A 115,343-nucleotide genomic window follows, 5' to 3' on the forward strand; every position below is an offset into this window, starting at 1 on the left:
GCGAGAGAAGGGTGCCTCCGATGAGGTGTCCGATGGCAACGAGCAAGATGTATGGCAGGCGTATTTTGCCCGTCTGCAACGTGAATCGCAGCCGGATGGCGATATGACGACTGACGTCGATGATATGCGCGAGTCAGAAGATGCCGAGACAGTTTTCGAGACTGGTGATACGGACGTTGCCGAGAGCACTGCTGAAGGCTCTATTGAGGACTCTGCTGATGAGGCTGCTGTGGATGCTGTTGAGGAGGCTGACGCTGACAACAACGGATTTGCTGCCGAATCCACGGATGACTTAATAAATCAGTCCGAGGCTGAGGCCCAATCCGGCGCCGGAACCGAGCGCGGATCCGACGTCGATGCCGATGCCGAACTCGATGAACAGTCTGATGCCTCGTCCGGTAAGAACGATGACGTAGCTGATGGTCAAGATTCGTCGTCGGACAAGCATGCTGAGAAGGGGCGCTGAATATGAATCGGAAGTATCATGCGTTTGCCGCCGCATTGACGACGGCGCTGATGGTGGTGGGTTTGGGCGCATGCAATGGGCAGGTGCCATCGCCCTCCACTGGCAACGCATCGTCATCGGCGGTTCCGGATGTGACGCAGGCGCAAGAGAAGCGTATCCGTACCAGGATTTTAGACACTCTATCTGCCGCTAATGACGCGCGAAATACTGATGACTTGGGCCAGGTGTTGACCGGTCCGCAGTTGCAGATTCGCACTAGTGAGATTGACGTGGCCAAAGCTACCGGCAATCTTGATAAGAAAACCACGATTCCCACGGGTATTTCGCAGGTGATTGTGCCGACGGATGCCGGGTGGCCTCGTCATGTGTTCACCATTACGACGGTGACGGATGACCAGCAGTCGCAGCGTTTGCTGGTGATGACGCAGGATGCCGCGCGGCAGAATTACAAGCTGTGGGGCGTGGCTCGGTTGTTTGCTGGAGTGGAGTTGCCGAAGTTTGCCATTCCTTCCATTGGTTCGTCGATGGGCAAGTCGGATGACGGCGGCTTGGTGGCGACGCCGAAGGAAGCGGTGGAACGTTACGCCGACGTGTTGCAACATGGATCGGACAGTAAGTACGCCTCTCAGGTGGATAATGATGCGTTCCGCCAGGAAATTGACTCGTTGACGGCGGCGGTGCAAGCGGGTATGGAACGCAATAACGGCACCCAGCAGCAGACGTTCTCGGCGGTCCCTGATGCGTTGCGCATCATGCGTTCGAGCGATGGCGGCGATTTGGTGGTGGCGCAGATTAATTCCGAATGGACTCGCCAGGCGGGCGAGGGACGCGAATCCTTGCCTGCATCCGATGCGGAAAAAGCGTTGTTTGGCGACGGCAAGGCCACGAGCACCATGAAGGTAACATATGTCAACGTTATCGCTTTGTATGTGCCTCCTGCTGGCTCAGGCAAGCATATTATGGCTGTTGGCGCAGAACGCCAGCCGATTAAGGTTGAGGCGCTGTGACGGCGTTTGTGGGCGGTTTGTGCTACTAAGCTGAAGAAACGAGAAACGAATGTTGGGCTGCCCATGTGGCGGCTGAATAGTGCGGGAGGCATGATGGCGCAGCAGTTTACTCCGGGATTTTCGTTGGCCGGTGCAGTGGATTTGGAGGCATTGGGCCATCAGGTACAGGCCGAGCCTGGGCAGCAGGGTGGTGCCCCTGCGGCTGGTGGATACGTTATCGACACCACGGAGTCGACATTCCAAGCGCTGGTGCAGACGTCCACCACGTTCCCGATTGTGCTGCTACTGTGGATTCCCACCGATGATCGGTTGTTTGCAATGGCACGCACGTTGGGGGACGCGATTAATGCGATGGGCGGCAAACTGCAGCTGTCGCGCATCGATGTGGCGGCGTATCCTGCGATTGCCCAAGCGTTCCAAGTGCAGGGTGCTCCTGCGTTGTTTGCATTGATTAATGGACGTCCCATGCCGTTGCTGCAAGGGGTGCCGTCTGACGATGAGATGCGTCAGATTGTCGATGAGGTATTTCCCAAACTGGTGGAGGTTGCGCAGCAGTCGGGGGTAACCGGTGTGGCGCCGTTTAGTGGTGAGGGCGACGTGGATACTCAGGAGGCGTCGACCGAACCTGTGGTGCTGCCGCAACATGAGCAGGCGTATGCGTTGGCGCAGCAGGGTGAATACGCGGCTGCGGCGGAAGCATATGCCAAGGTACTGGAAGCTGATCCTCGTGATGTATTGGCTGCTCGTGAGCGTGCGAAGGCATTGCTGTTGGCTCGTTCCGCGACGGCGAATGTTCGTGAGGTGCGCGAGGAAGCGGCGAATCGCCCTGATGATGTGCAGGCGCAGCTGGCCGTGGCTGATGTCGATATGATTGGCGGGCAGATTGATGATGCGTTTGCACGGTTGTTGGACCATGCCGCAACCCACCGCGCGGATTTGGGTGATGTACGCAAGCGTCTGCTGGAGTATTTTGCCATTCCTGAGCCTACCGATGAGCGTGTGCAGCGTGCCCGTCGCCGTTTGGCAACGTTGATGTACTGAATCTGTTACGGCGTCACGCTTGCGGCACTTTGCCGTCGTGCATTAGTGTTCCATACGGTTATGGCCGAAGGTTTGGTCGAAGTGCGGACCGTTGCGATGCAATTCGTTGCGGAAGTCGTCACTCCATGCCCGATAGGGGCGTGAGGCCAGTCCGTCGTTGCTGAATCGTGGTTCGTCGGTGATTTCCGTGACGCAGAACGAGGGAATGATCAGATTGGTGACTGGTCCGCTGCGTTCCGCTTCTGCGATGACGAGGGGAGCGTTGTCTCCGCCGAATACGTCGATGCTCCATCCGTCTTCGCCGATCCATGCGGAGAAACGGTTTTTGATAATGCTGGTTCCGCCGCGCTTGACGAGTTCGGCGGCCACCCGCACGTCGATTTCATGTTCGGCTTCGTATCGTGTGCCGCCGACGGAGGGGCCTTTGACAGTAACGAAGGCTTCGCTGAATGCGTCACGGTAGCGGTCGAGCACCTGTATCGGGTCGGTGTGTTCGTTCATGTCGAGTCGCACGGTGTGCGCCTGTAGGCGCACGCGTAAGCCGTAGTTGTCGCTGTGTACGTAATAGCTTTGGACAATCAGCGTGGGTGCGTCGCCGTCGTCGAATAAGGCGGGCATGGTGTCGCAGAAGAATCGACGCTCAAATTCAAAATCGCTGAAATCACTGTCCATAGTCACATTGTAGAGGATGTGCGCCGGTGGTGGGGGAACGGGAAACTGGCACGCCGGAGATTGTGATTGGGTGGCGGCGCGTGTACAGTGGGTGGGGTTAACGGGTTCGTAGCTCAGTGGATAGAGCGTCTGTCTCCGGAACAGAAGGTCGAGGGTTCGATCCCCTTCGAGCCCACCGATGTGATGTTTGGCGTTTCTTGCCGGTGTTGCTGTGCTTTGGCAGCGTTGCTAGGTTTTATCTATTGCAGTTTGCTCAGGTGTATGTGCTGCTGTTGCAGTGCTGTGTTGCTATGGGTAGCCGCTGCCGCGTATCACTGCTGGTGTGTGCTGCCGATATATGAGGAGCAGATACGGTTGAGCCGGTAGCGCAAAAGGTGCTACCGGCCCAACGAACAGTACGCTACTGGTTTAGTGCGTGCGACGGCGCACGATCATCAGTACCGCAGCCGGCAATGCCAGCAGTGCGACCATCATCGCGGTCAACGTGGCAGATCCGGTGGGAGGCAGCGGGTCTGGGGTCGCCTCGCTCGGTGCTTGCTGCAGGTAGGCGTCGATGTCCGCCTGAGTGAACAAGGGCTTTACGTTGGCGGTGGTGATGCCGTTGGCAAACTTGGCCAGGTCGGCGGTGCTCAACGCCTTGGACACCTTGGCACGGGCGGCGTCGGGGCCACTGCTCGAACCAGTGAAGTCCAGATCCTTGATGACTCCGAATTCGACGCCGTTGACGTTGACGCCGACTGCGATCGGACGAGGCTCATTGGTGGTGAACGACAGGCCGCTGACGGTGAAGGAGACGGTGTTGCCGTCCACGCTTACCGGGCTGAATCCTTGCGAGTAAGGAGCCTTGGGGGCGGTGAGGTTCGGATGGGCCTTGAGGTAATCGACTTCTGCGGTCACGTCGACGTAGCCAGTGTCTACGAAATCCTTACCTTGGGTGAATGCGCTGAAGTTGTCGCCGCCGCTGAGCAGGAAGGTGTTGCCGGCCACGCGAATGGTGTCGGTATCCTGCACGGTCTTGCCGTTAATGGTTAAGTCGAATATCGTGGCGCGAGGCGTGCCGTTGTCGTTGTACGTGTTGTAGTGGTAGGACACGTTGCTGGAGGTGCTCAGCCACAGCACGGGGCGTGGCGATCCTGCGGGCTGCCACTGCTGTTCGAGTACCTTCTTGAGCTGTGCGCCAGTGAGGGTCACGATGGCGTTGGTATTGCCGAAGGGCAGTACACCGTAAGCTTCTGCGTACGTGATGTTCTTGTCGTTGTTGGGGTCGAGGTCGGCGCGCAGACCGCCAGCGTTCATCACGCCGATATCGGCGCTATTGGGGCCCAGTTGCTGCTGGGTGGCCCATAGCAAGGCGTCGGACTGCATGATGCCGAGGGAGGATTCGGTGCCGCGGTTTTCGCCTACGGTTTTCAAATCGCCGAACACGCTGGCGCCGCGGTTGAAGACAGCGGACTTGTCGATGGAACCGATGACGACCGCGCCTTTTTCCTCGGCGGTGGCATGGGCGTCTGTATAGATTTTCTCAACGGTTGGATCCGCATTGTACAACGGTTTGTTGTCGGCCCCGAAGATGGGGAAGAAGCTTGCTTTGGCGATAACACCGGTGTCGCTGAAGTTCAGGTCGACGGTGGCGAAGGCTTGGCCATAGTGATCTGCTTCGATAATGGGGGCGCCCGCCTTGGTAGTGCCTTCCTTATGCTCATGCGTATGCCCGGCGAATACGGCATTGACGTTCTTGTCGAGACCGGTGAGTTGTTCGGCGTCGGCGTGGACCAGCGCGATTACCGCGTCGGCTTCGCCGTTGTCGGGATTGCCGTCGCGCAGTTGGTCGGCGTATTGATTGATGGTGGCGACCGGATCGCTGATGGTGATGCCCTGCATGGTGGCAGGATTCACGGAGGAGAGCAATGTCTCAAAAATGCCGCCGATGAAGGCGATACGTTTGCCGCCGCGTTCGACGATGGTGTAAGGGTCGACCTTGCCGGTGAGTGCGCCGCCGGTGACGTTGGCGCTGATGTACTTCATGGGACTGGTGCCGGGAATGATGCGGTCGACGAGATCTTGGGCACCTTGGTCGAATTCATGGTTGCCCACGGCGCTGACTTCGAGTCCCATGGCTTTGATCTGTTCCATGGCAGGCTTGTCGTCATTGATGGAGGAGTCGAACGGTGTGGCTCCTACGAGATCGCCCACGCCTACTGGAATGGTGTTGGGCTGTCGTTTTTTGAGGCTATTGAGCGCTCCGGCGATGTAACCGCCGTTTTCGATGTGGCCATGGAAATCGGTGATGCCGAATATGGTCACATTAGTGTTGCCGTTCGCGGGTGTAGTGTCGTCGTCGGCATAGGCGGCGCTGCCTAGGCTGGCTCCGGCGAGCAGTGCCATTGAGGCGAGTGCTGCTGCGGCGCGAATGCCCATGTTTGGGCGAATGCGGTGAGTGCGCATGCTTACTCCTTCGGTTCTCTCCGTTACTTGGTTACCTTCATCGCGCATGATGGTTGAATCGCAATGAAGTGTCGTATTAATAATACTGTTGAAGCGCGCGGGGTGCGGGGTGCGTCAGGGAAAAAGTTGATGAACGTTGCGTAAATTTATAGCGCGTTGTTGCGCAAGCGCCTCGCTGCCTCTACAGGTGGGGCGATGTCGGTGGCGCGGCAAGGGGTGCGGCTGGCAATGGGCAATTGTGTCGATACTGTGAGGTTACGTAAAACTGTTCGGTATCTGAGATGTTATGCTTCGCATGTCGCAATGTGGTAATCTGTCAGCAAGTTATTCGTTATCGATAGCCATTGTGAAAAAATATCCTTTATGGCAGTATTCAGCTTATGGTGCCATGCTGGGTGTAGTGCTGAACGTAAATAGGCATGGTTATTGAGGAGGTGGCTATGAGGTGGATGAAGCATGCGGCTCAATGGATAAATTCCTTGGTGAAGCCTGGTGCATTGCTTACCGAACGTGACCCACGCAGCGTGCGTGCGCTCCGTAGAGCGCTTGGCGCGCCTGTCGCACTCGCTGTCATCACCTGCATGGTATTTGGTGCCGTAGTCAGTGCCGGTTTTCTTCTACGTGAGGAAAGTGGGCCTCGTATTTTGCATGCTGTGCCGCGTCCGGCGATTATTGCGCATCGTGGTGATTCTGCTTGCGCTGAAAATTCCTTGCATGCGATAGCCCAAGCGGGTGCGCATCATGCCGATTATGCCGAAATTGATATCAGACTTACTCGAGATGGCGTGCCGGTGGTATTCCACGACACCAGAACGGGACGGTTGTCCGCCGCGGGGGTGAACGTGCCGGTGCGTGACCTTTCGCTCAGTGAGCTGCAACGAATGCCCATGCGTTCCCGCGGCCAGTATTATCATGTGCCGACATTGCTGCAGGCCATGAGGCAGGCCGAGCGTACCCCCGATCATCTGGGATTGCTGCTTGACTTGAAAACCGGTGACAGGGGCGCCCGGGCGCTTACCGCCGCGGTGATGAGGGAAGTTGCCCAGGCAAGATTTCGCAATAAACTTATGGTCATGGCGGTGAATGCCCGCGCGGCGGATATGTTGCATGTGGCTCGACCGCAGTGGAAAGTCGGACGCTGCCTGTCAGGTATCCCTCAAAAAGTCAACTGGCGCGAGCATATGGATTTTGTCGTATTGCGATACCATGATGTATCCCCGGCCTTCATGATGCAGGCTCGCAAACACCATGTGCCGTTGTATATAGGCGCTGTATCTGATGCCCGGCAGGTTGATTGGTGTGTGCGTGAGGGTGTGGTTGGTATGTTGAGCGAGGACACGCGTGTTGTGCGCAGTGCGGTGGACGCATACGTGAACGGAGGCATGGCACGCGCGTAGGCTGGACGTTCGGTAGTGTCGACGAGATGCGTCGAGCACACCGCTGACATGGGTGTGCGCTAGGCTCGTGGGGGTATGGGAGTGCCGTTATGGCGACGAATGAGAATAGGTGTGACATGAGTCCTGAAGCGTTGAGTGAATTGATTGCCGGCATTGCGCATGAGTTGGCCGCATCCGGCAAAGCGGGTTCGTTGAGCGAGGATATGATTCCTCCCGTTGACAAGTTCGCTGTTATGCGTCCCAAGGATCGTGCGCACGGCGATTGGGCCTCCAACGCTGCCATGCAGTTGGCGAAGAAGGCTGGCATGAACCCGCGCGAATTCGCGCAGCTGTTCGCTGAGGCACTTGAGAATGCCGAGGGCATCGCTTCGGTTGAGGTTGCCGGTCCTGGCTTCATCAATATCGTATTGGATTCTGCTTGCGCCGCCGCGGTAGTTGACGTGGTGCTTAAGGAAGGCACTCAGGTTGGTCGCAACGCGCATTTGGGCGGGGAGACACTGAACTTGGAATTCGTATCAGCCAATCCCACTGGCCCGATTCATATCGGCGGCACGCGTTGGGCGGCTGTGGGTGATGCCATGGCGCGTGTGCTGGAAGCCAACGGCGCCAAGGTGGTGCGTGAATACTATTTCAATGATCACGGCGAGCAGATTAATCGTTTCGCCAAGTCGCTGGTGGCCGCCGCGCACGGCGAAGAGGCTCCGGTGGACGGCTACAAGGGTGCGTATATTGATGAGATCGCTTCCCGCGTGATCGAACAGGCCAAGGCTGATGGCCTCGATATTTTGGCGTTGCCGCGCGTCAATGACGGCGTGGACAAGGATGGCGAGCCGTTGGGTGAGGGTGATTCGCGACAGCGTGAGGAGTTCCGTAAGCGTGCGGTGCCGATGATGTTCGCGGAGATTCGCCAGTCCATGAAGGATTTCCGCGTGGACTTTGACGTGTGGTTCCACGAGAACAGCCTGTATGACGAGGGGGAAGTGGACAAGGCCATTGCCGATTTGCGCGAGCGCGGCGATATCTATGAGAAGGATGGCGCGACTTGGTTTGAGTCCACGAAGCACGGCGACGACAAGGACCGTGTCATCATCAAGTCTGACGGTAACTATGCGTATTTCGCCGCGGATATCGCTTACTATCGCAACAAGCGTCACCGTGCGAATGATCCTGCCGATGTGGCGATTTACATGCTGGGTGCCGATCATCACGGCTATATTGGCCGCATGATGGCGATGTGCGCCGCCTTTGGCGACAAGCCGGGCACGAATATGCAGATTCTTATCGGACAGATGGTCAATGTGATGAAGGATGGCAAAGCCGTACGCATGTCGAAACGTGCGGGCAACGTCGTGACTATTGATGATTTGGTCGATGCCGTGGGTGTGGATGCTGCGCGTTACTCGCTGGCGCGGACGGATTACAATTCCAGCGTCGATATCGACCTGAACTTGCTGGCCTCCCATTCCAACGAAAATCCGGTGTACTATGTGCAATATGCGCACGCCCGTTCCTGCAATGTGGATCGCAATGCCGCGCAAGCCGGCATCACTTACGAGGGTGCGGATATGAGCTTGCTGGATACCGTGGCGGATGGCGAAGTGCTGGCGGCGTTGGCACAGTGGAATTCGACATTGGTTCAGGCGGGTGATTTGCGCGCGCCCCATCGTATTGCGCATTATCTGGAGGATTTGGCGGCTGCCTATCACAAGTGGTACAACGTCGAGCGCGTGGTTCCGATGCAGCTGACCGATCCGGAGGAGCGTTTGGATACAGTCGAGCGTGAGACGCTGCGTGTAGCCAAATGTCCTGAGCCCGCGCGTGCTGCGGCTCGTCTTAAGCTCAACGACGCGGTGCGTACGGTGATCGCAGCCGGCCTCGACCTGTTGGGTGTGGCTGCTCCCGACAGAATGTAATACCGACTTCGGAAGGCAGCCCTACTGGAAAGGTATACATAATGGGTGCTTCGCTCTCGTCCATATGGCCCTCTGGTGCGGTTCGCAACGAACACGGCGAATTGACGTTGCGCGGTCGTACCGCCACGAGTTTGCTTGACGAGTTCGGCTCGCCGCTGTATGTGGTGGATATGGCACAGGTGCGGGAGCGTGCGCGGCTGTTTAGGCAGTATGCAACTCAGGCTTTTGCAACGACTACCACACATGTGAGCTTTGCCGGTAAAGCTTTGTTGACCAAAGCTGTGGTGCGTGCGGTGGTGGACGAGGGATTGCTGGTGGATACCTGTTCCATGGGCGAGATGCGCATTGCGCTGGCTGCTGGCGCGCCAGGGCGCCGTTTGGTGCTGCATGGCAACAATAAGTCCGATGAAGAAATCGAGCTGGCAATTGCGCGTGGATTCGCCAAAATCGTGGTGGATTCACCGGATGAACCGGAGCGGATCGCCCGTATCGCCAGGCGGCTGGGCAAACGCGCGAAGGTTATGGTGCGAGTAACGTCTGGCGTTCACGCTGGCGGGCATGAGTATATTTCTACTGCGCATGAGGATCAGAAGTTTGGGCTGCCCCTGTTGCCGGCGCAGGTTACGGCGTCGCAATTGGCGATGATTGATGAAGCCTTGGGGGCGGGGAGTGCCGATGGGTTGGTCAATGATGCCGCTCTGGCGCAAGCAATGAGCGTGGTGGCGAACGGGCAGGCGCACGACGTGTTGCGCGTCATTGCGTCGTATCGCGATGATGTGGAGTTGGTCGGCATTCATTCGCATATCGGCTCGCAGATTCATGATGCCGAAGCATTCATCGAAGCGGCTAAGCGTATGATGCTACTACGGCGCACGGTGTATGCCACGCAGGGCATCACGTTGCCGGAAGTTGATCTGGGCGGCGGCTATTCGGTGGCATATACGGATGGTGAGGACGCGATGGATGTGGCGGCACAGCTGCGTCGTTTGGCAGATGCGGTTGGCGAGGTGAACCGTGTGTTGGGAATGCCTATGCCGGTGATCTCGTTTGAGCCTGGACGCTGGATTGTGGCTCCGGCGGGAGTGACGTTGTATCGCGTGGGGACGGTGAAGCCGGTTGATATGCCTATTGGAACAACGCTGGATGATGGCACCCCCATTGACCGTCGTGTATACGTGTCGGTGGACGGCGGCATGAGTGATAACATTCGTCCGGCATTGTATGGTGCGCGATATGCCGCATTGCTGGCGAACCGTTGTGGCGATGACTCGCTGGTGCCGGTGCGTGTGGTGGGCATGCATTGTGAATCTGGCGATATCGTAGTGCACGAGTGTTGGCTGCCCGCCGATATTCGCCGTGGCGATGTATTGGCGATTCCGGTGACTGGCGCGTACGGGCGCACGATGGCGAGCAATTACAATCAGGTGTTGATTCCCGCGGTGGTGGGGGTCGACGATGATAGCGCATGGGTGATGTTGCGCCGTCAAACGATTGAAGATTTGTTGTCGTACGATCTCGGGTGAGTTGTGTTTTTGTGCGTTGACCTTGCGTCGATAGGCAGGGTTAATTAACCTCGGATATGCTTGAAAGCTTGCCATTATCTTGATATCGTCAACATTATGGCACAGATGTTGTGTGGCTATGTGTGTTGCTGTAACGGCGTGTTCATAGTTGTGACAAGGCTTTACGCTTGCCGTAAACGTTTTCTCGTGCCAGTGCATCCATGCATGGGGCTAGTCTCCTATAATTAAGAAAGCTTACAATAATGAAATGTTGATGCGTCGATGCGGACACAACTCGTTACTGTTAGCTGTCCGCATGGTATCGGTGACGATATCATGGCGGATTTTCGTTATAAGATCATGAAGGGAGAGACGGCATGAAGGCTAAGGAGTATATCCAAAACGTCGGCCGCTCGCTGATGTTGCCCGTGGCTTGCTTGCCCGCGGCTGCAGTATTTGTAGGTATCGGTAACTGGATTGCCAGCTTCACTGGCGGCGACCCGGTTTCCACGTTCCTGTCCCAGGCTGGTGGCGCAGTCCTGAACAACCTGGGCATCCTCTTTGCCGTTGGTTTGGCTTACGGCATGTCCCGCGACCATGACGGTGCCTCCGCGCTGGCCGGTCTGGTGGGCTTCTTGACCCCGATGACCCTGTTGACGCCGGATTCGGTTGCGAAGTTCCAAGGCCTGGCTGATTCCACGAAGCTTGCGGAAACCGCGGCCAATGCGTTCGCCAAGATGAACAACGGCAACGTGTTCGTTGGCATCATCACCGGCTTGATTGCTGCTGCCGTGTACAACAAGTTCCACACGGTCAAGCTGCCTGCCGCCTTGAGCTTCTTCAGCGGCAAGCGTCTGGTTCCGATCCTGACCGTGGCCTTCATGGCTGTGGTTTCGGTCATCCTGCTGTTTGTGTGGCCGATCGTCTTTGGCTGGCTCACCGCATTCGGCGAGCTCATCATGAGCCTGGGCCCGATCGGTGCCGGCATCTATGGTTTCTTCAACCGTCTGCTCATTCCGACTGGCCTGCATCACGCATTGAACAATGTGTTCTGGTTTAACATCGCTGGCATCGACGATATCGCTCGTTTCTGGCAGGGTGCCAACTATCAGGGCAGCCCGGTGGATGTCGCCGGTTATTATCCGGGTATGTATCAGGCCGGCTTCTTCCCGGTCATGATGTTCGGCTTGCCGGCTGGCGCATATGCCATCTACCGCAATGCTCGTCCTGAGCGCAAGAAGGCTATCGGCTCCATCATGTTGGCCGCCGGTGTGGCCGCATTCTTCACTGGCGTGACCGAACCGCTGGAGTTCTCCTTCATGTTCGTGGCCTTCCCGCTGTATGTGGTGCATGCGGTGCTGACCGGTTTGTCGCTGGCGTTCGCTGCCGCGATGCACTGGGCTTCCGGCTTCAACTTCTCCGCTGGTTTCGTGGACTTCATCTTGGCGTGGCCGTCTTCGAGCGCACGTCAGCCGTGGATGTTGATTGTTCAGGGTTTGGTTATGGCCGTCATCTACTTCTTCGTGTTTGATTTCGCGATCAAGAAGTTCAACCTGATGACGCCGGGTCGTGAGCCTGCTGGTGCTGACACCGAGGATGTTGCCGGTGTCGCTGAGGAAGTTGCTGCGGCTCCGTCCGGCGCTTCCAACGATGCGTATACCGTCAAGGCCAAGAAGATTTACGCTGCCCTCGGCGGTGACGATAACGTTGATTCCGTGGACTTCTGCACCACTCGTCTGCGTGTGGTCGTCAAGGACATGGGTAAGGTGAACTCGGCTGCCATCAAGGCGACCGGTGTGCCTGCCGTCAACGTGATCGATGATCACAACATTCAGGTCATCGTTGGCACGGACGTGCAGTTCGTCGACGATGCAATCCAGAAGATTCGTAGCGCCAAGTAAGACGCTCGATAAAGGAGATACTAACCATGGGATTCTTCTCAAAGTTGTTGGGAACGGATAAGGCCGAAGAACGCGGCGAGGCATTGTACGCCGTGGCGGACGGCGAGCTTGAGCCAATCGAGCAGGTTCCCGACGATACGTTCGCCTCGAAGATTTTGGGCGACGGATACGCGGTTAAGCCGACCGGTCGTGAGGTATATGCGCCGATCGCCGGTAAGGTGGCGAGTGTATTCCCGACCCAGCATGCGGTGACCATTATCACCGATTCCGGTTTGGAAGTGTTGCTGCACATGGGCGTCGACACGGTCGAGCTCAAGGGCGGCCCCTTTGAGGTGAAGGTGGAGAAGGATCAGCGGCTGGAGCAGGGTACGTTGGTTGCCATTGCCGATTGGGATGCGATCAAGGCGGCTGGCAAGGCCACCGATATTATCGTGGCGTTCACCAACCCCGATAAGGTCGAATCCATGACCGTGAATCCGGCTGCGCCGGTTAAGGCCAATGACAAGGTGGGCGTCATCGTCGCCAAGTGATGCGTCTGCTACGACAAGCCCCGCCGAATCGTGAGGTTCGGCGGGGCTTTGTCATCGTTGGAGGGCGATGTGAGGTGCGGATATCGTCGTCCCGCGACACGGACACATACTGTTGCGGTGATATGCCGCCGCGTAGCATGTAGGGTAGAAGTTGCACCAGGGTGCGAGTACGGCAACACGCATGCAGCCGGATCCGTGTAGTGGCAAGTTGAACATTGTTGGATGCGTGGTGGTCTGACATGCATGGCTGGCTGAGATCGAGGAAAGGAACGCCGGTGACCGACGACGTTAGGGAAAGCACACAAGCACGGTTCGATACTTGCGCGCATGGCGACGCTTCGGCGTGTGCGCCGATTCGTGTCGCTGTATTGGGCGCGGGTACGGTCGGGTCGCAGGTGGTGCGGTTGTTGGTGGAGCAGCGTGCGGAGCTGACCGAACGTATTGGCCGCCCGGTCAGTGTGGTGGGTGTGGCGTGCCGGCACCCCGAACGGGTGGATGCGCCATGGATTGATCGTGCGCTGCTGACCGATGATGCGATGGGCTTGTGCGGCAAGGCCGATATTGTCGTGGAATTGATTGGTGGTTTGGAACCGGCTCGCACGCTGGTGTGTGAGGCAATGCGCCACGGGGCGTCGGTGGTGACGGCGAATAAGGCGTTGCTGGCTAAGTTTGGGCCGGAACTATATGCATTGGCGGAATCATGTGGCGTTGACCTGTACGCGGAAGCGTCGGTCGGCGGTGCGATTCCGATTATTCGCCCGTTGCGTGGATCGTTGGTGGGTGACCATATCACGCGGATTGTGGGGATTGTCAACGGCACCACCAATTACATTCTTGATGAGATGACTACGAAGGGTTTGGGTTTTGACGAGGCGCTGCGCGACGCCCAGGAGCGCGGCTATGCCGAAGCCGACCCCAGCGGCGATGTCGAAGGCTATGATGCGGCCAACAAGGCGGCGATTATGGCGACGTTGGCGTTCCATATGCCCGTGGGGATTGATGATATTCATGTTGAAGGCATCACGGCCATTACGGCGGATGATATTGCTGCGGCCAGTGCCGAGCACAAGGTGGTGAAGCTGCTGGCGGTGGTTGAGGAACGTGAGGGACGAGTGTCTGCGCGCGTGTATCCGGCGTTGATTGACGAAGCTCATCCGTTGGCGTCCGTGCGAGGCAGTTTCAACGCGGTGTTTGTCAAAGCCGAAGCAGCGGACGAGCTGATGTTCTATGGCCGCGGTGCGGGGGGTGCGCCGACGGCTTCGGCGGTGGTGGGTGACATCGTCACCGAAGCGCGACACACGGCGCAAGGCTGCCGAGGGCCGATTATGCCGTTATATCGGAAGTGCACGTTGGTGAGCGAACCGGACGAAGCGGTGTTCGCGGTGCGTTTCCTGATTCATGATCAGCCGGGGGTTCTGGCGGCGGTGGCCGAGGAGTTCGCCAACTACGGCGTGTCCATTAACGGGGTGAATCAGGATTTGAAGCCGACGTTGCATGACCCTGGGTATTCGGGCGAGTTGCAGCAGTTGCGGGTGGTGACGCATCGTTGCGATGAGGAGACGCTGCGGCGCACCGTGGAGGCGGTGTGCCGGTTGGAGTGTGTGACGGGTACGCCGTCGGTGCTGCGCGTGCTGGATCTGTGAGTATGGGCGTTTCGCCAAGGAAAGGAACGGATATGACAGCGCTACCTCGACAGGTGAAGGTGCGGGTGCCGGCGACCAGTGCCAATCTCGGTGCGGGCTTTGACGCTGTGGGCGTGGCCTTGTGCCATTACGACGAGTTGGTGGTCACGCTGTGCGACGATGAGCGGGATACCTCGGCGCATGTGGAGATTGTGGGCGAGGGCGAGCATACGCTGCCGCGCGATGAAACCAATATGGTGGTGGCTGCGTTCCGCAAGGCATGCGCTACGTTCGGTGTTCCGGCCATGGGGGTGCGGATGCATGCCACGAATCGTATTCCGCAGGCGCGTGGGCTTGGTTCGTCGGCGGAGGCTATCGTTGCGGGCATGAGTGCCGCCGCTGCGTTCGCACATCCGGGGGAGCTGCGTCGTGACGCGATATTTGCGCTGGCCGCGCAAATGGAAGGCCATCCGGATAATGTGGCGCCTGCCGTGTATGGGGGCTTGACGGTCTCATGGAATCAGGCCTTGCCGGAAGGCGTGGGGTCGATTGGTGTGGCTGGCGGCGGCGTGCTGCCGGGCGGTTTCCATACGGTGCGCTATCCGGTGTCGCCTACATTGACGGCGTGTGTGTTGGTGCCGGATGTGGAGTTGTCTACCGCCAAGGCGCGTGCGGCGTTGCCGGCGAAAGTGCCGTATGCGGATGCGGTGGCGAATGTGTCGCGTGTGGCGTTGTTGCCTGCCGCTATGGGTCTGACGATGCAGGCGGCCGGAGTGTTCGCCGGAGCATCAGCCGATGCGCCATGTGATGCGCCGGATGAGCGGGCTATGCTGGAGCGGGGCAACGCATTGCTGTATGCGGCCACCCAGGATTGGCTGCATCAGCCGTATCGCAGTGCGCTGATGGCATCGTCGTGGCGGGTGATCGAAACGTTGCGGGAGCACGGGTATGCCGCCATGGTGTCTGGTGCGGGGCCGTGCGTATTGGTGCTGCATCACGGCGATGCTTACGCGGATATGCAAGCCGTGGTGCGTGAGGAGCTTGCCAGCGAGCGTTGGCGCATATTGCCGATGGATATTGATCATCAGGGCGTGCAAGTGGAAAGGGTCTGATATGTCGATTCCGGTGATTCTTGCTTCGAAATCGCCGTCGCGGCGAGCACTGCTGAATACGGCGGGAGTGTGTCCCACGATTCGGGTGTCGCATGTGGATGAGCCTGCGGCGTTGCGGCAGGCCGCCGAACGAGAGGGGATCGGCGTAGACGAGCTGACCGTGCGCCAACGGGTGATGATATTGGCGCAGGCCAAGGCGCAGGCGGTGCATGAGGCATATCGGCAGGTGGCGCATACCGCGGCTGCGGCTTGCGGCGAACAGGTGACGGCGTGGCCGTTGCGTGCCGAATCGGTGGATTCGGTGCAGGAGGCGGAGGCTTCGCGTGAGGCGCAAGGAGTGTCAAGCGATGTGACCCGGGATTTTTCCGGAGTGCAGGTGCCGCTCGAGCATGAGTTGATTGGTGAGTCGTCGGCGATGCGCGGTGGTTTGCGCGATCATGCGACCGGTCCGCTGATTGTGGGCTGCGATTCCATGTTCATGCTTGATGGGCAGTGCTATGGCAAGCCTCATACGGTTGAGGTGGCGCGTGAACGGTTGCATCAGATGCGTGGCGCCACCGGCGAATTGTGGACGGGACATTGTGTCATCGATTTGGCTACCGATCGTATGGTGAGCGATGCCAGCCGGGCGTTGGTGCATTTTGCCGCGTATTCGGATGATGACATCGAGCGGTATGTGGCGACGGGCGAGCCGTTGGAAGTCGCTGGATCGTTTACGTTGGAAGGTTTCGGCGGCGCTTTCATCGATGGTATCGAAGGCGATCCGCATGGTGTGGTGGGCGTGAGTTTGCCGTTGCTGCGCCAGTTGGTGGGGCAGCTTGGTGTGGCATGGCCGGATTTGTGGAACACCTTGCCGGAACAGAGCGAAGAGAGCAAAGCGCAGGGTGTGGCGAATCATGCGGCGCATATCGAACCGCCGAAGGAGAATGTGCATCAGCCGGGAGACGGTTGGGTGGATTGTCATTGCGGGCGCAAACATTGGGGGCTGAACGGCGCCTCCGGCGTGCTGTTGGCGCGTCGTGACGAGCAGTCCGGCGAGGTGACGCATGTGGTGATGCAGCATCGCGCCATGTGGAGTGCCGAAGGCGGTACCTGGGGTATTCCCGGCGGCGCTACGGCGGACGGCGAGAATCCCATCGAGGGGGCGCTACGCGAAAGTTTCGAGGAGGCGAACATCACGCCTGATGACATTGAAGTGCGCGGCACGTATCGCGAGGATCATGGCAATTGGGCGTACACCACGGTGTTTGCGGTGGAGAAGCCGGGACATCGCGTGCAACCGCGTGCCAATGACGACGAAAGCATGGAAATCGCGTGGGTGCCGATTGAGGATGTGCCCAACCGCAAGTTGCTGACGGCGATGCGCACGGATTGGCCGCGGTTTGAAGCGATGTTGCGTCGCTTGAGCGGCGAACCGTCTGTGTGACGCGGGTTTGATTCATGTGTTGCGTCGTGGGTGGTGATGATGTTTGATCTTGATAGGGTCGGCATCATCGCCATGGTGTTATGTGACGTTCGTTGGGGATTGATGCGCGTTTCGCGCATGCTGAATGGAGTGTCGTCACAGACCTCGCGCCATTGGTGTGTGTTTTCGGTATCGGGGCGGGTGTGGAACTGTTCATATGCCGCGCCCATACTCGGAAGGTGTGTGTTTCCCACACTAGAAGAGGCCGGTTTGAACCTGTAGTGGTGTTGTAAACATGCACTTTTGGTCGTGGAGTGTCGTAAACACACACGAACCAGCTCCTAACAATGGTGTAAACACACACCTTCGTCCGTGGCTCGCCATCGATGCCGAACACATACTTATCCTCTTGGGATTGCCATCGATGCCGAACACACACTTTGCCCTGTAAGCGCGTTCTCCCGCCCACCCAACTTGCACCCAGATCGTCAGAGCCGTCTACCCCCGACTTCTAACCTTTGACCTCCGGAGCTCCCGCCCGGCCAGTTATCAATTAGCCTTTCCCGCACTCCTGCCCAGCCAGTCCCTGCCGTTCCCATTCCGCGTCCCGATCCGACCCCTCGCGCGCGAATGGTGTGTGTTTTTCGGTATCGGGGCGGGCGTGGAACTGTGCATGTGCCGTACCCGTACTCGGAAGGTGTGTGTTTTCCACACTGGTGGAGACCGGTTTGGGCTTGTAGGAGTGGCATAAACACGCACTTTTGGTCGTGGAGTGTCGTAAACACACACAAGCCAGCTCCTAACAATGGTGTAAACACACACCTTCGGACGCGGTTCGCCATCGATGCCGAACACGCACTTATCCTCTTGGGATTGCCATCGATGCCGAACACACACACTTTGCCCCACGGCCTCGTCCCGCAGCATCTCCCACCCCGCAGCATCTCCCACCCCGCAGCCCTGCCCATCCCGCAGCCCTGCCCATCCCGCAGCACCAATGTGAATCATTGGTGAGCGCTCACACCTTTAGCTTGGATATACTGGCGTAAAGGCGACCATGTGAGCATAGGCAAGAGTCGAGGAGCACGGTATGGCGGTGAAACGAGTGAATAAGCGACCCTCAATGTTTGAGGTGGCCAAGCTTGCGGGCGTGAGCCATCAAACCGTGTCCCGCGTCATCAACGATTCGCCGGACGTCTCCGCGGCGACTCGCGCCAAAGTGGAGGCTGCCATACGGGAGTTGGATTATCATCCCAGCAATTCCGCGCGTGCCTTGGCGTCCCGGCGTTCTCGCACCATCGGTCTTATCGCTGGTGGTTTGCGTTTTTTCGGTCCGATTTCGGCGATTGCGTCCATTGAGGATATGGCGAGGTCGCATGGGTTGTTCATGTCGGTGTCGATGGTGCATGACGCGTCGTGTACGCAAGAGGAGTTCGCGCAACTGTGCGACGCGTTCAGCGAGCAGAATGTGGATGCGTTCATTTTCCTTACGCCGACGGATGCCATGTTCGCCGCCGCCTGCCAAGTGAAGGTGAATAAGCCGCGCGTGGTGGTGACGGCGACACATGGTTCGATGAGCATGCGCGAGGGATTGGCGCGTATGCGTCGGCTGGATCGGGCCAAGGTTGCTGCGGTGGGTATCGATCAGTGGGGTGCGGTTGAAGGATTGTCGGCGTTGATTGCCGAATATGGACATCGTGAGGCCTTGTATTTCGCCGGTCCTATGGAGTGGCGTGATGCTCGTACTCGTGCGGATGCGTGGAAGGCGTCCTGTGCGCGGCTGCATATGCATTCGAATTCGGTGCGGTGCTCGTCATGGGATTCTGGCGAGGCGTATGCGCGGATGAATCATGTGTTGGAGGAGTATGGTCGGCGCGGTGTGGCGTTGCCGTCGGTGGTGGTGTGTGCGAACGATGGTTTGGCGGTTGGCGTGGCGCGTGCCTTGCATGAGCATGGCGTGCGTGTGGGGCAAGATGTGGGCTTGGTTGGGTTTGATGACATGCCGGCGATGGATAATCTGTTCGTGCCGTTGACGACGGTGCGGCCGGATTTTGCGCAGTTGGGCGTGGCGGCCATGCGTCAGGTGTTGCATTTGCTGGGGGAGGCGCCCGAGCCGGTGTTTGTTGGCAGCCGGCATGGTGTGGGGCTGATTCCTGCGGACGTGGTGAAGCGTGCGTCTCTGGGCAGGGTGACGATTCGATAGGCGGCCTTTGTGGACGGTCTTTATGGCTGACTGTTCGATGGGCGTCGTGTATGGGCGACTCTTTGATAGGTAGCCGTTATTCTGAGTGTCTGATATCGGGTCTGTGAACCGATTTCATACGCGATAATGCTGGATGACACGGCGATGTTGTGTTCCGGTGATGTCGTGGGTACAATGTTGTTCCGTTAGATGTGAGCGCTAACAGTTTCACACGATGGCCGTGGAAAGCAAGCGCTTGACCGCCATGGGCGACCATGGCGGATGCCCGTTTCAAGGAGTGCAACGCAATGGGAGTGCAGCAGGAAACCTCGCAACAAGTGGCCGCCATAGCGGAAAAGATCCGTGCCGGGAAAACCGCGCTGGGCATTGAGTTCGGCTCGACGCGCATCAAGGCGGTGCTGATCGACGACACCTACCGCACCATAGCGGCCGGCGATCATGCTTGGGAAAACCATCTGGACAATGGGTTGTGGACGTATCCGTTGGAAGAAGTGTGGGCGGGCCTGCAGGATGCCTACGCTTCGCTGGCCCATGACGTGTCCACCGCATATGGCGAACCGCTGACCCGTGTGGGCGCCATCGGATTTTCGGCCATGATGCATGGCTATCTCGCCTTTGACAAGAACGATGAGCTCCTGGTGCCGTTCCGCACGTGGCGCAACAGCAATACGCATGAGGCACATGAAAAGCTCAGCGAGCTGTTCCAATACAATATTCCCGAACGATGGTCGATCGCCCATCTGTACCAGTGCATCCTCAACCAAGAGGCGCATGTGCCAAACGTGGCATTCTTCACCACATTGGCAGGTTATGTGCATTGGCGGCTGACCGGCCGCAAGGTGTTGGGTGTGGGCGATGCCTCCGGCATGTTCCCCATTGATCCGGCCACGCATGGCTACGAGCGTGAACTGCTTGCGCAATTCAGCGCCCTGCCCGAAGTCGCCGCGCAGCCGTGGCGCATCGAAGACCTCTTGCCCGAACCGCTGGTTGCAGGGCAAGACGCCGGTACGCTTACCGAAGCCGGTGCCAAACTCATCGATCCCACCGGCACATTGCAGGCGGGCATCCCGCTGGCTCCGCCCGAAGGCGACGCGGGCACTGGCATGGTGGCCACCAATTCCGTGCGCGTGCGCACCGGCAACGTGTCCGCAGGCACGTCGATTTTCGGCATGGTGGTATTGGAGCGCAAGCTTGAACGACTGCACCCGGAAGTGGATGTCGTCACGACTCCCGCCGGCGACTTGGCGGGCATGAGCCACGCCAATAATTTCACCTCCGACCTCAACGCTTGGGTGCGCCTCTTCGGGCAGTTCAGCGAAGCAACCGGCCAACACCTTGATGTCGGCACGCTCTACGGCACGCTGTTCCGTATGGCCATCGCACCGGAAGCGGATGCCAACGCGGGTGGACTGCTGAACTACTGCTTCTATTCGGGAGAATTCCTGGCCGGTTTGGAAGAGGGGCGTCCCGTGTTCGCGCGTGGGCCGGAAAGCGCCATGACCCTGCCGAATTTCATGCGTGCGCAGTTGTTCTCGGCATTCTGCCCGGTCAAAATTGGCATGGACGTCATGACCAAGGACGAGCAAGTGCGCGTGGATTCGCTGGTCGGTCACGGCGGTATCTTCACCACGCCCAAGGTGGCGCAGAAGATCCTCGCCGCCGCATTCAACACCCCGATCAAGGTGATGAGCACTGCGGCCGAAGGTGGGGCGTGGGGCATGGCCGTACTGGCCGATTACCTGTTCCACGCCGACACCGCGCTGGCGGATTATCTCGATGAACGGGTGTTCGCCGACGCCGAATCAACCACGGAAACCCCCGACCCAACCGATGTGGCCGGTTTTGAAGATTTCTTCGCACGATTCCAGCGTGGCCTGTCGATCGAACGCGCCGCCATCGCCGCCATCGATTTGGACGCACGCTAACCGAACAACCAGCAAAATGGCAACGTGACACGGCGTTGCCGCACACCCAGGCGCCGCTCGGCGACGCCATTATGGAAAGGAACAACACATGGCAACGTTGGCTGATTTTGGCCCCGAAGTACGGGCGGAAGTCAAGCAGGTGCGCGAAGTGGTGGCTTCGCTGCACGATCAGCTCATCAAGTGGAACCTCGTGGTGTGGACAGCGGGCAATGTCTCACAGCGTCTGCGCAGCGCCGACCTAATGGTCATCAAGCCTTCCGGCGTGCGCTACGAGCATCTGACCCCGTCATCGATGGTGGTGTGCGATCTGGACGGCAACGTGGTGGACGGAGCGGAAGCCCCCTCGTCCGACACCGCCTCGCACTGCTACATCTACCGTCACATGCCGGACGTGTACGGCGTGGTGCACACGCATTCGACGTATGCCACCGCGTGGGCGGCGACCGGCCAGAACATTCCCTGCGGGCTGACGATGATGGGCGATGAGTTCGGCGGTCCCGTGCCGGTCGGCCCGTTCCGCCTCATCGGTTCCGAAGCCATCGGCGAAGGCGTGGTGGAAACGTTGAAGCGGTATCCGAAGTCTCCGGCCGTGCTCATGCAGAATCATGGGCCGTTCACCATCGGCAAGGATGCGGAGTCGGCCGTGAAGGCTGCGGCGTTGACCGAAGAGGTGGCGCACACCATGTGGGCGGCTCGCCAGCTCGGTGAGATCATTCCGATTCCGCAGGAAGATATCGACCGTCTCAACTACCGCTATCAGAACGTGTACGGCCAGCACTGACCCGTGCTGACAGCGCTGGCGTAATGGCCGGGCTGGTTTTCCGGCAGCGGCCGAAGCTCCCAACACTTACCAACAATCCAATCAAACACCCACGTCGGCGGGCGGCCACAACAGCAGTGGCTGCCAATCGACGACGACATCAATCACAGAAGTGAGGAACAATCATGGTCATGGCCAATCCGTTTGCAGGCAAGGAACTTTGGTTCGCCGTCGGCTCGCAGGATCTGTACGGCGAGGAGACGCTGCGTCAGGTCGCCGAGCAGTCCAAGGATATCTGCGACGCGCTGAACGCTTCCGGTAAGATTCCGGTCACCCTCGTGCTCAAGCCCACGTTGAAGGATTCCGACTCCATCAAGGACTTCATGGTCGAAGCCTCCGCCTCCAAGCAGTGCATCGGCGTGGTGGCATGGATGCATACGTTCTCGCCCGCCAAGATGTGGATTCGCGGCCTTGAGCAGCTTAAGAAGCCGCTGCTGCAGCTCAACACCCAGCATCATCTGGAGATTCCGTGGCAGACGATGGACATGGACTTCATGAACCTCAACCAGGCCGCCCACGGCGACCGTGAATTCGGCTACATCGTGACCCGTCTGGGCATCGCCCGCAAGGTTGTCGTTGGCCATTACACCGATCCGGAAGTTGCCGAACGCATCGGCACGTGGGCTCGCGCCTGCGCCGGTTGGGATGCGGCCAACACCATGAAGGTGGTGCGTTGGGGCGACAATATGCGCAACGTGGCCGTTACCGAGGGCGACAAAACCGAAGCGGAGCGCGTGTTCGGCGCTTCCATCAACACCTGGCCGGTCAATGAGCTGGTCGAGGAAGTCAACGCCGTCAGCGACGAGCAAGTGAATGCGCTGATCGAAGAATACAAGGAAGAATACGACGTGGCGCCCGAACTGCTCGGCGAGCGTCTCGACGATCTGAAAGTCGCGGCCCGTGAAGAAGCCGGTATGCGCAACTTCCTCGAGAAGGTCGGTGCCACCGCTTGCGTCGATAACTTTGAAGATCTGGGTACGCTGCGTCAGTTGCCCGGCGTCGGTGCGCAGCGTCTGATGGCAGACGGCTACGGCTTCTCCGCGGAAGGCGATTGGAAGACCTCCGTGCTCGTGCGCATCGGCAACGTGATGGGCTACGGCCTCGAAGGCGGCTGCTCGCTGATGGAAGACTACTCGTACAATTTCGTGCCTGGTAGGGAGAAGATCCTTGGCGCGCACATGCTGGAAGTCTCGCCCTCGCTCAAGAGCGACGGCAAGGCGAAACTGGAAATTCATCCTTTGGGCATCGGCGGCAAGGAAGACCCGGTTCGTCTGGTGTTCACCGCCACGCCCAAGAGGGGTGCGGTCGTCGTCGCCATGTCCGATGTGCGCGAACGTTTCCGTCTGGTGATGAACGTGGTGGATGTGGTCGAACCCGACCAGGAACTGCCGAACCTGCCCACCGCCCGTGCGCTGTGGGAGCCGCAGCCCAGCCTGAAGGTGTCCGCCGAATGCTGGCTGCGTGCCGGTGCCGCGCACCACACTTGCATGACCACCACGGTGGGACGCGAAGCATGGGAAGACTTCGCTCGCATTGCCGGCGTCGAACTGGCCGTCATCGATGAGCACACGACGGCACGTCAATTCGAGAAGGATCTCGAAGTCGCGGAAGTCTACCATCGTCTGAACAACAAGCACTGATGCTCGCAGGCCGCCGTACAAGACACGTTGGTGCGGCGGCCGCCAGCCATCATTGAGGAAGTGCTCCGGGTGGATAGGCGTCAACCGCGTAAGGCGGCGCGTAACTGTCGGCAATACCGGAGGCTTCTTGTGGCGTCGACGCAACAGTTGATATGGCGGTCTCGCAACAGTATGCGAGACCGCCGTTGCCATATCTCATGCGTGCATATGTGGAAACGTTAGCCAAGCAACAGGTCGAGAAGCCGCTGCCGTCCTTCGTTGTCCAGCGGAAAATCATCGGTGACGGAACCATCGCGCACCATAACCGCCCGGTCGCAGGCGCATAAAGCAAACTCAGCGTCGTGCGTAATGACCACTACTGTGCGTCCCTGCTGTGCTGTCCAGCGCAATAATTGCGCCACCTGGCGCATGTGCCGCATATCCAATCCGCTCGTGGGCTCGTCCACGATGATGATCGGTCGCTCACATGCCAGTGCTGCGCCAATTGCCACGCGTTGTTGTTGACCTCCGGACAATGACATGGGGTGATGATGTGCCATGCTTTCGAGGTCCAATGCTTGCAGTATGGCGTATGCGTCCTGCTCGCGCTCGCGTGGTTGTGCCACTAATATCTCTTCTACCACGGAGGGAGTGAACAATTCGCGAGAGGTATCCTGCAACACGGTAAAGCATTGTCGTAATCGCTGCTTGCGACGATACGCATGTCCTTGGGGCGAGTGCAGCACACCTTGACAACGTGCATCCAACCCTTGCAGGCATCGCGCGAATGTGGTTTTGCCGGCACCATTGCCGCCGACGATCGCAGTGATGGTGCCGGGGAGCAATGCGATATGACGGATATCCAATGCTGGCGTTGTCGAATGGCGGTAAGTGTAGCGAGCGCCGTCGAACGTCCATGCATCGGTTAATGGGCGGTGAAGGTGAGGCGATGAAGTTGGTTGCTCGTCGTAGGGGTATTCATCGTCGATGTGTGTCTGGGTGACGTGCGGCAACGCTAGCATATCCGCGACAGTCGTGGGGCGCAATCCTAATGCCTTGCGTTGTTCGACGGGCAAGGCGTGCAGCTGCTCGCCGGTGTAGCGGTGCAGTATGCTTCCGTCGCGCATGTACCACGCAGTATCTATCAATCCGTCCAACCAATACAAACGGTGTTCTGCGATAACGATGGCGTATCCCTGTTGTTTCCATCGTGCGACGATACCACGTAATTGGTGGATGGATGCGGCGTCAAGATTGCTGCTTGGTTCGTCCATGACGATAACTTCCGGTTCATGCAAACTTGCCGCGGCGCACGCAACCCGTTGTTGTTGGCCTCCGCTCAACATCGCAGGATGCCGATGTGCGACATGTTGTAGATCGAAATCGTTGAGTGTGCGGGCTACGCGTGTGCGAATCTGTTCCGGAGGTATAGCGAAATTCTCGCACGCAAATGCCAACTCGTCGCGGACGGTGGTAGTGAAGCACTGACGTCCGGGATGCTGAAATACCGAGCCAACATGCCGGGCAAGCGTATCAATGCCAATATGGTGTGTTTGCTCGCCGCAGACCGTGAGACTGCCCGTGAGGTCGGTGTCGTAATAGTGGGGAACCAGCCCATTGATCGCACGAATAAGCGTGGTTTTGCCGCAGCCTGAATCGCCGCACAGCAGAGTAACGGTTCCAGGGTGAATTTCGCCGGTGATGTCGTTAACTGTCGTAGTGTTGTTGCCGGCATAGCGTATCGACACGTGCGATAGCGTGACGACGGGGGGCTTGGCGATGACATGTGGTGTTGGTGATGTTGCGGTGGAAGACAATGTCACGGCAGCACTCCCCAGGCCACGGCAAGCCAGCTTAACGCGCAGCCGCAGCAGAACAGTATGATCGCCGCATCGTACGGGCCGAATCCGATGCGGGCTATGCTTGTGCGCGTGTTCGATGCGCCCAAACCGCGCGTGAGCGCGGCCTGAGCGGTGGTGTCTGCCATGCGTATGGTGTTGGTTGCCAAAGGCATAATCCGATAGTCCAGCATGCGTGATGCTTTGCCTCCTCCCCATCGGACGCCACGCATGGTCATGGCGTCATGGATGGCATGTTGCTCGGCGACAACTGTCGGAAAGAAACGAATCATGACGGCGAAGGCAACGATGAGTATTGAAGATAGCCGCATGCGTTGCATGGCCGCTATGAATTCGCTGAGTGTGGTTGTACTGCATATCCAGTAAGCACTCATCAGCCCGGGTAGCATTTGTGTGATTATCCCGGCGCTGGCAAACCAAATCCAGCCAAGGATGCCATCGAGATGGGGCAATATGAGCGCACTAAGCGCAAGGCAACCTGCATAGCCCATGCAATAGGCCGCGGATATACGCCAATGGGAAGTCAGTGCCAATAATATCGCTGGAGCAGCTGCCAAGACAATGCGAATAGTCGATCCTGTGGGGCCATAGCCTCCCAGTAGCATCAAGCATGAGCAGCCCACGGTGCAGGTTAGCAATATCTTGGTACGTGGGTCGACATGTAACCGCCGTGGGGTTCGGCCGTTTGGCGATGAACTGTGACCGGAGAAAAAACGCATGTCACACCAGTCCGGCGCGACGGAAGTGCCGTCGAATCATGGCATGGGCGACAACGCCTCCGATGAAGCCCCCGAGCAGACCCAGCACAATGAGTACCGGCAGCGACCATAAGGGGAACAGACCTGCCAATCGTTGTGCATAGGCGAGGTTGTGTTTGGCGGCCAGCGAGGTTAGGTAATCGTCGCGGCCAATATAGAACGGTAGGAACATGCCGATGTTCCAAAGGTTGAACACGGCGGCGGATGCGATGTTCAGTCGGTGCGATCGATAGCTTCCCACACGTGCGAGGGCGTCGGCGGCACTACTGGCGACTAAAGCGGTGGCGAGGGTGAGCAGGTTGCCGTGCATCAGTCCCATAATGAGGGCCAACAGCAGGCCCATGATGGTGAGTGCGCCAAAACGCCGTATTTTCATGAGGATAAGAAGGTAAGGCACTCCTCCTAGTACGCCTGCGACCGCGCCCATGAAGGGAAGTCCAAATGGCAGTAGATGGGTGACCACCGCGCCAATGGCAATGAGCACGAAATAGAGAACGGTGTATATGCCGATGGTAATGGCGTCGCGTGGAGTCAGTCGTTGCGGGCTGCTGGGCGATAGATGTTGTTCGGTATGCGCGTTCATCGGAGTCCTTGCGTATTGATCGGTATGTTACAGTGTCATGCGGTAGCCTACGAGGTATCGTGGCAAAAGTCACTACTTGTTTTTTGGGCAACGGTATGATATTGCGTGTTGCATCAGTGTGGTCTGCGGGGGCATGACGCCGCATGGCATTGCGCGGGAGGAGCGCGGTGCTGTTGAAGGTTGACCTATGGCGACACAAGGCGGAAGTCGAGCGGTGGAATTGCGAAAGGTGCTGCCGGAATCGCGCTTGGATTCCAACAGCACCTGAGTTGCGCGTTAATGGACGTCGGTTGTCTTGTTATCCGACGCTCGCATACAGTTGATGGTTGATGACGTCGGCGAATACGCTGTTGACTTTCGGGCGCACGATTTTCATCGATGGGGTCAGGCAATGGTTTTCCTGGCTGAATTGTTCGTCGAGCACCACGAATTTACGTACCGATTCCGCGCGGGAGACGGTGGCGTTGGCGCGGTCGATGAAGCGTTGGATTTCCTCGTGGACTTCGGGCAATCGCGCGGCTTCGGCCAAGCTCAGGTCGCTGGCGATTCGCTGCGTGGGCAGCCAGGCGGCAAGGCCTTCGGGGTCGAGGGTGACCAGCGCTCCGATAAAGGGCTTGTTGTCGCCGACGACGACCGCATGTTCGATGATGGGACATTCCACGATTTCGTGTTCGAGTCCGATGGGGGACACGTTTTTGCCGCCGGCGGTAATGATGATGTCTTTTTTGCGTCCGGTGATGGTGAGGTGCCCTTCGTCGTCGAGCGTGCCGAGGTCGCCGGTGCGGAACCAGCCATCGTCGGTCATGACTTCGGCGGTTTTTTCGGGCAGGTTATGGTAGCCGAGGAACACGTTGTCGCCGCGGACCTGCACTTCACCGTCGGGAGCGATGCGCACCGAGCCGCCGGGAGCGCATTGGCCGACGCTGCCGATGGGATTGTCGTGTACGCGCGTCACGGTGAATGGCGCCGCAGTTTCGGTGAGACCGTACCCTTGGATCATGGGCAGGCCGATGCCGCAGAAGAAGTGTGCGAGTTCCGGGTTCAGCGGTGCGCCGCCGCAGGCCACGTATTGAATGTTGGGGCCGAGTGCGCCGCGTATCGTGCGGTATACGGTTGCCTCGTACATGGCGCGTTGCGCGATTTGGTTGCGGGTTGGTTTTTCGCCGCGATGTTGCGTTTTGGACCATTCGCGTGCCGCTCGGGTGGCTTGCGCGAAAATCCGTCCCTTCATACCGGTTCCTGCTTTGCGCGAAGCGGCATTGTATACCTTTTCGAACACGCGCGGCACGCCGAGCAGATACGTGGGTTTGAAGGAACGCAGGTCGGGTAGCAGCGAGCTGGTGTCTGGCAGATAGCCCACGACGCCGGTGTCCGAACCGATGGAGACGTATTGAATGTATCGGGCGAAGCAGTGGGCAAGTGGCAGGAAAAGCAGCAGTCGCGGATTGTAGTCGCGCACGATTTCCGGCAGGCAGGCGTAGCCGCCGCGGACGATCCACAGGAAGTTGCGGTGGCTCAGTTCCACGCCCTTGGGTTCGCCGGTCGAACCTGATGTGTAGACGATGGTGGCAAGGTCGTCGGCATGTACGTTGTCGATGCGCTCGCGTAATTCTTCGTCGGACACGGCGATGCCGAGTCCTTCGAGGGCTCCGAGCGCATTGGCGTCCATCATGAGGATACGGTTGAGCGCAGGGCAGTGGTCGGCGATGGAATCGATCCGGTCGTAACGTTCCCGATTGTCCGTGATGACAAGCTTGACGTCCGCATCGATAAGGATGCGTTGGGCTTGAGATGCGGAGTCCGTGTCGTATATGGGTACGTTGACGGCGCCGATGGCGGCGAGGGCGAAGTCGATGACGCCCCATTCGAGTCGGGTTGCCGAGAAGATGGATACGGTGTCGCCAGATTTGATGCCGAAAGCGATGAAGCCTTTGGCGGTGGCGAGGACGAGTCGGTGGAATTCGCCGGCGGTGATGTCCTGCCATTGGCCTGGTCCGGTTTTGCGCATGGCGATGGTGGTATATTCGCCGGTGCGGGCAATGCGTTGTTCGAGTAGGGAGTAAAGGCTTTCGTTGTCGCGGACGTCGATGTATCCGGGGGCGGTGTATTCGGTCAGCATGATTGCTCGTTTCCTCAATGGTTGGTTTGGCTTGGTGCCGGTTTGGTTTGGCGCGCGGGTCGATGTCGATGCCGGAGTATGGCGCTGTGGCGTTGTGCTACGACATGTTGCATTGTCATAATTCTAGATTACGTAACCGTAACCTACGTTGCCGTTGTGTTTGCGTATGAAAAAAATCAACGTCGTTGGTGATTGTCTACAACCTGCCCTGTGTCCCGTCCCCTCACGTCGTTGGCGGAAGGGGCAATGTTCGCTGTGTGCCAACGGGGGCGAGCATTGTGGGGTTCGTCACAGATGATTCTTCTGACGGGGGTATTGTGTGGCGTTCTGGTTTCCATTAGTGTGAGCCACGGTACCCAAGAAACGAGGTGGCGATGATTGACAAGCGTCTGTTCACGATGGCTCCTGGTCTGGGTCGGCTGATTGCCGGCAAAGTAGTGTGCTTGTGGCTTTCCCTGATGGCGGATGTCTTGTTCGCCGTACTGGTGGTGTCGTTGTTGAGTCCGCTGATGCCGGGTGCGCCATTTTTGCCGCAACTGGGATTGTCGCCGGTGTGGTCGAGTGTGGCCGCGCTGGTGGTTGTTGCGGTGAAGTACGGCACGTCGCGCGTGGCGGCATATTGTGGCACGGAGGCGAGCGAGCGGGTGAAGTTGGGGTTGCGCGAACGCTTGTATCGCAAAATGTTGGCGTTGGGACCATCGTATTCCTCGCGGGTGAGCACTGCGGATGTGGTGCAGTCGATGGGCGAGGGCGTCGAACAGATTCAAAGCTTCTTTGAATTGTTCCTGCCTCAATTGTTCTTTGCCGTATTGGCTCCGTTGACGTTGTTTGTCGTGCTCTTGCCGGTGAATGTTGCGGCATCGGTGGTGTTGCTGGTGTGCGCGCCGTTGATTGTGTTGATCGTGGGTGGCGTGGCGATGAGCGCGGCGCGGGTGTTCAAGAAGTATTGGGGCAAGTACACCGATATGGGGGCGACCTTCCTTGATAACGTGCAGGGCTTGGAGACATTGCAGAATTGCGATGCCGACGAGCGCGCCGCTGTGGATATGGACGAGAAAGCTGAACAGTTCCGTGTGATGACGATGCGTGTCCTGCAGATCCAGCTGCGTTCGTTGACGGCGATGGATGTAGTGGCCTATGGCGGTGCGGCGGTCGGTATTGGCGTGGCGATTTGGCAGTGCGCTGTTGGCCGGTTGGGTATGGCCGGCGGTCTCTTGGTGGTGTTGCTGTCGGCAAGTTTCTTCTTGCCGCTGCGTCAGTTGGGTTCGTATTTCCATGTGGCGATGAATGGTGTGACGTCCACGAAACGTATTGGCGCATTGTTGGATGCGCCGGAGCCGCGGTATGGCGAGGATTCATTGCCGAAGGCTGCGCTGGGCGTGCGTTATGAGCGTGTGACGTACCGGTATGGGAAGGATGGCAATCCGGCGTTGCGTGAGGCGACGTGGCAGGCGCGACCCCATGAAGTGACGGCCGTGGTGGGTGTGAGTGGTTCGGGCAAGTCCACTGCCGCTGCACTGCTGGGGGGATTGGTCACTGGCTATGAGGGGTCGGTGTCGCTGCATGATGGCGAACATGCCTATGAGCTGCGGTCGTTGTCGATGGCGGCGTTGTCCGGCGCGGTGACGGTGGTGTCGGCGCGGAGTCATTTGTTTGCCGGTACGGTTCGTGACAATTTGTTGATGGCATGCCCGCATGCGGATGACGCCATGTTGTGGGATGCGTTGCGGCGAGCTCGTGTGGCGGATGTGGTGCGTGCTCATCCGCAAGGGTTGGATTGGCGTTTGGAGCAGGGGGCTTCGAATTGTTCTGGTGGACAGCGTCAGCGTTTGGCGATTGCGCGGGCGTTGCTGCGCGGGTCGGCGGTGTATGTGTTCGACGAGGCGACGAGTAGCGTGGATGTGCATAGCGAAGCATTGATTATGCAGGCGGTGCGTGAGCTGGCGCAATCGGCTACCGTGGTGATGATTACACATCGTTTGCGCAATGCGATGGATGCGGACCATGTGGTGGTGTTCCAGGATGGTTCGGTGGTTGAGAGCGGTTCCGCATCGCAGTTGGTGGCGGCCGATGGGGTGTTTGCGTCGTTGTGGCGTGCGCAGGCTGCGGTGGAAGCCGTGGGGCGTGACGGCGATGCGATGAATGCTGCCGGAATGGATGATAGTACCGATGAAGAGCTAGATGGTATTGCTGATGGTATGGCTGCCTCGCAGACGGATTCGAAGTTTGGTGTAGAACGCGCTACTGCGGGACGCGGGGGCGGTGAGCGTGACGCAGAGTCGCGGGATGTGTCGTCACCCAATGGCGAGACGTTGGGTGCGGCTGTGGTGATTCGCCGATTGCTGTCGCAGACCAAGCCGCTGCGTGCGGTGATGGTGATGGCCTGCGTGTTCGGCACGATCGGGCATATCGCGGCGACGTTCCTACCGGTGTTCGGCGTGACGGCGTTTGCTGCGCTGGTCGGTCAGCCGGTGTGGGGCATGGGCATGCCATTGGCGGTTGGTCTGATGGCATTGTGTGCGCTGGTGCGTGGCGGTTTACGTTATGTAGAACAGTATATGAATCATTTGATGGCATTCCGTTTGCTGGCGTTGTTCCGTGCGAAGTCATTTGCGGCGTTGCGGCGTCTTGCTCCAGCGAAGCTGATGGGCAAAGGCCGTGGGGATTTGATTGCGTTGGTTACTACGGATGTCGAACTGTTGGAGATTTTCTTTGCGCATACGATTTCGCCAGTGGTGATCGCGGTATCTACCACCGCCGTGTATGCGTTGGCGTTAGCGACGTTGAACCCGTGGTTCGTGTTGGTGCTGCTGGTATCGCATGGCTTGATGGGAGTATGGCTGCCGAAGGCGTTTGCGTCGTCGGTGAAGGGTATTGGCGCTGCGCTTCGTCGACAGAGTGCCGCATTGGATGATGTGGTGATTGATGATATGCGTGGTATTCGCGAGATTATGCACTGCGAGGCCGGCGAGGATCGGGTGTCGATGATTGTGCGTCGTACGCGTGACCTGTGGGCGGAGCGTGCCAAGCTGAGCCTGCGCAACGGTCATTTTGCAGGTTTGGGCGGTGTTCTGGTTGTGGTGTGCACGCTTGCTGCGGTAGCGGTAGCATGCCTCGTTGCGGAGTCGAATCCGAGTGCGTGCGTGGTGGCGGTCACGCTGATTGCCAGCTCCTTCGGACCGACTTCCGCGTTGAGTGCATTGCCGGCCAGCCTGACGCAGACCTTCGCGGCGGCCAGGCGCCTGTTCGCGCTGATGGACGAGGCCCCTGCGGTGGTGGAGCAGGGTGAGAGTCAAACGCCCTATGACGAGTTGGCGCTGGAGCGGGTTACGTTTACGTATCCTCATGCCGGCGAGCCGGTGCTTCGTGATATGTCGTTGCAGGTACCCCATGCTGGGGTGTTGGGGATCCGCGGTCGCTCGGGGCAGGGTAAGTCTACGATGCTGACGTTGCTGATGCGCTACTGGGATCCGCAGGAGGGGCGCGTGTTGGCTGGTGAGGTGCCGATGCCGCAGGTGCAAGTGCATCATCGTCGCCGTACGCAGATGCTGATGTCACAGGAAACATACCTGTTTAACACTTCCATTCGTGACAATCTATTGGTTGCTAGTCCTCAGGCAGATGACGAGGCGCTGTGGCGGGCGCTGGAGCGTGCGTCGGTGGATGATTTGGTGCGTTCGTTGCCGCAGGGATTGGATACGCCGGTGGGCGAGTTGGGCGATCGGCTCTCGGAAGGCGAGCGTCAGCGTATCGGATTGGCTCGTGTGCTGCTGCGTGGCGCGCGTCTGGTGTTGTTGGACGAGCCGACGAGCCGTTTGGATGCCTATAACGAGGCGGTGGTGTTACGCTCGGTGGACGAGGCGGCGAAACGCGGGGATTGCTCGGTGGTGTTGGTGTCGCATCGTGCGTCGACGTTGCGTATTGCCAATCGGGTGGTTGAATTGGGTGCCGAAGGATGCTGATATAGGTGCTGCCGTTGGCTGGGGCGGTATGGCGTGCGGCGGACGCATGCTGCGTGCCGCCCCGCTGTATCAGGCCGTTGCATATTGTAGGTTTCGTTTAGTGCTTCGCGGTGTTTCAAAATGTCGCGGTGTTTCATATAAGAACATGCAGCAATCATGTCTGATTGTTTGACAATGCCTTACGGGGGCGTATGATGGTCTGTGGTACACAGCTGTACCATGGAATTTTGTGGCGCTGAACCGCAGTGATTGACAATATTCTAGGCCAGCGTGGGCCTGGAGAGTTAGGAGGAGAATATGCGCTACGCACAGAAAGCATTGGCCGTTACGGCGATTGTGGCGATGGCTGGTTCGTTGGCGGCGTGTGGAGGCAATACATCGTCCGGCAATACACAGGACGGCAAGGCCGACATTGTGTTTTGGGGGTGGGATACTGGCAATGTGATGAAGGATCTTATTGCTGGTTTTGAAAAGGAGAATCCCGGCATCACGGTGAAGTTCAACAGCACGGGTAAGGCGGCAGATACGGCTACGGCATTGTCGAACGCGATTGCTGCCGGTAATGGTGCTCCGGACGTGGTCATGTTAGAAGATCCTACCGTCGGTCAGTATGCGGTCACCGGCGACGTATTGGATTTGAGTCAGTTTGGGGCGGATAAGCTCCAGGATGATTTTGCTGCCGGTCCCTGGAACAAGCTGCAATACAACGGCAAGCCGTACGCGTTGCCGATTGATTCCGGTCCTGAAGTGTTCTTCTATAACAAGGCTGTGTTCGATAAGGCCGGTGTTGATGGCGACTCCATCAAGACCTGGGATGACTATTATGAAGCCGCTAAGAAGGTGCGTGCTGCTGGCTCGTATATGACCAACACGACGGATTACCAGCCGTTCACCGCGCAGGTGTGGCAGGCCGGAGCCAATCCGTGGAAGGTGGATGGCGAGAACATCACCATCAATATGACTTCCGATAAGGGTATGCAGCGGTACATAGAGTTCCAGCAGAAGCTCATTGACGAAGATTTGATGGACACCAAGACACAGAATTGGTCTGATGATTGGAATCGCGAGCTCAACGATGGCACTATCGCGTCGCTGACGATCGGCGGTTGGATGCCGGTGAATTTGATGAACGGTGCGCCTGAACAAGCTGGTAACTGGCGTGTGGCTCCGCTACCGCAGTGGAAGGAAGGCGAGAATGTGTCCGCCGAAGATGGTGGTTCCGCACTGGCGGTGACGAAGCAATCCAAGAATCCGCAGGCTGCCTACAAGTTCGTGGAGTATCTGTGCCATGGTGCTGGTGCCCAGATGATGGCCGACACTGGCACGTTCCCGAGCTTGAAGTCGATTCTCAATGCCGATTCGTTCACTGACCCCAATACTGAGGCCAATAAGAAGGTTAATGATTATTTCGGCGGTCAGAATGTGAATGAGGTACTGTCCAAGGCGGCACAGCTGCCGGTGACGAAGTTCCAGTATCTGCCGTATAACCCATTCGCGCAAAGCGCGTATGGTGATGAAATCGTGGCGCAGGCGTATGCCAAGAAGACCACGCTCAAAAAGGCCATGGAAAGCTACGCGAAGAAGTTGGCCGAGCATGGCAAGGAGCAGGGTTACACCGTAACGCTGAAGTAGTGAATTGGTGATTCGGGCGGCGCGCTCATGGTAGTGGGCTTTTGGTCGACTGCCGGTGTCTGGAGGATTTCCATACAATGAGCGCGTCGTGCCGGGTCGGTGTGGTGACAATACATTTCGACGCAATGGAGGAATATACGATGGATGAGCGCAGGGCGCATCGTTGGCCGCAGCCGTTGGCAGGTCAGCAGCAGCGAATCTGGTATGGCGGGGATTACAATCCCGACCAGTGGCCGGAAGAGGTTTGGGACGAGGATATTCGTCTTATGCGCCGCGCTGGCGTCAATACGGTGGCATTGGGAATTTTTAGTTGGGATCGTATTCAGCCGCAGAAGGATCGTTGGGATTTTGGGTGGCTGGATCGCATTATCGATAAGTTGGGCGAGGCTGGTATTGGCGTGGATTTGGCGTCGGCTACGGCTACGGCGCCGATGTGGTTGTATGAACAATATCCGGAGGTGCTGCCGTGGGACCGCTTTGGTCATCCGGTGCAGGCGGGCACGCGTCAGTCGTGGAGTGCCAGCAGCCCGGTGTTCCGTGAGTTTGCGTTGACGATGTGTCGCACGCTGGCCCGGCGGTACGGCGAGCATCCTGCGGTGGTGGCCTGGCATGTGGGCAATGAGTATGGGTGGAACAATCGCCATGATTACAGCGATCAGGCGCAGGCGTCGTTCCGTCGTTGGTGTCGTGAGAAGTATGGCACCATTGAGGCGTTGAACGAAGCGTGGGGTACGTCGTTCTGGTCGCAGGAGCTGCAGAGTTTCGACGAGGTGTTGGTGCCGCGGTTTATGGGCGCGGACACCATGGTTAATCCTGGTCATCAGTTGGATTTTGAACGGTTTGGTTCGGATGAGCTCAAGCGTTTCTATTGCGCGGAGCGTGATGCGATTGTCGAGATTTGCCCGGACAAGCCATGCACGACGAATTTCATGGTGTCCACGGACCAGTGCGTGATGGATTACCCGGATTGGGCAAGCGAAGTGGATTTCCTGTCCAATGACCATTATTTCCATGAGGGGCCGTCGCATATCGACGAATTATGCTGTTCGGGGGCGCTGATGTCGTCCATGGCGTTGAACAAGCCGTGGTATTTGATGGAGCATTCTACATCGGCCGTGCAGTGGAAGACCTTTAATGCGCGTAAGCGGCATGGTGAGTTGATTCGTGACGCGCTGGCACACGTGGGCATGGGGGCGGATGCTGTGTGCTTCTTCCAATGGCGTCAGTCCAAGTTCGGCGCGGAGGCTTTCCACTCGGCGATGGTGCCTCACGCGGGTGAGGATTCGCAGGTATACCGCGAGGTATGTGAGCTGGGGCAGGCATTGGAGACGTTGTCGCAGTCCGGTTTGGTGGGTGCGGGTGTACGGCCTGCGGATACCGCCATCCTATTCGATGCTCAGTCGCAGTGGGCGTCGTGGAGCAAAACGTTGCCGAGTCAGAGCTTGGATCACTGGCATGAGGTGCGTGACTGGTATCGCGGGTTCTTGGACGCGGGACGTCGTGCCGATGTGGTGCCGCTGTCGTATGACTGGAGTGGCTATCGCCTGATCGTGTTACCGGGTGTTTTGGCGCTGTCGGTACAGGATACCGAGCGTTTGGAAGCGTTTGTGCGTGAGGGTGGCACGGTGGTAGTCGGCTATGCGACCGGTTTGATCGACGAGCGGTTCCACACGTGGCTTGGTGGCTATCCGGGTGCCGGCAACGGCGTGCTGCGCGAGATGCTGGGCGTGCGCAGTGAGGAAATCAATACGGTGGCTCCGGCCCCTGAGCCTGGTGAGGCACAGCACATCGAAATGTCCAACGGGGCGTTGAGCCAGTTGTGGCAGCACGTGGTCACGTCTGTGGCTTCCGATGCGCAGGTATTGGCCACCTATACGGGTGAAGGGGCTGACGATTGGGAGCTGGACGGCACGCCTGCGGTGGTTCGTCATCCGTATGGTCAAGGAGTGGCGTATTTCGTCGGCTGCGATCTGCGAGTACAAGATATTGCCAGGCTGATACGCGAGCATATCGGCAGTGATCTGGCACCCGCCGCGGAAAGCGACACTGCCGGTGATACCGTTGATGATCCGCGCTTTATCCATACGGTGCGTTGTACCGACGATGGCGCTGTATTCGATTTTTACATGTTGCGTGGCCGTGAGACGGCGACTGTGCGTGTGGACGGTGATGTGGTGGTGGCCTATCGGTGCGGTCGGGTGGACGGCGACACGGGAGAGATATCCACGTATCGGTTTGACCGTAATGGCATACTGGTATCTCGACGTCAGTGAAGTGTCGGGCGCCGTTATGGTAGGGGTGCACCGCGCACAATGGTGAGGAGCAATCATGGCGACGGGTGATGGACGACGATACCAGTATGAGCGCAGCGTCGTTGCGGATACCGCCCGTCGCGTTACTCTGCGTGACGTCGCGCGTGAAGCATCGGTATCGCTCAAAACTGCATCCAACGTCATCAACGGCACGGGTCGCATGTCCGAAGAGACGCGACGGCGTGTGCAAGACGTCATCGACCGTTTGGGCTATCAAGTCAATATTGCTGCGCGCAATCTCAACCGTAACCGCACTGGTGCCATAATCTTTGCGGTTCCTTCGCTAACGCCGCCATATTTGGCGCAGCTTGCCAATCAGGTGATCGAAGCTGCCCGTAAACGCGAATATTCGGTATACGTCACCACGTATGACGAGCATGATCCGCAAGGAACACTCAGCCTATTGGAATCGTTCAACGCCACTGTTGCCGATGGTATGATTCTCTCTCTTAGCGAGCTGGTGAACGTCGACCACGAGCGACTGTCCGTGCGTTTCCCCTTAGTGGTGCTTGGTGCGCGTGACACTGGCGGATACGCCGACCACATCAGTCCCGACGATATTGATGCCGCCGCCCAAGCGGTTGGGTATCTGTACGACCGCGGTGCCACTTCGGTTGCGGTGATCGGCGCACGTGATTCCTTCGACGCCAATGTCATGCGTACAGCAACGGAAGGCAACGCTCAGTTGCGATTGCGTGGCATTATCGAGGAATCAGACCGTCGTGGCATCGCCATCGATCCGCGACTTATTGGCGTTACTGGCATGGACTGGACCATCGGTTCGGGCGCTCGCGTTATGCGTACGATTATGGATGGAGGAGTGCCATGTGACGGTGTCGTGGCGCTGAATGACCAGCTGGCCATCGGTGCGTTGGCGGCGTTGGCGGAACTGGGGGTGAGCGTGCCCGATCAGATGCAGGTGATTGGTTTCGACGACATTCCCGAAGACCGCTATCTACCAAGACCGTTAAGCACTATGGATCCTCGCTTGGAGTGGATTGCCACAACGGCGGTCGATCGGATTCTCGGTAGGATTCGTGGTAGCATCACTGAACCGGAAAACATGGACACGCACACGCATGTGATTGCGCGTGGTACCACGCGTTGACAAATTGCCGTAAGTGTGTGCTGGTGCGTGGTGCTTGCGGCCTGTGGCATGGTGAAGGTGGCATAGTCGCAAAACCCGGTGCAGCCAGTCTAGGGTCGAGGAGGCAATATGACGAGTATGGCAAGTGCTACGAGCGGTGTGAATAGTCCGAGTATTCCAGGAGTGCAGCTGCATGATGGGGTGACGATTCCGCAGATTGGCCTGGGGGTGTTGCGTATTGATGATGCGGCGGTGACTCCGGTGGTGGAATCGGCTCTGGCGTTGGGGTATCGGCATATTGATGGTGCGGCCGGTTATGAGAACGAAGCTGGAGTGGGGCGTGCGATTGTGTCTGCTGGGATGGCACATGGTGAGGGACGGCGTAATCTGTGGGTGACGACGAAACTCAAGGATTCCGAACAGGGCTACGATTCGGCGCTGCATGCGTTTGACCGTCAGCTTAGCTTGCTGCAATTGGACTATGTGGACATGTATATGATTCACTGGCCCACGCCTTTTGATTGGCGTTCGGACGAAACGTGGCGGGCGTTCGTACGCTTGCGCAAGGAGGGGCGCGTGCGTACTTTGGGTGTGTGCAATTTCCTGCCCGAACATATACAGCGTTTGCATGAGCAAACCGGCGAATATCCCACGGTGAACCAAATCGAACTGCATCCCACATGGCAGCAGCGCGAGGTGGTGGCATTCTGCCGCGACCACAATATTGCGGTGGAGGCATACTCTCCCATGGCGCGGGGGGCGGATTTGCAGGCTGGAGATGGGGTGATTTCGCGTATCGCCCGGACTCATGGGGTGAGTGAGGCGCAGGTGATTTTGCGTTGGCATATCGAACAAGGCACCATCATCATTCCAAAATCCGTGCATGCGCAGCGCCAGCAGGAGAACTTGCATCTGTTTGGTTTTGCACTCAATGAGCAGGAGCGTGCCGCCATCGATGCGTTGGATGGTCCGGTGCGTGCTGGACATGACCCGATGACGTTTACCTATGCGTAGGCGACGGTATCGCGTGATGCGTACGCGAGGTCGTGGCGCATCATCGCGGGTGATGGTGTTGTTGCTGCTGGCAGTGGCGCTGGGCATTGCTGTCGGCGTGGGTTTGCCACGTGTCAGTGATACGGCGAATCAGCTCACCGGTGGTTATGTTGCTGTGGGAGATGCGGCCGAAACCTTGGAGAGGCTGACGGTGGAGGATGGTGAGCCTGTCGTCTCATATGACCGTGACGCGTTCGGATTCCGCGCTACGGATGTGGACGGCAACGGCTGTGATGTGCGCGATGACGTGCTGGCGCGTGATCTGCGAGACGTACGGTTTGCGGCCGGCAAACCTTGTCAGGTGGAGGCAGGAGTGCTCGATGATCCGTATACCGGCAAAGTGATCGATTTCGTGCGCGGCGTGCGTACTAGTTCCGCCGTGCAAATCGACCATGTGGTGGCGTTGGAGAATGCGTGGCGTTCCGGCGCATGGCAGTGGGACACCGCCCGGCGCTATGAATTCGGCAATGATATGTATAACCTGTTGGCCGTGGATGGTCCAGCCAATCAAGAGAAAGGTTCCGCATCGGCGGCGTACTGGGTGCCCACCAACGGAGCGTTTCGCTGCGATTATGTGGCCCGTCAGATCGGAGTGAAGGCAAAATATGGTCTTTCGGTGACCGGGGCGGAACGGCAGTCTATGCTGGCGGTGCTTCATGGGTGCCCCGGCCAGCAGTTGCCGCGTTCGTAATCTGGATTTGGTGATACATGTTGTCAGCGTAGTGAGCAGTGTTGCGAAGGATTCATTTTTACCGACGGTCTGGTGTCGTGGAGAGCGGTGTAATACGATGAAGGGCGTGAACGTGACGAGAACATCTTCTTCGAGCAAGGCAAGGGTTGGGACTTTGCTTGGGCCGGCTTTTGTGGCGGCCGTGGCGTATGTGGATCCGGGCAATGTAGCCGCGAATATAACGTCGGGAGCGAGATACGGCTACGTGCTTGTGTGGGTGCTTGTACTGGCGAATATGATGAGTGTGCTTATCCAGTATCAGTCAGCGAAGCTTGGCGTGGTGACTGGGCGTTCCTTGCCGGATTTATTGGGGGAACGGTTGGGGGATGCCGGTCGGCTGTTATATTTTATGCAGGCGGAAGTGATTGCGATTGCGACTGATTTGGCGGAAGTCGTTGGTGGCGCAATTGCGTTGCATCTACTGTGCAATGTGCCGTTGTTTGTGGGCGGGTGCATTATCGGTGTGGTGTCGACGTTGGTGCTGCGTCTGCAGGGAGGTCGTACGCATCGCGTGTTTGAACGTGTGGTCATTGCGTTATTGCTGGTGATTGCGTTGGGATTTATGGCGGGTTTGGTGGTCGATCCGCCGCGGCCTGGTTCGGTGGCTGGCGGATTGGTGCCCCGTTTCGTCAATGCGGATTCGGTGCTTATGGCGGCGTCGATGTTGGGGGCAACGGTGATGCCGCACGCGATTTATTTGCATTCTTCGTTGGTGAATCATCATTTTTATGACGGGCAGGATCGTCCGTCTGTACGTCGGCAGTTGTTTGCGGCGAAGATTGATGTGGTGTGGGCATTGGTTTTCGCCGGTACGGTGAATCTTGCATTACTGGTAATAGCCGCGAACTCGCTGTTTGGCGTGCGGGGGACGGATTCGATTGAAGGTGCGCATGCGGCGATCGTGTCCGTTTTGGGACCGGCGGTTGGCGTGGTATTTGCTGTTGGCTTGCTGGCCTCCAGTTTGTCGAGCACGTCGGTTGGTACGTATGCTGGTTCGGAAATTATGCAGGGGTTGTTGCACGTGGATGCGCCTATGTGGGCGAGTCGAATAGTGACATTGGTTCCTGCCTTGGTTGTGGTATGGTTTTCGTCGAATCCGACGGAAGCGCTGGTGATCAGTCAAGTGGTCCTGTCGATTGGTATTCCCTTTGCCTTGGTACCGTTGGTGAGGTTTACCGCTGATCGCAATCTGATGGGTGAGTATGCCGATGGCATCATCAAGCGTGTGTTGTGTTGGGTCACAACGGCTTTGATTATCTTGTTGAATGTGGTGCTGGTGGCGTTGACGTTGATGGGGAAAAGCTAGCCAGCTTGCCGTCTCTCGCGTTTGGTGTTTCGCATGACGGATGCATCCTGCCTGCGGTTGTGTTCCCGGATTGCAGCGTGATTGTTGTTGCGCTATCCCGACTGATGCATCCGTCGCATCCTTGCTGAGAGTCTCCACGCGCTCCGGGCTAAATATTTCGTTTTTTGCATGAAAATCGTAAATATATATAGTCCTTTTTCTCATAATGTAAAACGATACATTTTGGTTATTGTGGTTATGTTATCCGCTTGAATCTGCCTGTTATTTGTTTTTTACGCAACATGTTGACGCATAATGTAATTATGTTTGTGCATTGTTAGACGTTATGCTACAATTAACCTCTATAAATAAGACATATAAGTGTATATTGTTTCAAAGGTAAAACGGGAATGTTTGGGTCATCTCGATGAACGTCGTGGTGGATGATGTACCAAATATTTTGCGACACAAGGTAGAGATATGTATATGGAGGGTGCGCTGTCGCTTGCTGGTGCGGGCGAGGGATGTGCGGCGTGGCATGGTATGGAGGCTTCTGGTGCGGTTGCCTCCTTGTTGTCGTATCGGTGTAAGGAAACCGTTTCGATGGCATGGTTGGCTCGTTCGTGGTTGGTGCCCGCGTGGTTGGCGTTGGGGCTTCAACGTATTGCTCGCCCTTCGTTCGGAAGCCCACTACGACTTGTTCCGCGAGGGCCGTCCTAATCAGATGCATCGTGAGCATGTCGGCTGGGTCGCAAATACATAAAAGAACAATGTGATAACAACGAAACACTATGGAGTTGAGGAAGATGTTTGGTTCGCAATCAGTTGAGGAACAAGGAATGGGTATGGCTCATTCCGCAGGTGCGCGAGTGCGAGTCGTAGGACGTGTTATAGCGGGTGCCGCTTTATCGTTGGCAATGTTGCTCGGTGGTGTTCCGGCGTATGCGGCGGTGTCGGCGTCCGAGGGGGTGACGGGCGACGCGGTGCTCTCGGGCGTGGAGCCGGGCGATCTGCTGGCGGATGGTTCGTTGCCGGTGGATGTGTCGGTGCAGGCGCCGGATGGGTCCGATCCGTTCGCGGCGTCGTTCGCCGGGGGCGCGTTGGCCGATCCGGGCACGCTGGGCTTCCGGGCGCCGGAACGGCAGGCGGACGCGGGACAGGACGGCTCGCAGTCGGACGGTTCGCAGGACCAGGCCTCCCAGTCGGGCCAGGCCCAGTCGACGTCGGACGGCGCCGACGGCTCGCAGGGCCAGTCCGATGCGTCGCAGCAGTCGACGTCGGACGGCGCTGACGGTTCGCAGGATCGGTCTTCGCAGTCGGGCCAGGCCCAGTCCGGTCAGGGCCAGGCCGATGCGGCGCAGCCGCAGTCCGGTGCTTCTCAGGATGCGAATTCGGATGGTCGGTCCGATGAGTCGGCGGATCGGAATGCCGATTCCTCTCATAGCGTCTCGGCCGAGCCTTCCGGTTCCGAGGTGACGCCTTCGGACGCAGTGGGCGCCGCGGTGGCATCGGTGGCGGGTGCGAAGGAGCTGTCGGCAGTAGTTGGCGCAGTAGGGGGTGCGCTGGCAGGAATGCTGTCGCCGGTAACGTCATTGCTGATGGGTCGTGTGGCGAATGCCGATGCTGATGCGAAAACCTTTGTGCCGAATTTGTTTGTGACGGATGCTTCGTCTTCGTCGCCGGGTTCTTCGGAGCAAGGAGCGACCGGAAATGATGCCGCTGTGAAACCCTCTGAGACGGCGTCGTCGGAACGTGGGTCGTCTGATGCGAACGTGACGGATAAGTCCGCTGGAGAAGGTGCGCAGTCGGATAATTCCTCTGCAGCGTCTTCCACGTTGGATTCCTTGCTCGCCAATCCGGCGTCGTATGAGGGTGCGTTCCTGGTGGATTCGGCCGACGGGTCCCTGGTGCGTGATTCGTGGGGCAATCCGTACCGGGTGCTCGCGGCCGACAAGCGCCAAGAGAATGGCGCGACGCGTTACGTGGTGTCCGGTTCGGACGAGGTCATGCAGCTGGGCGCCGGTCGCCGTATCGTGCCGACATGGAGCGAGGCGGAAACCCAGACTGAGCCTTTGGCTGTGTCTCTTGCGAAGGCTCGTGCGCGTTCCGGTTCCGCGACGATTCTTGCGGCTGATGCTCAACAATGGGGTCAAGTCGGAGGTATCTATGTGGAACGTGATGGTATTTTGGAATCGTCTCCGACCTTTACGTATCCGGGCGGATATATCTCTACGACTCAGCCGAGTTTGGATAATTACAGGTTTTTGAATGCGTATATTGAATTGAGCGGAATTCGATATGAGCTGGATTTTGTTGGATCGGTTAAGGGTAAGATTTACTATGCCATTAAGGGAGCTGTGACTTCTGGCGATGAGGCGACCTTGATTGCTTCCGTTAAGCAAAGCGCGGACAAAATCATTTTCTCTTTTCAGCGCAACACTCAGAAAGTGTCTGTCAGTTACGGCAATATCTCATATGCATATCCGGGTATTCAACCTGAAAATGCACGGTGGGGAAAGCGTACCTACTCCGCGTATGTCGGTGGTGTGGCAACTTTTTCTGTAATTCAGCCGGAAGAAACAAAGCTTCATTTCAATGTGACTAACGCTAAGGCATATCTGGTATCTTCGAGCGGTAAGCGAGTATACTATGAGCTTAGAGATATTACTGGCAACGTGAATGTAAGTTTTCGCGTAGAGCCGTGGTCAACCAGCTGGTATGTGGATGTTACTGTTAAGGGATATACGCCAGCTGGAGTTGATGAAGGTCGTCAGGCAGGATTTGTTTCTGTCGGAGGGGTATATAGTAATGGATATCCGGTAACCTGGAATGGCAATGCCGGATTCCCTAATCCGTATGGCAATCCTACTAGGACTTTCGAAAGTAACCAGTTTACTCAGGGCAAACAAGGGAATTTGGGGTCAGGTAGCACTATTTATGATCAGGCCCCCGCTCAAAGCGGCAATTATACGCCAGCAATGGTTAAATTCCGGCAATATGTGGGGCAGTTGGCCAATACTCAAAATTGGGATCAATTGACTATTGATGGTATCTACGATTCGATTCACAATGGAACCGGGCAATATAACTATGACCATATTCCTGCGTCAATTAAGGTCAATGGCGAGCAAATTGTGCTGCCAAGTATGAGTGAGAATCAGAATGGCACCGTAGGCCCCATTACCACTGTGCTGCGAACGGGAGTTGCTTCTGGTACGAAAGTCACTGTGACGCGGTGGAAGTATGTATGGGACAATACTTACAGGAGCTGGTCGCCAAGTTTGCAAATCAAATTTGATGATATTCATTCTAATTTGACGGTTTCTGTGGATTACGTTCCGACCAGTCAAACGAGTCTTATTGCAGGTACACTCACTGGAGTGGACGCAAAGATATGGCAAGTGCAAGATTGGGGAAGTAATTATGTCGGATATGTAAATATGCAAGAAGGTAAGGCGTATTACTGGAAGAACGCAGCCGCTCCCGCGAATCAAGAGACCGAAGATGATAAATATGGTTTCGCGGTCCGTCCCAAGAACGGTTGGAGAATCAACAGTGTCAGTTCGACTCTTGGCTCCAGTGCATTGAGGAAAGAAAGTCAAGATGCGCAAGGCTGGCAATATTATAAATATACGGTTAAACAGGCGTCAAAGATTGAATATTTGAACGTTGACGCGAGTCCGGTGGACTATACCGCACAGTATTCATCTGACAGTGGGACGACTTGGCCCTCGGGCTCTCCTCCGAGTGACGATACCCAGTATAACGTTATTGGAGCTGCGACAATCGGTGTTCCCACGGATACTCCACGACGAGATGGATATTATTTTGAAGGATACCGTGTTGCCGAAGACGCTAATAAAACCTTGTTTAAACCTGGTCAGGCTGTTAGCTTGTCGTCTATGAACCTTACCGGGTCTAATTCCAATGTGTTGCATTTTGTCGCGCAATGGAAACAGGGCGTTGGTGTGGGATCCTTAGTTAATCGAAATATAGCGATTTATAAGCAGAAGGAAAGTAGTGACAAAACCGTCGTATATGGTGATCCGACTAATCAGCAGGTAAAGGTTGCCTGGGGTACGCAATACGATTTGGCTGACTATAAGACAGAATATGTCACTAGTGACGGAAAATGGACTCTTGCGGAAACGCAGGGAATATCCGGCACGGTGGGTGACCAAAATCCGTTGGCCAAATTGTTGTATCGCCACGAAGCGCAGGTGACTTTCTCTAAGGGAGACGATTCTACAGGAGTTAATGGAAGTGTGCCGCAGCCGCAAGGCAAGTATTCGTACGATACATTCCAAGCACCTGCCTATTTCACTAAGACGGGTGCCCAGCAGGTCGGTTGGAAGTTTAAATCTGGTGGGGACACCACCGTGTACACCCAAGGACAGCAGGTTACCGTGCCATGGGGCGGCGGTGAGATGGTGCCCGTGTGGAAATCCACGATTAATAAGGTTGAATTCGTATGGAATACCAAGTCAGATTTGGCGACTTGGCCAGCAAGCGATAACAAGTGGGAGTATCCGCTTGTCAGTGGACAATCTTTGAAATCGGTTATCGATTCCATGCCTGTCCTCAGTGATCGCAGCTCTTCGGGTGACGGTTCCACGCATGATCGAAATCCGAAGATGAATATATACTCGACCACCAACAGTCCACAGAATTATCTTGAGGGCTGGTACATGAAGTCTGATTACTCTGGCGGCAAAGTGCAAACTAGTTGGACTCCCGCTGACGATGGCAGCTGGACTATTGAAAATGGTGTGGTCAAGCTGTACGCCAAGTGGGTGAACCGTTCCTTCGACGCAACCCCGACGATGGAGAACAAAACCTTGGTTGGCGGTTATACGGCAGATCAGGCGAAGTTCGACGTGAGCACTACGGTGAAGACCTCCTTTGGCGCCTCCACGGGACCGACAATGGAAATGTCGCAGATGCAAACGTTCCGCGTTTGGTGTCCGCTACCTTGAAGAAGGGTTCCTCCTCGGACTTTGAGATCAAGGCCACTAATATCGGCGACAAGTACAATCAGGGTATCTCGGCGCAAGGCGGCAAGATTGTGCTGCCGATGGCGTTGAAGGCCGGTCGTGCTGCGGGCAAGACATATGAGGATACGCTAACGCTGAAGTTCGATGCCGGCACGAAGCAGGGTGGTTGGAACTACACTGTGACCAAAGAAATTCCGATTTCCGTGCAGGTTACCAAGCGTACCGATCGCAGCGTGAAGGAGTCTATTGACTATAAGAAGGAAACGGTCACCTTCACGTCAGCTCCGGGAAGCGAATCTTCGGGCTGGACGGTGAACGGTCTGAATGGCGTGACCAATGTAAACGCCAATGGCACGACCACCTATAAGCTCACCAATGCGCTCAACGGATGGAACGGCGATGATAATTCCGCTCAGGTGAGCGTCAGCAAGAGTGCAGATGATACGTATGAGGCTACAAACTATCAGTTCTCAGTGCGTCATCGTCCCGCTCGCCCGGCGGCTGGTAGCGCCCAGACCACAGGTGTATACGCCACTCCCGCGAAGGACGGCGCTAAGAACGGCAGCATTATTGCCAACTTCAACGATGGTTCGACTTACGAATATATTGAAGTCCAAACAGGCAGCACGTTCGCGCCCGAACCTAGCGCATGGCATAAGCTCGGCGATAGCGGACAGCAGCAGGACGGGCTTGCCGCGGGTAAGTACTGGGTGCGCAAGTCCGCCACTGATACGGTGCCCGCTTCCAAGTATCTGGAAGTGACCGTCGGTAAGCAGTGGACCATCACCTTCCAGCACGTCGACGACGCAGGAAACCCGATCTCCGGCGAGAGCGTCAAGGTCAACGGTTCGAAGCCTGCCAAGGATACGGCGGTAGTCGACGACGGCAGCTTCGCCCTTGCTTGGAACGGCGAAGTCAGCGTGGACGGTTATTCGCTGAAGGAAGCCAAGTGGCGCGCCACTAACAATGGTCAGAACTCGACCGTTGGGGCGAGCCATATCGTCAACGTGACCCAGCCGGTCACCGTCACCTACGTGTGGTCGCGGGTCAACGCCACCGTGAACTTCGACTACCTGGGCGTGCCGAATGGCAGCGGACAATCCGGCGCCAAGTTCCTCAGTGGTACCAGCACGGACACACTTCCCGATTGGGCGAAGCAGCGCTCGGTCACGATGGAAGGTGCGGTGGGCGATCTGCCGATTCCGGGTGCGGAGCTTAAGGAAGGCGCGGGCGACGTCAGCTCGACGGTGCCGTTCTATCGCAGCGGCTACAAGTTCGTCGGCTGGCAGGTCAAGGCCAACTCCTCGGCCGGGCAAACTACCAAGGATGTCACCGCCGATACGGTGGTGAATACCATCATGGGCAGCGGCACTTCCGTAACCCTCGTGCCCAAGTGGCAGAAGGCTCCCGACTACACCTCGGCGTGGAACGGTCCGAAGGGCACGGCCTCCTACGGCAAGACTGCGACCACGCTTACCTTCGACCTGACCAAGGGGCAAGACACCGGTGCGCAGATGACCAAGGTCGAGGTCACGAACCAGCAGTACGAGGCGGCAACCACCGCCAAGTCGCGCAAGGCTCGTAGTGCTTCCCGTGCGGTGGAAAAGAATTGGCTCACCATAGCTGCCATTAGTGCGCCGAAGGCAGTTGCCAACTTGCAGGGTACTACGGCTTCCGGGCTGGATGCCGGTACCTACACGGCCGACGTGAGCGTCACCTACAACGGCGGCGCCGGCACTGGCTTGGACATGGGTGAGAACATCAAGACCGCTGTCATCAAAGCCACCTTTACCGTTGAACCGGACAACTGGAACTTGGAGTTCTCCACGGTCAACTATCAGAAGGAAACCGTCACCGTCACGGGCGATACCGGCATGACGTTGGATGATTTCACCGTGCAGGGTCTGCCGGCCGGCGTGGGCAAGACCGACGTGTTGTCCGCCGCGTCCCAGGCGAACGGCAACATGACCCTGACCCTGACCAAGGCATTGGATAGCAAGAACGACGGCAACGACCAGGTGAACGATAACGCGGTGAACAAGTGGGGCGATGCGGACAAGACAGCCGTCGTGGTGTTGACCCGCAAGGCCGACACGAACCACAAGGCCACCAGCATCCGACTCAACGTCACTACCCGTTCCACCGCTCCGACCTTCAAGGTCGTGGACGCCTACGGCAAGGATCAGAAAGGTACCGTGACCGTCACGCCGGCATCTGGAACTGATATGGCAGGCCGTACGTGGGAACATTTCCATGGCACGCAACATGAGAATCTTGGTTGGGTCGCTTTGGAAAACGGCTCGAATGAGTTTGCGGACAAGGCGGGTGACTTCCCCGTGCGTCTCGGTGTGAAGAACGGTGCGACCAACCTCACCATGAATGATGGTTCGGCAACCGTGGCCGGTAGGTTCGTCGGCCGTCAGGCGACCGCCACCATCGAGCAGTATTACAAGGTCACCTACAAGACCGCGGTCGAAAGTGGCAGCAACAGCACCATGTTCCGCATCGGTCGCGTGCAGGATGACAAGAGCGTGAGCACCAACGCCGACTTCGACTCCATCGTTAACAACGAGGCGAAGGCTCCCGATAATCCGAACGGCACCCGTACCGTGTGGGTCAAGCAGGGCGACAAGTACACGCTGCCCACCTTCGGCTCGGACAAGAACAATTGGGAAACCCCCGGCTACGACATGGTGAAGCTCGCCGTGGCTGGCAGCGATGGCGCGTCGCATGAGTTGGCGAATGTCGGCGGCTCCAAGCCGGGCGACAGTGCCGGACTTGATGGTGACGGTCTCAACGACGCCTATAAGGTCACGCAAACCGGTACAACCGGCACTAACGCCGGCATCACCGATACTACGGTGATCACCGCAACCTTCCGTGAGCGCACCATCGACGTGACCTGGAAGGTCGGTTGGGATACCAACGCGAAGCCACCGAGCAAGGACATTACTCCGCCGGCTGACCCGAACAAGCCCACTGTGCCCTCGAGCCAGCGAGTGAAGTGGAGCGAACAGGTCCGCACCAACATCATTAATACGTGGGGCGACGACGATTCGTTCTTCACCACCTACTTCCCCGGACAAGATAAGAGCAAGGTGCTCGACCCCGAGGACAAGCAGGTCGGCTATCCGAAGGATGATCCGGACGGCACGAAGTACACCCGCAACCCGTGGAAGCTGGTCGGCGAGGGCAACAAGGAACAGGCGTTCCAAGTCAAGGAAGCCGTGTCCGACGTGTGGAAGTACAGCCCCACGGTGTTCGGCCTGACCGCCACTCGCGGCAGCAACGGCGCGGTGGAAGGCACGCCGACGCGCGCGACCAGCTGGCGTACCGCGAACGCGATTCAATTCGGCGCGGTGTACACCTACGACACGGGCCGTTACCTGATCAATTTCCAGGTTGGCGACTCCTATGGCGAGGCCAAGGACACCAGTTCGCAGGCGTACAAGGAACAGCAGCTGTTCGAGAACGGCAACGGAACGTTCTATCGGGCTAGCAAGATCCTGCAGGGCGAGACCTTCGTCAACCCGCCGGTTTCGGTGAAGTCGGACGCAGCTTCCAAGAAGCTGACCGCCGATCCGAACAAGTGGATTCTGAGCGGCTACTATCCGATCGCCACGAAGCAAGGTAATGGCAGCGCCTACGACCCGAGCAAGGCGAACAAGTCGGTGAAGTGGGATGGGTCGAAGACCGCCCAGGAGAACCTGGACGCCATCTTCGGTGCGGATGCGTCGAGCATCAAGCCGTACAAGAACGACGAGCTGAGCGGCGACAACCCGACACCAGACGATGCCTCTGGTTCTTCTTCGAAGATCGGCTGGGACAAGGTACAGCTGCACTTGGCGGCGCGCATGGAGGACTACAACCTGAAGGTGAAGTCCAGCACCCTGCCGCTGGCGCTTTCGGAGAGCGAGCTTGCAAATGCGGCGTATACCAAGGGCCGCATCACGCTGACGCCGGAACTCTACACGGCCGGCGGGGCGATGAAGCTTAAGAGCGTGCGCTTCGAGAACACGACCAAGGCTTCCGGCACGGAAGACTGGATGTCCGTGAAGTCGCAGTGGGCCGGAAGCACCGCGATCGATAGCGACAACCAGTCGAAGACGGTCACGTTCAGCGGCGCGAGCATCAAGCAGGGTCTTGAGGCCGGCTCCTATTCCGGGCGCATCGTGTTCGGGTACGACTATGATTCCAGTACCAAGGGCATTGGCCAGACTGGTGTCGAACTGTCGGTGCCGGTGTCGTTGACGGTGAACGCCGACGATGCCAGCGTGAGCAAGGACGGCTATCTCGCCACCATGCACAACTACGCATTCAAGCTCGCCGACAAGGCTAGTGAGCTGAAGGACACGGCCACCATCGCCAAGAAGGTCGGTCTGACCGTGTACCGCGTGGACGGGCAGACCGGCGCGCAAACCGTGATCTACGAGAACGGTGCCAAGAAGGACGGTGTCGAGGAAACCATCGACCTGGCCGACTTCACCATCACCAAGGCGAATTCCAAGGCCAAGGCCGCTCCGGCGGACAGTGTGGATTCCACCGGCTTGTACGATATTCAGGCGCATGTCACCGTCACGAACAGTGGCAAGGCTACGTTGCTTGAGCCGAAGGCCATGTTGGTGGTGTCGCAGACCAGCCAGCCGGGTCTGTACTGGGACGACGACAAGAGCATCACCCTGCCGGAGAAGGACATCAATATTAATAGTCTGTCCGCGTATCTGGTCAAGGTGATGAACGTCCATGCGTTCGACCAGAACAACAATTGGGTGCCGCTGGACACGGTGACCATCACCAAGAAGGACAGTGCCGTCACCTTCGGCGCTGCGGGCGGCAAGACCGTCACGTTGGAGAACGCAGGGCCCGGCCAGGTGAAGGGTGCGGACAGCGATTCCCCGAATGCCGAGAACAACGGTGTGTTCAACATCGAGCTGCATGTCGGTCCCGGCGGTGACAGCTCGACGGGCGGCGATTTGACCGCGAACGCGCACATCAGCTTGGTGAAGGCGGCGATTACCGAAACCCCGAGCGCTCCCGAACCGGATGCGGCGAAGAGTACGGCGTCCTCGCTGACATGGAAGGCAGTGGCAGGTTACCCGACCAGCGGTGCCTCCGCGACTGCACGCGCCACGGCCAGCTACGCACCGCAGGCCCGCTACCAGATCGACGGCAAGGGCGACTACGCAACCACGCTCACCGCCACCGGTCTGGAGGCCAATACGAAGCACACCATCAAGGCACGCTACACGCCGGTTGCCGAGAACAACTCCGACGAGGTGTATGAGGCGGCCGGTCCGGAAAGCGAGGCCTCGGCGGATGCCTGGACGCTGCCGACCGCGCCGCAGGTCACGCCGGAATATGATTTCGGCACGGGCTACGGTACGGAGAAAATGCGCTGGACAACAACCGTCGCTCAAGGCGATGGCACCGTGAAGGTGGTCGCCGAGATCGGTAAGGCTAAGGCGCGTACGGCCGTCAAGGCCCGCAAGGCTCGTGCGGCGGAATCCAGCAAGTCGGAGATCGCAGTGAACGGCCGTGAAGGTCAAGCGGTCTCCTTCCATGCGGAAGGTGTCGAATCGGGATTGCGCTCCAGCGACACCAGCACCGTAACCGTGGCGGAACGTGCCGCCAAGCCTGCCGGTTTGAAGACCGTCGCTCCGGGCACGGCTGGCGGTGAGGGCAAAGTCACCGGCTTCGACGCACAGTACGTGGATACGCAGAACGTCAGTGATGGCCAGGCCAAGAGCATGTACGAAGTGTCGACCGACGGCAAGTCGTGGAAGCCGATTGACTTGAGCCAGGAAGGCGACCAGTGGGTGTATCCGGCCGTGACCGGCACGTACCGGTTCCGTGTGGCGCACAATGCCAAGTCCGGCAGCGACCACAACTTCGCGTGGCGTGACGCGGTGAGCTTCGAATCGCAATCCAGCGACCAGATATCCGTGGGGAATGCCCCCGGCCTGACCGCCGACAAGACGTTCACCATCGGGTTGAACGAACTCAAGGAAGGCTGGACGCAGAACGGTGAATTCGTGAAGGATCAGCCAGACTTGATTGCCTTCCTGGTCAAACGAGCCCACGCGACCAAGACCAACGCGGCCGACGAGTACACCATCGGTGTGTCCTTGGACGAAGCCCGTGCGGCGGAAGGTACGTACCCGGTGCGCTTCTACCTCGCCACGGCAGGAAGCAATGCTCCGGTCGCCACGGTCGACTCCACGATGATCGTCACCAGTGACGGCGGCCAGGGCACGCAAACGGAAGCCAGCATCTACGCCTCGAACTTCGCGGTGAGCAAGTCCGAAGACCTGGCAAGCCTGAAGGATCTGGCGGCTTTGAACGCCTTGATCTGGAAGCGTTCCGCCGCGCACGGCGTGATGGCCGACGGCAAGACGCCTCTGCCGGCCGAGTTCGACGATTCCAAGGTCGGCGTCGCCATCCAGGGCGTCGAATCGCCGACGGATCTTGAATCCGGCAAGCGGTACGACGTCACCCTGTCGGTGCTCGGCACCCAGGCCACGGTCACCGTGACCATGGATGTGCTGGACAACGGCGGATCGGGCAGTGCGGACGGCAAGTACCGCGTGTTCTCCGACGACTTCACCGCAGGTGAGGACGAGCTCGTGCCCGACACCGCCAAGTGGACGATGTTCTCCGCGTCCGTGCGCCAACGCGCCAACGCCCGCGCCTACGAGTACGTGTTCGACGCGGACGGCAATCCGGTGACGGTCAAGCCGGTGGACGTCCAGTCCATCGATGTGGACCTGGAGGGTGTGAAGAACAAGAAGGCCGGCGCCGATGACGCCAGCGTCACATTCACCTACCCGATGCAAGGCGATCAGGCCACCACCGTTTCCAAGGTGACGGTGACCGGTAGCGGAGACGGCTCGCAAGACGGCAAGTACTCCATCTTCGCGCAGCACTTCACCATCTCGCGCGAAGCGTTGCAGAACATGGTCGGCTTCGACGGCAGCATGGTGTCCAGCCGCACCGAGCAGCTGTATGGCTGGGCGCACGTGTTCGGCATGGACAACGGCACGCCGCTCACCAGCCACGGCGTTACCGTGACCATCGACGGTGTGGCCGATATCGACGACGCCGGTTGGTGGACCAGCGACCGCTACGACGTGACCTTCACCATCACCGGCCAGCCGTACAGCGCGACCGTGGTCATGACCGTTCAGGACAACGGCGGCACCGCGCCGGATGGCAAGGGTGGTCGGAACGTCATCATGTCGGACGACTTCCCCATGAGCGTCGCCGAGCGCGATAACGGCTTCCTTTCCGCGGATGGCAACTACCTCAAGCTGCAGCGCCGCGCGAACGTGAACGCCTACCATGTGGACGCCGACGGCAACCGGGACAAGAACTACACCGCCGAGCAGGTGGTTGTGGGCGACTTGAGCGAGCTGAAGCAGGCCGAAGCCGGTTCAATCGTGGACGTGAGCTTCTCCGCTCCTTCGGACGATGCCGCGCATCGAGCCACCAGCACCAGCGTGGTGACCGTTTACCAGGATGGCACGGGGCCGGTCGAGCCGACCGATCCGAGCGAGCCGGGCGACGAGTCCAGCCTGTTCGCCAATGATGTGTGGGCGTCCAGGGACGAGCTGCAGACGGCGAACGATGAGCATCGGTTGCAGCAGTTCCTGTTCGAGGCGGCGTCCGTGTCCGCCACGGACAAGACGGGTGAGCTGGTTTCGGCGGGCGATACTGGCAAGTACACCGTCAAGGTGGATGATAGGGACGCGGCGCTCGACCTGATTGAGGATGGCTCCCAGATCACCTACGCTCTGACCGGCAACCCTGGCGTCAAGGCCACGGTGACGGCGCATATCTCCGATCATGGCGGCAGCACCACGGATCCGGACAAGGACGGCTACCGGTACGCGATCTACTCGAATGATTTCGAGATGAGCGCGGTGGAGGCGGATTCGCTGCTGGCCGCGAAGGACAACTACGCGGCGTTGCGCAAGCGGGCCGGGGTGCGTGCGTTCCGCATCAACGCGGAGGGCGTGCGTACGCCGATCGACGACGTGCTGGTCGACGAGGCTTCCGTCGGGGCGTTGCTCGCCGCGGCCAAGGCCGGGGAACGCACAGGTATGGTGACGTTCTTCGCGCCGGGTGAGATCGGCGAGAACGGACAGCGTGCGAGCGTGACCTCCACGGCCACCATCCACGACGGCGGCACCACGGATCCGGAGACTGGTGCGCGCCTGTACGCCGACGACGTGTACCTGTCCAAGGACGAGCTCGCCGGCAAGAGTGTCGATGACATTCGTATGTTGCTGGTGTCCCGTGGTCGAGTCACCGGACGGTATAAGGATGGTTCGCAGATTCCTCAGGATGTAATCGAGGCGAAGATCGGTGCGGAAATGCATGATCCGAGTGAGGCCAATGTGCTCGACGGATCGAAGGTGACCTTCTTCGCCACCGACGATGGTTCGGCCAGCGGCAAACGCTTGTCGGCTACGGTGACGGCGCATGTGTCTGACCACGGCGGTTGGGTGCCGGTTGACCCGAGCGATCCGGGCAAAGGCTCGTATGGCATGTTCTCGGATGATTTCCGTGTGGAGACCGGTGAGCGTGAGTCGCTGTTGGCCGAGTCCGACAACTACGCCAAGCTGCAGGAGCGTGCGCGTACGCGCGCGTTGTTCATGGACGCGAATGGCGCGGTGCGTGACCTGGGCCGTGGTGCGGACGCGGTGGAGGTCGGCTCGCTGGACGCGTTGCGTGCCGCACACGCGGGCGATCGGGCCGAAGTGGCGTTCTCCGTGGTGCCGGGGGCTGGTGCGCGTGCCGCGCGTGCCGCTGTTGGCGCGGGTCGTGCGGATGCGGCCAGGTCGGTGTCTGTGGCTACGGTGTATGAGGGTGCGTCGTCCAACGGTTCCGGCTCAGGCGCGGGCGATAATGCTGGTTCCGGTGCTGGTTCCGGTGCTGCCGGTGGCGTGACTTCGCCGACTGGCGCGGCCGTGGCGGGCGCGGGTGTGCTCGTGGCGGTGTTGGCCGGTCTGGGTCTGGTGTTGGCGGCGGTCGGGCGTCGCCGTGGTCGGCGTCGGTGACGCGCAGGGTGTGCGGCGGCGTCGTGACTGGGCGTCGCCGCACACCGTATAGGCTATTCGGACAATGATTCCGGTAAGGGAGCGGGCATAGCCCGCTCCCTTTTTCATTGTCTGCTCACCAACATATTCTTCTACTGCTTCCAATGAGTTGCTGTCGCCGTTGTCCAAACACTGATAACATTCCTCGCCTATGGTTAGCTCGGCGAAAAACATACCTTAGGTGCCTTCAACTACCTTTTCGCAACGCCGCCTCATGAAGCTGTCGCAGGAGAGCCAGCCATCATGCGCCCGGTTCTCGCAGGGCGTGCTCCACGTGCCAACACAAAGAAAAGTGCGGATGGCTAAACCATAGTGAGGAATACTGTCAATCTTCATAAGAATGCAATATAATAGTGAAAAACGTTTTACTATAAGATGGCCGATATGCAAGAATATTGTGATATCGCTTAACGGCAAAAGGGGAATTTCAATTAAAGACACGCGTGTGGCATCCCGATGGGTAGTCAATAATCGCAATACTGTCTAAAGCATATGTAGTCGTTTTTCCCTATACTGAGAAATAGTCGTCATTGGCGAGGGTTTTGTCATGCCTTGAACAATCCCCGCCAAGAGAAAAAGTACAACGTTCGAGGAAGGTGCATGATGCGTGGAGCGTTGAAGGTGGCGGTCGGTGTGTTGTTGGCCCCCATGATGATGATAGGAAGCTCACCTGCATATGCAGCGGTGTCTGATTCGGAAGGGCCGACGGGAGACGTTGTACTGTCTGATGTCGGGCTGTCGGATGTGCTCGCTGCGGGGAGTCTGCAGGTTCCCATGCAAGCGGATGTGCAGGGATACGGTTTGCAGAACGACCGAACCAATGCGTCGGCCGACGATGGGCGTATTGATGTGACGTTCGCAGGCGGAGCGCTTAGCGACGATGATGCCGTGGCTCAAGCACAATCTCAAGTACAATCTCAATCTGGTGACGGTATCTCGGACGCCACGCAGGATTCGTCCGATGCTTCGGATGGGCAAGAGCAGACAACGTCGAACGACAACGAAACAAGTACGACGGAAGATACGACGTCTGCCGAAGATCCTGCCGACAACAACGCGCAAGAAGGCGATGCAACGGCGGGCGCCGATGCTACGGCCGACAATGAGCAGTCAGCGTCTTCCGCAGAAGACGCTGCGTCATCCGATGCGACATCGGATCAGTCGGCTGACGGCACTTCCGGTGCCGGTGCCGCGTCGTCGGACACGACTGCGAGCAATGACGTGACCCCGGGCGAAGCGGTTTCTGCGGCAGTGCAGTATGTGGCCGGTGGAACCGTAGTGCGCGCGTTGGTGGAATCGGCTTCACATATGGTGATGCCTCTGGCACAACTGTTGGTGCCAAGCACAGCGCAGGCAACGTCGCAAGGTACGTTCGCGCCACAGTTGGAAACAACCGACAACACTACGTCAGACGAATCCGCGGCGTTGGCGAAAGCTGCCGCTGATCCCTCGTCCTATCAAGGAACGTATGTGTATGATACGGAACGTGGCAGCATACTGCGTGATTCGTGGGGCAATCCGTATCGTGTGATTGCCGCTGACAAGCGTGACGAAGACGGGACGGTCCGTTACGCCGTCGCCGGGTCGGATGACATCATGCAATTGGGAAGCACTCATGTGCTCGTTCCAACATGGACACTGGAGTCCGAACCCGCAAGCTACACCATGGCCAAGGAGGCCAAAGCGCAAGCGTTGTCCGAGAGCAAAGCCAGCGATGGCACGGACAGCCAGGCTTCTGCGCCGACGGCGGCAAATACAACCGCCTATATTCGTCTGGAGGGAAGCACCTCTGACGAGGAAGTCACCTTTAAGGGCGGTGCGATAGGAAATAGTATCTCGTCGAGCGATTTTGTGAATTTCCCAGCTGACTTGAGTCTGAGTGCCTATAACTATGATGCGGCATATGTCCGTATTGGTACGTCTGATTACAAAATTGACTATCTGACAACACAAAACGGCAAGATTCTATACCATCTCGTTGATGGTCAGGCAAGTGTTGCTGCTATGGGAGAACCTGTGCAGGTGGCAGACGCTGTTTCGAATATCGATGCATATTTTCAGTTAGATTCGTCTAGGGGACAAATTGCCTACTTTAATTTTACCTCTAAGGTCTCTGGCGCCGATGTGTATCAGATTACGTATAAAGGATTCGATAACCAGCAGAATGTTACCTTGTTGAATGCGCCGACAGCGTTGCCGAAGAAAGGCGGAGAAGCGTTGCTGTCCGTACGTGTCGATACGCGTGGATATTGGTTCGACCCAGTATCGGGTACGAGCCAAGCTGGATTACCCAGCGGGGTGACGTTGACCCGTATGACGGATACTCCTGAATATACGGGAAGCGGTTACGACGTATACCAAACGTATAAGATTAGCACTGCGGCCAATGCAACCACATCGGATGGCTCAATCACCATTGATTTCAGCAAATGCGTAGGAACCAATGACAAGAGCAAGGGAGGCAGCGGTAAGGTAGATGTCGCCGTGGATGCGCCTATGCCCATTCCGAGTCCGGTAGCAAGTACTAATTTTACCGAAGATGGGAACGCCTATTTGCTTAGGTTGCGTCAGAATGGTTCGTCGAGCAATATATGGAAAAAGAGCGCCACGGTCGATACCCTAAGCAAGCACCCCGGCTATACTGCGGCAACAGGTTTTGGTGGTTCGTTTAGTGGTACGGTATACAGTGACCTGGGGTTGACGGATTCTTCGGCGCAAAAGGTGGATTATGGTGCGACCGCAGTGATTCAACAGCAGTACAGCGTATGGTCCACTGCTGATAAATACGCCTCGAAGCCGGTAGCTATATCGGTCAACGGCGAGGTCGTGACAATACCGACAGCCGTAGGGGAGTCAGCTGCTAAGACGACGAAACTGACGCAAAATTACAACAGTGGCATGACTGTAAAAATCACGGCATGGCAGATTCCTTCAGAAAAGATTAACGATGATACCGACGCTTCCCGTTCAAATTTCACTATAGAGATCTCTAATGTGCATTCTTACATTCGCGTCAAAATCCTTTCCTCTTTTACATCGCAGGGTTCTGTAGCGTTGGGTACTCATTCGGGTGCGACTGTGCAATATTGGGGAGGTACGGATCCGGGCAATAATGAGCAGTTATGCTATGCGGATCCTACTTCGGACGGAAGTCCCAATGGTAATTGTCAATGGCGTGATTTTGGCGAAGCGGTGTATTCGAAGTTCTTCGTCAACAAGTCGAAAGTATACCTTCGCGTAAAAACCGATGATTACTATGCTCTGCAAGGGGCGACGTTGGGTTCGTCGAGTATATCCTTCACCTATAAAGATGATGGATGGTGGTACAACACGTCTTCGGCCACATGGGGATCAGGCCTCACCTCATTTAACCTACAAACGAGTCGAATGACGTTTACGGTCAAATATGCGGGTGGAAATGCCCAGGGGGTGGGAAACGTTCCGAGTGATAACGCATCATACAGCGTTACAGAACCGATCCTATCCGTCTCTTCTCAAAAACCGACGACTAGTGATTCGCAGAAAACATTCATCGGCTGGCAGCTAGAGACGGCGAATGGAAAAACGACGACATTGTATCCAGGCGAGCAAGTCAATCTATTCCAAGAAGATTCTCGCCTCGATATGAATTACCATGATGGTCAAGCTAACCATGCTCTGACACTTACTGCATTATGGTCTAATATTCCGAATGAAGGTGCGCTTGCTCAAGGATATTACGCTGCGTACTTGCAGCAGTCCGATGGTTCATATGCGTTAAGTACGGAACTGACCAAGGGGACGGTTGTCCCGGTAGGCGCATCTTTTGCCTCGCCGGAGATACCGGAGACCTTGACCGATTCGAACAACGTGCAGTGGCAGAAGACGAAAAGCAATTATACTTCTCCGGTAAGTAAGACAATGAATTGTCAGTCTGGCGCCGTAAGTAGCACCTGTTACGAGCTGAGCTGGGCAAATTACAATCGTCTCTCGGGAATAACGTTTAATCTCAATGGAGGATCCGGATCTAACTCCATTGTTTCCATCACGGGAAAGCAAAAGGGAGACTCCGTCCAGTTGCCTTCCGCGACACCGACAAAGACGAACTATACCTTCGCTGGATGGATGGTTACCTCCTTAAACGGTTCATCATACGACGGAGCGAGTAAAGGCAACGGCGGTGACAACACGGAACTTGGTCTTGGCTGGACGTACCGATCTGGACAGCAGGTCAAGATGCCGTATGGCGATGTAGTACTGACTGCGCAATGGACTGCTGACTTTACATCTGTACAATTCGTGTGGAAGACCGGGGCTGATGCGAGCACGTTGACTTCGGATCAACCTTCTGAATCTTGGTGGACATACTCCATTACGCCGGGTCAATCACTAACTCAGGCGATTAACGGCGGCGGAAACCTTCCGGTGTTGAGCGATAACAAGGCAGCTTCCAATAAAAGTGGTACATCGCCGGTCATGAATGTGTGGTCGACGGCATCAGGCTCGTGGACAAAGAACTACTTAGCCGGTTGGTACATGAGTGAGGATTGTGCGGCTAATCCAGCGAATAGCGGCTGCGCTCAAAAACGTGTCGATAAATCATGGAAACCCGCCAGTGACGGTAGCTGGACTATTCAGAACAAAGTAGTGAAGTTGTATGCCTCATGGACGGAACGTTCGTTCACGACGGATGTGCAGCCAGTAAACAAGATTTCGGTCAACACAGGTTCTGATGTTGCCGCGGCTAAAACTTCAGTGACGGTTAATATTACCCCGAAAATGGTCTCTACCGAAGGGCCTAATGGTGGTGGTTCGTCGGGAATGTTAACGCCTCGCCTTATTTCCACGACGTGGAGTAACGGAAGCTCTTCTGCATTTAAAACAATCACGTCGATTGGTAACGGTATTGCCTCTTCAGATAACGTGATAAGTTTTGAAATTGGGTTGAAAAGCACCGATGCGCCGAATAATGCCATTCAGGATACACTGACTCTTACATTTGATGCGGGATCTAAGCAGGGCGGATGGAATTACACGACCACAACGTCCGTTACGGTTACGGCTTCGGTGAATCGTAAGACGCGTAACACGCCTACGATGACCACCAATTACAAGAACGAAAGCGTGACGTTCTCTGGAACTGCCGACGATGATAAGAATGACTGGACGTTATCTCAGATATCTGGTGGACAGCTCGATGGCATGGATGGTGGGGCTGTCCAGTCAGTAAATGCTGATGGCACTGAATATTCGGTATCTTCTTTGCTGCCGGGGGCTTCACCGCACACGTTCACGTTGTCCAAGGAGGCGGACGGTGCCTATGAGCAAGCCAGCAGGCAGTATACGGTAGATGATCGTCCAGCAGCACCTACCATAGGTACAGGCGTTGGGGAAGTGAATGTCACCAACGCTAAGGATGGTGAGAAGGGCAAGATTTCGGTCCAGCAAAACAATCTCAATACCACGTATGAGTACAAGAAGAAGCCGGATAACGGAACTGGTGCTGGACGTCCTGAAACGTGGACTAAACTTGGCGATTCCGGCCACGAGGCTTCTGTGGAACCGGGTACCTATTGGGTGCGCCAGCAGGCAACCGACAGCCAATTTGCCTCGTCTTATGCGACGGTGACGGTCAAGCAAGAGTACACGGTGAAGTTCAAATATCAGGATGATGCCAAGAACGATATTAAGGATAAGGTGAAGCAAGGCTCGACATCGGCGCCTGAATCAACGGTTATCGAGGGCAACGCTACTTCTTTCCAATACAGTGTGCCATGGGATGACCTTAAGGCCGAAGGGTATAGTCTTACTTCTGCCACCTACCAAGTGGGGCAAGGTCAGACGTCTGCCGTGCCTTCGGGACATGCCATCACGTTGAATGGCGCTACTACCATCACGTACACGTTCAACCGTAGTACTATTACGGTTAAGTTTGACTATGTGACCGCAGCGGATGGAAGCGGCAACGGCGTGCAGTTCGTTGGGGACTTGTCTCAAGAGAAACTGGAAACATCATATGCGTGGGCAACCACGCGCAAAGGCTCCGTTTCCGGTACCGTAGGCACTCTGCCGAAGCCGGGCGCGAGGAATAATCTTCCGGATGAATCTTCCATGGTAGTTCCGTTCTACAAGACGGATTCCAACGGCGGTTATAAGTTCCTCGGCTGGCAAGTTAAGTCTGATACTGCTGTCGGTCAAGAGACTAAAGATGTTGCCGATACCACGAAGATTGCCGATATCATAGGTACTGGAACAAGCGTAACGTTGGTTCCCAAGTGGGAGTCCACGGCCACCAATTACTCCTCGTCGTGGGCTTCCGCCGAGCAGACTCTCACGTATGGCGAGGCCGCGAAGAATATGACCTTCAAGCTCAAGACGGGGCTTGATACTGGAGCTCGTATTATCAAGGTGTCTCCGACGTCGCAGAAGTTCCAGGCTGTGGGCTCGGATGTGGCTAATGATTTGACATGGCTGGATATTCCGGTTCAAGGCGCGCCTGCAGTGTCTGACCTAACTGGTGAGCCCAAGTCCTCAGGAGTGACGTGGAATGCCGGTACATACACCGCACAATTCACGGTCACCTATGATGGCGGCACTGACGCAGGTCTGAATATTGGCGGCAACATCAAGTCGACGACGCTGACCGCGACGCTGACCATCAAGAAGGCTGATTGGGATCTTGCGTTTGGCGATGTGAACTATGCTAACGAAACCGTGCAGGTGACCGGCTCGAGTACGGTGACCGAACAGTCCGAAGTGACTTTGGCTGGTCTGCCTTCCGACGTCCAACAAAGCCAGGTTCTCAAGCCGGCGGCATCGGCTGGTCAGGAGATGACGCTGACGCTGACCAAAGCCTTGGACAGCACTGCAAATAGCGCTGAGTTCAAGGCATCGAAGAAGGCACGTGCCGCAACGGTCAATGAGTGGGGCACTCCTGACACCAAGGTTACGCTGACACTCACCCGTGCTGGGGACGCAAACCACAATGCAACCTCTATACCGTTGGAATTGACTACACGTTCGGCGGCTCCAGGCGTGACGGCAACCGATGCGTATGGCGAAAACGGCAAGGGGCGCTTGACGGCGACCAATGTGCCCGACGGACGTAACGTGGAGCATACCCATAAGGGTGGCGAATGGGTATCCAATGGTCAGGGCGTGAACTATTCCGATGATTACGCCGGTGCCCACCAGGTGCGTTTGGCGGCGGATACGTCCAAGCAACTGTTCCACGGTCGTGCGAGCAAGTCCATCGTGATCCAGCAGTATTACAAGGTTACGTATAAGACCGAGCTGGAGAGCGGTAGCGTTGGCTCGGTGGATGCCGGCAAGGATCCTGGAACAGGCAATGATCTCAACACGGTGAAGATTTTCCGTTTGGGCCGTTTGCAGAAGGAGAACGGTGGGATCACGGATGAGACCGACAAATTCTCGTCCATCGTGAACGACTACACGCAGGGTGGTGCGCACGAGGCCGGACAGGACGCTACGGGTGTCGGCTCAGGCTGGGCCAAGGCGTCCTACAATGACAAGAGTGATACGTTTGGCGCGGCTACCTATACCATGCCAAAGTTTGGTTCTTCTCAGGGTGATTGGGAGACGCCTGGCTATGACATGGTGCAGATCGATAACACCAAGGCTGCCAGCGATACTGCTGACAAGGTGGCACCATTGGAACGGCCGAACCGGGCGGCAACGCTGGTCTCGACGCCAGTGGCCTGAACGCAGCGTATGAAAAGACAAGCGTGCAGGTGACTGGTGATGCGACGATCACATCCACGTTCCGCGAGCGCAAGGTGTGGGTCACCTGGTACGTCGGATTTGATGATTCGAATATGCCTGACGGGGCGACTAAGCCTGATTTGGGTAATCCTACCGTGCCAACCACGCAGTACGTACGCTGGAGCGAAACCGTGCGTACCTCGTATCTTGGTGATGATAAGTGGCCTACGAGTGCTGAAGACATCAAGACCTACTTCCCGCAGCTGGGAACGGACGAGACGCCGGTTGACCCGGAGGATGCTTCGGTGGGCTATCAGGCATCGGTGGCGTCCGTTTCCAAGAAGTCCGGCAAGACCGCCAAGGCCGCCTCTAGCACGGATTACGTGCGCGACCCATGGAAACTGTTCAGTCAGGACGGTAAGCAAAGCCAGGCATTCCAGGTTGCCTCACCAATTGGTGGTATTTGGGCGGTGGATCCCAGTGTCTATGGTCTGCATCTGACCAGTGGCACGGAAACGAATTATCCTGCCACGTCGCATGGCTGGCGCGATATGAACGGCGTGAAATTTGGTGCGGTGTATACCTATGACAACGGTACGTATGTGGTGAACTTCCAGATTGGCGACTCGAACGGTGCGGCCAAGGATAGTTCCAATGACGATAAGGCACATCGTGCGTTCGTTGAGCAGCAACTGTTCCGTAACGGCAACAGCACGTTCCACCGTGCAAGCTACGTCTTGGGAGCCTCGAAGTTCCCGGATGTGACCGTCAACCCGGTGGATAACTCGGAGGCGACCAAGAAGTACACGGACGATACGTCCAAGTGGCTGGTGTCGGGGTACTATCCAAGCACCACGGCGCAAGGCGACTCAAGCTCCGAGTACTCGCAGCAATTCATCACGGATTGCGTGAATACAGACGAGCGGTGGGACGAGGCCGCTAGCCTTAAGAGCAATCTCGACCGGATTGTCAAGACAGGTACCGAGGGTTGCTCGGTGACTCCATACACTGCCGAAGAGTTGAAGCGTACCGACGGCAAGGAGGGTAAGAAGGACAATCCGACTCCTGAACAGCCCACGGATTCTGATTCCCAGTTGGGTTGGAACAAGGTGCAGCTGCACATGATCGCCCGCTTGGAGGATTACAACCTCTCGGTGACGAACCCGCTGCCCGCCACGCTGACGGAAAACGCGCTGAAGGATGCGGCCGTTACGAAGGATCTGACCTTCAAGCCGGAGATGTACACTGACGGTGGCGTGTTCACCTTGGGCGATGTGGCGTTCAAGGACACCACCAGTTCGAAGGCGTCCGAGGGCGACTGGCTGTTCTTGGATGGTGCTTCGTGGTCGGGCGGGAATACCATCGTCTCTACGAATGCGGCCAAGGGCGCTGTCTACAAGGGTGTGTCCATCAAGCAGGGCTTGTCGCAAGGCAAGTATTCTGGCATCATCACGGTGACCTATCAGTACGAAGCCAGCAACCAGTCCAAGACGGTGCAGAAGGTTACTTTGGAGATTCCGGTCTCCTTGGTGGTGACCTCCGACGACCAGACGGCTACCAATGGCGGCTACACGGCGACGTTGCACAACTATGCGACGACTTTGGAGGATGTGAAGAAGGGTGGCTTTGATAGTGCATCTGCCACGGCCAAGACGCTTGGTCTGACCGTATATCACACGGATGAGAACGGCGTGCAGAGCGTGGTGTATGACGCGACCGAGGACGATCCGCAGGTCGACAAGTCCCATGCGGTTACGTTGAACGACTTCAAGGTCAATGATGTTGAGTCGGCCAAGCCGGCTGACAAGCTGACCAAGAAGGGCGACTACACGTTCGAAGCCAGCATCAGTGTGTCGAACGGCAGCGCTCAGGCAGTCTCCCTGTCGCCGAAGGCAAGCGTACATGTGTCTGAATACGGCACGCCGAACCTGTTCTGGGATAGCGCGAAGATCACGTTGCCGCAGAAGGATCTGCACGCCACGAACCTGTACGACTGGATCAAGCAGCAGATGAACGTGCGCGCCTACGATGAGAACAACAACTGGGTTGAGATTGCCAATCCGACCGTGACGGCCATCACCAGCACGCAGGATTTCAATGGCAAGCAAGTCGAACTGGCGGAGGCTGGCCCGGGTCAGGTCAAGGGCGCGGACAGCGATGGAACCATGGCTGACGGTACCTTCTCCGTGAAGCTATCCGGCGGTTTAGGCTCGTCAAGTAACGGACAGTCCGCTGAAGCCACGGCGAATGCTCTGACCTTGGTCAAGGCATCGTTGTCCAAGGCTAAGGCTGATGCTCCGCAGTGGGATTCGTCCAAGACGACTAATTCGGCGTTGGGCTGGAAGTCCGTTGCTGGTTACATCGAGAATGGCGCTGGCGAACCGGTGGCGGAAGACGCCGATCCGGCTGACTCCCGTGTAGGTGCGCAGTATGCGCCGGTGGTGCAGTATACGCTGTCCGCTGCGGATGGCGGCAAGGGTACTGTTCCTGCCGAAGCGGAGGCTACGACATCGACCAGTGCGTCCGGTTTGTCGGCGAACTCGAAGTATCAGGTGACGGCACGGTTCGTGCCCACCTCGACCAACAACGCTGACGAGGTGTACAAGGATGACGCGCCTTCCTCGGACGCGTCCAACGTCACGTGGACGGCTCCGTCCACGGTGAGCGTTGGTTCTACGGCCACTACCGGCGCGAACGTCGCTGATGTGCAGATTGATCACACGCCTGGGCTGAACAAGGAAACCATTAGCTGGAACGCTACGGTTGCGGAGGGCGATGGTCAAGTTACCATCACTTCGAATCAGCTGACTGTTTCCAAGTCTTTGCGGCGGGCTAAAGCCAGCTCCCGCACGACAGTGGGCGTGTCGGGGCATGAAGGTCAACAAGTATGGTTCTACGCCCGTGGCGTGGATAGCACGCTGGTATCTGACCAGCATGCTAACACCGAGTACGATGTGCCAGTGCGTGCCGATCGCCCGGTGGACCTGACGGCAACGAACCCAGAGCTTCAAGGGCAGAATGGTTCTGTCACCGGGTTTGATGGCAAATACATCAACACGTCTGACCCCGATGGCAGAAACGTGGAATCGCTGTACGAAGTTTCGTCGAACAACGGTAAGACCTGGTCTCCGGTCGTTTTGAACAAGGAGTCCACTGCAGAAAGTACCCAATGGGTCTATACCGCTCCAGCGGGCACTTACCTGTTCCGTGTGGCGTATTCCGACCAGAAGACCGAAGGCCACAACTACACGTGGTATACGCAACAGAGCTTCGTGTCGGAAACCAGTGACAGGGTAACTGTAGGTGCCGGTTTGTCCATCAGTGCGAAATCCGCGTTCACGGTTGGTTTGAACGAACTCCACGGTGAGTGGACCTCTGGTGGCGATTTCATCTCCACGAATGCTGAGCTGGTTGAGTTCTTGGCCGAACGTGCTGGTGTGCAGACATCTGGATCTGATGTAAGCGATTATAAGGTGGCTGTCGATCTTGGGAACGCCAAACCAGCTGAGGGCGTGTATACCAATGTGGTGTTCTATTTGACACCGAAGACCGGTGATGGGCAGGCAAAGACGGTAGAGGCTGATGCGGCCACTATGATTGTGACCTCTCAGGGTGGCGGCGATGGCTCCAATACGGATGCTTCCATCTACGCTTCCGATTTCGCGGTCTCTCTTGAAGAGATGACGAAGTCTAGCGGCGCGTACACGATGGATGACCTGAACGCGCTTGTGTGGAAGCGCTCCGGCGCGCACGGTTTTGAAGCCGACGGAAAGACCGTGTTGCCGAAGGACTACGACGCGAGCAAGGCAACTGCTGTCATCAGCGGTGGCGATGCGGATGTGTCCAAGCCTTCTGACCTCAAGGCGGGCAAGACGTACCAGGTGACCTTCACGGTGACGGGTACGGCTGCGCATGTGACCGTGAATATGGCGGTGTTCGCCAACGGCGGTGGCGGCGACGGCAACGGCGGCCAGGATGAGAACGGCTACACCATCTTCTCCAACCCGTTCAAGGCCACGGAATCCGAGATCGCCTCGGAAACCGAAGACGCGAAGACGCTGGTCAAGAACCGCGCTGGCGTGGTGGCCTACCATACGGACACCACCAACGGCACGGTTACCAAGATTGATGCGGCGAACATCGCGGTTGACGGGAAGGCTCTGTGGGGCAAGACGGCGGGGCGGGGCGCCGAGGCGGTGTTCTCCATCACCGGTCAGAGCCCTGAGGCCACGGCGAAGTCCACCTCGAAGGTCACCGTCTATAAGAACGGCGACGGTTCGCAGGACGGCAAGTACGCCATCTTCGCGCAGGACTTCACCATCTCGCGTGATGCGTTGAAGAACAAGACCAATGCCGATGGTTCGACGACGGCTGCCACGGTCAAGGAACTGCTATACGGCTGGGCGCATGTCACCGGCACGTACGAGGGCGCGGCGCTGGATGCCAGCAAGGTGACCGTGAAGGTGAAGGACATTGCCGACATCGAATCCGAAACCTCTTGGGCGAACGGTTCGTATGAGGTCTCGTTCTCCATTACCAGCAAGGAGGATCCGGCGCAGACCTACACGGCTACGGTAACGATGAGCGTGAAGGATAACGGCGGGCTGACTCCTGACGGCAATGGTGGATGGAATGCGGTGTTCTCCGACGACTTCGACATGAGCGTCAACGAGCAGAAGGCGGACGCGGCGAGCGACCTGCTCTATGCGGGTGAGGACAACGCCTACCCGAATCTGCAGCAGCGCGCCAACGTCGTTGCCTACCATGTGAACGCCGATGGCCTGCAAGACAAGAGCTACGCTCCCAACGATGTGGCTGTGGACGGCGCTGAAGCGTTGAAGACCGCCAAGGCCGGTTCCACGGCTGACGTGACTTTCAAGGCTCCGAAGAGTGGCGAGGCCAAGACTCAGGCTTCCGCTAAGAGCACGGCAACCATCCACGCGGGCGGCACCACCGTTGACCCGGATCCGGAGGATCCGAGCAACCATCCCGGTGGGGCGATCTGGGCGGAAGGCTTTGCGATGGGCTTGAACGAGCTCAGCGGCAGCACTCCGGGCAGCCTCGATACGGTCAAGCAGGCAATGTTCAACCGTGCCCGCGTCAACGGCTACCTCAACGTGCTTGGCGAGGACAACCAGGCAACCTCAACCACGTCGCTGACCGTCGACATGGTCACGGTTTCCGTGAACACGACGGACAAGGCATGGAAGGCAGGCGCATACACGGTAACGTTCACCGCCACCGGTGACAGCCGCGTGACCGCCAGCGTGCCGATGACCGTATACACGCATGGTTCGGTTGGCGGCAACTACGCCATCTTCTCGAACGACTTCACGGTTGGCGAGAATGAGGTGGATGCGCTGACCAACGCGCAGCTCATCAAGCTGGGCAAGGCCACGGTCTACAAGACGTCCGACTACCAGACCCCGATTACCTCCGACGAGAGCACCATTACGGTGACTAATAATGTGCAGGGCAAGAAGGCTGGCGCTACGGATGCTTCCGTCACCTACGCGGTGACCGCAGAATCGACCACCGCAACCACCTCCAAGGTGACCATCACCAAGGGCGGCACCACCGATCCCGATACGGGCGCCTATCTGCACGCGCAAGACCTGTACGTGTCGCAGGACGAGCTGGCCGGCAAGACGGCCGATGAGCTGCGCACGCTGCTGGTGACGCGTGCGTACGTGGCGGGCCAGTACAAGGATGGTTCGTCCATCGAACGGAAGGTAGTCACGGCGAAGATCGGCACTGATTTGGCCGAGCCAAGCGTAGACAATATCGTCGATGGCGCTAAGGTTACGTTCGGTGCGACCGTCGACGGTTCGGCGAACGGCAAAGCCTTGACGGCCGTGGTCACGGCGCACGTGTTCGACCACGGTACGATCACGCCGGTCGATCCTACCGATCCGGGTGATCCCGATCAGCCGACGCAGCCGGATGAGAACGGCGCGATTTCGTACGGCATGTTCTCCGACGACTTCAACATGGGCGTCAACGAGCGCGATACCGTGCTGGCGGAGACCGGCAACTACGCTGAACTGCGCGATCGTGCGAACGCAAAGGCCATCATGGTCGACGCGAATGGTTACGCCTCCGTGCTGAATGGGGATACGACCGACAACGTGATGGTTTCTGGCGACGATGTGGCGAAGCTGAAGGAAGCCCTGCCGAACACCACGGCTGAGGTGACCTTCACCAATGCCAAGGCCACGACCGATCCGCAGCCGACCTCCACGTCGACGGCGAGCGTGTACACCAACGGCACCACCGATCCGGGCGACGGTGGCGAGGGCGGTTCCAACCAGTATGCCGAACTGTTCGCCAACGAGTTCACCGTCAAGCGTGCGGACGCCGAGCAGTGGACGGAGAAGGAGGTGCGCCAGCAGCTCTTCAAGCGTGCGAAGGTCACCGGCCGCAACGGCACCGAACCGGCCACGGCTGACAATGTCTCCATTGAGGTGGACGGTACCAAGCTGGCCGAGCCGTCCAACACGTCGGTAATGGCCCGCGTGATGTCTGCGATCGCCAACGTGTTCGCTTCCGATGCGGCTTCCGGCAACGGCGTTGACTGGAGTCTCGACGAGCATACGGTCACGTTTGCGTTCGACGGCACTTCGGCCGCCGCTACGGTTGCCATGCACGTGCGTGACAACGGCACCGATCCGGTCGATCCGGGCGACGGCGGCGAAGGTGGCAGCGGCGACGGCCAGAAGGCTTCGATCTACGCGAACAACCAGTTCGTGGTGTTGCGCAAGAACCTGACCGCCGAGAATGCCGATGCGGCGAAGCTCGCCTACGAGGGAGCGAAGGTGACCGGCACCACGACGACCGGCGCTCCGCTGGCTTCCTCCGACGTGAGCGTAACGTTCAACGGCAAGCAGGCGAGCCAGGTCGCCAACTGGGATGCGAAGTCCTATACGGTGACGTTCACCGTCAACGGCACGGGCTCCGGTGATGTGGCTGCGGTCAGCGTGACTTCCACCATGCTGGTGCGTGACAACGGCACCGACCCGGTCGATCCGACCGATCCGAGCTACCCGGTGGTGGGCAAGGCGTCGATCTACGCGGATGATTTCATCGTCTCGCGCAAGACGCTCGCCTCCGCGGCAGACCTCAACCAGCTGCTCTACCAGCGTGCGGGTGTGACCGGAACCACCAAGGAAGGCGATGCGCTGACCTTCGAGGGCACCACGGTGAGTGTGGCGAACGCGGATGCGGCTGCCGGCTGGACGCGCTCGTCCTATCAGGTGACCTTCACGGTCAACGGTACATCTGGCGAATCCGAAGGTAACCAGTATGGTCCGGTCAACGTGACCGTCACCATGCAGGTGCGCGATAACGGTACCGGTCCGGTTGATCCGACCGATCCGACGTATCCAACGGTGGGTGAATCGTCGATTTACGCGGATGATTTCGCCGTGTCGCGTGATCCGGAATTGGCTGCTGCACAGACCGGCGACGCATTCAAGTCGCTGGTGTATCGCAACGCGCGTGTGGTCGGCACCGACAAGGCGGGCGCAGCATTGACCGCCGCCGGTGTGGATGTGACGGTCGAAGGCTTTGACAGCCTGGATGCGGCCGCCCAGCACGCGTGGAAGTCGGGTGACACCGCCAAGGTGACGTTCGCAGTGCAGGGCACGGAAGGCAAGACTGCCGTCACCGTGACCATGACCGTGCGTGACTCCGGCACCGGTCCGGTTGATCCAACCGATCCGGACGTTGATCCTTCGATCGGCGAGGCGTCGATTTGGGCCGACCACTTCTTCATGGTGAGAAGCGAGCTCAATGGCACGGTGGCGAACGTGAACGTTGCGGCGCTGATGTTTGCTCGCGCACGCGCTACGGGCCGTACCGTGGATGGGACGAAGCTGGCTGCCTCCGGCGTCACCATCACCGTGGACGGCAAGGCACTCAGCGAAGTGACCGATTGGAGCAAGAACTCCTACCAGGTGACCTTCGCCGTGAACGGCACCAATAATACGGTGTCCGCCACGGTGACGATGACCGTGCGTGAGGATGGCGGCGATCCGGACAATCCGTTGGCGGGCATTGCGGCGAGCAACTTCGTCACCACCAAGGACGAGATGTCGGGCGTGAAGGAAGCCGACCGCGTGGCTTGGCTGTATGGCCGGGCCAAGGCCTCGGGCACCGACGCGCAGGATGCGCCGTTGGATGACACGAAGGTCACGGCGCAGCTCGACGGCAAGCCACTAACAGGCGAGGATGCTGCCGCATGGCCTGCGTCCACGGGTGCGCATGTGGTCACGTTCACGATCAAGGGCACCGCGGCGTCTGCGTCGGTATCGATGACGGTGTTCGACCATGGCGGCAAGCCCGATGCGTCCGGTGTGGTGGTGTATTCCAACGACTTCCATGTCGTCAAGAGCGAGGCCGATACGCTGACTGCCGCGGATCTGATCTACCGTGCTGGCGCGGTCGCCTACCGGCAGGACGATTTGTCCACGCCGGTGGATGGCGTGACGCTCAAGACGCCGCTGGCGGACTTCAAGTCCGAAGTCAAGGCCGCGAAGATCGGGGCGAAGATCCAGGCGGTGTTCGCGGTGGCTTCCGGTGCGTCGAGCACGTCGCTGGCCACGGTGCGTGAATCGGGCACCGGCCCTGTCACGCCGAGCGATCCGAGTGATCCGAACGATCCGGCATATGCCGATCGCAGCTCGCTCTATGCAGATAGTCTCATTGCAGCGCGTAGTGAGGTTGAGTCCGCTGATGATGCCGCGCTTGCGCAACTGATCTGGACACGGTCGCGCGCTAACGGTACTGACAAGGCCGGTTCGCTGCTGGATGTTTCCGGAGTGGACATCACGGTCGATGGTGTGGCGTTGGCTTCGGTGACGAAGGCCCGCGCGTCGGTTGGTCAAGCGGCTCCGGCTTCGGCGTCGATTGACTGGTCCAAGCGCAACCATGAGGTCACGTTCCAAGTGGAGGGTGCCCGTGCCCATGCCACGGTGAACCTCGCGGTGAAGGATTACACATCCGGCAACGGCATGGATCCTGAGTATCCGCAGGCGATGATCGGGGCGAATGACATGACGGTGGAGCGCAACGACCTGATGTCGGCCAAGTCGACGGATGCGTTGCTGTTCGAGCGTGCCGCCGTCGAAGGCCGTGACGCTGACGGTGCCGTGCTGGATGTGGATGCGGTTTCCGTTGCGGTCGATCCGGCTGACGCGCAGTGGACGGTTGGCGACTACCGCGTGACGTTCACGGTGCGTGGCACCGCCGCTGCGGTTACGGTGACGCTGCATGTGGTCGATTCGAATGCCGGCGGTTCCGACGGTGCGACCACGCCGACAGGTGCCGCGGTGGGCGGTGTGCTCGGTTTGGTTGTTGCCTTGGGTGGCCTGGCATTCGCGATAGTGGCCGGTAAGCGTCGGCGCGATGCCGGTCGCCGGTGAGTCTCGCTGACCGTTAGCGGTGAACATGGATGGGGTCTGGGAATCGGACGTAGGTTCGGTCCCCGGGCCCCGTTGTCGTATGGTCTGATGCTGACCGCTGAGGGTATTGCCGAATTGGCATACCCTCGGACAGGATTGATGTTCATGTCGGACGTGATGAATTCCACTGATGGCTAAGCGGCTGGCGAATATTGCCGGTATCTGGAAAGCTGGATGCAAAGGCATACGATGAGACGGTAATGGTACCGACTTGTATGTGTGTGGGATTCATTTCTGCGAGATAAAGGAGTAACCTATGTCTGTGCATATCGCCAACCAAGACAATTTTGAGGAGCTGACTAAAGCCACACCTATCGTTTTCGTGGATTTCTGGGCGACGTGGTGTGGTCCATGCCGTGCCTTCGGTCCAATCTTCGAAGAGGCGAGCAATGCGCACACTGATATCACCTTTGTCAAAGTGGATGTCGATCAGTGCCCGGATTTGGCTGCTGCGGCAAGCGTGCGTGCGGTGCCAACGCTGGTGGTGATTCGTAATGGTGAGGTGATTTTCAACCAAGCGGGAGCGTTGCGAGCTTCTGATTTGGAGGATGTGATTAGTCAGGCGCAGGCACTGTAAACCATCTATTGGACGGTGCGGCGCATGAAATGATGTGTGCGCCGTGATATCTGCCGTCGCATATGTGCGTCGATAGGATCGGCCGCATGTGCGGCGGCTTTGTCGTGTTGCGTTGCCCGTGTAGCTGGTGCAATTGCACTTCTGCGATTCCGAATGTCCAGTCACGCTTCACCGTTGTATGTAGTGTTCCGCCAGGTGGCGCTCCGTCTGCCCGAACCTGGGCGGAGGGTAGTTATTTCTTAGCGTGTCTAGATATTTCGTCAATGTTCGCTATCATAGAGTTCGTGTGCGCGTTCCGACGGAGGCTACTTCGCGTAGTCGGCGCACCGAAGCACCGTGATGTGGATCGCAAGATCGGCATCATTGCCGTCGAGGCCCTGTAGTCCGACCAAGGAGCATAATGACTCGCCATCGCAAGGAACACAAGCCCACGCTCTCAGCGCTGAGCAAACGCCAGTGGATTCGCATCGCGGCGACCGTGGCGGCAGCGGGGCTGGTGGTGACCGGCGGTGTGGTGACCCGCAGTTTCTACGTGCAGGACACCCCGTTGGCGCAGCATGTGACTGCCTATTCCGCAACCGACACCGATTCCTTGGGTGTCTCGCGTAGCGAAAGCCGTGAGGCCCTGCGCGGTGCGGATGCCAATACTTCGTATGTGACCGTGAAAATCAACGGCAAGTCCCGCGTGGTGTTGGGAAGTGGGTTCACCGATGTTAAATCCGTGCTTGCCGCAGGCGGCATTACGCTCGAGCCCGATGATGTGGTGTCGCCATCGCTGACGACAAAGGTCACTGAGTCTACGGTGGTGACCATTGAACGTGCGGGAGCGCATGTGGAAACATCCGAAGATCCGATAGCGTTCAACACAGTGCGCAAAGAAACTGCTGATTTGCCCAAGGGAACGGAGAAGGTTGAAACCGAGGGCGAGGAAGGCGTTATGGAGACGACCAGCTTGGTGACCCGAGCCGGCGATACGGTGATTTCATCGAATGTATTTACCTCGTATGTGAAGAAAGCTCCAGTGGACCGTGTCGTATTGGTCGGCACGGGTACCGGTGGCGTGACGACAGGTAGCAATGATTTGGGGACGACGGTTCCTGCGGGAGAGATGCAGCAGTGGGCTCACGACTATCTTTTGTCGAACGGCTATACGGAAGCAGATTTCTCGGCGACGGTATATATCATCAGCCATGAGTCGGGATGGCGGGTCAATGCCACCAATGCAAGCTCTGGCGCGTACGGGCTGCCTCAGGCATTGCCCGGAAGCAAGATGGCTTCCGCCGGCGCCGACTGGCAGACCAACTATCAGACGCAGTTGAAATGGTTCTGGGGGTATTGCGCAAGTCGGTATGGATCCATCCAAGGGGCCTATGCTCATTGGATGGTCAATCGATCGTACTGATGCCCAAGCAGGCAGGGCCACATCAAGGTCGTCATCGCCAGTTCTACGGTGCGAAGCGTCCCACGTTAGGTTGTCTAGCGTGGGACGCTTCGCATAGTGGTCACGTGAGAATGCCAGTCCACGATTGGTTATAGTGTGGTCGGGTTGCTTCCCGGACCTAGAGACTCTGATTCCCCATGCCCGTCAAGCATTAGGCCATTGTTGGGCACCGTAGGGTGTGATTGTGAGGGAGGCTATATGGTACGGGAGCGTTCTCAAGTGTTGACGAGAGATGCCGCTTATGTCAATGGTCATTTGTCGCATGCCGCTTTTGTTTCCATTGCCATCCTTACGTTCATCACGTTTATCGACAATTTTACGCAGCTTCAGCTCAGCGCTGCCTTGCCGACTATGGTGAATGAATTTCATATTTCTGTGACCATGGGGCAGTGGATGACTTCCATTTTCCAGCTGGTCACCGGTGTGATGATTCCGTTGACCGCATTTTTGACGCGCCGCTTCACCACGCGTCAGATTGTGTTGACTTCCATGACGGTGTTTACCATCGGTTCGATTTGCGCGTGCCTGGCGCCATCGTTCCCGATTGCACTGACCGGACGTACGCTGGAAGCGATGGGTACCGGCGTGATGTGGCCGGTGTTGCAGATTACCGTGTTCTCCATATACCCGTTGTCCAAGCGTGGTATGGCGATGGGTATGGTGGGCATGGCCATGAGCGTCGCCCCGGCGTTGGGGCCGACATTGGGCGGTTTGCAAACGGACGCGGCGGGATGGCGTTCCATTTTTATGACGTTGGCGGTTGCGGGTGCGTTGTCATTGTCGTTGGCGTTCTTTGGTTTGCGTAATTTTGGGGTCAATGAGCCGGACGCCAAAGCTGATTTGTTCTCTGTATGCCTGTCGGCGTTCGGTTTCGGCGGTATGTTGTTCGGCTTTACCAACATCGAGTCGTATGCTTTCGACAATCCCATGGTATGGGTTCCCATGGGCATCGGTGCGGTTGGCATCGTGTGGTTTGTGCTGCGCCAGCTGCGCCATGCGAAGACGTATAAGGAAGCCATGCGCATGGAGCATGGCGATGAAGTTCTGTCGCAGGATAGTTGCGTGCGGTGCGCGCCCAAGCCGGTGAAGCATGTCGAACCTGCGCTGCTGGATTTGGGGGTGCTGCGCAATCGAAGTTTTACCATCGGTACGATTTGTGCGTCGCTGAGTTTTTTTGCCTTCAGTTCTATTACCGTGATTTTGCCATTGTATATCCAGGATGATAGGGGCTATTCGGCGACCATTAGTGGTTTGGTGATGTTGCCAGGCGCGCTGGGGCAGGCAATTTCACAGTTCTTTGGCGGACGTTTTCTGGATCGGCTCGGTGCGCGTCCGGTGGCCCTTATGGGATGCGTCACCTTGTTGTTTGGTACCGTGATGATGAGTACGGTGACATTGACCTCGTGGATTTGGTGGGTGTCGATTTGGCAGTTCGTGCGCATGATCGGAATGGGTTTTGTGCTGATGCCTATCACGACGTGGGCGCTGAATTGTCTGGAACCCTCCGAGGTATCTGCTGGATCAGCGGTGACGAATACCTTGCGACAGATTTCTGGAGCGGTGGGGGCTCCGGTATTGGTTATTATTATGGAAGCGCTTACGGCATGGCGTCGGTCGGTGTTGGGAACGGGGACGCAGGCAGCGATTGCCTCAAGTGTGTTTGGTGTGCAGTGGGCGTTGCGCATCAGTTCGCTGATTTGTTTAGGCATGGTATTGCTGGTGTTGTTTGGTGTGCGTGGTTCGGGTGCCGGATCATCCCGCGATGTGGCGCAACGTGCGTTGCGGCACATGCATGTGGTGCATCGCTGATGGTAAGTAACGTGGAAAACACACGGTGAATGTTGTGGCGGGCGCGTCGAGTCAAGTCATGGAATAATGGAGCCATGCCAGTGCTCAATGATGAAGTGCCCGATCCGGACGAGGACGGCCCCCGCCGCGGTCGTGGTGAATTTGATGACATCACACCTGAAGATTTTGTGCGAGGCTCACAGGGCGGCGATCCGCCGGGGTGGTTGCAGCCGGGGGAGCTGGTATGGCTGCGTGCCCATATGCCGGTGCCGTATGTGCAAATCGTGCCGGTGCGCACCGATGAACTGGGGCGAGTGAGCGCCGTCGGTGTCCTACTGCGCGTCGGCGATGGCGGCGTGGTCGAACGTGAGCTGATTGCCGGGAGGGTGCTGTTCCACGAAACACTGCGCGAGGCCATTGCCCGCAATATTGCCAAGGACTTAGGAGAGCTGGCGCTGCCGAGTTTACCGCAAACTATGACGCCGTTTACGGTGGCGGAATTCTTTCCGACACCCGGTGTCGGCGACTGCTACGATGCTCGTCAGCACGCCATCGCGCTATGCTACGTAGTGCCGATTTCTGGTGATTGCAGTCCATGCGACGAAACTCTGGACGTCGCATGGATGCAGCCGGATAGTCCGCAATTACAGGAATGCATCGCCTCCATGAGCGAGGGAACGGGCCGCATCGTTCGCCAGGCATTGGCATGGTGTGCGGTATGATGCGGCACGCATCGAGGAAGGACAGCCAATGAACATATTCCTGCGCAATACCATATATCGCGAAGCCGCCCGCATGACGGCTACTGACGTGAACGGTACCATTCCGTTGGTATTGGTGCATGCGTTCCCTATCGATCATCGTATGTGGGATGAGTGTGCACGGCAGGTGGTCTTGCTTGCCGACAAGGCGGGGCTGCCGGGGTTCGCCATCTGGGCGCCTGATATGCCGGGCGCTGGCGGTGCCGCGATTCCTGACGCTCCTGGTGCGGACGAGGTTGACCCCGACGGAGCATATCCGCAGGCGCTGGATCAGCTGGCCGACGCTTATGCGCAGCTGCTGCGCGATGCCGGATACGAGCGCGCCGTCTGGGTTGGTCTCTCCATGGGCGGGTATGTGGTGCTGGATATACAGCGCCGGCATCCGCAGATGGTTGCGGGTTTGGCGTTGTGTGACACGAAAGCGCAGGCAGATAGTGCCTCCGCGCGGGCAAACCGGCTTGCCGTGGCGCGTGATTGCGAGGAGCATGGTCGGGTGGATGCGGTGATGCATTTCGCCCAGCCGCAGCCGGGGGACTCGTCGGTGAAGCGCGGCGAGGCTTTTGTTGAGACGTTTGCACGGTGGATTGGCGAGCAGGATCCGCGTGGGGTGGCGTGGCGTCAGCGTATGGCGGCGGGGCGGCCTGATTTGTCGCCGGTGCTGGCTTCGGTGCAGGTGCCTTCGGCGGTGATGTGCGGCGATGTCGATCCATCAAGTGATCCGGAGGTGATGCGTCCTATTGCCGAGGCTATGACTGCGTCGTCAGTAAGGTTCTCGGTGATTGAGGATTGCGGACATTTCAGTGCGGTGGAACATCCTGAACGTGTGGCGGCGCTCTTGGTGGATTTGATGCGGCGTGTTTACGAACGGTAGGGGTTGCCAGAGGACTATAGCGCGGCTGTCATCGAGCTTTGCCCTTGACGGAATCGTCTATTTGGTGGGTGCCTGGCGTATAGTGTTGCGGGACTATGCGTGTGACTCGTCACCCCTATAATCGGGGGTGACGGGGGACCGGACGATCACAGGAGAACTATGGCTGACGAACTGCAGTGGGGAAACGGAACGCCGTCGACTCATAATGGGGGACCGCAGACGCACGACGAAACATCGCATTGGCTGCACGTGCCGCAGGAGCCAGAGGTTCCGCAATTGCACAGTGGTGAACAGACGTTGCCGATGGCTGCCGTCGGGGGCGGCGAGGCCGGGCAGGATAGCGCGATGGCAATGCCGGCGCACGGCGGCGCAATGTCGAACGCTGCGGCATATGCCGGCGAAAGCGCAGCTTTGGATGCGATGAGTGCCGTCTCGGATGATACGTGGTCCGGCGGCATGGACTTGGGGTTGGGGCAGTTCGCGCAAGATGACGATGATATGTCGGCATTGGCTTTGAAAAAGCGTCGTCCGTGGCTGCCTTGGGTAATCGTTGGCACTATTGTGGGCGTACTGATGGTGGCGGCGGTTGCCGGTGTGGCCGCTGCCCGTTGGTATTTCCAAGATAAGGCTGCTCCTGGCGTGCATTTTGGTGTGCAGAATGTCGCGGGCCAGACGCGCGAGCAGTTGACGGACACGGTGCGTCATGCGGTGTCGCGCAGCACGGTCACGGTTACCGATGATAAGGGGCAATCGGTGCGCGCCACATTGAAGCAACTCGGCGTTAACGTGGATGTGCCGGGTACGGTGGACGCTCTGCTGGACGCGAAGAACGATTCGTTGTTCAACCGCATCAACCCGTTCACCGATCAAACCGTTGATCTGCTGGGCAGTATCAATGAATACAAGATGTCGACGTATCTGACGTCCACATTCGTTACCGATAGCGAACAGGCGGTCCCGTCGAGCATGACGTACAATGCGGACGAGCATGCGTTCGTGGTGGTGCCGGGCAAGGAAGGCGAGTCGCCCAAAACCTCTGTGGTGCTGCAGGCGATCCATAAGGCGATGCGTGACCCGGGGCAAGCGCAACGAGCGTCCATCACCTACACTGATGTGGCGATGCCTATTACTGAATCTTCGGCACAGCAGACGGTGGATCAGGCAAACCAGCGATTGGCGAATAAGTTGGTGATAAAAAATGCCAACGGCAAAACGTTCACAGTGCCGGTCGATGTGGTGGCGTCTTGGATTACCCCCGCCGCGGATTTGGAACATGGCACGATGTCGCTGACGTACGATGACAAGGCGGCTCAGGACTATTTGAACCAGCAGATTCCTCAGGAACTCAACCAGACCATGGTGAGTCAGGTCGATATTGTTGACGAAAACAACAACATGTCATTAAAGGCTGCGGTCAAGGGTGTCAACGGTATCGTGGTGAAGAACACCCAGCAGACGGTAACTCAAGTGCTGGATGCGTTGCATCAGGGGAAGTCCGCCACTGTTGAGGTCGATGGTGATGTGACACCATTCGATACGACGCAAAAGCAAGTGACCATGCGTGTGGTGGTGGATCTTTCCACGCAGATGGCCGACGTGTATGACAAGGGGCAGCTGATCAAGTCGTTCCCGGTGTGCACTGGCCTGACCGGCAAGCATGAGACCGATACGGGAACGTTTGCCATTTACCTCAAATACAACGTTCAGGATATGACCGGTTCGAATGATGATGGGTCGCGTTACTTATCCAAGGGCGTGAAATGGGTGAGCTATTTCAACGGCGGCGAGGGTTTTCACACGGCTACATGGAATTATCCGGCGATTGCCAGCGGTGATCCGGGCGTACATGGTTCCCATGGCTGTGTCAACATGTACGAGCAGGATGCGCAGTGGATCTATGACAATTGTCCGGAGGGCACGGTGGTACAGGTCATCGGACAAACGCCGGACCATGCGGTGCGCTGAGGTGAACGGGGCCGATGGTCGTGCGCTTGTTGGCTGACGTGTCTGTGCGCTAGGCTGGATATATGAGCGAAGCAACCGACGAACACCGTATGAATTTGGCAGTTCCTGATCATTTGTTGTATACCGAAGACCATGTGTGGGTCAGTATGGGTGAGGAACTTGCCGTCATAGGCATGACGGAACACGCTACGGTCAGGCTTGGCGAGTTGTCAGGGGTCACGTTGCCGCAGGAGGGCGACGAGGTTCGTGCTGGCGACGAGATTGTCGAGTTGGAAACCGGTAATGGCGTCGAGCCATTGATTAGTCCGGTCAGTGGCGTGGTGCGCTATATCAACCATGCGTTGGAGGATGATCCGTCAGTTATCGTGCAGGACCCCTACGGCGAGGGGTGGATGTTGAAAATCGCTATAGATGATGACGAGCCGGATTTACTGGATGCCGATGGCTACGCGGCAGCCATCCAATAATAGGATGAATGGTGCGTCATCATGGCAGCGATCGAGAATGACAAGCTGGGCGAGTTGGATGGCGAGGGCTGTCTGACCGCCGACGATATCCCTACCGTGCCGATTCCTGCCCGCAAGGTAGTGTCCACCTTCGACCGTGCATCCCGTCATGAACGCATCGAAACCAAACCTCCGGCAGTGCAGTTTACCCGGCATTTGATCACCCGCCTATTTTCGTTATGGGTGAGGTGTTCCACGCATGTGGTGCGTGAGCTTGGCTGGTATCCGCGCGTCGAACCGTACGTGGGCTATGGTACGGAAGCGTATTCGCGGCTGGTGTGCCGCACGGTATATGCGCCGTCACGCGGACAGTCCGGCACTTTGACACGTGGTATCCGGGGCATGGCGTTGGTGCCGGCTCCCCATCGTGAGGTGCGTGTGGCGATTGATGGTGTGCCATTGCGCACTGTGCAGGTGGGGGTGTCGGAAGTCTATGACGAGGTCGATCCGACCCGCAATCGCAGCAGCGAGTACACGGTATCCGACACAGCTGGCTATTTGGATTTGGTGGCGGAACATCAGCTGTCACCGGGCATTCATCGGGTGTCATATCTGACCCAGCAGCGCAAGGCGGTAGGGGCGAACCTGTTTACCATTGCTTCGTCGGCACGTATCGGCGTGATTTCCGACGTGGATGACACGATTATGGTCACCCAAGCGCCAAGCGTGTGGAAGGCCGCGTACAATCTGCTGCTGCTCAACCCGAAGAAGCGCGCGCCGGTGCCCGGCATGAACGTCCTATTCAACCGCTTGGCCGATGTGCTGCCGGACGCACCGTTTTTCTATCTATCGACGTCGCCGTGGAATGTGGAGAGCTCGATTCGTCATTTCATTGCCGACCACGGGTATCCGGAGGGACCGTTATTATTGCGTGATCTCGATCCGCGCCCCAAGACCTTCATTCCTTCCGGCGTGCAGCATAAGCTGGAGTTTGCCGAGCAGCTGATGGCTGATTTTCCCGATATGAAGTTCGTGCTGATCGGTGACGACGGGCAAAAGGATCCCACGACATATGCCACCATTGCCAAACGGTATCCGGGGCGTGTGATTGCCATCGGCATTCGTCAGCTCAGTCCACGCGAATCATCGGCGCTGAGTTCCATGACCGGAGTGTCGATGACCCAGCCGGTACCGGTGACCGATGTGCCGGTGTTCACGGGCACTACGGGCCGCAATCTCATGAACACCATGCTGCCGTATCTGCGCCAATACGTGGCGAATGCGAGGCGAGCGGAAGGTCGCGCCGTATAATCGCCTCCATGAGCGAAACTTTGAAGGCGCCCGTGGCGGCGCGCGAACCGCATAAGCGTATTGTGCATGGTGATACCGTGCTTGATGAATACGCATGGTTGTCACGTAAGGATGACACCCGCGTGCGCGCATATGTGGATGCGCAGAATGCCTACGGTGACGCACGTATGAAGCATTTGGCGGGGTTGCGCAGCACATTGTTCGCCGAATTGAGTTCGCGTATTGAGGAAACCGACATGTCCGTGCCGGTGCGGATGGACGGCTACTGGTATTTCACCCGCACGCGCGAAGGCCAGCAGTATGGAATCCAGTGCCGTATGCCCATCCGTGGCGAGGATGATTGGGATCCGCCGCAGATCGACCCGCAAGGCGTGCCGGGCAGTGCTCCTGGTGAGGGAATCGTCTTCGATACCAATGCCGAGGCGCAGGGGCATGATTTTTTCCGCATCGGTGGCATGGACGTCAGCGTCGACGGGCGTTGGCTGCTGTATGGCGTGGATGCAAACGGGGACGAACGTTATGATTTCCGTATTCGTGACCTGCATACCGGGCAGGAACTGCCGGAGCGCTTTGCAGGTATCGGCGGTGCCTGTTTCACTCCGGACGCTTCCTGGGTGTTTTACGTGGTACTGGATGATGCCTGGCGGCCGTATGCGGTGCGTCGGCATCGCGTGGGCACGCCGGTTGCCGATGATGTGGAAGTGTTCCGCGAGGATGATGAACGCTTCTGGGTGGGTGTTGGTTTGAGTTTCGACGAGCGTATGGTGGTGATCGGAACTGGGTCTAAAACCACCAGTGAGGTATTGATGCTGCCGGTCGATACGCCGACCGGCGAGTTCAAGCCGTTTATCGCGAGACAAGAGGGCATTGAATACGATGTGAGCTTTGCCTGTTTTGAAGGTGCCGATGAACAGGGTGGGGATATTCCTGTGGCTGTAGTGTTCCACAACGCCACCAATCCCAACTTCGTGATTGATGTGATTGACATGCGTTCTCATAAGCCACCGTACCGGCTGGGTGAGGGAGTGTGCATCGCGCAAGGCTCGCCGTATGGATGCGAACTGGGAGATGCTGTGGAAGCGGGGGCAAGCCATCGCGCTGTCGGAGAACCGTATGATTGCCAAACCAATCCAGCGTTATTGCGTGGGCTTGGTGGATTGGCCATCGAAGGCATCGCATTGCATCGGCATTTTGTGGTGCTACGGTATCGAGCGCAGTCGTTGCCACATATCGCGGTGATGACGAAGGAACAGGCAGCGCGTGATTTTCTCTCCGGCGAACCGTGGCATTTCGTCCAGGTGGCGCCTCCCGCATTGGCCGATGATTGGGATAATGGCGCAAGCGCGGGCGCGGGAGCGGGGGCTGATACAAGCACTGATGCATGTGATGGCATCTCGCCAGACGGCACGGCGTTCGACGGTGTGGTGTTGGAGCCTGTTCGTCGACTGTATTCGATTGGCACCAGCGGCAATCCTTCCTATGATGCGCCAGGCATGCGCTATGCGTTTTCGAGCTATACGCGCCCGGGGGAGCTGCGCGAGTTGGATCCGGCGACAGGGCGTGACGTCTTGTTGAAGCGCAGCCGCGTGTTGGGCGGTTTTGATGCCCGCGCGTATCGTGAGCGCCGGTTGTGGGTGCGTGCCCGCGACGGCGAGTCCATTCCGGTGTCGTTGGTGTGGCATTCCGGATATCCGTTGGCGGATGAGACGCGGCCGGTTGCCGCGCCGATGTTCGTCACCGGCTACGGCGCGTATGAGATCAGTTCCGATCCGGGGTTCTCGGTGGCTCGCTTGAGCATGTTGGATAGGGGTGTGCTCTATGTTGTGCCGCATATTCGCGGTGGTGGCGAGATGGGGCGTGCTTGGTATGAGCAGGGCAGGCGTTTGCGTAAACGCCATACGTTCGAGGACTTTGTGGATGTGGTGCGCGCCGTGCAGCGGATCGGTTTTGCCGATGCCGCGCGCACGGTAGCCAACGGCGGTTCGGCCGGTGGGCTGCTGATGGGTGCCGTGGCGAATATGGCGCCCGAATGCTTTGCCGGCATCGAGGCGGACGTGCCGTTCGTGGATGCGCTGAACACCATATTGGATCCGTCATTGCCATTGACAGTGACGGAATGGGATGAGTGGGGCGATCCGCTCCATGATGAGCAGGTGTATCGCTATATGAAGTCGTACACGCCCTATGAGAACGTGCCGGATGATGCTGCGGGTGGACGGGATTCTGCGGATGCGTGGTCTGCTTCGCGGGCATTCCCGAAGATCTTCGTCACGTCGTCGTTGAACGATACCCGCGTGCTGGTAGCCGAACCGTTGAAGTGGCTGGCTCGATTGCAGGCGGCCGGCGTCGATGCGGTGGCGCATATCGAGGTGGAGGCCGGTCATGGCGGCACATCGGGACGGTATCGGCAGTGGGAGCAGATGTCGTATGAGAATGCGTGGTGTCTGGATGTGATGGGCTGTGCCGAGGTGAAGCCTTTGGTGTGGTGTTCGCCAAGGGCGACGCATGGTTCGGTGAATCGCCTTGTGTGACCGATATATGGACACTGTCCGGCATATGGTCATTTGATGCGGTGGATTGACGATATCGCTATGGTCGTGTGATATGAGCGATAGCACAACGGAGTATCACATCGCCGTCATTCCCGGAGACGGTATCGGCAAGGAAATCACCCCCATCGCCCAGCAGGTGCTGCATGCGGCGGTGGCCGGACAGGCTCGCATGATCTGCGAAACCTATGACCTGGGCGCGGAGCGGTATCTGCGCGATGGCTCCATCCTGCCCGACGACGAGATGGAACGATTGCGCCATGTCGATGCGATACTCTTGGGGTCGGTAGGCGATCCGCGCGTGCCGTCCGGCGTCCTGGAACGCGGACTGCTGCTCAAACTGCGTACCAGCTTTGACCAGTATGCGAATGTGCGCCCGTGCAAACGATATGCGGGTGTGCGCTCGCCGTTGGCCTATGATGGGCCGATCGACTTTGTGGTGGTGCGCGAGGGGACGGAAGGGCTGTACTGCGGTGCGGGCGGTTCGGTGGGACGGGGGACGGCCGCCGAAGTCGCCACGGAGGTGTCCGTCAATACGGCGCGCGGCGTGGAACGGCTGGTGCGCTATGCTTTCGCGCTGGCCCTGTCTAGGCGGCGCAAACTGACCTTGGTGCATAAGACCAACGTGCTGGTCAACGCCGGTGGATTATGGAAGCGTATTGTGGATAACGTTGCGCAAGATTTTCCACAAGTCCACTGCGATTATGTGCATATCGACGCCGCCACCATGCTGCTAATCAACGACCCTGGCTGTTTGGATGTCGTCGTGACGGACAACCTCTTCGGCGACATTCTCACTGACGAGGCGGCCGCTGTGGTCGGTGGCGTTGGTTATGCGGCGTCTGGATGCATCAATGCTGCCGGCGAGTATCCCTCCATGTTCGAGCCGATTCATGGTTCGGCTCCCGACATTGCCGGATTGGGCATTGCCAATCCCACGGGCGGCATTCTCTCGGTGGCGATGATGCTGCGCCATTTGGGGTTGGCCACGGCTGCCGAGCGCGTGGAAACTGCCGTGGAAGCGGATATCGCCGAGCATCAGGGCGTCGAACGCAGTACCGAACGCATTGGCCGCGATATTCTGGCGCGTATGGCGTAGGCATTATGCTGCCGGCGGTAAGCGCGGCGTGAGTTGGCGGATGGTAGGGTGGAGCCATGAGCGAAACATTCCCGAATCCCGAACAGGGCATGCCTGGGCGCTAGTCGCAGCCGGTCAATCAGCAGCCATATGTCGAGCAGCCGTATGGCTCGCAATCGGCTCTTGGGCAGCAGCCGATTGCAGGTCAGCAGTCGGCGTACGGTCAGACGCCGCAGCAGGCGACATATGGTCAGGCACCTCAGCAGCCGTGGCAGCCGCAGGGGCAACCGCAAGGCCAGTCGTATGGCCAGCCGCAAAGTCCTGCATATGGACAGCCTGGTCAACCGCAAAGTGCTCAGTATGGCGCCCACTATGGTCAACCGCAAGGTCAGGCGCAGCCGCAGCCCGTATATGGTCAGCCGCAGCAACCTTATGGGCAACCGTATGCCGGTCAGCCTCAGGGGCAACCGTATGCGCCCAACGCGGCGTTCGGCTATCAGCCTTATATGAAGCCGCCCAAGCAAAAGATCATTGCCGGCATCCTCGGCATTCTGTTGGGCAGCTTGGGCGTGCATAACTTTTATCTGGGCAACACCGGCAAGGCGGTGGCGCAATTGCTGCTCACCTTGGTCGGCTGGGTAGTTATCGTTGGTCCGCTGGTTTCTTCGGTGTGGGGCTTGGTCGAAGGCGTGCTGATTCTGTGCTCGCAGCCCGGAAGCCCGTGGCATCGCGATGGCAGTGGCCAGGAGCTGCAGGATTAGTGTGATGTGCTGCCGGCCGTGCGGCCGCGACGCGCTGGCGGCGCGTTGAGTGTGCCAATGGTGTGGGGTTGTGTATAATGGCACACGCACCTTGGTGCACGCGGACGTAGCTCAATGGTAGAGCCTCAGTCTTCCAAACTGATTACGCGGGTTCGATTCCCGTCGTCCGCTCCATTTCTGGGCAAGTTTCATGGCTCCGGTTTGCTGCGACTAAGCAATTCCACCTGTTTTTCATAGCTCTTGAACGGCTTTGTGCCTTCAAGATTTTCTTATTCAGAATGAATGTCGGATTCAAGCTGTAGATATTCTCGGATTACAATGTGGGCGCCGTCGGAAACATCTACATCGCATGGGTTGGCCACCCCTGCGTATAGACTTGCCAGTTGGCGTAAGTTCGCCCGCGGATGGAGAGCGCTTTCGGCATGGGGTCGAGGGCACCGCGCAACGATATAAGGAGGATGCCGTGGCTTTGACGGCTGAACAGAAGCAGGAAATCATCAAGACCTATGCGACGCATGAGGGCGACACGGGTTCTCCCGAGGTTCAGGTTGCGTTGCTCAGCAAGCGCATCGCTGACCTGACCGAGCACCTCAAGGAGCACAAGCACGATCACCACTCTCGTCGTGGTCTGCTGCTGATGGTTGGTGACCGCCGCCGTCTGCTCGATTACCTCAAGCGTGTGGACATCAATCGTTATCGTTCCCTGATCGAGCGACTGGGTCTGCGCCGATAGTATTCTTCCGCCCGAGCAGGTGACTGCTCGGGCGCTTTTGCATGTCGGCTTTCTGGCAAGGGATGAAATGCAAGAACCTCAGGGTGGGGTTCGAAGAAGTCTGGAATCTGATACGAGGAGCAGCGGCGGGACGCCGCACGAACTGCAAAAGAAGCTGCCGGCAAGGGCCGGTATCGATGAAGGTTAGAAGTTAGATAGATAGCAGTAAGAAACGAAGGAGGAACCCTATGGAGGGTCCCGAAATCAAGGCCGTAGAGGCCGTTATTGACAATGGATCATTTGGCAAGCGCACGCTGCGCTTTGAGACCGGTCGACTCGCGCAGCAGGCTGATGGCGCGGTCGCCGCATACCTGGACGACGACTCGATGGTGTTGTCCACCACGACGGCTGGTTCCAGCCCGAAGGAAAATTATGACTTCTTCCCGCTGACCGTGGACGTCGAAGAAAAGATGTACGCGGCCGGTAAGATCCCCGGATCGTTCTTCCGCCGTGAGGGACGCCCCAGCTCGGAAGCGATTCTAGCGTGCCGTATCATCGACCGTCCGCTGCGCCCGCTGTTCCCGCACACCCTGCGTAACGAAGTGCAGGTCGTGGAGACGGTGCTCGCGCTCAACCCCGAAGATGCGTATGACGTCATCGCACTGAACGCGGCTTCCGCTTCCACCATGATTTCCGGTTTGCCGTTCTCCGGGTCGGTTTCCGGTGTGCGTTTGGCGTTGATCGACGGCCAGTGGGTGGCGTTCCCGCGTTGGAGCGAGCGCGACCGCGCGGTATTTGAAATCGTGGTTGCCGGTCGTGTGATTGATAACGGTGACGTGGCCATCGCCATGATCGAGGCCGGTGCCGGCAAGAATGCCTGGCAGCTGATCTACGAAGAGGGCCAGACCAAGCCCGACGAGGAAGTCGTCGCCGGCGGTCTGGAAGCGGCCAAGCCGTTCATCAAGACCATTTGCGAAGCGCAGGACGAGCTCAAGCGCATCGCCGCCAAGGAAACCAAGGAATTCCAGCTGTTCCCGGAGTACACCGACGAACTGTATGCCCGCATCGACGAGATTGCGCACGCTGATTTGAACGAAGCGCTTTCCATCGCGGAGAAGCTGCCGCGTCAGGATCGTATCGACGCCATCAAGCAGACGGTGAAAGATACGTTGGCCGGTGAATTCCTCGACATGGACGAGGCCGAGAAAGAGAAGGAGATCGGCAACGCGTTCAAGGAGCTGCAGCGTCAGATCGTGCGTCGCCGCATCCTGACCCAGGATTACCGCATCGATGGCCGTGGCCTGCGTGACATCCGTACGCTGAGCGCCGAGGTCGACATTGTGCCTCGTGTGCATGGTTCGGCGCTGTTCCAGCGTGGCGAAACGCAGATTCTGGGCGTGAGCACGCTGAACATGCTCAAGATGGAGCAGCAGATCGACGCGCTGAGCGGTCCGCAGTCCAAGCGTTACATGCATAACTATGAGATGCCGCCGTATTCGACCGGTGAAACCGGCCGCGTCGGTTCGCCCAAGCGTCGTGAAATCGGTCACGGTGCGTTGGCGGAGAAGGCTTTGGTGCCGGTGCTGCCAGGTCGTGAAGAGTTCCCGTACGCCATCCGTCAGGTGTCCGAGGCAATCGGCTCCAACGGTTCGACGTCCATGGGTTCGGTGTGCGCCTCCACGCTGTCGCTGTTGGCGGCCGGCGTGCCGTTGAAGGCTCCCGTTGCCGGCATCGCCATGGGCCTGGTGTCCGGAGAGGTCGACGGCCAGCACATCTACAAGACGCTGACCGATATTCTGGGCGCCGAAGATGCATTCGGCGACATGGACTTCAAGGTCGCTGGTACCAGCGAATTCGTGACCGCTCTGCAGCTGGACACCAAGCTGGACGGCATTCCGGCCGACGTGCTGGCCGCCGCGTTGCAGCAGGCCAAGGAGGCCCGTACCACGATTTTGGAAGTCATCAACGAGTGCATCGACGGCCCGGCCGAGATGAGCCCGTATGCTCCGCGTATCATCACCACCAGCGTTCCGGTCGATAAGATCGGCGAGGTCATTGGCCCGAAGGGCAAGATGATCAACCAGATCCAGGAAGACACCGGCGCGGAAATCGCCATCGAAGATGACGGTACCGTGTATATCTCTTCCGAAGGCGGCGAAGGCGCGGAGAAGGCCAAGCAGATCATCGACCAGATCGCCAACCCGCATGTGCCGGAAGCCGGCGAAACCTATAGCGGCAAGGTGGTGAAGACCACTAGCTTCGGCGCGTTCGTCAACCTGACGCCGGGCACCGATGGCCTGCTCCACATTTCGCAGGTGCGCAACCTGGCCAACGGCGAGCGTATCGACGCGGTCGAAGACGTGCTCAAGGAAGGCGATACCGTCGAGGTCATCGTGCAGGGCGTCGACGAGCGTGGCAAGATTTCGCTGGCGATCCCGGGTTTTGAAGATCAGGAATCTTCGGCGCCGGCTCGTCGTGAGCGTGACGACCGTCGTGGTGGTCGAGGCCGTCGTGAGCGTGACGATCGTGATTTCGATCGCGATGATCGTCCGCGTCGCCGTCGTGAACGCGATGACCGCGATTATGACGATCGTCCGCGTCGCCGCCGTGACGACCGCGATGATCGTGATGACCGTGACTATGACGATCGCCCGCGTCGTCGCCGCGAAGAGCGCGATGAGCGTGATTACGATGATCGTCCGCGCCGCCGCGAGGATCGCAACCCGCGCTATGTAGCGGACGATGATTACGACGAGTATCGCGCGACCCGCGAGGAACGCGCCGAGCGTCCGCGCCGCCGCGTGCGTCGTGACTTCGATCCGTTCGAGGACTGATCGACAGGCCGATGCGCATAGCCTAGGATGGCTGCGTGCATCGGCCATGTAGTCGAATGAACAAGCCCGTCTGGTGTCATACGCCGGGCGGGCTTGTTCGTTGCGTCGAACGGCTGGGCGGCGTTGTGTCGCGCCGCAATGCGATACGGCGCTATGCTGGTAGCGCACCAATAATGGCGGTCGTATGCGGGGCATACGACGGGCGGCGTCGAATCGGCGCTCCCATGCGTTTGACGAAAGGACAGCAATGACGTTGATGCGTACGTTGGGTTCGGCCACCACTACGGCGGTCGGCTTGGGTGAAATGCCGTTGACTTTGGAAAACAACCTTGGCCATGACAAGGGCATCGAGACGATTCATGCCGCGCTGGATGCGGGCTGCCGTCACATCGATACCGCATGGTCGTATTACTGCTCCGGCGGCGAGGAGCAGACCGGCGAGAAGCTGGTGCGCGAGGCCATGGCTTCGTGGAAAGGGCCGAAGAACGAAGTCGTGGTCGCCACGAAGGTCGGCCATTTCCGTAATTTCACCGATGGCGTGCCGACGTGGGATGTCGACGGGCGTCCGGAAACCCTGATCAAGAACGCCAAGCAGAGCGCGCTGGCGCTCGGCGTGGATGCTATCGACCTGCTGTACTTCCACCGTCCCGACCCGAAGGTGGCGTACAACGAGTCCGTCGAAGCCATCAAGCAGCTGCTGGACGAGGGCGTGGCGAAGGAAGCCGGCATTTCCAACGCTTCCATCGAGCAGATCGACATTGCCCGCGGCATTTTGGGCGACAAGCTGGTGGCCGTGCAGAACCAGTATTCTCCGATTTATCTGGATACGCAGGATACGTTGGAATATTGCGGGAAGCTGGGCATCGCCTTCGTGTGCTGGAGCCCGCTGGGCGGCTATCGTCGCGCCAAGGACGAGACGAAGTTCGACCCGTTCCGTGAGGTCGCCGCGGCGCATGGCGTGAGCTATCAGCAGGTTGTGTTGGCGTGGGAGTTGGCCAAGGGCGATCACGTGTTCGTCATTCCCGGTGCCCATCGTCCGGAAACGATTTGCGACAGCCTGCATGCCGGCGAACTCGAACTCACTGATGAGGAGTTGGCAAAGCTCGGCTGATTGCTCATTCCGGTGGCGCGACCAACCGCTACACTGTGTGACGTGCATATGGAAGATGGTATGAAGCGTCGCGCCAAGCCGGAAGTGCTGGCGCCGGCCGGCAACTTGCGTGGATTGCAAACCGCGGTGGACTTCGGAGCCGACGCGGTGTATTGCGGAGGCAAGTCGTTTGGTATGCGGTCGGCGCCGCGTAATTTCAGTCTCGAGGAATTCGAGCAGGGCGCGCGGTATGCGCATGAGCGTGGGGCTCGCGTGTATGTGACCTGCAATATCTTGCCGCGCAACGATGAAGTGGAACCCTTGCGCGAATATGTGGGGCAGCTCAAAGACACCGGCGTGGACGCGTTGATCGTCACGGATATCGGTGTGCTGATGATGGCGCGGCGTATCGCGCCGAATTTGGAATTGCATGTATCCACGCAGGCAGGCGTTACCAATTATGGTGCGGCCAACGCCTTGTATGAGTTGGGAGCCCGACGCGTGGTGCTGGCGCGCGAGTTGGATTTGCAGGCCGTGCGCGATATTCGGGCGAATATTCCCGCGGATATGGATGTGGAATGTTTCGTGCACGGTTCGATGTGCATGGCGTTTTCCGGCCGGTGCCTTATCTCCAACTATCTGACGGGGCGCGATGGCAATCATGGTGAATGTGCGCAGCCCTGCCGGTGGAAGTATTCGCTGGTGGAGGAGAAACGTCCCGGACAAGTGTTCCCGTTGGAGGAAACCAGCGAAGGCACGTATATTTTCAATTCGCAGGACATGTGCATGTTGGAGCATCTCGACGAACTTATCGATGCTGGGGCGTCCAGTTTGAAAATCGAGGGACGGGCCAAAAGCGCGTACTATATCGCGGCCATGACCAATGCCTACAAGACGGCGGTGAACGAATACATGGTGCAGCGTGGTTTTGAAGGTGCTTCGGGAGAGTCGTTGCGCCCGTTCATCGACCGGGTGCGGAGGGCTGAGGGAGACGAACCGTTGCTGGGTGAGGCTGCCGTCGTCCCCGATACGCCGTCGTCGCCGGCTCCTGAGCCGGTTCGTCTGCCGCAATGGCTGATGCAGGAGCCGTACAAGGTCGCCCATCGTGAATACAGCACCGGATTTTACTATCCGGAGCATCGCGCATCGCAGAACACCGACCGCAGTAGCTATTGCCGGTCATGGCTGGTAGTGGGTGAAGTGTTGTCGTGGAATCCTGATGACGGCGGGCGTGTGACGGTGATGAGCCGCAACAAAATCGAAGCCGGTCAGCACATCGAATTTTTGCTGCCGGGCAAGCCGCCGCTGGCCTATACCGTGCCCGAAGGCGGATTCCTCGACGAGCAGGGCGAACCCGTGCCGATGATCAACAATCCCGCGCACGTATTTTCCTTCCCGTGCCCCGAACCGGTGCCCCATAACGCGGTACTGCGCTCGCGGGCGAAGGCGCCCACGTTGAAAGCCGAATAACGGGTGTCATGGAGCAATGCCAAACAGATACGAAATCGAGAGATGACGACGAATACTAGGGAGTGCATGATGGAGCAGACAGTGCAGCAGAGCCAAAACCAGCGGGGCGAGCACGGCCGGCAGAGCGGACCGCAGTACGACGAAGCGATTATGGACAGCATGGCGATTGCGCCGACCGATGAGGAAGGCCGTCCCATTCCGGTGACCATTCCCATAGCACTTTCGTCGCGCGTGACGGTGACGTATACGACGCGACTTGGCGGCTGCAGCCAGGGGGAGATTGCCTCGTGCAATGTGGGTGGCGTCCAGCATGATGAGGCGGCGCATGACAATCGTGTGGCTTTGTCACGGGCGGTGGGCTGCCCGATTTCGTTGGTCAGCCAAGTGCATGGCGCGTCGGTTGCCGACGTGGACGACATGTTTGTGGATAATGCGGAATTTGGTTCGGATCTGTCGTCGTCATCCCCGCAGGCGGTTGAGGCGGACGCTCAGGTGACAACCCGTCGTGGTGTGGCGTTGGGTGTGTTGGTGGCGGACTGTCTGCCGGTACTGCTGGCCGACGAGCAGGCTGGCGTGATCGGTGCGGCGCATGCCGGCCGCAAGGGACTGCAGGCGGGCGTCATACAGGCCACGGTGCGGGCGATGCAGGCCAAGGGAGCTAGCGTCGAGCGTATGGTGGCCACGTTGGGTCCTTGTATCTGCGGCGATTGCTATGAGGTTGGCGGTGACATCGCCGACGAGTTCGACGCGCAGTTCCCGGGCACGTTCACGCTGACGAAGTTTGCCGGTCCCGGCGTTGACTTGGTGCGTGCCGCATTGCTGGCGTTGCGGGAGGCGGGCGTGGCACCGGAGCATGTGGTGCAGTCACGCCCCCGTGTGGCGGCGGCCACGCAGTATCTGTCGCAGGATGAGGAGTTGGCGGGCATTTGCCGTACCGATGGCGAAGGCCATGAGGATCTTGGCGAACGTCTGGCGCAGGTGCGCCGCAGCATGTGTACGGTGGAAAATCCACTGTGGTATTCCCATCGTCGTGCGACTTTGGCGGGCAAGGCTCGCGAGGGGCGCATGTTGGCGTTGATTGCCATGCGTTGATTGACGTGCGCGCGACGTTGTGCAAGCAGGAACAGGCAGGGGAGGAAGACCGTGGAACAACGAAACGACACGCAACAACCGCAATCGGTGAACCAGACTGGATACTGGCGCATGCACTCCGGCGGGTGCGACGAAAGTGCCGGTGAAGCTCCGGTTATTGCCGTGGTATTGGCGGCAGGTTTGGGCACAAGATTCGACCCGAATCATCCCAAGCAGTTGGTTTCGCTGTATGGCAAACCCATGGTGTGCTGGAGCATTGAGGCGTTTGAGCGCAATCCGCTGGTTGACGATATAATGGTAGTGGTCAATTCGCAGGTGCGCGATACGGTGTGTGAGGCGGTGAAGCAGGCTGGCTACGGCAAGGTGTGCGCGATTGTCGACGGTGGTGCCCAGCGGGTGGATAGCACGCTGGCTGCATTGCATGCGCTTGCCGAACGAGGTGTGGGCGATCGGGCGAAAGTGCTGATTCATGATGCGGCCCGACCTCTGGTGTCCCAGGAGGCGATTGCCGGATGCGTGCATGCATTGGAGGGATATACGGCCGCTACGGTGGCGTTGGCCTCCACCGATACGGTGTTGCTTACCGATGGCGTGGATGGCGGCGAGGTGATTCGCAGCGTGCCGGAGCGCACCCATACCTTCCGTGCGCAAACCCCGCAAGCCTTCCGATTCGGTACGATTGTTCGCGCGTATGATTTGGCGCGTAACGACCCCGATTTTCATCCCACGGATGACACGCGCGTGGTGGTGGAGTACCTTCCTGACGAACCGGTGGCCATCGTGTCCGGCAGCGAGTCGAATATGAAGGTCACCACGCCGGCGGATGTGCCGATGATCGAATGGTGGTGCCGCACGTTGCAGCGGTAGTTGTCGATGATGCGTGCGGCTGCTGCGGTGTCGCCGGTGCGCGTATACACTGGAAGGCATGCAGCAGGTGAAGGTAGTGATTTCCGGGTTCGACCATTACGATGACGTGACGGTGAACCCTTCGCATGAGGTGCCGTTGGCGTTGGCAACCCAAGGATTGGGAGTTGTGGACATCGACGACGTGCTCTCCGAAGTGCAGGTGGATATTCATGCCGTGGATCTGCCGGTAAGTTTCGCCAAGGCGTGGCCGACCCTGCATGAGGTGCTTGCCGAGGTGCGTCCGGATGTGGTGATTGCCACGGGGCTGAAGCATGCGGCGCGAGGCGTGTTGCTGGAGCGTTGCGCCACGAATGTGATGGATGCGGTTCGTCCCGATGCCGATAATGCGCGTCCGCAACGTGAAGCTATTCGTGACGGTGGTCCTGCGGCATATTGGACGCGCCTGCCGTTGCGTTCGATTCTGCATGATTTTTCCGGGCATGGCATTGCGGCGAGTCTGAGTTCGGATGCCGGTACCTTCGTATGCAATTCGCTGTTTTATCATTTATTGGATTGGGCTTCCGTACAAGAGCGGGTGCTGGCGGGATTCGTAAGTTTCCCGATGGTGCCTGAATCCGGGGAACAGCATGGTCTGGCGTTGGAACAACAGGTGTCGGCTTGCCGCGACGTGGTGGGGGAAACGGTTCGCTATTTGCTGCGTCCGTCGTCTGACGATATTTTGCTGGCGTAAGGAAACAGGTCGGGGTGTCCGCTCCGGCGTATGGCGGTTCCTATTGCGACTCAAGTTGCGCGTGCTGTGTGACGATTGCGCATGTCGTAGTGTTGTCGTGACGTTTATGCGATAGAGTTCAAGGCGGGTATGCGTCGGCGGGGCGCATGGCGCGATGGCGAAAGGATGGCACAATGGTGGATCGGTTCCCGGTCGTATTGCGCGGCTACGACAAGGACGCTGTGGATGAGGCGTTTATTGCCGCACAAGAAACGTTGAATGGAGCTCAGGCCGCGGTCAATAGTTTGCGTGAGCAGGTCAAGGCGAACGACGATACGATTCTGCAGCTGCAGGCCCAATTGCAGGAGGAGAAGAATAAGAAGGCTCCTCAGGGCAGTTCGTTTGCGTCGTTGGGGGCGAACGCGCAGCAGATGTTGGCGTCCGCCGAACAGACTTCCGCCGAGTTGTTGGAACGTGCCAAGGCTGATGCCGCATCCACACGTTCCGCGGCTCAGGCGCAGGCGGAGACGCTGATTAACAATGCGAAGCTTGATGCGCAGCATATCGTTGACGAGGCGCGTGCCAAGGCTGATGCGCTCATGCAGAAGGCCAATGCCGAAGCGGAAACGATTACTACGACAGCGCAGGAAGATGCGGCGCAGTTGCGTGCCGAAACGGCGAAAATCGTTACGGAACAGCGCCAGTCGGTGGATTTGGAGCTGACGAATTCTCGTGAGGAACACGATAAGCGCCTGGCGTCCGAACGTGCCACGCAGGAGCGTGAGATTGCCGATATGCGTGCCGAAGCCACTGCGCAGATTGCCCAGCAGCGCAAGGAAGCGAACGCGGAGCTGACGCAGCTCAAAAGCGAAGCCAACGATCAGATTGAAAGCGCGTTGGCTGAGGCGAACAAGCGTTTGGCGGATGTGCGCGAGCAAGTTTCCCGCATGATGACTGACGCGCAGCGCAAGGCCGGAGAGATTACGGATGCCGCACAGGCCAAGGCTCAGGAAATCGCCGATGAGGCGGAGGTGCACCGTACGAAGACTATGAGCCAGGTCAATGCGGAGGTTGAGCAGATTCGCGCCGATATTGCGGCCCAACAGGATGAGGCCACTGCCAAGGTCAATGAGCTGCTGGAGCATTTGGAAGAGCGTCGTAGCGCCGCGAAGCAGGAGGCAGACGAACTGGTGGCGCAAGCTAAGGCCGCCCGCGAAGATGCCGATGAGTATGCATCGAGCAAGCGTCAGGAAGCCGATGATCAGGCACGCGAGACGTTGCGCAAGGCGCAGGAGGATGCCGACGCGCAAATTGAGGAGCGTCGTCAAGCGGCCCAATCCGAATTGGATGGCCTGACTACACATATTGCGCAGTTGCAGGAGCGCGAGGCTACCATCACCCAGCGCGTGGGTGAGTTGCGTGCCATGTTCTCGCAGGCCTTCAGTGGTTTTGGTTTCGCGCAGACTCCGGATGTGCCGGTTGAAGCTCCGTTCGAAGGTGAGGCCGGGGCGGCCGAAGACGACGAGGGCTCGGTATCTGAACGGGACGCCGATATCGACGAGTAACTTACCTAATCTAGGCTTGTGAGCCGCCCTCTGGGCGATTCGCCATGAGGTGGGAGTAGGCTCGGAACGGTGATATGTGCGGCTGTGCTGCTGGAAGCGGCGTGGCCGTGCGCGCAAAAGTAACTGCCGGGGCAGGGACACCGGTGTAGAGGAAATACAGGAGGAACATGACTGAGATCACGTCGTTGAGCGCTCAGACGCTTGACGCTTTACGCAATGATTTTGCCGCCAGTGAGACCAATCGTATGGCGATGAACGCGGTCACGGCCGCGGGCATTGAGAAGGTAGCCCGTAACTATGATCGGGCTCGTTTGCTGCAGCGACGCTTCTCGGTGACGGTGGACAACGGTTCGGTAACCAGCCAGGAACGTTCGGGCCGTTGCTGGCTCTTCAGTTCGCTGAACGTGGCTCGTTTCGTCGCCAAGAAGGCGATGGGCATCAAGGAGTTCGAGTTCTCGCAGAACTATGCGATGTACTACGACAAGCTGGAGCGCGTGAACTACTTCCTCAAGGACGTGGCGGCGCTGATCGAGGCCGGTGAGCCTGCGGATTCGCGACTGATGCAGCATCTGCTGCACGATGTCATGGGCGACGGCGGCCAGTGGACCATGGCGATGAACCTGTACAAGAAGTACGGTGCCGTTCCGAAGGATCTGTATCCCGAAACGCAGTCGTCGGGCAACACCGGCGAGATGAACACCCAGCTGCGTTGCCTGCTGCACACGGCGGTGGCGCACATGTATGAGCGTCCGGCCGATATCGCTTCCATCGTGGAGGAGACGGTGGCTGCCGGCCATCGTATTCTGACGATTCACTTGGGCGAGCCGCCGAAGAGCTTCGATTGGGAGTGGACGGACGATAAGGGCGAGTTCCACCGTGATGGCGAGATGACGCCGGTAGAGTTCTGGAATAAGTACGTGCAGGCTGGTTTGGAAGATTACGTCTGCCTGGTGGACGATCCGCGTCAGGAGCATCCGAAGGGCAAGAAGATCGGCATCGAGCACTTGGGCAACGTGGCTGGTGGGGACGCCACTGAGTACCTCAACGTACCCAACCAGTTCATGAAGGATTGCGTGCGTCGTATTCTGTCCGAGCAGGGTATTCCGGTGTGGTTCGGCGCTGATTGCCACCCGATGATGGATCGTACCAGCGGTGCCTGGGCTACCGATCTGTTCGAGTACGGCAAGGTCTATGACGTGGACTTCGACCTGGATAAGGAGCAGCGCGTGCGTTTCGCCGATTCCGCCATGAACCACGCGATGGCTTTCGTCGGTGTGGATGTGGATGAGGACGGCACGACCACCCGTCGTTGGCGTGTGGAGAACTCGTGGGGTGACAAGATCGCCGATAAGGGTTACTTCACCATGAGCGACGATTGGTTCACCGAGTTCGTGTACGAGGTGGCGGTTCCCAAGAGCATGCTGCCCGCCGAATATCAGGCGGCGCTGGACGAGCCGGCCATCATGCTGCCGGCTTGGGATCCGATGGGCGCTCTGGCCTAAGGGCTCGTACTGCGGCGCCGACACGGCCACGGGTGCGCGGTCCTGAATAGGGATGCGATGCGTGGCGTGCGGCAGGTGCCGGTCATAAGGTCGTTGGATGCATGGTCCACCATGTAGCCAACGACCTTTTGCGTATACGTTGCATCGACTACAGTAGGCAACGTCGTCGTTCGTTTGCCGTGCGTCGCCGGACGGAAGCGGTGTAACGGTTAAGTCGGCGGTTGGTTTGCCGATGGGGAAGTGAGTGTCGAGAGGAGTTGGCGGTGGCGTTGCATCGGCCTGATTACACCATGGATGCGCAGGTATGGGATGACCGGGCGGTGTTCCCGGAAACGGTGGATGTTAATATCCGGCAACTTGACCCCATTCCCGCTCCGCGTGTGTTTCTGCGTGAGCTGCCGCTTACCACCGATATGAGCGCGTTGGTATTGCGCTCGCGCCAAGCGATCCGCGATATTCTGCATGGCAAGGATGACCGTTTGCTGGCGGTGGTCGGCCCCTGCTCCATCCACGATCCGAAAGCCGCCCACGATTACGCGCGGCGTTTGGCGCAGGCGGCGCACGAACTTGACGACCGGCTGCTTGTGGTGATGCGCGTATATTTTGAAAAACCACGCACTACGGTGGGGTGGAAAGGGCTGATCAACGACCCGGATATCGACGGCCGCTATGACATTCGCAAAGGCATGTGGTTGGCGCGCAATGTGTTGGTGGATGTGCTCTCGCTGGGGCTGCCCACCGCCACCGAATGGCTTGACCCCATTACGCCGCAGTATTTGTGCGATGCGGTGAGCTGGGGCGCTATTGGCGCGCGCAATACGGAATCGCAGGTGCATCGTGAGCTGGCATCGGGATTGTCGATGCCGGTGGGATTCAAGAATTCCACGGATGGCTCGCTGACCGCGGCCGCTGATTCGTGCTATGCGGCGGCGTATGAGCATCATTTCCTGTCGATTAATTTGGATGGCCGCGTCATTTCCGCGCAAACCACGGGCAACCCCGATTGCCATGTGGTGTTGCGTGGCTCGTCGTCGGGGCCGAACTACGACGCCGCATCGGTGGCACAGGCGTTGCGCGCTTTGCGTGAACGCGACATTCCAGGCGGTTCCTATGGCGTGATTGTGGATGCTGCGCACGGCAATTGCGGCAAGAACGAGGAACGCGAGGCGCAGGTGGTCGAAGAACTGGCGGAGCGTATCGCGCAAGGCGAGCGCGGTGTGGTCGGCATCATGATGGAAAGCTTCCTGGAAGGCGGCAACCAGCCTGCGGCACCGTTGGCGCAGCTGCGCTATGGCGTGTCGATTACCGATCCGTGCGTGGCATGGGGACGCACCGAGGAACTGCTGCACCGGTTGGCGGATGCGGTGGAACGCCGTCGTTCGCTGGTGTAGATGCGTGCGTTGCGCTCGCCGGTGGGCTAAGGTGGTGAGCATTGGTATGGCGAGGGAGTAACGATGGACGATTTGGCGCGGCACACATCCGATATGACGTACGGCGTCGGTGAGGGTGCGTCCGTTGGCATGCGGCGGTCGGACAGCACGCGTCCGCCCCAGGCGTTGCATACGCCGCAGGAGTTGCACGAGATTCGTCAGGCGGTGCGCGAGGGGCGCAATCCGTTGGTGTCGACGGACGTGCCTCGGTGGGAAGACCAGGTGGGCATCAGCCGCATCGTCAACCGTCGCGTGCTGGAATTGGAACCGTTGCCCACACCGGCGCAGATGCTGGCGGAATTGCCGGTGTCCCAGTTTGGCCGTGATGTGGTGGTCGAATCTCGTGAGGAAATCCGCTCCTGCCTGTATGGCAAGGATGACCGTCTGCTGGTGATCGTCGGCCCGTGCTCGGTGCATGATCCTGAGGCGGCGTTGGAATATGCACATCGTTTGGCGAGGCTGCGTACCCAAGTGGAAGACGATCTGTTGGTGGTAATGCGCGTGTATTTTGAAAAGCCGCGCACCACGGTGGGCTGGAAGGGGCTGATCAACGATCCCGATATTGATGGCACCCATCAGATCCGCAAAGGGTTGGTGTTGGCGCGGCGCACGTTGTTGGGCGTGCTGGACGCGGGTTTGGCGGCTGCCAGTGAGTTTTTGGAACCGACGAGTCCGCAGTTTTTGGCGGATGCCGTCAGCTGGGGTGCGATTGGCGCGCGCAATACGGAGTCTCAGGTGCACCGGCAGCTGGCTTCGGGACTGTCGATGCCGGTGGGATTCAAGAATGCCACCGATGGTAGTGTGCGTGCTGCGGTGAACGGCTGCGTGGCGGCCGCCCGCCGGCATACGTTCTTCGGCATCGACCATTGGGGTCGGGCTTGCGCCGTGCAAACGTTGGGCAATCCCGATTGTCATGTGGTGTTGCGCGGCTCGTCGTCGGGGCCGAATTATGATGCCGCGTCGGTGGCCGCCGCCTTGGCGTCCATTCGTGAGGCCATGCCGGAGGGGTCGGCGGCGTCGCAGGGTGTGGTGATTGATTGTTCGCACGGCAATTCCGGTAAGGATGAGCATCGTCAGGCGCAGGTGGTGCGTGAATTGGCGTCGCGTATTGCCCAGGGCGAGCATGGGATTGCCGGTGTGATGATGGAGAGTTTCCTGGAGGGCGGCAACCAACCGGAGGGGCCGTTGCCTACGTTGACCTATGGGCAGTCGATTACGGATCGGTGCATGTCGTGGGCGACGACGGAACAGTTGCTGCGCGAGTTGGCGCAGGCGGTGGCGCATGCGCGACGTGCGCGGCGCTGACCAAGGTGAGGCTGGAGTTTCGCCGGTGATTGAGGCGCAACCCGGTGTCCGCGGTCATGACAGTAGCAATCGGTGAACGACTACACATGAAACAGTACGGAGGTGCAAGATGACATCGGTGGCGATTATCGGCGCGTTGGAAGAGGAAGTGGCGCATATTGCGGCGGCCTTGCGGTCGGTGACGCATACGCATACGGCCAGCCTGGATGTGGTGTGCGGCGAATTGGATGGCTTTGACGGCGGTGTGGTGTCGGTGGCGGCCACGGTGGGCGGCATGGGATTGGTCAATGCCGCGGCGACCACTCAGCGCATCATCGATATGGTGCAGCCGGATGCGGTGCTGTTTTCCGGTATCGCCGGCAATCTCAACCGTCAGCTGCGTGTCAATGACGTGGTCTTGGGCTCGACCTTGCGATATTTGGATACCGATATGCGCTTGGTGGGGCAGTGGAAGCCTGGAACGCAAGAGTTTCATGGCGATGAACGGCTGCTTGCGGTGGCATCCGACGTGTTGCGTGAGCACGGCATTCATCATCTTGCCGGTGTGATAGCCTCGGGCAATTATTTTGTGGATGCTCCCGAACAGGTGGAGCGCGTGCGGCAGCAGACGGGCGCGGATGCGGTGGAAATGGAAGGTGCCGCCGTGGCGCATGTGGCCGCCCGCAACGATGTGCCTTCGCTGGTGATTCGGGCGTTAAGCGATGATGCCGATACGGATTACGAGGAGTTCCGTTCCTTCGACGTCACCGCGTATGCCGATACGGCCGCCGCCGTGACGGTGGACATTGTGAGGCGTCTGGCATAGGTAGGACAGCCGCCGTGACATATCGGGCGTGCCGGGTGAACGGCAGGCAAACTTCGCATGGCGGTTGCGTGACATTGGGTGTCGCACGGGTTGACGGTCGGTAAGGTGGACGGCGGAATCGGGTAAAGGAGGCTGCATGACGGCAACGGTGGCGGTGCCTTGGTGGGGCATACTGCTTGCGGTGGCGCTATGGTGTGCGTGCGGCGCGGTCTGCTGGTGTTGGGGGCGGTCGACTCGTGGGGCGCGTCATGAGCATAATCGCCATGGCCATGAGCATCGTTGCCTGATCGGTGAGGATGAGTCCAGTGCTATGGAGCGTCGTTTTGTGGGGGTACTGCCGCAGGCGGTGGTGATTGTCGACGCGCATGCCGTGCCGTATTACGCCAGTCCACAGGCCAGACAATGGCATGTGATCGATGATGATTGGCGGTGTGTGCCCGATGTGGTGGATATGGTGGCGCAAGTGGCCGCCGATGGGCGGATTCGTGAACGGGAGATGTCATTTGCGGCATCGCATGGTGAACGGGCGCTCGCGCATACCGAGGGGCGCGGCGTGCAGGCGGGGGCGGTGCTGCCGTCGCGGTCGGTACATGTGCGGGTGCGGGTTGGTTCGCTTGGTGGGGATCGCTTTGCGGTGTTGTTGGCCGATGTGAGCGAGCAGCGTCGGTTCGAGGCGATGCGTCGTGATTTTGTGACGAATGTGTCGCATGAGTTGAAGACGCCGGCCGGGGCGATTGCGTTGCTGGCGGAGACCTTAGTGGATGCAGCCGATGATGCGGATGCCGTGCGGTATTTTGCGGGGCGTATTACCAAGGAGTCTGAGCGGCTTACCGAATTGGTGCACCATTTGATTGATTTGCAGCGGGCGCAGGATTCCCGGGCAATGTTGCAAACGTCGCGGGTGTCGGCGCTGTCGGTGGTGCGCGAGGCTATGGGGGCGAACGCCGCCCAGGCTGAGGCAAAGCATATCGAGGTTGCATTGTCGTGGCAGGGCAAACTGTTCCCGTTGGAGCAGTTGGAAAGTGCCTCTGAAGCGGACGAGCGCGCGGCCGGGGATATTACCGAGGACGCATCGGTGCGGCGGGCTGAGGCTCCTATGGTGTGCGCCGACCGCGAGGCGTTGGTGAGCGCGGTGAAGAATCTGGTGGAGAACGCCATTCGGTATTCGCCGGAGCGCACGGCGGTGACGGTGGAGGTGCTGTGCGCCGACGATATGGTCAAGATTCGCGTGATCGATCAAGGCATTGGTATTCCCGAGCAGTCGTTGGGGCGTATTTTTGAACGGTTCTATCGCGTCGATCCGGCACGTTCCCGGCAAACTGGCGGTTCGGGGTTGGGGTTGTCCATCGCCAAGCATTGCGTGCAGGAGTGTGGCGGCACCATATCGGTGTGGTCGCGCCCTTCGGAGGGATCGACGTTTACCATCGCGCTGCCGCTGGCCTCGGATTGTGCCGATATCAGTGCCGGCAATGGCGCGGGCAATGACACTGCTGCCGACGGTGACGTCAACAACGGCGGCAATGGTAACGGCGAAGACGATGATAATGGCTACGCCGTGGAGGGCGGTGCCTGTGCTGTCACTGACCCGGAGAGGGCATCGATGATGGAGGAGGAGAACTGGTCATGACGAGGATTTTGGTGGTGGAGGATGAGGAGTCCTATCGCGAGCCGCTGACATACCAGCTTACTCGGGAGGGGTATGACGTGGTGTCGGCAGCCACGGGCGAGGAAGGGTTGGATACCTTCACCCGTGGCGGCGTTGATTTGGTGCTGCTGGATGTGATGCTCCCGGGCATCGATGGCGTGGCCTTGTGCCGTCGTATCCGTGAGCAAAGCCGTGTGCCCATTATCATGTTGACGGCAAAAAGCGCGGAGATCGATAAGGTGGTTGGATTGGAGATCGGCGCCGATGACTATGTGACCAAGCCGTATTCCTTCCGTGAGTTACTGGCGCGTGTACGCGCGGTGCTGCGCCGCAACCAGCAGATGCCGCAGAAGCAAGGGGCGGGCAGCGACGATATGCCGTTGGTATGCGGCGACATTGTGATGCAGGTTGGCCAGCATCAGGTGACGGTGCGTGGCCAGGATGTGTTCTTCCCGCTCAAGGAATTTGAGTTGTTGGAGTTTCTTTTGCAGAACAAGGGTCGGGTGATGACCCGCCACCAGCTCATCGACCGCATCTGGGGGTCGGATTATGTGGGTGATACCAAAACATTGGACGTGCACGTCAAGCGGGTGCGGGCAAAAATCGAAAGCAATCCGGCGCAGCCGCAGTATCTGACCACGGTGCGTGGCTTGGGATATAAAATCGACGATATCCAGTAGTCGCGGCGTATGGCATCGTCGTTGTGGTGGGGGAGTTTGCCGCGATGCCTTGTTGCTTGCCGCTTTGCTGCTATGACTTCGCCGTATGGCGCCATGACTCGCTTGCCGCATCGCCACACGGTGTCGACGTATCGTCGCGGATTGTGGTCGCGCGGCATACCCGGCACACGGTCATGTCGTCGATAATCATAGATATGGGCAGAATGTTGAAATTGCCTGATTGTTCATCTATTGTTCACCCACAACGGTTCGTTGGACCCCAGATATTGTCTAATGTGGAAACTGTCATGAATAAGCGCACGCCGTGTTGATGATGGGAAGCGGGGCTTCCACCTAGAGAAAAGGGCGTGCAGACGGCTTCGGGCCGTCCGACCTACAAGAGGGAAAAGACTATGCGTAAGAATGCATTCGTTCGTTCCATGGCGGCTGTTTCCGGCCTGGTGATGTTGGCTTCCGTGGCGGCTTGCGGCGACAATACCGCTCCCACCGCCGACACTGGTACTACCGCCACCGACACCATCTCCGGCGATTTCCAGGGCGCGGGCGCCAGCTCACAGCAGGCCGCCGTCGAGGCATGGATCGCCTCCTACCAGGAGAAGAACCCGGATGCGAAGATCGCCTACAACCCGTCCGGTTCGGGTGCGGGCGTGTCCACCTTCCTAACCGGCGCCACCGCTTGGGCTGGCTCCGATGCCGCGCTGAGCGCTGATGAAGTGTCGCAGTCCTCCAGCGTGTGCGCCAGCGGCACCGCGTTCGACGTGCCCGTGTACATTTCCCCGATCGCCGTCGTGTTCAACCTCAACGGCGTTTCCGGCAAGGGCAAGACCGTGAACATGGACGCTTCCACCATCGCCAAGATTTTCGACGGCAAGATCACCAGCTGGAACGATCCCGCGTTGGTCGAACAGAACCCGGACATCACCCTGCCGAATACGCCCATCACGGTGGTACATCGTTCCGACAAGTCCGGCACCACCAAGAACTTCCTGAGCTACGTCAAGGACACCGCCGGCGCTGACTGGAACTATGAGGTCGGCGAAAACTGGCCGAACGAAGTCGGACAGGGCGCCAAGGGTACCTCGGGCGTGATCAGCACCGTCAAGCAGGCCGATGGCACCATCGGTTACGCCGACGCCTCGCAGGCCGGCGATTTGGGCACGGTGGCCGTCAAGGTCGGCGATGCCTACGTGCCGTATTCGGCCGAAGCCGCCGCCAAGGTCGTGGATGCCTCGCCGATGGACGAGACCGCCACCGAAGCCAATCGCGTGGTCATCGCTCTTGACCACAACACCACCGAAGCGAACGCCTATCCGATCGTGCTGGTGTCCTACGACATCGCCTGCCCGGCGTACAAGGACGCCGACACTGCCAAGTTCGTCAAGTCCTGGCTCACCTACGTCGTCAGTGACGAAGGTCAGCAGGTCGCTGCCTCCGCAGCCGGTTCCGCGCCGATTTCGGACACGCTGCGCGAGAAAGTCATGAAGTCCATCGACGCCATCGAGACCAAGTGATCGCTCGACAATCGCCATTGGCGTAACCATTGTCATGACCTCGACGCCGTCGCCACTCCTTTTGCGGGGTGACGGCGGCGCTCGCGGGTCGGGGTGGTGAGGCGTTACGATGGTGTATGGGCGTTGTCCCGCAACCCTGAGTAGCTCGCACGAAAAGGAGAGTCTGTGAGTTCGCAAGTTGACACGGTGAAGCCGCCGGTTGGTGGCAAAACCGCCGATAAGGTGTTCAAGGGCATTGCGTATGCCTGCGGACTGCTGATTTTGGTGGTACTGGCGGCGGTGACACTGTTCCTGCTGTTTCGTGCGTGGCCGCTGATTGGAGGAGATGCCAAGGCGACAAGCGAGACCATTGAAAGCTTTACGGGTGGCAAGGCGGCGACGTTCTGGGGGTACGTCGGCCCGATGTTGTTCGGCACGGTGTTGGTGTCCGCGCTGGCGTTGGTCATCGCATTTTTCATTGCCGTGGGCATCGCCCTGTTTATTTCGCATTATGCGCCGAAGAAGTTGGCGACGGCGTTGAGTTATGTGATCGACCTGTTGGCGGCTATTCCTTCCGTAGTGTACGGCTTGTGGGGTGGCCTGGTGTTGGTGCCGGCCATGTATCCGTTTTGGAATTGGGTGTCGACGTATCTGGGTTGGATTCCCCTGTTTGCCGGTCCTGCGGCCAATCCGCCGCGTACGGTGGCCACGGTGGCGGTGGTGTTGGCGGTCATGATTTTGCCCATTATTACGTCGTTATCGCGTGATATTTTCCTGCAGACGCCGCGTTTGCAGGAGGAAGCCGCGCTGGCTTTGGGGGCCACGAAGTGGGAGATGGTGAAGCTGGCGGTGCTGCCGTTCGGTCGGTCCGGCATCGTGTCGGCGTCCATGCTGGGCTTGGGGCGTGCTTTGGGCGAGACCATGGCGGTGCTCATGATTCTCTCGCCTGGCTTGTCGTACTCTATCAAGCTGCTGCAGGCGTCGCAGAATCAGACGATTGCCGCGAATATCGCCGCGCAGTATCCGGAAGCGAACGCGTTGGGCGTGTCGGTGCTGATCGCCACAGGTTTGGTGCTGTTTGTGATTACGTTCGTGGTGAATTTCATCGCGCGTAAGATTACCGAGAAAGTGGGTGCGTGATGACTGGCGAGGATACGACGATGCGTCAGGCGCCGACGATTGACTTCGATAAGTTCAAGCCCACCCGTTCCTTTGTGGCGTCGCGCAAGCGTAAGGATGCCATGATGCGGGTGCTGATTGGCTTTGCCTTCGTCATTGCGCTGCTGCCGCTGATTTCGGTGTTGTGGACGACGATTGCCAATGGTGCGAAGCGACTTAATCTCAACTTCCTGTCGTACAACATGACGGGTGTTATTGGCGGCAATCCGACCCCTTCCGGTGGATACGGCGGTATTCTGCATGCCATCATCGGCACATTGCTGATTACTTTGGGCGCGATGGTGATTTCCATTCCGATCGGCCTGCTGTGTGCCGTGTATTTGGTGGAGTATTCCAACCGCGGCAAGCTGGCGAAGGCAATTTCGCTGCTGGTGGATGTCATGAGTGGCATTCCTTCGATCGTTGCCGGTCTGTTCGCATTTTCGGTGTTCACCATTGTGGCGGGGCCCGGCACGATTATCGGTATTGAAGGTTCGGTGGCTTTATCATTGCTGATGATTCCCACAGTGGTCAAGTCTTCCGAGGAAATGCTCAAAGTGGTGCCCAATGATTTGCGCGAGGCGTCGTATGCACTGGGCGTGACCAAGCAGCGCACCATCACCAAGATAGTTTTGCGTACTGCGTTGCCGGGTATCGTGTCCGGCGCAATTTTGGCCATCGCCCGTGTGATCGGCGAAACCGCACCGTTGCTGATGACGGCCGGCTACATCACATCCACGAATTTCAACCTATTCAAGGGGCAGATGACCACTTTGCCGGTGTACGTGTACCAGGAGTACAGCAAGCTCAATGCCAATTGCCCTGCCAGCGCGGACGCGTCCTGCGTGACGACGATTCCGATGGAGCGTGCATGGGCTGCGGCGTTGATGCTGATCGTCATCGTCCTGATTTTGAATTTGATTGGTCGTGTGGTGGCGAAGGTGTTCGCCGTCAAGTCGGAACGTTGATCGTAGGAACAAAGGAATAACTATGGGACAGCGCATTGATGTCAATCATTTGAATATCTACTACGGTAACTTCCTGGCCGTGGAGGATGTGAACCTCAATATCGAGCCGAATAAGGTGACGGCGTTCATCGGGCCGTCCGGTTGCGGCAAGTCGACGGTGCTGCGCACGTTGGACCGCATGCATGAGATCATTCCCGGCGCTCATGTCAAGGGCGAGGTGCTGTTGGAAGGTCGCAATCTGTATGCGAAGGATGTCGATCCGGTGGCGGTGCGCCGTGATGTCGGCATGGTATTCCAGCGGCCGAACCCGTTTCCCACGATGTCCATTCGTGAGAACGTGTTGGCAGGTGTGCGTCTGAACAATCGCAAGATCTCCAAGTCGGATGCCGACGATTTGGTGGAGTGGGCGCTGCGTGGCGCGAATCTGTGGAATGAGGTCAAGGATCGTCTGGACAACCCGGGCATTGGCCTGTCTGGTGGACAGCAGCAGCGTCTGTGCATCGCCCGTGCGGTGGCTGTGCATCCGCAGGTGTTGCTGATGGACGAGCCGTGCTCTGCTTTGGATCCGATTTCCACGCTGGCTGTTGAGGATCTGATCAACGAGTTGAAGAACGATTACACGATTGTGATCGTGACGCATAACATGCAGCAGGCGGCCCGTATTGCGGATTATACGGCGTTCTTCAATTTGAAGGCGGTGGGTCAGCCCGGTCGACTGACGTATTTCGCGGATACCACGACCATGTTCAACAATCCGCAGAATGAGGAGGCGGAGCGTTATATTTCGGGTCGTTTCGGCTGATGTGACAAGACTCACATCTCGATGGGTGTACAGCGTGAGAGGGTCTGCCGGCATGTGTCGGCAGACCCTTTGCCGTATGGGCTTGATGCGGGGCCGGTGGCGTTGCTTACGGGGGAGGGCGTGTGTCATGTTGATATGTCGTGAAGAGTGGTAAAACGTTGTAAACATGATGCGTGTCGCGTCATGTTCACATATCTGACATTGCACGGTGCTATGGTCGGCTGTGTTCGCCGTGGCCATCTGCCCATGCAGTTTCGGCACGCGAACGAGTCGCAGTAACCTCTATGCAAGTTCACGCTTGCTAAACCAAGGAAGAAGAAAGAGATATGGAGAAGTTCTTCCATCTCAAGGAGAACGGTACAACGGTGTCTACCGAAGTCATGGCCGGTCTGACCACGTTCTTCGCGATGTCGTACATCATCATCGTCAATCCGCAGATTCTAAGCCAGACGGGCATGCCGTGGGGCGGTGTGTTCCTGGCAACGATCATCGCGGCAATCGCCGGTACGCTGGTCATGGGTCTGTTTGCCAATGTGCCGTATGCGCAGGCTGCGGGCATGGGCTTGAATGCGTTCTTCACCTACACCGTGTGCTTCGGTCTGAAGTTCACCTGGCAGGAGACGCTGTGCATGGTGTTCCTGTGCGGTGTGGTGAACATCATCATCACCGTCACCAAGGTGCGTAAGATGATCATCCAGTCGATTCCTCCGATGTTGCAGCATGCCATCGGCGGCGGTATCGGCCTGTTCGTGGCCTACGTCGGCATGCTTAATGTCGATCTGATCACCTTCACGCCCGACAAGAAGACGACTGAAGCGGTTGGTGCCACTCCTGGTTTGGCGACCTTCAACAACCCGGTATTGTGGGTGTTCCTCATTGGTCTGCTGCTGTCGGTGATTTTCACCGTGTGCAAGGTCAAGGGCGGTTTGCTGCTGTCTATCGTGATTACCACGCTGGTGGGTATTCCGTTTGGTGTGACCACCATGTCCAATTCGGTATCCATTGGCGATACCTTCGCTCAGTTGCCGCAGACGTTCGGCGCGATTTTCACCCCGGCTGGTTTCCCGGCGCTGTTCTCTGATGTGTCGCGTCTGCCGCTGGTTATTGTGACGATTTTTGCGTTCTCCATGTCGGATACCTTCGACACGATCGGCACTTTTATTGGTACAGGGCGCCGCACGGGCATCTTCTCTGCGTCCGACGAAGAGGCGCTGGAGAACGGGCATGGCTTCAGCTCCAAGATGGATCGCGCTCTATTCGCCGACTCCATCGCCACATCCATCGGCGCTATCTGCGGTACGTCGAACACGACCACGTATGTTGAGTCCGCTGCGGGTATCGGCGCTGGTGGCCGCACTGGTCTGACATCCGTGGTGGTGGCGATTTGCTTCGCGCTGTCGGCGTTCCTGTCTCCGGTGATTTCCGCGGTGCCGTCCGCGGCTACGGCGAGCGTGCTGGTGTTGGTCGGCTGCATGATGGCCGCCAGCCTCAAGGACATCGATTGGTCGGATATCACGGCGGCAATTCCCGCGTTCTTTGCCGCGGTGTTCATGTCTTTCTCCTATTCGATTTCCTACGGCATTGCCGGCGGCTTCATCATGTACTGCATCGTGATGACCTGTAAGGGTAAGCCGAATAAGGTGCATCCGGTGGTGTGGACGGTGGCGATTTTGTTCGTCCTCGACTTCATCCTGCAGGCGACGCTGGTCTAAGACCTGTTGCCGGTGTACGGCCGGTTGGTGACATGGGGCGCTTCGGCGCCCCTTTTTATATTCGTGGTAACAATATGGGCTCTACCAATTCTTGTAAAAAACTGGCAAAAATACGTTTCTGGCATACAGAGGCAGCGTCGGCTGTTATCGTAGCTGTTCCCTATTTCATCGGTTGTCAGTCGGATATTTTTCCACTATGGAGCGTTTTGCCATCAGATATTTCATATGGTGTTGGATTTCGAACGTATACCGTGTTCGATAAAATAGCAGGTGATGTGGTTCTGTCGCCAGAGGGCTGACGGCTGGGTCACTCTGACGGCGACTTCTCCCGCGTCTTCGGCAGACAATGTTTGCCTACCGTAAGAACAACGCGAAGTGAGGAGAATCACGTGCCTAAACAAGGACGATTCACGCGGGCTGCCGCTTGGTGCGCCGCGCTCGCCCTTCTTGCTACGTCAAGCGTGACAGCGCACGCCATGACCGTAGACCATACGGATCAGGACGGTTCGTCATCCGTATCCACCCAAGTCCCTGTGTCCGCCGAACAGACCGGCGAAACACAGCCGCAGCCGGAAGCGTCTGATAACGCTTCCGCAACAACGACACAGGAAGACGCCGTGGGTGATGGTCAAGGTCAGACGTCTGATAGCGCATCCGCTGACCAAGCAAAGGGTTCCGATGAGGAAGCGCCTGCTGCGGCGCAGGATGAACAGCAGCAACCATCCCAAGATGATGTGCAGGATGAACCGGTGGCTGTCCCGGGCGATGCCGCCGATGACGCACAGGACACCAAGCCCGCGGATGTGACCGGTGTTGTGACCGTGCGGTTGATACCTTCTATGGTTTCGTTCGCGCAAAACGCCACGATTAGCATGAACGTCGGTGGTGAACAGGCCACGCTGACGAAGGTTGCTGATCGCAACGAATGGGCAGGAACCGTATCGTCGGTTGCTCCGGGAACGACTGAAGTGCAGGTATCGGGCAGCGGCTATGCCACCTACCGCCAGCAGTTGGAAATAGTGGCGCACACCACGTCAACTATTACACTTACCGATACCGCTTCGAATGCGGCTGCCACTGCGGTGAAATCCGACGGGGGCGACACCTCGGCAACGCTGGGTGTGCTGGCCTATGGCGATTTCGATGGCAACGGTGAGCTCGATCAGCACGATGCGTCGTTGCTGGTTGCCGCCGAGCGTGCACACCGCACTGATGCTGAGGGCGCTCAGCTGGGTGCCGACGCGCGCTTCGATATGAACGGTGATGCGAAGGTGAACCTGACCGATGTGCAGCGTTTCGCGTCGGTGCTTGGCGCCAAGCGTGCGCAGGCCACCGTGCAGCGTGTGATCAGCACCGAAGGAATGACGGTTGAGGCCGTCGATGAGTCTGGAACCACGGTGGAAGGCACTCTGGAAGATGGTCTGGTATTGTCTGCTGAACAGACAATTAGCGCCGAGCATCCCGCCACTGTTGCCGTGACGGTGAACAACGTGCCGATGGGTGGCATGACGCTTGCGCCGAATACCGCGGCCAATGCGGCGAAGGCAGGCTCCATTGAAGTCACCGATGAAAACGATAAGACTGTCACCATCGAATTTGGCAAGACGATGCGCAAGTCTCGTATGGCGCGTTCGCTGTCCACGTCTCGTGCCGCTGCCTCCGTGCAGTCGGATGGCTCGATTGTGGTGGACTTCGGCGGGCAGATTGCTGTGAAGAAGATTGTGATTCGTGTCACCGAGTCGGGCTCCGACAAGCTGGCCGATATCGGCGAGGTCACGTTCCTCAACGACATGGAAGACCGTATTCCGCCGCCCACGATGAATATTCCCGAAGGCTTGCAGGTGCAGGCCGGCGATAAGGAGTTCACCTTGAGCTGGAAGCCGCAGACGAATATCACCGGCTATGAGGTCAAGATTGAACTCGGTGATGCCAGCCAGACGGTGGCTACCTCCGTCAACCGTGTGCTGGTCGACACTTTCCAGGGCAAGAAACTGGTGAACGGCAAGACGTATAAGGTCAGCGTCCGGTCAGTGAACGGTGATTGGTCAAGTCCGTTCGGTGATCAGGAGGATGCGACTCCGCAGGCGACCAAGGTGCCTGATGCGCCTGAGAACGTCACCGTGACGGGTAAGTATCGTGCCATTGCCGTGAGCTGGAAAGCCATGGAGGATGCTCAAACCTATACGCTGTATTACAAGGAGCAAGGCGCTGCATCCTACACTAAGATCGATGGGCTGACGGGTACTTCCAAGACGGTGGAACAGTTGCAAGATGACACTACTTATGTGGTGTATCTGACTGCTTCCAACGCGATTGGTACGTCCGCGCCGTCCAAGAGTTATACGGGCAAGACGACAACCAAGAACGTGAAGGTGCCGTGGTATCGGCTGATTAACCGCAAGGTGCAGTCGCACGATCTGGCATCGCATATCACCTCGGTGACTGTCGATGACTGGAAGAATGGCACCTGCGGCCAAACCTGCGACCCGAATGTGGTGGTGGACGGTGACTACAACACCGCATGGTGGTCGGCCTCGCAAGCACAGTTCCGTGGCGCGACCGTGGAATTCGATCAGGAATATGAGATGGATTCCGTGGCGATCACCACGTATTTGGGAGATGGTTACGGCAATACATCTGGCGTGCAGATCACGACCTGGGATGCCTCGGGCAAGCAGTCCTCGTTTGATTCGAGGGGCGGCACCGCGAGTGTGGCGAGTGTGAGCGGCGCTCCGAATACATTTAAGGCGACGTTTGCGGCCACCAAGGTAAAGAAAATTAAGGTGACCTTTGCGCGGTACTACTACGATACGGTGACCATCTCCGAGTTGGCGTTCTATGAGCATGACCCGGTTGAGGACGAGATCAACGGGTTGTGGGCCGACGCCATGCACGTCACCCTCAGGGACGGCGTGAAGGATGAGGATATCGAATCGCTGCGCACCAAGGTGAATACTCCGGAAGCGATTTCCCAGGAATACAACACCAAACGTAGCCTGCTGTTGGCCGAGCTGGATAATGCCAGTAAGGTGCTCCATCAGCAGAACCTGCGGCCGCAGGTGAGCATTGATGCCAAGGTCTCCAAGTCGTATGACAGCCATGTCGGTTCGCAAGGGCTGAATGCCTGGCAGCCGCTGGGCATCGTGGCGAATGCCGGCGACAAGCTCACGGTGTATGTGGGTGGCGCTGGTATGAGCGCCAATCAGAATACAGAGCTGCGCTTGATCGCCACGCAGTATCACGCGGAATCCAGTGCATGGAACACGACTGTGGTCGATACGTTGAAGATTGGCGCGAATGAAGTGACCATTCCGCAGATCGGTTCTTTGGATGTGGAGCATGGCGGCGCGTTGTACATCGAGTACAAGGGCAACAATACGAATCGCCAGTACGCGGTGCGCGTGGTCGGCGGCACGGATATTCCGGTGCTCGACATCCATGCGGACGACGATGATGCGACGGCTTTGCAAGCGGCCAAGACGTACGTCTCCACTTTGGACGCATACGTGGACGGTTTGCGGACCAAGCATGAGCAGCTGCATAAGGATACGACGTATGACGAGAAGAACTGCGTGCTCAACAGCACCGATATCGTCAGCAAGTATCTGATGTACTCGGTGCCGGCTTCGCAGATCAAGGCGGCGCTGGGTGATGGCGATGTTGATACGCGTGCGCAGAAGCTGCTGACGTCCTTGCGTTCCGGTGACGCCATGATGACCTTGTTCTACCAGCACAAGGGCTTGGCGAACAATCTCACGGATGAGGACAAGAAGGTATATGGCACGAACAATGCTCTGCCAACGTCGCGCCAGAACATTCGCTACATGCGTATGTTCGCCGGTGCGTTCATGTACGCCGGCGGCCTGCATATCGGCGTCGAATGGGATCAGAGCGGCGCGGCCGCCACGTCTCCTGGCGTGACGACCGACGGCAACGGCAAATATGTGTCGGGTAACTTCTTCGGCTGGGGCATCGCCCATGAGGTGGGTCATGAGATCAACCAGGGACAGTACGCTGTGGCCGAGGTGACCAACAACTACTTCTCGCAGTTGTCGGTTGCCAAGGATACCGACGATTCGGTGCGCTTCGGCTGGGATGCCATCTACCGCAAGGTCACTAGCGGAGCCAAGGGCGCGTCTTCGGACGTGTTCACCCAATTGGCGATGTACTGGCAGCTGCACCTGGCGTATGACGACGGATACAACTACAAGACCTACGACACCTACAGCGAGCAGATGCAGAACCTGTTCTTCGCCCGAGTGGATGCGTATGCGCGCAATACGGGCAAGGCTCCGGCGCCGAAGGGCGTGGCGTTGACGTTGGATAGCGACACCGACAACAACCTCATGCGTCTGGCGGCGGCTGCAGCGCAGCGCGATCTGACTGCGTTCTTCGAAGCGTGGGGCATGACCCCGAACGAGAAGACCGTGGAGTATGTCTCGCAGTTCGAGAAGGAAACCCGTCCGATTCAGTACATGCGCGACAGCGCTCGCGTATACCGTATCGAAGGCGGCAAGTCCGTCGCGGCGTCTACGAAGGTGAGCGCTGAGTTGTCTCACGCCAAGAATGACAACCACGTCAAGATCACCATTACCGGTGGTTCCGATGATTCCATGGCTGGCTATGAGATTCGTCGTAACGGCACGGTGGTGGGCTTCGTTCCGGTGGATAAGTCGGGCACCACAGTGTACGACGACACCATCGCAACGGTGAACAACCGCGTATTCACCTACGAGGTGCGCGGCGTGGATCGTCTGATGAACATGACCGAGCCGTTCACGCTCGAGCCGGTGAAGATCTCCACCGACGGTTCCATGAGCAAGGCCGGCTGGGATGTGACGACCAACGTGGTCTCTTCGGAGGATGCACAGGTCGGCGACGAGCACGATCCATGCGAACCGGCTCCGTCCAGGGCGGTTGCCAAGGTCATCGACGGCAAGACCGAAACCTCCTTCGAAGGTACGTTGCCCGAGGGCTCCAAGGATCAGGCGCAGGTGACCCTGTCGTTCAACGACGTGCTGTCGGTGACCGCGCTGAAGTACCGTGCTCCTGCCGACAGGGCGATTGGCAAGTATGAGGTGCAGGTCAGCCAGAACGGCACGGATTGGCAGACGGTGAAGACCGGCGAATTTACGCTGGATGATAGCCGCACCGCCACGGTGTACTTCAGCAAGGAAGACGACAGCTGGCTGTACACCTACGACGCGGCGTATCTGCGCTTGGTCGCGCCGGGGCAGCAGACCCTGTCGATTGCCGAACTGGATGTGCTTGGCCCCACGGGCGACGACATCGAGTTCATCGACAACGGCATCGGCAAGCTGCGCACCGAGGTGTCCATCGGGGGCGGTGAGAGTATTCCTGCCGGTTCGCTGGTGTTCACCGGCACCTACAAGGGCAACCCGGCTTACAACGCCATCAAGCTCTACGATCAGGACAACAGGCTGATCGCCGGCACGCAGGTGATTTTCGCCAAGGTTCCCGACCATGGCGAGTTGGGTGAAACCGCTGATGGTCGCTGGGTGTACTACATCGAGCCTGACCAGCTGGAGGGTATGACGCTGCCGACGTCGGTGCGCGCCGAGCTGTATCGCGTCGATGACGCGCATACCTTGCAAGGCGAACGCCTGGTGGCCGATACGCTGCCGGTGAAGGTGCCTGAGCAATTGCCGGATATCGATATCTCGACCAAGTGAACGTAAGGAGCAACACCATGTCTCAACACACAGTACTCATGGGTGGCCGCGC

65 protein-coding genes, 2 tRNA genes and 1 pseudogene (2 of these 68 only partly in view) are annotated in these 115,343 nt (G+C 58.4%); 61 read left to right on the forward strand and 7 right to left on the reverse strand.

The window, feature by feature from the left end; genetic code table 11:
- The 3 genes from AC1AWK_RS00915 to AC1AWK_RS00925 all read left to right on the forward strand — a co-directional run.
- Positions 1 to 466 carry the 3' portion of a hypothetical protein gene (locus AC1AWK_RS00915; protein ID WP_476567442.1) on the forward strand. 926 nt of this gene lie to the left of the window's left edge, so the window shows 466 of its 1,392 coding nt (coding positions 927-1,392); its start codon lies beyond the left edge, outside the window; the stop codon is at positions 464 to 466.
- A gap of 2 nt (positions 467 to 468) precedes the next feature.
- On the forward strand, positions 469 to 1,473 hold the full coding sequence (locus tag AC1AWK_RS00920) for a DUF8094 domain-containing protein (RefSeq protein WP_476567443.1): 1,005 nt from the start codon (positions 469 to 471) through the stop codon (positions 1,471 to 1,473).
- Positions 1,474 to 1,563: 90 nt separating this feature from the next.
- Complete coding sequence (locus AC1AWK_RS00925; protein ID WP_476567444.1) at positions 1,564 to 2,514, forward strand: tetratricopeptide repeat protein; 951 nt, start codon at positions 1,564 to 1,566, stop codon at positions 2,512 to 2,514.
- Between the two features lie 42 nt (positions 2,515 to 2,556).
- On the opposite strand, the gene AC1AWK_RS00930 is transcribed toward AC1AWK_RS00925, so the two are convergent.
- The gene (locus AC1AWK_RS00930; protein WP_476567445.1) at positions 2,557 to 3,186 is read right to left on the reverse strand and encodes a CYTH domain-containing protein; all 630 of its coding nucleotides are present in this window, start codon (positions 3,184 to 3,186) and stop codon (positions 2,557 to 2,559) included.
- A gap of 102 nt (positions 3,187 to 3,288) precedes the next feature.
- On the opposite strand from AC1AWK_RS00930, the gene AC1AWK_RS00935 reads away from it, so the two are divergent.
- A tRNA-Arg gene (locus AC1AWK_RS00935) sits at positions 3,289 to 3,361 on the forward strand.
- Between the two features lie 233 nt (positions 3,362 to 3,594).
- Here AC1AWK_RS00935 and AC1AWK_RS00940 read toward each other — a convergent pair.
- The gene (locus AC1AWK_RS00940) at positions 3,595 to 5,631 is read right to left on the reverse strand and encodes a bifunctional metallophosphatase/5'-nucleotidase (protein ID WP_476567446.1); all 2,037 of its coding nucleotides are present in this window, start codon (positions 5,629 to 5,631) and stop codon (positions 3,595 to 3,597) included.
- 440 nt (positions 5,632 to 6,071) lie between these two features.
- On the opposite strand from AC1AWK_RS00940, the gene AC1AWK_RS00945 reads away from it, so the two are divergent.
- From AC1AWK_RS00945 to araA, 12 genes are all read left to right on the forward strand, one after another.
- Positions 6,072 to 7,028 carry a glycerophosphodiester phosphodiesterase family protein gene (locus tag AC1AWK_RS00945; RefSeq protein ID WP_476567447.1) on the forward strand — a complete coding sequence of 319 codons (957 nt, stop codon included), beginning with the start codon at positions 6,072 to 6,074 and terminating at the stop codon, positions 7,026 to 7,028.
- A 116-nt stretch (positions 7,029 to 7,144) separates the two neighbouring features.
- Positions 7,145 to 8,941 carry an arginine--tRNA ligase gene (gene argS, locus AC1AWK_RS00950; RefSeq protein ID WP_476567448.1) on the forward strand — a complete coding sequence of 599 codons (1,797 nt, stop codon included), beginning with the start codon at positions 7,145 to 7,147 and terminating at the stop codon, positions 8,939 to 8,941.
- 41 nt (positions 8,942 to 8,982) lie between these two features.
- A complete protein-coding gene (locus AC1AWK_RS00955) occupies positions 8,983 to 10,464 on the forward strand; it encodes a diaminopimelate decarboxylase family protein (RefSeq protein ID WP_476567449.1) in 1,482 nt (493 codons plus the stop codon).
- Positions 10,465 to 10,820: 356 nt separating this feature from the next.
- The gene (gene nagE / locus AC1AWK_RS00960) at positions 10,821 to 12,344 is read left to right on the forward strand and encodes an N-acetylglucosamine-specific PTS transporter subunit IIBC (RefSeq protein ID WP_476567450.1); all 1,524 of its coding nucleotides are present in this window, start codon (positions 10,821 to 10,823) and stop codon (positions 12,342 to 12,344) included.
- A 26-nt stretch (positions 12,345 to 12,370) separates the two neighbouring features.
- A complete protein-coding gene (locus AC1AWK_RS00965) occupies positions 12,371 to 12,874 on the forward strand; it encodes a PTS sugar transporter subunit IIA (protein ID WP_476567451.1) in 504 nt (167 codons plus the stop codon).
- Between the two features lie 275 nt (positions 12,875 to 13,149).
- The gene (locus tag AC1AWK_RS00970; protein ID WP_476567452.1) at positions 13,150 to 14,517 is read left to right on the forward strand and encodes a homoserine dehydrogenase; all 1,368 of its coding nucleotides are present in this window, start codon (positions 13,150 to 13,152) and stop codon (positions 14,515 to 14,517) included.
- A gap of 32 nt (positions 14,518 to 14,549) precedes the next feature.
- On the forward strand, positions 14,550 to 15,608 hold the full coding sequence (gene thrB, locus AC1AWK_RS00975) for a homoserine kinase (RefSeq protein WP_476567453.1): 1,059 nt from the start codon (positions 14,550 to 14,552) through the stop codon (positions 15,606 to 15,608).
- Position 15,609: 1 nt separating this feature from the next.
- Entirely contained in the window at positions 15,610 to 17,034 is a 1,425-nt protein-coding gene (locus tag AC1AWK_RS00980; protein ID WP_476567454.1) for a Maf family protein, read from the forward strand.
- Between the two features lie 1,069 nt (positions 17,035 to 18,103).
- Complete coding sequence (locus tag AC1AWK_RS00985) at positions 18,104 to 19,216, forward strand: LacI family DNA-binding transcriptional regulator (protein WP_476567455.1); 1,113 nt, start codon at positions 18,104 to 18,106, stop codon at positions 19,214 to 19,216.
- 287 nt (positions 19,217 to 19,503) lie between these two features.
- Positions 19,504 to 21,141 carry a xylulokinase gene (locus tag AC1AWK_RS00990; RefSeq protein WP_476567456.1) on the forward strand — a complete coding sequence of 546 codons (1,638 nt, stop codon included), beginning with the start codon at positions 19,504 to 19,506 and terminating at the stop codon, positions 21,139 to 21,141.
- An 88-nt stretch (positions 21,142 to 21,229) separates the two neighbouring features.
- Entirely contained in the window at positions 21,230 to 21,922 is a 693-nt protein-coding gene (locus AC1AWK_RS00995; RefSeq protein ID WP_476567457.1) for an L-ribulose-5-phosphate 4-epimerase, read from the forward strand.
- A 164-nt stretch (positions 21,923 to 22,086) separates the two neighbouring features.
- The gene (gene araA / locus AC1AWK_RS01000) at positions 22,087 to 23,601 is read left to right on the forward strand and encodes an L-arabinose isomerase (RefSeq protein WP_476567458.1); all 1,515 of its coding nucleotides are present in this window, start codon (positions 22,087 to 22,089) and stop codon (positions 23,599 to 23,601) included.
- Positions 23,602 to 23,819: 218 nt separating this feature from the next.
- Here araA and AC1AWK_RS01005 read toward each other — a convergent pair whose 3' ends face one another.
- From AC1AWK_RS01005 to AC1AWK_RS01020, 4 genes are all read right to left on the reverse strand, one after another.
- Complete coding sequence (locus tag AC1AWK_RS01005) at positions 23,820 to 25,403, reverse strand: ABC transporter ATP-binding protein (RefSeq protein ID WP_476567459.1); 1,584 nt, start codon at positions 25,401 to 25,403, stop codon at positions 23,820 to 23,822.
- The gene (locus AC1AWK_RS01010; protein WP_476567460.1) at positions 25,400 to 26,158 is read right to left on the reverse strand and encodes an energy-coupling factor transporter transmembrane component T; all 759 of its coding nucleotides are present in this window, start codon (positions 26,156 to 26,158) and stop codon (positions 25,400 to 25,402) included. Before AC1AWK_RS01010 ends, AC1AWK_RS01005 begins: the two co-directional genes overlap by 4 nt.
- A 1-nt stretch (position 26,159) precedes the next feature.
- On the reverse strand, positions 26,160 to 26,780 hold the full coding sequence (locus AC1AWK_RS01015) for an MptD family putative ECF transporter S component (RefSeq protein WP_476567461.1): 621 nt from the start codon (positions 26,778 to 26,780) through the stop codon (positions 26,160 to 26,162).
- Positions 26,781 to 27,078: 298 nt separating this feature from the next.
- Positions 27,079 to 28,899, reverse strand: coding sequence for an AMP-dependent synthetase/ligase (locus AC1AWK_RS01020; RefSeq protein WP_476567462.1), 1,821 nt, complete (start codon positions 28,897 to 28,899; stop codon positions 27,079 to 27,081).
- Between the two features lie 374 nt (positions 28,900 to 29,273).
- On the opposite strand from AC1AWK_RS01020, the gene AC1AWK_RS01025 reads away from it, so the two are divergent.
- The 21 genes from AC1AWK_RS01025 (at position 29,274) to AC1AWK_RS01125 (ending at position 85,022) form a co-directional block, all read left to right on the forward strand.
- A complete protein-coding gene (locus AC1AWK_RS01025; RefSeq protein WP_476567463.1) occupies positions 29,274 to 32,861 on the forward strand; it encodes a thiol reductant ABC exporter subunit CydD/CydC in 3,588 nt (1,195 codons plus the stop codon).
- A 297-nt stretch (positions 32,862 to 33,158) separates the two neighbouring features.
- On the forward strand, positions 33,159 to 34,493 hold the full coding sequence (locus tag AC1AWK_RS01030) for an ABC transporter substrate-binding protein (protein ID WP_476567464.1): 1,335 nt from the start codon (positions 33,159 to 33,161) through the stop codon (positions 34,491 to 34,493).
- A gap of 140 nt (positions 34,494 to 34,633) precedes the next feature.
- Positions 34,634 to 36,766, forward strand: a complete 2,133-nt coding sequence (locus AC1AWK_RS01035; RefSeq protein ID WP_476567465.1) for a beta-galactosidase — start codon at positions 34,634 to 34,636, stop codon at positions 36,764 to 36,766.
- 55 nt (positions 36,767 to 36,821) lie between these two features.
- Positions 36,822 to 37,913, forward strand: a complete 1,092-nt coding sequence (locus AC1AWK_RS01040) for a LacI family DNA-binding transcriptional regulator (protein ID WP_476567466.1) — start codon at positions 36,822 to 36,824, stop codon at positions 37,911 to 37,913.
- A 117-nt stretch (positions 37,914 to 38,030) separates the two neighbouring features.
- Complete coding sequence (locus tag AC1AWK_RS01045; protein WP_476569499.1) at positions 38,031 to 38,906, forward strand: aldo/keto reductase; 876 nt, start codon at positions 38,031 to 38,033, stop codon at positions 38,904 to 38,906.
- The gene (locus tag AC1AWK_RS01050) at positions 38,899 to 39,636 is read left to right on the forward strand and encodes an HNH endonuclease family protein (protein WP_476567467.1); all 738 of its coding nucleotides are present in this window, start codon (positions 38,899 to 38,901) and stop codon (positions 39,634 to 39,636) included. Before AC1AWK_RS01045 ends, AC1AWK_RS01050 begins: the two co-directional genes overlap by 8 nt.
- A gap of 97 nt (positions 39,637 to 39,733) precedes the next feature.
- Positions 39,734 to 40,981, forward strand: a complete 1,248-nt coding sequence (locus tag AC1AWK_RS01055; protein ID WP_476567468.1) for an Nramp family divalent metal transporter — start codon at positions 39,734 to 39,736, stop codon at positions 40,979 to 40,981.
- A gap of 824 nt (positions 40,982 to 41,805) precedes the next feature.
- Positions 41,806 to 45,936 carry a hypothetical protein gene (locus AC1AWK_RS01060; protein WP_476567469.1) on the forward strand — a complete coding sequence of 1,377 codons (4,131 nt, stop codon included), beginning with the start codon at positions 41,806 to 41,808 and terminating at the stop codon, positions 45,934 to 45,936.
- Positions 45,918 to 55,013 carry a hypothetical protein gene (locus AC1AWK_RS01065; protein WP_476567470.1) on the forward strand — a complete coding sequence of 3,032 codons (9,096 nt, stop codon included), beginning with the start codon at positions 45,918 to 45,920 and terminating at the stop codon, positions 55,011 to 55,013. Before AC1AWK_RS01060 ends, AC1AWK_RS01065 begins: the two co-directional genes overlap by 19 nt.
- Positions 55,014 to 55,652: 639 nt before the next feature.
- Entirely contained in the window at positions 55,653 to 62,753 is a 7,101-nt protein-coding gene (locus tag AC1AWK_RS01070; RefSeq protein ID WP_476567471.1) for an InlB B-repeat-containing protein, read from the forward strand.
- A 29-nt stretch (positions 62,754 to 62,782) separates the two neighbouring features.
- Entirely contained in the window at positions 62,783 to 72,175 is a 9,393-nt protein-coding gene (locus tag AC1AWK_RS01075; protein ID WP_476567472.1) for a hypothetical protein, read from the forward strand.
- A gap of 295 nt (positions 72,176 to 72,470) precedes the next feature.
- A complete protein-coding gene (gene trxA, locus AC1AWK_RS01080) occupies positions 72,471 to 72,791 on the forward strand; it encodes a thioredoxin (RefSeq protein WP_476567473.1) in 321 nt (106 codons plus the stop codon).
- 400 nt (positions 72,792 to 73,191) lie between these two features.
- A complete protein-coding gene (locus AC1AWK_RS01085; RefSeq protein ID WP_476567474.1) occupies positions 73,192 to 74,193 on the forward strand; it encodes an aggregation-promoting factor C-terminal-like domain-containing protein in 1,002 nt (333 codons plus the stop codon).
- 237 nt (positions 74,194 to 74,430) lie between these two features.
- On the forward strand, positions 74,431 to 76,041 hold the full coding sequence (locus tag AC1AWK_RS01090) for an MDR family MFS transporter (RefSeq protein ID WP_476567475.1): 1,611 nt from the start codon (positions 74,431 to 74,433) through the stop codon (positions 76,039 to 76,041).
- A gap of 74 nt (positions 76,042 to 76,115) precedes the next feature.
- Positions 76,116 to 76,742, forward strand: a complete 627-nt coding sequence (locus AC1AWK_RS01095; RefSeq protein WP_476567476.1) for a DUF4916 domain-containing protein — start codon at positions 76,116 to 76,118, stop codon at positions 76,740 to 76,742.
- A 28-nt stretch (positions 76,743 to 76,770) separates the two neighbouring features.
- Positions 76,771 to 77,652, forward strand: coding sequence for an alpha/beta fold hydrolase (locus AC1AWK_RS01100; RefSeq protein WP_476567477.1), 882 nt, complete (start codon positions 76,771 to 76,773; stop codon positions 77,650 to 77,652).
- A 159-nt stretch (positions 77,653 to 77,811) separates the two neighbouring features.
- The gene (locus tag AC1AWK_RS01105; protein ID WP_476567478.1) at positions 77,812 to 79,617 is read left to right on the forward strand and encodes a L,D-transpeptidase; all 1,806 of its coding nucleotides are present in this window, start codon (positions 77,812 to 77,814) and stop codon (positions 79,615 to 79,617) included.
- A gap of 62 nt (positions 79,618 to 79,679) precedes the next feature.
- Entirely contained in the window at positions 79,680 to 80,084 is a 405-nt protein-coding gene (locus AC1AWK_RS01110) for a glycine cleavage system protein H (RefSeq protein ID WP_476567479.1), read from the forward strand.
- A 21-nt stretch (positions 80,085 to 80,105) separates the two neighbouring features.
- Positions 80,106 to 81,374 (forward strand): App1 family protein, encoded by a 1,269-nt coding sequence (locus tag AC1AWK_RS01115; RefSeq protein WP_476567480.1) that lies wholly within the window; start codon positions 80,106 to 80,108, stop codon positions 81,372 to 81,374.
- Between the two features lie 8 nt (positions 81,375 to 81,382).
- The gene (locus AC1AWK_RS01120; RefSeq protein WP_476567481.1) at positions 81,383 to 83,905 is read left to right on the forward strand and encodes a S9 family peptidase; all 2,523 of its coding nucleotides are present in this window, start codon (positions 81,383 to 81,385) and stop codon (positions 83,903 to 83,905) included.
- A 73-nt stretch (positions 83,906 to 83,978) separates the two neighbouring features.
- Positions 83,979 to 85,022: a 3-isopropylmalate dehydrogenase gene (locus AC1AWK_RS01125; RefSeq protein WP_476567482.1), complete on the forward strand. Its 1,044-nt coding sequence runs from the start codon at positions 83,979 to 83,981 to the stop codon at positions 85,020 to 85,022.
- A 114-nt stretch (positions 85,023 to 85,136) separates the two neighbouring features.
- Here AC1AWK_RS01125 and AC1AWK_RS01130 read toward each other — a convergent pair whose 3' ends face one another.
- On the reverse strand, positions 85,137 to 85,328 hold the full coding sequence (locus AC1AWK_RS01130) for a hypothetical protein (RefSeq protein WP_476567483.1): 192 nt from the start codon (positions 85,326 to 85,328) through the stop codon (positions 85,137 to 85,139).
- Positions 85,329 to 85,507: 179 nt separating this feature from the next.
- On the opposite strand from AC1AWK_RS01130, the gene AC1AWK_RS01135 reads away from it, so the two are divergent.
- From AC1AWK_RS01135 to AC1AWK_RS01250, 24 genes and pseudogenes are all read left to right on the forward strand, one after another.
- Positions 85,508 to 85,762, forward strand: coding sequence for a TM2 domain-containing protein (locus AC1AWK_RS01135; protein WP_476567484.1), 255 nt, complete (start codon positions 85,508 to 85,510; stop codon positions 85,760 to 85,762).
- A gap of 100 nt (positions 85,763 to 85,862) precedes the next feature.
- Positions 85,863 to 85,936, forward strand: a tRNA-Gly gene (locus AC1AWK_RS01140).
- A 289-nt stretch (positions 85,937 to 86,225) separates the two neighbouring features.
- Complete coding sequence (gene rpsO / locus AC1AWK_RS01145) at positions 86,226 to 86,495, forward strand: 30S ribosomal protein S15 (RefSeq protein ID WP_476567485.1); 270 nt, start codon at positions 86,226 to 86,228, stop codon at positions 86,493 to 86,495.
- A 227-nt stretch (positions 86,496 to 86,722) separates the two neighbouring features.
- Entirely contained in the window at positions 86,723 to 89,308 is a 2,586-nt protein-coding gene (locus AC1AWK_RS01150; protein ID WP_476567486.1) for a polyribonucleotide nucleotidyltransferase, read from the forward strand.
- A 247-nt stretch (positions 89,309 to 89,555) separates the two neighbouring features.
- On the forward strand, positions 89,556 to 90,419 hold the full coding sequence (locus AC1AWK_RS01155) for an aldo/keto reductase (protein ID WP_476567487.1): 864 nt from the start codon (positions 89,556 to 89,558) through the stop codon (positions 90,417 to 90,419).
- Between the two features lie 60 nt (positions 90,420 to 90,479).
- A complete protein-coding gene (locus AC1AWK_RS01160) occupies positions 90,480 to 91,868 on the forward strand; it encodes a peptidase U32 family protein (protein ID WP_476569501.1) in 1,389 nt (462 codons plus the stop codon).
- Positions 91,869 to 91,937: 69 nt separating this feature from the next.
- Complete coding sequence (locus AC1AWK_RS01165) at positions 91,938 to 92,960, forward strand: purine nucleoside phosphorylase YfiH/LACC1 family protein (RefSeq protein ID WP_476569503.1); 1,023 nt, start codon at positions 91,938 to 91,940, stop codon at positions 92,958 to 92,960.
- Positions 92,961 to 93,071: 111 nt separating this feature from the next.
- Positions 93,072 to 93,827 carry an IspD/TarI family cytidylyltransferase gene (locus AC1AWK_RS01170; protein ID WP_476569505.1) on the forward strand — a complete coding sequence of 252 codons (756 nt, stop codon included), beginning with the start codon at positions 93,072 to 93,074 and terminating at the stop codon, positions 93,825 to 93,827.
- Between the two features lie 58 nt (positions 93,828 to 93,885).
- Positions 93,886 to 94,557 carry a pyroglutamyl-peptidase I gene (locus AC1AWK_RS01175; RefSeq protein ID WP_476567488.1) on the forward strand — a complete coding sequence of 224 codons (672 nt, stop codon included), beginning with the start codon at positions 93,886 to 93,888 and terminating at the stop codon, positions 94,555 to 94,557.
- Positions 94,558 to 94,730: 173 nt separating this feature from the next.
- Positions 94,731 to 95,993 (forward strand): annotated as a pseudogene (locus AC1AWK_RS01180) (coiled-coil domain-containing protein); the annotation flags it as partial.
- A gap of 275 nt (positions 95,994 to 96,268) precedes the next feature.
- On the forward strand, positions 96,269 to 97,603 hold the full coding sequence (locus AC1AWK_RS01185) for a C1 family peptidase (RefSeq protein ID WP_476567489.1): 1,335 nt from the start codon (positions 96,269 to 96,271) through the stop codon (positions 97,601 to 97,603).
- Positions 97,604 to 97,893: 290 nt separating this feature from the next.
- A complete protein-coding gene (locus AC1AWK_RS01190; RefSeq protein ID WP_476569507.1) occupies positions 97,894 to 98,994 on the forward strand; it encodes a 3-deoxy-7-phosphoheptulonate synthase in 1,101 nt (366 codons plus the stop codon).
- Between the two features lie 129 nt (positions 98,995 to 99,123).
- Positions 99,124 to 100,338 (forward strand): 3-deoxy-7-phosphoheptulonate synthase, encoded by a 1,215-nt coding sequence (locus tag AC1AWK_RS01195; RefSeq protein WP_476569508.1) that lies wholly within the window; start codon positions 99,124 to 99,126, stop codon positions 100,336 to 100,338.
- A gap of 109 nt (positions 100,339 to 100,447) precedes the next feature.
- Complete coding sequence (gene mtnN, locus AC1AWK_RS01200) at positions 100,448 to 101,143, forward strand: 5'-methylthioadenosine/S-adenosylhomocysteine nucleosidase (RefSeq protein WP_476567490.1); 696 nt, start codon at positions 100,448 to 100,450, stop codon at positions 101,141 to 101,143.
- Positions 101,144 to 101,279: 136 nt separating this feature from the next.
- Complete coding sequence (locus AC1AWK_RS01205) at positions 101,280 to 102,770, forward strand: sensor histidine kinase (RefSeq protein ID WP_476567491.1); 1,491 nt, start codon at positions 101,280 to 101,282, stop codon at positions 102,768 to 102,770.
- A complete protein-coding gene (locus AC1AWK_RS01210; RefSeq protein WP_476567492.1) occupies positions 102,767 to 103,468 on the forward strand; it encodes a response regulator transcription factor in 702 nt (233 codons plus the stop codon). The genes AC1AWK_RS01205 and AC1AWK_RS01210 overlap by 4 nt, the downstream gene beginning before the upstream one ends.
- Before the next feature lie 392 nt (positions 103,469 to 103,860).
- Positions 103,861 to 104,979, forward strand: coding sequence for a phosphate ABC transporter substrate-binding protein PstS (gene pstS, locus AC1AWK_RS01215; RefSeq protein ID WP_476567493.1), 1,119 nt, complete (start codon positions 103,861 to 103,863; stop codon positions 104,977 to 104,979).
- 165 nt (positions 104,980 to 105,144) lie between these two features.
- Entirely contained in the window at positions 105,145 to 106,098 is a 954-nt protein-coding gene (gene pstC, locus AC1AWK_RS01220) for a phosphate ABC transporter permease subunit PstC (protein ID WP_476567494.1), read from the forward strand.
- A complete protein-coding gene (gene pstA / locus AC1AWK_RS01225; protein ID WP_476567495.1) occupies positions 106,098 to 107,084 on the forward strand; it encodes a phosphate ABC transporter permease PstA in 987 nt (328 codons plus the stop codon). Before pstC ends, pstA begins: the two co-directional genes overlap by 1 nt.
- 22 nt (positions 107,085 to 107,106) lie before the next feature.
- Entirely contained in the window at positions 107,107 to 107,886 is a 780-nt protein-coding gene (gene pstB, locus AC1AWK_RS01230; protein WP_476567496.1) for a phosphate ABC transporter ATP-binding protein PstB, read from the forward strand.
- Positions 107,887 to 108,212: 326 nt separating this feature from the next.
- A complete protein-coding gene (locus AC1AWK_RS01235) occupies positions 108,213 to 109,598 on the forward strand; it encodes an NCS2 family permease (protein WP_476567497.1) in 1,386 nt (461 codons plus the stop codon).
- The gene (locus tag AC1AWK_RS01240) at positions 109,541 to 109,897 is read left to right on the forward strand and encodes a hypothetical protein (protein WP_476567498.1); all 357 of its coding nucleotides are present in this window, start codon (positions 109,541 to 109,543) and stop codon (positions 109,895 to 109,897) included. Before AC1AWK_RS01235 ends, AC1AWK_RS01240 begins: the two co-directional genes overlap by 58 nt.
- Before the next feature lie 90 nt (positions 109,898 to 109,987).
- Positions 109,988 to 115,291 (forward strand): fibronectin type III domain-containing protein, encoded by a 5,304-nt coding sequence (locus AC1AWK_RS01245; RefSeq protein ID WP_476567499.1) that lies wholly within the window; start codon positions 109,988 to 109,990, stop codon positions 115,289 to 115,291.
- 17 nt (positions 115,292 to 115,308) lie between these two features.
- Positions 115,309 to 115,343, forward strand: partial view of a hypothetical protein gene (locus AC1AWK_RS01250; RefSeq protein WP_476567500.1) — the 5' end (the start) only. Its footprint extends 769 nt past the window's final position; only the first 35 of its 804 coding nucleotides appear in the window; its start codon is at positions 115,309 to 115,311; its stop codon lies beyond the right edge, outside the window.

This window comes from Bifidobacterium sp. LH_491, assembly GCF_056356495.1.

What these genes read in the sequence shown, in the direction of transcription:
- AC1AWK_RS01150 (WP_476567486.1), top strand. Translation starts at nt 86,723, where the DNA reads ATGGAGGGTCCCGAAATCAAGGCCGTAGAGGCCGTTATTGACAATGGA.
- AC1AWK_RS01190 (WP_476569507.1), top strand. Translation starts at nt 97,894, where the DNA reads ATGGATGCGCAGGTATGGGATGACCGGGCGGTGTTCCCGGAAACGGTG.
- AC1AWK_RS01120 (WP_476567481.1), top strand. Translation starts at nt 81,383, where the DNA reads ATGAGCGAAACTTTGAAGGCGCCCGTGGCGGCGCGCGAACCGCATAAG.
- mtnN (WP_476567490.1), top strand. Translation starts at nt 100,448, where the DNA reads ATGACATCGGTGGCGATTATCGGCGCGTTGGAAGAGGAAGTGGCGCAT.
- AC1AWK_RS00945 (WP_476567447.1), top strand. Translation starts at nt 6,072, where the DNA reads ATGAGGTGGATGAAGCATGCGGCTCAATGGATAAATTCCTTGGTGAAG.
- AC1AWK_RS00980 (WP_476567454.1), top strand. Translation starts at nt 15,610, where the DNA reads ATGTCGATTCCGGTGATTCTTGCTTCGAAATCGCCGTCGCGGCGAGCA.
- AC1AWK_RS01085 (WP_476567474.1), top strand. Translation starts at nt 73,192, where the DNA reads ATGACTCGCCATCGCAAGGAACACAAGCCCACGCTCTCAGCGCTGAGC.
- AC1AWK_RS01210 (WP_476567492.1), top strand. Translation starts at nt 102,767, where the DNA reads ATGACGAGGATTTTGGTGGTGGAGGATGAGGAGTCCTATCGCGAGCCG.
- nagE (WP_476567450.1), top strand. Translation starts at nt 10,821, where the DNA reads ATGAAGGCTAAGGAGTATATCCAAAACGTCGGCCGCTCGCTGATGTTG.
- AC1AWK_RS00985 (WP_476567455.1), top strand. Translation starts at nt 18,104, where the DNA reads ATGGCGGTGAAACGAGTGAATAAGCGACCCTCAATGTTTGAGGTGGCC.
- AC1AWK_RS01125 (WP_476567482.1), top strand. Translation starts at nt 83,979, where the DNA reads ATGAGCGATAGCACAACGGAGTATCACATCGCCGTCATTCCCGGAGAC.
- AC1AWK_RS01100 (WP_476567477.1), top strand. Translation starts at nt 76,771, where the DNA reads ATGAACATATTCCTGCGCAATACCATATATCGCGAAGCCGCCCGCATG.
- AC1AWK_RS00930 (WP_476567445.1), bottom strand. Translation starts at nt 3,186, where the DNA reads ATGGACAGTGATTTCAGCGATTTTGAATTTGAGCGTCGATTCTTCTGC.
- AC1AWK_RS01155 (WP_476567487.1), top strand. Translation starts at nt 89,556, where the DNA reads ATGACGTTGATGCGTACGTTGGGTTCGGCCACCACTACGGCGGTCGGC.
- AC1AWK_RS00965 (WP_476567451.1), top strand. Translation starts at nt 12,371, where the DNA reads ATGGGATTCTTCTCAAAGTTGTTGGGAACGGATAAGGCCGAAGAACGC.
- AC1AWK_RS01090 (WP_476567475.1), top strand. Translation starts at nt 74,431, where the DNA reads ATGGTACGGGAGCGTTCTCAAGTGTTGACGAGAGATGCCGCTTATGTC.
- AC1AWK_RS01175 (WP_476567488.1), top strand. Translation starts at nt 93,886, where the DNA reads ATGCAGCAGGTGAAGGTAGTGATTTCCGGGTTCGACCATTACGATGAC.
- AC1AWK_RS01185 (WP_476567489.1), top strand. Translation starts at nt 96,269, where the DNA reads ATGACTGAGATCACGTCGTTGAGCGCTCAGACGCTTGACGCTTTACGC.
- AC1AWK_RS01010 (WP_476567460.1), bottom strand. Translation starts at nt 26,158, where the DNA reads ATGCGTTTTTTCTCCGGTCACAGTTCATCGCCAAACGGCCGAACCCCA.
- AC1AWK_RS01050 (WP_476567467.1), top strand. Translation starts at nt 38,899, where the DNA reads ATGCGTAGGCGACGGTATCGCGTGATGCGTACGCGAGGTCGTGGCGCA.
- AC1AWK_RS01070 (WP_476567471.1), top strand. Translation starts at nt 55,653, where the DNA reads ATGATGCGTGGAGCGTTGAAGGTGGCGGTCGGTGTGTTGTTGGCCCCC.
- AC1AWK_RS01105 (WP_476567478.1), top strand. Translation starts at nt 77,812, where the DNA reads ATGGCTGACGAACTGCAGTGGGGAAACGGAACGCCGTCGACTCATAAT.
- AC1AWK_RS00925 (WP_476567444.1), top strand. Translation starts at nt 1,564, where the DNA reads ATGATGGCGCAGCAGTTTACTCCGGGATTTTCGTTGGCCGGTGCAGTG.
- AC1AWK_RS01020 (WP_476567462.1), bottom strand. Translation starts at nt 28,899, where the DNA reads ATGCTGACCGAATACACCGCCCCCGGATACATCGACGTCCGCGACAAC.
- AC1AWK_RS00920 (WP_476567443.1), top strand. Translation starts at nt 469, where the DNA reads ATGAATCGGAAGTATCATGCGTTTGCCGCCGCATTGACGACGGCGCTG.
- argS (WP_476567448.1), top strand. Translation starts at nt 7,145, where the DNA reads ATGAGTCCTGAAGCGTTGAGTGAATTGATTGCCGGCATTGCGCATGAG.
- AC1AWK_RS01110 (WP_476567479.1), top strand. Translation starts at nt 79,680, where the DNA reads ATGAGCGAAGCAACCGACGAACACCGTATGAATTTGGCAGTTCCTGAT.
- AC1AWK_RS01235 (WP_476567497.1), top strand. Translation starts at nt 108,213, where the DNA reads ATGGAGAAGTTCTTCCATCTCAAGGAGAACGGTACAACGGTGTCTACC.
- pstA (WP_476567495.1), top strand. Translation starts at nt 106,098, where the DNA reads ATGACTGGCGAGGATACGACGATGCGTCAGGCGCCGACGATTGACTTC.
- AC1AWK_RS01060 (WP_476567469.1), top strand. Translation starts at nt 41,806, where the DNA reads ATGGCTCATTCCGCAGGTGCGCGAGTGCGAGTCGTAGGACGTGTTATA.
- pstB (WP_476567496.1), top strand. Translation starts at nt 107,107, where the DNA reads ATGGGACAGCGCATTGATGTCAATCATTTGAATATCTACTACGGTAAC.
- AC1AWK_RS01015 (WP_476567461.1), bottom strand. Translation starts at nt 26,780, where the DNA reads ATGAACGCGCATACCGAACAACATCTATCGCCCAGCAGCCCGCAACGA.
- AC1AWK_RS01205 (WP_476567491.1), top strand. Translation starts at nt 101,280, where the DNA reads ATGACGGCAACGGTGGCGGTGCCTTGGTGGGGCATACTGCTTGCGGTG.
- AC1AWK_RS01160 (WP_476569501.1), top strand. Translation starts at nt 90,480, where the DNA reads ATGAAGCGTCGCGCCAAGCCGGAAGTGCTGGCGCCGGCCGGCAACTTG.
- araA (WP_476567458.1), top strand. Translation starts at nt 22,087, where the DNA reads ATGGTCATGGCCAATCCGTTTGCAGGCAAGGAACTTTGGTTCGCCGTC.
- AC1AWK_RS01170 (WP_476569505.1), top strand. Translation starts at nt 93,072, where the DNA reads ATGCACTCCGGCGGGTGCGACGAAAGTGCCGGTGAAGCTCCGGTTATT.
- AC1AWK_RS01040 (WP_476567466.1), top strand. Translation starts at nt 36,822, where the DNA reads ATGGCGACGGGTGATGGACGACGATACCAGTATGAGCGCAGCGTCGTT.
- AC1AWK_RS01115 (WP_476567480.1), top strand. Translation starts at nt 80,106, where the DNA reads ATGGCAGCGATCGAGAATGACAAGCTGGGCGAGTTGGATGGCGAGGGC.
- AC1AWK_RS00995 (WP_476567457.1), top strand. Translation starts at nt 21,230, where the DNA reads ATGGCAACGTTGGCTGATTTTGGCCCCGAAGTACGGGCGGAAGTCAAG.
- AC1AWK_RS00990 (WP_476567456.1), top strand. Translation starts at nt 19,504, where the DNA reads ATGGGAGTGCAGCAGGAAACCTCGCAACAAGTGGCCGCCATAGCGGAA.
- thrB (WP_476567453.1), top strand. Translation starts at nt 14,550, where the DNA reads ATGACAGCGCTACCTCGACAGGTGAAGGTGCGGGTGCCGGCGACCAGT.
- AC1AWK_RS01195 (WP_476569508.1), top strand. Translation starts at nt 99,124, where the DNA reads ATGCGGCGGTCGGACAGCACGCGTCCGCCCCAGGCGTTGCATACGCCG.
- trxA (WP_476567473.1), top strand. Translation starts at nt 72,471, where the DNA reads ATGTCTGTGCATATCGCCAACCAAGACAATTTTGAGGAGCTGACTAAA.
- AC1AWK_RS01025 (WP_476567463.1), top strand. Translation starts at nt 29,274, where the DNA reads ATGATTGACAAGCGTCTGTTCACGATGGCTCCTGGTCTGGGTCGGCTG.
- AC1AWK_RS01035 (WP_476567465.1), top strand. Translation starts at nt 34,634, where the DNA reads ATGGATGAGCGCAGGGCGCATCGTTGGCCGCAGCCGTTGGCAGGTCAG.
- AC1AWK_RS00955 (WP_476567449.1), top strand. Translation starts at nt 8,983, where the DNA reads ATGGGTGCTTCGCTCTCGTCCATATGGCCCTCTGGTGCGGTTCGCAAC.
- AC1AWK_RS01030 (WP_476567464.1), top strand. Translation starts at nt 33,159, where the DNA reads ATGCGCTACGCACAGAAAGCATTGGCCGTTACGGCGATTGTGGCGATG.
- AC1AWK_RS01165 (WP_476569503.1), top strand. Translation starts at nt 91,938, where the DNA reads ATGGAGCAGACAGTGCAGCAGAGCCAAAACCAGCGGGGCGAGCACGGC.
- AC1AWK_RS01055 (WP_476567468.1), top strand. Translation starts at nt 39,734, where the DNA reads ATGAAGGGCGTGAACGTGACGAGAACATCTTCTTCGAGCAAGGCAAGG.
- AC1AWK_RS01095 (WP_476567476.1), top strand. Translation starts at nt 76,116, where the DNA reads ATGCCAGTGCTCAATGATGAAGTGCCCGATCCGGACGAGGACGGCCCC.
- pstS (WP_476567493.1), top strand. Translation starts at nt 103,861, where the DNA reads ATGCGTAAGAATGCATTCGTTCGTTCCATGGCGGCTGTTTCCGGCCTG.
- AC1AWK_RS01135 (WP_476567484.1), top strand. Translation starts at nt 85,508, where the DNA reads ATGAAGCCGCCCAAGCAAAAGATCATTGCCGGCATCCTCGGCATTCTG.
- AC1AWK_RS01130 (WP_476567483.1), bottom strand. Translation starts at nt 85,328, where the DNA reads ATGCAGGACTTTGCGGCTGGCCATACGACTGGCCTTGCGGTTGCCCCT.
- AC1AWK_RS01045 (WP_476569499.1), top strand. Translation starts at nt 38,031, where the DNA reads ATGGCAAGTGCTACGAGCGGTGTGAATAGTCCGAGTATTCCAGGAGTG.
- AC1AWK_RS00940 (WP_476567446.1), bottom strand. Translation starts at nt 5,631, where the DNA reads ATGCGCACTCACCGCATTCGCCCAAACATGGGCATTCGCGCCGCAGCA.